The sequence below is a fragment of the Carnobacteriaceae bacterium zg-84 genome (genome assembly GCA_013874835.1).
In the GTDB taxonomy this organism is placed as follows: domain Bacteria; phylum Bacillota; class Bacilli; order Lactobacillales; family Aerococcaceae; genus WM01.
The window spans coordinates 1,787,811-1,903,153 of sequence record CP059430.1 but is presented as its reverse complement, the minus strand read 5'-3'; the positions used below and the strand labels follow the sequence as shown (position 1 = coordinate 1,903,153).

The 115,343-nt window shown below is 34.5% G+C and carries 113 protein-coding genes, 3 pseudogenes and 1 other annotated feature (2 of these 117 cut by a window edge); of the genes and pseudogenes, 91 read left to right on the top strand and 25 right to left on the bottom strand.

The features are described from left to right. Nucleotides 1–255: the beginning of a glutamine--fructose-6-phosphate transaminase (isomerizing) gene (glmS, locus tag H1220_09020; protein QMI85809.1), read on the bottom strand. Its footprint begins 1,536 nt before the window's first position; the window shows 255 of its 1,791 coding nt (coding positions 1–255); the start codon lies at nucleotides 253–255; the stop codon falls past the left edge of the window. 341 nt (nucleotides 256–596) lie between these two features. Between glmS and H1220_09015 the strand changes: the two genes are divergently transcribed. From H1220_09015 to H1220_08980, 8 genes are all read left to right on the top strand, one after another. Beyond that, on the top strand, nucleotides 597–2,657 hold the full coding sequence (locus H1220_09015) for a BglG family transcription antiterminator (protein QMI85808.1): 2,061 nt from the start codon (nucleotides 597–599) through the stop codon (nucleotides 2,655–2,657). After that, entirely contained in the window at nucleotides 2,650–2,937 is a 288-nt protein-coding gene (locus H1220_09010; protein ID QMI85807.1) for a PTS sugar transporter subunit IIB, read from the top strand. The genes H1220_09015 and H1220_09010 overlap by 8 nt, the downstream gene beginning before the upstream one ends. Before the next feature lie 3 nt (nucleotides 2,938–2,940). Continuing rightward, nucleotides 2,941–4,293, top strand: coding sequence for a PTS ascorbate transporter subunit IIC (locus tag H1220_09005; GenBank protein QMI85806.1), 1,353 nt, complete (start codon nucleotides 2,941–2,943; stop codon nucleotides 4,291–4,293). A 12-nt stretch (nucleotides 4,294–4,305) separates the two neighbouring features. After that, the gene (locus H1220_09000) at nucleotides 4,306–5,025 is read left to right on the top strand and encodes a transaldolase (protein ID QMI85805.1); all 720 of its coding nucleotides are present in this window, start codon (nucleotides 4,306–4,308) and stop codon (nucleotides 5,023–5,025) included. A 106-nt stretch (nucleotides 5,026–5,131) separates the two neighbouring features. Next, the gene (gene murB / locus H1220_08995; protein QMI86702.1) at nucleotides 5,132–6,037 is read left to right on the top strand and encodes a UDP-N-acetylmuramate dehydrogenase; all 906 of its coding nucleotides are present in this window, start codon (nucleotides 5,132–5,134) and stop codon (nucleotides 6,035–6,037) included. Continuing rightward, the gene (locus H1220_08990; protein ID QMI85804.1) at nucleotides 6,030–6,362 is read left to right on the top strand and encodes a metal-sulfur cluster assembly factor; all 333 of its coding nucleotides are present in this window, start codon (nucleotides 6,030–6,032) and stop codon (nucleotides 6,360–6,362) included. Before murB ends, H1220_08990 begins: the two co-directional genes overlap by 8 nt. After that, nucleotides 6,359–6,766, top strand: a complete 408-nt coding sequence (locus H1220_08985; protein QMI85803.1) for a DUF1934 family protein — start codon at nucleotides 6,359–6,361, stop codon at nucleotides 6,764–6,766. Before H1220_08990 ends, H1220_08985 begins: the two co-directional genes overlap by 4 nt. A gap of 23 nt (nucleotides 6,767–6,789) precedes the next feature. Further along, on the top strand, nucleotides 6,790–8,016 hold the full coding sequence (locus H1220_08980; GenBank protein ID QMI85802.1) for a peptidoglycan bridge formation glycyltransferase FemA/FemB family protein: 1,227 nt from the start codon (nucleotides 6,790–6,792) through the stop codon (nucleotides 8,014–8,016). Nucleotides 8,017–8,412: 396 nt separating this feature from the next. On the opposite strand, the gene sdaAA is transcribed toward H1220_08980, so the two are convergent. The 3 genes from sdaAA to raiA form a co-directional block, all read right to left on the bottom strand. Beyond that, nucleotides 8,413–9,318, bottom strand: a complete 906-nt coding sequence (sdaAA, locus tag H1220_08975) for an L-serine ammonia-lyase, iron-sulfur-dependent, subunit alpha (GenBank protein ID QMI85801.1) — start codon at nucleotides 9,316–9,318, stop codon at nucleotides 8,413–8,415. 13 nt (nucleotides 9,319–9,331) lie between these two features. Next, nucleotides 9,332–10,018 (bottom strand): serine dehydratase, encoded by a 687-nt coding sequence (locus tag H1220_08970; GenBank protein ID QMI85800.1) that lies wholly within the window; start codon nucleotides 10,016–10,018, stop codon nucleotides 9,332–9,334. Between the two features lie 87 nt (nucleotides 10,019–10,105). Continuing rightward, nucleotides 10,106–10,657 carry a ribosome-associated translation inhibitor RaiA gene (gene raiA, locus H1220_08965; protein ID QMI85799.1) on the bottom strand — a complete coding sequence of 184 codons (552 nt, stop codon included), beginning with the start codon at nucleotides 10,655–10,657 and terminating at the stop codon, nucleotides 10,106–10,108. Between the two features lie 154 nt (nucleotides 10,658–10,811). Between raiA and H1220_08960 the strand changes: the two genes are divergently transcribed. After that, the gene (locus H1220_08960) at nucleotides 10,812–12,038 is read left to right on the top strand and encodes a peptidoglycan bridge formation glycyltransferase FemA/FemB family protein (protein QMI85798.1); all 1,227 of its coding nucleotides are present in this window, start codon (nucleotides 10,812–10,814) and stop codon (nucleotides 12,036–12,038) included. 45 nt (nucleotides 12,039–12,083) lie between these two features. On the opposite strand, the gene H1220_08955 is transcribed toward H1220_08960, so the two are convergent. Next, the gene (locus H1220_08955; protein QMI85797.1) at nucleotides 12,084–13,757 is read right to left on the bottom strand and encodes a polysaccharide biosynthesis protein; all 1,674 of its coding nucleotides are present in this window, start codon (nucleotides 13,755–13,757) and stop codon (nucleotides 12,084–12,086) included. 156 nt (nucleotides 13,758–13,913) lie between these two features. Here H1220_08955 and H1220_08950 point away from each other — a divergent pair, with 156 nt between their 5' ends. The 7 genes from H1220_08950 to H1220_08920 all read left to right on the top strand — a co-directional run bounded on the left by H1220_08950 (nucleotide 13,914) and on the right by H1220_08920 (nucleotide 23,235). After that, nucleotides 13,914–14,474: a dUTP diphosphatase gene (locus H1220_08950; GenBank protein QMI85796.1), complete on the top strand. Its 561-nt coding sequence runs from the start codon at nucleotides 13,914–13,916 to the stop codon at nucleotides 14,472–14,474. A gap of 9 nt (nucleotides 14,475–14,483) precedes the next feature. Next, nucleotides 14,484–15,860 carry a DNA repair protein RadA gene (gene radA, locus H1220_08945; protein QMI85795.1) on the top strand — a complete coding sequence of 459 codons (1,377 nt, stop codon included), beginning with the start codon at nucleotides 14,484–14,486 and terminating at the stop codon, nucleotides 15,858–15,860. Between the two features lie 21 nt (nucleotides 15,861–15,881). Further along, nucleotides 15,882–16,991 (top strand): PIN/TRAM domain-containing protein, encoded by a 1,110-nt coding sequence (locus H1220_08940; GenBank protein QMI86701.1) that lies wholly within the window; start codon nucleotides 15,882–15,884, stop codon nucleotides 16,989–16,991. Nucleotides 16,992–17,005: 14 nt separating this feature from the next. After that, nucleotides 17,006–18,469: a glutamate--tRNA ligase gene (locus tag H1220_08935; GenBank protein QMI85794.1), complete on the top strand. Its 1,464-nt coding sequence runs from the start codon at nucleotides 17,006–17,008 to the stop codon at nucleotides 18,467–18,469. Between the two features lie 56 nt (nucleotides 18,470–18,525). Continuing rightward, on the top strand, nucleotides 18,526–20,238 hold the full coding sequence (locus H1220_08930) for an ABC transporter ATP-binding protein (GenBank protein ID QMI85793.1): 1,713 nt from the start codon (nucleotides 18,526–18,528) through the stop codon (nucleotides 20,236–20,238). A 58-nt stretch (nucleotides 20,239–20,296) separates the two neighbouring features. Continuing rightward, nucleotides 20,297–21,022 (top strand): acyl-ACP thioesterase, encoded by a 726-nt coding sequence (locus H1220_08925; GenBank protein ID QMI85792.1) that lies wholly within the window; start codon nucleotides 20,297–20,299, stop codon nucleotides 21,020–21,022. Nucleotides 21,023–21,309: 287 nt separating this feature from the next. Then, on the top strand, nucleotides 21,310–23,235 hold the full coding sequence (locus tag H1220_08920; protein QMI85791.1) for a bifunctional metallophosphatase/5'-nucleotidase: 1,926 nt from the start codon (nucleotides 21,310–21,312) through the stop codon (nucleotides 23,233–23,235). Nucleotides 23,236–23,367: 132 nt separating this feature from the next. Here H1220_08920 and H1220_08915 read toward each other — a convergent pair whose 3' ends face one another. Then, nucleotides 23,368–23,700 (bottom strand): IS30 family transposase, encoded by a 333-nt coding sequence (locus tag H1220_08915; protein QMI85790.1) that lies wholly within the window; start codon nucleotides 23,698–23,700, stop codon nucleotides 23,368–23,370. After that, nucleotides 23,595–24,407, bottom strand: coding sequence for an IS30 family transposase (locus tag H1220_08910; GenBank protein QMI85789.1), 813 nt, complete (start codon nucleotides 24,405–24,407; stop codon nucleotides 23,595–23,597). Before H1220_08910 ends, H1220_08915 begins: the two co-directional genes overlap by 106 nt. Nucleotides 24,408–24,585: 178 nt before the next feature. After that, nucleotides 24,586–24,843: a binding site (T-box leader), on the top strand. A gap of 50 nt (nucleotides 24,844–24,893) precedes the next feature. On the opposite strand from H1220_08910, the gene H1220_08905 reads away from it, so the two are divergent. The 8 genes from H1220_08905 (at nucleotide 24,894) to H1220_08870 (ending at nucleotide 31,574) form a co-directional block, all read left to right on the top strand. Next, nucleotides 24,894–25,946, top strand: coding sequence for an ATP-binding cassette domain-containing protein (locus tag H1220_08905; GenBank protein ID QMI85788.1), 1,053 nt, complete (start codon nucleotides 24,894–24,896; stop codon nucleotides 25,944–25,946). Further along, nucleotides 25,946–26,623 (top strand): ABC transporter permease, encoded by a 678-nt coding sequence (locus H1220_08900; protein QMI85787.1) that lies wholly within the window; start codon nucleotides 25,946–25,948, stop codon nucleotides 26,621–26,623. The genes H1220_08905 and H1220_08900 overlap by 1 nt, the downstream gene beginning before the upstream one ends. Before the next feature lie 23 nt (nucleotides 26,624–26,646). Beyond that, nucleotides 26,647–27,501 (top strand): MetQ/NlpA family ABC transporter substrate-binding protein, encoded by an 855-nt coding sequence (locus tag H1220_08895; GenBank protein QMI85786.1) that lies wholly within the window; start codon nucleotides 26,647–26,649, stop codon nucleotides 27,499–27,501. Between the two features lie 34 nt (nucleotides 27,502–27,535). Beyond that, the gene (locus H1220_08890) at nucleotides 27,536–28,384 is read left to right on the top strand and encodes a MetQ/NlpA family ABC transporter substrate-binding protein (protein QMI85785.1); all 849 of its coding nucleotides are present in this window, start codon (nucleotides 27,536–27,538) and stop codon (nucleotides 28,382–28,384) included. Nucleotides 28,385–28,446: 62 nt separating this feature from the next. After that, nucleotides 28,447–29,610, top strand: a complete 1,164-nt coding sequence (locus H1220_08885) for an amidohydrolase (GenBank protein QMI85784.1) — start codon at nucleotides 28,447–28,449, stop codon at nucleotides 29,608–29,610. Between the two features lie 158 nt (nucleotides 29,611–29,768). Further along, a complete protein-coding gene (locus H1220_08880) occupies nucleotides 29,769–30,182 on the top strand; it encodes a Mini-ribonuclease 3 (GenBank protein ID QMI85783.1) in 414 nt (137 codons plus the stop codon). Between the two features lie 67 nt (nucleotides 30,183–30,249). Next, nucleotides 30,250–30,993 (top strand): 23S rRNA (guanosine(2251)-2'-O)-methyltransferase RlmB, encoded by a 744-nt coding sequence (gene rlmB, locus H1220_08875; protein QMI86700.1) that lies wholly within the window; start codon nucleotides 30,250–30,252, stop codon nucleotides 30,991–30,993. 26 nt (nucleotides 30,994–31,019) lie between these two features. Next, nucleotides 31,020–31,574: a hypothetical protein gene (locus tag H1220_08870; GenBank protein ID QMI85782.1), complete on the top strand. Its 555-nt coding sequence runs from the start codon at nucleotides 31,020–31,022 to the stop codon at nucleotides 31,572–31,574. Between the two features lie 196 nt (nucleotides 31,575–31,770). Here H1220_08870 and H1220_08865 read toward each other — a convergent pair whose 3' ends face one another. Both H1220_08865 and H1220_08860 read right to left on the bottom strand, forming a co-directional pair. Then, the gene (locus tag H1220_08865; GenBank protein ID QMI85781.1) at nucleotides 31,771–32,448 is read right to left on the bottom strand and encodes a prepilin peptidase; all 678 of its coding nucleotides are present in this window, start codon (nucleotides 32,446–32,448) and stop codon (nucleotides 31,771–31,773) included. 41 nt (nucleotides 32,449–32,489) lie between these two features. Continuing rightward, complete coding sequence (locus H1220_08860) at nucleotides 32,490–33,770, bottom strand: hydroxymethylglutaryl-CoA reductase, degradative (GenBank protein ID QMI85780.1); 1,281 nt, start codon at nucleotides 33,768–33,770, stop codon at nucleotides 32,490–32,492. Between the two features lie 107 nt (nucleotides 33,771–33,877). Between H1220_08860 and secG the strand changes: the two genes are divergently transcribed. Both secG and fba read left to right on the top strand, forming a co-directional pair. After that, complete coding sequence (gene secG, locus H1220_08855; GenBank protein QMI85779.1) at nucleotides 33,878–34,117, top strand: preprotein translocase subunit SecG; 240 nt, start codon at nucleotides 33,878–33,880, stop codon at nucleotides 34,115–34,117. Between the two features lie 222 nt (nucleotides 34,118–34,339). Beyond that, nucleotides 34,340–35,197 (top strand): class II fructose-1,6-bisphosphate aldolase, encoded by an 858-nt coding sequence (gene fba / locus H1220_08850; protein ID QMI85778.1) that lies wholly within the window; start codon nucleotides 34,340–34,342, stop codon nucleotides 35,195–35,197. A gap of 537 nt (nucleotides 35,198–35,734) precedes the next feature. On the opposite strand, the gene H1220_08845 is transcribed toward fba, so the two are convergent. Next, entirely contained in the window at nucleotides 35,735–36,244 is a 510-nt protein-coding gene (locus H1220_08845) for a biotin transporter BioY (protein ID QMI85777.1), read from the bottom strand. An 11-nt stretch (nucleotides 36,245–36,255) separates the two neighbouring features. Further along, the gene (locus H1220_08840) at nucleotides 36,256–37,203 is read right to left on the bottom strand and encodes a biotin--[acetyl-CoA-carboxylase] ligase (GenBank protein ID QMI85776.1); all 948 of its coding nucleotides are present in this window, start codon (nucleotides 37,201–37,203) and stop codon (nucleotides 36,256–36,258) included. Nucleotides 37,204–37,400: 197 nt separating this feature from the next. On the opposite strand from H1220_08840, the gene murA reads away from it, so the two are divergent. Together murA and H1220_08830 are read left to right on the top strand one after the other, a co-directional pair. Further along, on the top strand, nucleotides 37,401–38,702 hold the full coding sequence (murA, locus tag H1220_08835) for a UDP-N-acetylglucosamine 1-carboxyvinyltransferase (protein ID QMI85775.1): 1,302 nt from the start codon (nucleotides 37,401–37,403) through the stop codon (nucleotides 38,700–38,702). A gap of 82 nt (nucleotides 38,703–38,784) precedes the next feature. Further along, nucleotides 38,785–38,943, top strand: coding sequence for a DNA-directed RNA polymerase subunit beta (locus tag H1220_08830; protein QMI86699.1), 159 nt, complete (start codon nucleotides 38,785–38,787; stop codon nucleotides 38,941–38,943). A gap of 122 nt (nucleotides 38,944–39,065) precedes the next feature. Here H1220_08830 and H1220_08825 read toward each other — a convergent pair whose 3' ends face one another. Continuing rightward, the gene (locus tag H1220_08825) at nucleotides 39,066–39,656 is read right to left on the bottom strand and encodes an ECF transporter S component (GenBank protein ID QMI85774.1); all 591 of its coding nucleotides are present in this window, start codon (nucleotides 39,654–39,656) and stop codon (nucleotides 39,066–39,068) included. A 150-nt stretch (nucleotides 39,657–39,806) separates the two neighbouring features. Between H1220_08825 and H1220_08820 the strand changes: the two genes are divergently transcribed. The 3 genes from H1220_08820 (at nucleotide 39,807) to H1220_08810 (ending at nucleotide 42,317) form a co-directional block, all read left to right on the top strand. Then, nucleotides 39,807–40,751: a zinc ABC transporter substrate-binding protein gene (locus tag H1220_08820; GenBank protein QMI85773.1), complete on the top strand. Its 945-nt coding sequence runs from the start codon at nucleotides 39,807–39,809 to the stop codon at nucleotides 40,749–40,751. Between the two features lie 82 nt (nucleotides 40,752–40,833). After that, on the top strand, nucleotides 40,834–41,529 hold the full coding sequence (locus tag H1220_08815; GenBank protein ID QMI85772.1) for a metal ABC transporter ATP-binding protein: 696 nt from the start codon (nucleotides 40,834–40,836) through the stop codon (nucleotides 41,527–41,529). Next, nucleotides 41,487–42,317: a metal ABC transporter permease gene (locus tag H1220_08810; GenBank protein ID QMI85771.1), complete on the top strand. Its 831-nt coding sequence runs from the start codon at nucleotides 41,487–41,489 to the stop codon at nucleotides 42,315–42,317. The genes H1220_08815 and H1220_08810 overlap by 43 nt, the downstream gene beginning before the upstream one ends. Nucleotides 42,318–42,481: 164 nt before the next feature. On the opposite strand, the gene H1220_08805 is transcribed toward H1220_08810, so the two are convergent. From H1220_08805 to mvaD, 3 genes are read right to left on the bottom strand one after another with little or no spacing between them, the layout of a single operon-like run. Then, nucleotides 42,482–43,537, bottom strand: coding sequence for a type 2 isopentenyl-diphosphate Delta-isomerase (locus tag H1220_08805; protein QMI85770.1), 1,056 nt, complete (start codon nucleotides 43,535–43,537; stop codon nucleotides 42,482–42,484). After that, nucleotides 43,509–44,564 carry a phosphomevalonate kinase gene (locus H1220_08800; protein ID QMI85769.1) on the bottom strand — a complete coding sequence of 352 codons (1,056 nt, stop codon included), beginning with the start codon at nucleotides 44,562–44,564 and terminating at the stop codon, nucleotides 43,509–43,511. Before H1220_08800 ends, H1220_08805 begins: the two co-directional genes overlap by 29 nt. Then, a complete protein-coding gene (gene mvaD / locus H1220_08795; protein ID QMI85768.1) occupies nucleotides 44,561–45,565 on the bottom strand; it encodes a diphosphomevalonate decarboxylase in 1,005 nt (334 codons plus the stop codon). The genes H1220_08800 and mvaD overlap by 4 nt, the downstream gene beginning before the upstream one ends. Nucleotides 45,566–45,702: 137 nt before the next feature. Here mvaD and H1220_08790 point away from each other — a divergent pair, with 137 nt between their 5' ends. From H1220_08790 to H1220_08765, 6 genes and pseudogenes are all read left to right on the top strand, one after another. Then, complete coding sequence (locus tag H1220_08790; GenBank protein ID QMI85767.1) at nucleotides 45,703–46,617, top strand: type I pantothenate kinase; 915 nt, start codon at nucleotides 45,703–45,705, stop codon at nucleotides 46,615–46,617. 40 nt (nucleotides 46,618–46,657) lie between these two features. Continuing rightward, entirely contained in the window at nucleotides 46,658–48,211 is a 1,554-nt protein-coding gene (gene guaA, locus H1220_08785) for a glutamine-hydrolyzing GMP synthase (GenBank protein QMI85766.1), read from the top strand. 315 nt (nucleotides 48,212–48,526) lie between these two features. Further along, on the top strand, nucleotides 48,527–48,688 hold the full coding sequence (locus H1220_08780; protein ID QMI85765.1) for a helix-turn-helix transcriptional regulator: 162 nt from the start codon (nucleotides 48,527–48,529) through the stop codon (nucleotides 48,686–48,688). 67 nt (nucleotides 48,689–48,755) lie between these two features. Beyond that, nucleotides 48,756–49,646: pseudogene (locus tag H1220_08775) on the top strand (ORF6N domain-containing protein). Nucleotides 49,647–49,649: 3 nt separating this feature from the next. After that, nucleotides 49,650–49,982 (top strand): annotated as a pseudogene (locus H1220_08770) (site-specific DNA-methyltransferase). Between the two features lie 565 nt (nucleotides 49,983–50,547). Beyond that, on the top strand, nucleotides 50,548–52,890 hold the full coding sequence (locus tag H1220_08765; GenBank protein ID QMI85764.1) for a hypothetical protein: 2,343 nt from the start codon (nucleotides 50,548–50,550) through the stop codon (nucleotides 52,888–52,890). Here the strand turns inward: H1220_08765 and H1220_08760 are convergent. Beyond that, nucleotides 52,854–53,813: an IS30 family transposase gene (locus H1220_08760; GenBank protein QMI85763.1), complete on the bottom strand. Its 960-nt coding sequence runs from the start codon at nucleotides 53,811–53,813 to the stop codon at nucleotides 52,854–52,856. The two genes, H1220_08765 and H1220_08760, sit on opposite strands and share 37 nt — an antisense overlap. 93 nt (nucleotides 53,814–53,906) lie before the next feature. Between H1220_08760 and H1220_08755 the strand changes: the two genes are divergently transcribed. From H1220_08755 to H1220_08745, 3 genes are all read left to right on the top strand, one after another. Beyond that, nucleotides 53,907–56,741 carry a Cna B-type domain-containing protein gene (locus tag H1220_08755; GenBank protein QMI85762.1) on the top strand — a complete coding sequence of 945 codons (2,835 nt, stop codon included), beginning with the start codon at nucleotides 53,907–53,909 and terminating at the stop codon, nucleotides 56,739–56,741. Nucleotides 56,742–56,809: 68 nt separating this feature from the next. Beyond that, a complete protein-coding gene (locus tag H1220_08750) occupies nucleotides 56,810–57,508 on the top strand; it encodes an MmcQ/YjbR family DNA-binding protein (protein ID QMI85761.1) in 699 nt (232 codons plus the stop codon). 122 nt (nucleotides 57,509–57,630) lie between these two features. Beyond that, the gene (locus H1220_08745; protein ID QMI85760.1) at nucleotides 57,631–58,665 is read left to right on the top strand and encodes a hypothetical protein; all 1,035 of its coding nucleotides are present in this window, start codon (nucleotides 57,631–57,633) and stop codon (nucleotides 58,663–58,665) included. A 132-nt stretch (nucleotides 58,666–58,797) separates the two neighbouring features. On the opposite strand, the gene H1220_08740 is transcribed toward H1220_08745, so the two are convergent. Next, nucleotides 58,798–59,838 (bottom strand): IS30 family transposase, encoded by a 1,041-nt coding sequence (locus H1220_08740; GenBank protein ID QMI85759.1) that lies wholly within the window; start codon nucleotides 59,836–59,838, stop codon nucleotides 58,798–58,800. Between the two features lie 182 nt (nucleotides 59,839–60,020). On the opposite strand from H1220_08740, the gene H1220_08735 reads away from it, so the two are divergent. Together H1220_08735 and H1220_08730 are read left to right on the top strand one after the other, a co-directional pair. Continuing rightward, nucleotides 60,021–60,428 (top strand): LPXTG cell wall anchor domain-containing protein, encoded by a 408-nt coding sequence (locus H1220_08735; protein QMI85758.1) that lies wholly within the window; start codon nucleotides 60,021–60,023, stop codon nucleotides 60,426–60,428. Nucleotides 60,429–60,496: 68 nt separating this feature from the next. Beyond that, nucleotides 60,497–65,182: a Cna B-type domain-containing protein gene (locus H1220_08730; GenBank protein QMI85757.1), complete on the top strand. Its 4,686-nt coding sequence runs from the start codon at nucleotides 60,497–60,499 to the stop codon at nucleotides 65,180–65,182. Nucleotides 65,183–65,275: 93 nt separating this feature from the next. Here H1220_08730 and H1220_08725 read toward each other — a convergent pair whose 3' ends face one another. Next, complete coding sequence (locus tag H1220_08725; GenBank protein ID QMI85756.1) at nucleotides 65,276–67,552, bottom strand: LPXTG cell wall anchor domain-containing protein; 2,277 nt, start codon at nucleotides 67,550–67,552, stop codon at nucleotides 65,276–65,278. Nucleotides 67,553–68,220: 668 nt separating this feature from the next. Here H1220_08725 and H1220_08720 point away from each other — a divergent pair. The 8 genes and pseudogenes from H1220_08720 (at nucleotide 68,221) to H1220_08685 (ending at nucleotide 77,321) form a co-directional block, all read left to right on the top strand. Further along, nucleotides 68,221–69,240, top strand: a complete 1,020-nt coding sequence (locus H1220_08720) for an ABC transporter substrate-binding protein (protein QMI85755.1) — start codon at nucleotides 68,221–68,223, stop codon at nucleotides 69,238–69,240. Between the two features lie 51 nt (nucleotides 69,241–69,291). Further along, nucleotides 69,292–71,145: pseudogene (locus tag H1220_08715) on the top strand (ABC transporter permease). Beyond that, nucleotides 71,145–71,948 carry an ATP-binding cassette domain-containing protein gene (locus H1220_08710; protein ID QMI85754.1) on the top strand — a complete coding sequence of 268 codons (804 nt, stop codon included), beginning with the start codon at nucleotides 71,145–71,147 and terminating at the stop codon, nucleotides 71,946–71,948. Before H1220_08715 ends, H1220_08710 begins: the two are co-directional and overlap by 1 nt. A 366-nt stretch (nucleotides 71,949–72,314) precedes the next feature. Further along, on the top strand, nucleotides 72,315–73,229 hold the full coding sequence (locus tag H1220_08705) for an ABC transporter ATP-binding protein (GenBank protein QMI85753.1): 915 nt from the start codon (nucleotides 72,315–72,317) through the stop codon (nucleotides 73,227–73,229). An 8-nt stretch (nucleotides 73,230–73,237) separates the two neighbouring features. Further along, a complete protein-coding gene (locus H1220_08700) occupies nucleotides 73,238–74,008 on the top strand; it encodes an ABC transporter permease (protein QMI86698.1) in 771 nt (256 codons plus the stop codon). Between the two features lie 162 nt (nucleotides 74,009–74,170). After that, a complete protein-coding gene (locus H1220_08695) occupies nucleotides 74,171–74,512 on the top strand; it encodes a hypothetical protein (GenBank protein ID QMI85752.1) in 342 nt (113 codons plus the stop codon). Nucleotides 74,513–74,640: 128 nt separating this feature from the next. Further along, on the top strand, nucleotides 74,641–76,842 hold the full coding sequence (locus H1220_08690; protein QMI85751.1) for a bifunctional (p)ppGpp synthetase/guanosine-3',5'-bis(diphosphate) 3'-pyrophosphohydrolase: 2,202 nt from the start codon (nucleotides 74,641–74,643) through the stop codon (nucleotides 76,840–76,842). Between the two features lie 35 nt (nucleotides 76,843–76,877). After that, a complete protein-coding gene (locus H1220_08685; protein QMI85750.1) occupies nucleotides 76,878–77,321 on the top strand; it encodes a D-tyrosyl-tRNA(Tyr) deacylase in 444 nt (147 codons plus the stop codon). A gap of 329 nt (nucleotides 77,322–77,650) precedes the next feature. Here H1220_08685 and H1220_08680 read toward each other — a convergent pair whose 3' ends face one another. The 6 genes from H1220_08680 to H1220_08655 all read right to left on the bottom strand — a co-directional run bounded on the left by H1220_08680 (nucleotide 77,651) and on the right by H1220_08655 (nucleotide 82,904). Further along, nucleotides 77,651–78,130 carry a prolyl-tRNA synthetase associated domain-containing protein gene (locus H1220_08680; protein ID QMI85749.1) on the bottom strand — a complete coding sequence of 160 codons (480 nt, stop codon included), beginning with the start codon at nucleotides 78,128–78,130 and terminating at the stop codon, nucleotides 77,651–77,653. Between the two features lie 92 nt (nucleotides 78,131–78,222). Further along, the gene (locus tag H1220_08675; GenBank protein QMI85748.1) at nucleotides 78,223–79,194 is read right to left on the bottom strand and encodes an NAD(P)/FAD-dependent oxidoreductase; all 972 of its coding nucleotides are present in this window, start codon (nucleotides 79,192–79,194) and stop codon (nucleotides 78,223–78,225) included. Between the two features lie 13 nt (nucleotides 79,195–79,207). After that, a complete protein-coding gene (locus tag H1220_08670) occupies nucleotides 79,208–79,759 on the bottom strand; it encodes a divergent PAP2 family protein (protein ID QMI85747.1) in 552 nt (183 codons plus the stop codon). An 86-nt stretch (nucleotides 79,760–79,845) separates the two neighbouring features. After that, on the bottom strand, nucleotides 79,846–80,565 hold the full coding sequence (locus H1220_08665) for a YebC/PmpR family DNA-binding transcriptional regulator (protein QMI85746.1): 720 nt from the start codon (nucleotides 80,563–80,565) through the stop codon (nucleotides 79,846–79,848). 127 nt (nucleotides 80,566–80,692) lie between these two features. After that, nucleotides 80,693–82,204: a hypothetical protein gene (locus H1220_08660; protein QMI85745.1), complete on the bottom strand. Its 1,512-nt coding sequence runs from the start codon at nucleotides 82,202–82,204 to the stop codon at nucleotides 80,693–80,695. Further along, nucleotides 82,191–82,904 (bottom strand): ABC transporter ATP-binding protein, encoded by a 714-nt coding sequence (locus H1220_08655; protein ID QMI85744.1) that lies wholly within the window; start codon nucleotides 82,902–82,904, stop codon nucleotides 82,191–82,193. Before H1220_08655 ends, H1220_08660 begins: the two co-directional genes overlap by 14 nt. A gap of 174 nt (nucleotides 82,905–83,078) precedes the next feature. Between H1220_08655 and clpB the strand changes: the two genes are divergently transcribed. Continuing rightward, nucleotides 83,079–85,676 (top strand): ATP-dependent chaperone ClpB, encoded by a 2,598-nt coding sequence (clpB, locus tag H1220_08650; protein QMI85743.1) that lies wholly within the window; start codon nucleotides 83,079–83,081, stop codon nucleotides 85,674–85,676. Between the two features lie 93 nt (nucleotides 85,677–85,769). Here the strand turns inward: clpB and H1220_08645 are convergent, their stop codons facing one another. Continuing rightward, the gene (locus H1220_08645) at nucleotides 85,770–86,852 is read right to left on the bottom strand and encodes a DUF2974 domain-containing protein (protein ID QMI85742.1); all 1,083 of its coding nucleotides are present in this window, start codon (nucleotides 86,850–86,852) and stop codon (nucleotides 85,770–85,772) included. Nucleotides 86,853–86,946: 94 nt separating this feature from the next. Between H1220_08645 and H1220_08640 the strand changes: the two genes are divergently transcribed. The 40 genes from H1220_08640 to H1220_08445 all read left to right on the top strand — a co-directional run. After that, nucleotides 86,947–87,594 carry a dTMP kinase gene (locus tag H1220_08640; GenBank protein QMI85741.1) on the top strand — a complete coding sequence of 216 codons (648 nt, stop codon included), beginning with the start codon at nucleotides 86,947–86,949 and terminating at the stop codon, nucleotides 87,592–87,594. Between the two features lie 22 nt (nucleotides 87,595–87,616). Beyond that, nucleotides 87,617–87,946 carry a cyclic-di-AMP receptor gene (locus H1220_08635; protein QMI85740.1) on the top strand — a complete coding sequence of 110 codons (330 nt, stop codon included), beginning with the start codon at nucleotides 87,617–87,619 and terminating at the stop codon, nucleotides 87,944–87,946. Continuing rightward, nucleotides 87,946–88,905, top strand: a complete 960-nt coding sequence (gene holB / locus H1220_08630) for a DNA polymerase III subunit delta' (GenBank protein QMI85739.1) — start codon at nucleotides 87,946–87,948, stop codon at nucleotides 88,903–88,905. The genes H1220_08635 and holB overlap by 1 nt, the downstream gene beginning before the upstream one ends. Before the next feature lie 16 nt (nucleotides 88,906–88,921). Beyond that, complete coding sequence (locus H1220_08625; GenBank protein QMI85738.1) at nucleotides 88,922–89,254, top strand: DUF972 family protein; 333 nt, start codon at nucleotides 88,922–88,924, stop codon at nucleotides 89,252–89,254. Nucleotides 89,255–89,272: 18 nt separating this feature from the next. Further along, nucleotides 89,273–90,079, top strand: coding sequence for a DUF805 domain-containing protein (locus tag H1220_08620; GenBank protein ID QMI85737.1), 807 nt, complete (start codon nucleotides 89,273–89,275; stop codon nucleotides 90,077–90,079). A gap of 390 nt (nucleotides 90,080–90,469) precedes the next feature. Beyond that, on the top strand, nucleotides 90,470–91,909 hold the full coding sequence (locus H1220_08615) for a proline--tRNA ligase (GenBank protein QMI85736.1): 1,440 nt from the start codon (nucleotides 90,470–90,472) through the stop codon (nucleotides 91,907–91,909). Nucleotides 91,910–92,329: 420 nt separating this feature from the next. Then, a complete protein-coding gene (locus tag H1220_08610) occupies nucleotides 92,330–96,661 on the top strand; it encodes a PolC-type DNA polymerase III (GenBank protein QMI85735.1) in 4,332 nt (1,443 codons plus the stop codon). Nucleotides 96,662–96,717: 56 nt separating this feature from the next. Beyond that, nucleotides 96,718–97,275: a chromate transporter gene (locus H1220_08605; protein QMI85734.1), complete on the top strand. Its 558-nt coding sequence runs from the start codon at nucleotides 96,718–96,720 to the stop codon at nucleotides 97,273–97,275. Further along, nucleotides 97,265–97,801: a chromate transporter gene (locus H1220_08600; GenBank protein ID QMI85733.1), complete on the top strand. Its 537-nt coding sequence runs from the start codon at nucleotides 97,265–97,267 to the stop codon at nucleotides 97,799–97,801. The genes H1220_08605 and H1220_08600 overlap by 11 nt, the downstream gene beginning before the upstream one ends. Nucleotides 97,802–98,478: 677 nt before the next feature. After that, entirely contained in the window at nucleotides 98,479–98,787 is a 309-nt protein-coding gene (rpsJ, locus tag H1220_08595) for a 30S ribosomal protein S10 (GenBank protein QMI85732.1), read from the top strand. A gap of 23 nt (nucleotides 98,788–98,810) precedes the next feature. Then, nucleotides 98,811–99,449, top strand: a complete 639-nt coding sequence (gene rplC, locus H1220_08590; GenBank protein ID QMI85731.1) for a 50S ribosomal protein L3 — start codon at nucleotides 98,811–98,813, stop codon at nucleotides 99,447–99,449. Nucleotides 99,450–99,472: 23 nt separating this feature from the next. After that, complete coding sequence (rplD, locus tag H1220_08585; GenBank protein QMI85730.1) at nucleotides 99,473–100,096, top strand: 50S ribosomal protein L4; 624 nt, start codon at nucleotides 99,473–99,475, stop codon at nucleotides 100,094–100,096. Beyond that, nucleotides 100,096–100,386: a 50S ribosomal protein L23 gene (gene rplW / locus H1220_08580; protein QMI85729.1), complete on the top strand. Its 291-nt coding sequence runs from the start codon at nucleotides 100,096–100,098 to the stop codon at nucleotides 100,384–100,386. Before rplD ends, rplW begins: the two co-directional genes overlap by 1 nt. A 39-nt stretch (nucleotides 100,387–100,425) precedes the next feature. Then, nucleotides 100,426–101,256: a 50S ribosomal protein L2 gene (rplB, locus tag H1220_08575; GenBank protein QMI85728.1), complete on the top strand. Its 831-nt coding sequence runs from the start codon at nucleotides 100,426–100,428 to the stop codon at nucleotides 101,254–101,256. Between the two features lie 45 nt (nucleotides 101,257–101,301). Beyond that, entirely contained in the window at nucleotides 101,302–101,583 is a 282-nt protein-coding gene (gene rpsS, locus H1220_08570) for a 30S ribosomal protein S19 (protein ID QMI85727.1), read from the top strand. Between the two features lie 18 nt (nucleotides 101,584–101,601). Next, complete coding sequence (gene rplV / locus H1220_08565; protein ID QMI85726.1) at nucleotides 101,602–101,955, top strand: 50S ribosomal protein L22; 354 nt, start codon at nucleotides 101,602–101,604, stop codon at nucleotides 101,953–101,955. 3 nt (nucleotides 101,956–101,958) lie between these two features. After that, entirely contained in the window at nucleotides 101,959–102,621 is a 663-nt protein-coding gene (rpsC, locus tag H1220_08560) for a 30S ribosomal protein S3 (protein ID QMI85725.1), read from the top strand. Nucleotides 102,622–102,623: 2 nt separating this feature from the next. Beyond that, nucleotides 102,624–103,058, top strand: coding sequence for a 50S ribosomal protein L16 (gene rplP, locus H1220_08555; protein QMI85724.1), 435 nt, complete (start codon nucleotides 102,624–102,626; stop codon nucleotides 103,056–103,058). Next, complete coding sequence (gene rpmC / locus H1220_08550; GenBank protein ID QMI85723.1) at nucleotides 103,048–103,242, top strand: 50S ribosomal protein L29; 195 nt, start codon at nucleotides 103,048–103,050, stop codon at nucleotides 103,240–103,242. The genes rplP and rpmC overlap by 11 nt, the downstream gene beginning before the upstream one ends. 28 nt (nucleotides 103,243–103,270) lie before the next feature. After that, nucleotides 103,271–103,537: a 30S ribosomal protein S17 gene (rpsQ, locus tag H1220_08545; protein QMI85722.1), complete on the top strand. Its 267-nt coding sequence runs from the start codon at nucleotides 103,271–103,273 to the stop codon at nucleotides 103,535–103,537. 43 nt (nucleotides 103,538–103,580) lie between these two features. Beyond that, the gene (gene rplN, locus H1220_08540) at nucleotides 103,581–103,949 is read left to right on the top strand and encodes a 50S ribosomal protein L14 (GenBank protein QMI85721.1); all 369 of its coding nucleotides are present in this window, start codon (nucleotides 103,581–103,583) and stop codon (nucleotides 103,947–103,949) included. Nucleotides 103,950–103,995: 46 nt separating this feature from the next. Continuing rightward, nucleotides 103,996–104,307, top strand: a complete 312-nt coding sequence (gene rplX, locus H1220_08535; protein QMI85720.1) for a 50S ribosomal protein L24 — start codon at nucleotides 103,996–103,998, stop codon at nucleotides 104,305–104,307. Nucleotides 104,308–104,334: 27 nt separating this feature from the next. Continuing rightward, on the top strand, nucleotides 104,335–104,874 hold the full coding sequence (gene rplE, locus H1220_08530) for a 50S ribosomal protein L5 (protein ID QMI85719.1): 540 nt from the start codon (nucleotides 104,335–104,337) through the stop codon (nucleotides 104,872–104,874). Between the two features lie 18 nt (nucleotides 104,875–104,892). Next, complete coding sequence (locus tag H1220_08525; GenBank protein QMI85718.1) at nucleotides 104,893–105,078, top strand: type Z 30S ribosomal protein S14; 186 nt, start codon at nucleotides 104,893–104,895, stop codon at nucleotides 105,076–105,078. A gap of 32 nt (nucleotides 105,079–105,110) precedes the next feature. Next, complete coding sequence (gene rpsH / locus H1220_08520; GenBank protein QMI85717.1) at nucleotides 105,111–105,509, top strand: 30S ribosomal protein S8; 399 nt, start codon at nucleotides 105,111–105,113, stop codon at nucleotides 105,507–105,509. Nucleotides 105,510–105,550: 41 nt separating this feature from the next. Next, on the top strand, nucleotides 105,551–106,087 hold the full coding sequence (gene rplF / locus H1220_08515; GenBank protein QMI85716.1) for a 50S ribosomal protein L6: 537 nt from the start codon (nucleotides 105,551–105,553) through the stop codon (nucleotides 106,085–106,087). A 72-nt stretch (nucleotides 106,088–106,159) separates the two neighbouring features. Further along, nucleotides 106,160–106,516: a 50S ribosomal protein L18 gene (gene rplR, locus H1220_08510; GenBank protein QMI85715.1), complete on the top strand. Its 357-nt coding sequence runs from the start codon at nucleotides 106,160–106,162 to the stop codon at nucleotides 106,514–106,516. A 20-nt stretch (nucleotides 106,517–106,536) separates the two neighbouring features. Further along, on the top strand, nucleotides 106,537–107,031 hold the full coding sequence (gene rpsE / locus H1220_08505; protein ID QMI85714.1) for a 30S ribosomal protein S5: 495 nt from the start codon (nucleotides 106,537–106,539) through the stop codon (nucleotides 107,029–107,031). Between the two features lie 17 nt (nucleotides 107,032–107,048). Beyond that, complete coding sequence (gene rpmD / locus H1220_08500; GenBank protein ID QMI85713.1) at nucleotides 107,049–107,228, top strand: 50S ribosomal protein L30; 180 nt, start codon at nucleotides 107,049–107,051, stop codon at nucleotides 107,226–107,228. A gap of 37 nt (nucleotides 107,229–107,265) precedes the next feature. Then, nucleotides 107,266–107,706 (top strand): 50S ribosomal protein L15, encoded by a 441-nt coding sequence (gene rplO, locus H1220_08495; GenBank protein ID QMI85712.1) that lies wholly within the window; start codon nucleotides 107,266–107,268, stop codon nucleotides 107,704–107,706. Beyond that, on the top strand, nucleotides 107,706–109,007 hold the full coding sequence (gene secY, locus H1220_08490) for a preprotein translocase subunit SecY (protein QMI85711.1): 1,302 nt from the start codon (nucleotides 107,706–107,708) through the stop codon (nucleotides 109,005–109,007). The genes rplO and secY overlap by 1 nt, the downstream gene beginning before the upstream one ends. A 76-nt stretch (nucleotides 109,008–109,083) precedes the next feature. Beyond that, nucleotides 109,084–109,731, top strand: coding sequence for an adenylate kinase (locus H1220_08485; protein QMI85710.1), 648 nt, complete (start codon nucleotides 109,084–109,086; stop codon nucleotides 109,729–109,731). A gap of 87 nt (nucleotides 109,732–109,818) precedes the next feature. Beyond that, entirely contained in the window at nucleotides 109,819–110,037 is a 219-nt protein-coding gene (gene infA / locus H1220_08480) for a translation initiation factor IF-1 (GenBank protein QMI85709.1), read from the top strand. A 78-nt stretch (nucleotides 110,038–110,115) separates the two neighbouring features. Further along, nucleotides 110,116–110,229, top strand: coding sequence for a 50S ribosomal protein L36 (rpmJ, locus tag H1220_08475; protein QMI85708.1), 114 nt, complete (start codon nucleotides 110,116–110,118; stop codon nucleotides 110,227–110,229). A 23-nt stretch (nucleotides 110,230–110,252) separates the two neighbouring features. Beyond that, complete coding sequence (gene rpsM / locus H1220_08470; protein QMI85707.1) at nucleotides 110,253–110,618, top strand: 30S ribosomal protein S13; 366 nt, start codon at nucleotides 110,253–110,255, stop codon at nucleotides 110,616–110,618. 23 nt (nucleotides 110,619–110,641) lie between these two features. Further along, on the top strand, nucleotides 110,642–111,028 hold the full coding sequence (gene rpsK, locus H1220_08465) for a 30S ribosomal protein S11 (protein ID QMI85706.1): 387 nt from the start codon (nucleotides 110,642–110,644) through the stop codon (nucleotides 111,026–111,028). A 125-nt stretch (nucleotides 111,029–111,153) separates the two neighbouring features. Next, complete coding sequence (locus H1220_08460) at nucleotides 111,154–112,098, top strand: DNA-directed RNA polymerase subunit alpha (protein QMI85705.1); 945 nt, start codon at nucleotides 111,154–111,156, stop codon at nucleotides 112,096–112,098. A 23-nt stretch (nucleotides 112,099–112,121) separates the two neighbouring features. Then, a complete protein-coding gene (rplQ, locus tag H1220_08455) occupies nucleotides 112,122–112,502 on the top strand; it encodes a 50S ribosomal protein L17 (protein ID QMI85704.1) in 381 nt (126 codons plus the stop codon). A gap of 484 nt (nucleotides 112,503–112,986) precedes the next feature. Continuing rightward, nucleotides 112,987–113,952, top strand: coding sequence for a dihydropteroate synthase (folP, locus tag H1220_08450; GenBank protein ID QMI85703.1), 966 nt, complete (start codon nucleotides 112,987–112,989; stop codon nucleotides 113,950–113,952). A 270-nt stretch (nucleotides 113,953–114,222) separates the two neighbouring features. Further along, nucleotides 114,223–115,343, top strand: partial view of an SLC13 family permease gene (locus H1220_08445; protein ID QMI85702.1) — the 5' portion only. The gene runs 262 nt beyond the window's last position; the window shows 1,121 of its 1,383 coding nt (coding positions 1–1,121); its start codon is at nucleotides 114,223–114,225; its stop codon lies off the right edge, out of view.

The window sequence follows — 115,343 nt, the reverse complement described above, 5'->3', positions numbered from 1 at the left end:
ATGTGCATTGACAAGACTTGGAACGCCATGTGTTGCCCATCGTGTGTGTCCTATTCCATAAGTTGCAGGAATAGAAAAATCTGTGTGATTTTTTAATTGAGCAATAGGTCCTACTTCTTTAAATAAATGTCCAACTCCGTTAGATACAACGTAAATACCGGCTGAGTCGTAGCCTCTGTATTCTAATGTTTGTAATCCGTCTAATAAAATTGTTTGTGCTTGTTTGTTACCAATGTAACCGACAATTCCACACATGTTAACCTCCTAAAAAATAAATTTGCTTTTTAGGTGAATGAATATATGTTTGTCAATAAGTATTGTTTTGTTATATTCTTTAGATTTCACAAACCTGAAGTCATCCGCCGAATGTTCGATAAACTTCTTCCTCGTCACCAATTTAATGGTCTGGCGCTATCTTTATTCCTTTCTAAAGTCTTTCTAAAAAGCATACCATATTATAAAGTATTTTTAATAGATGTCAAAAAAATGGATTATCTTTGGCACAAATGAAATTGTTTTCAGTAGCATTTATTTGTGCCAAATTTCTTTTGATAACGTTTTAAAATTGCTTTATATTAGTAATGGGAGGAATTGAAATGTTATTGAATGAGCTCATTAAAAAAATTCCAATTTTTTCTAAATATCATGCACACAAAATAGAGGAATTTGAAAAAATTTTAAATACGAATCGTCGAGGATTATTGTCAGATATTGAAAAAATGAATAGTTTTTTTCAAGAATACAGTATGCCAACTATTTTGATTGAAAACGATAGGATATATGTACCAAGTATTACAGAAACGGATATATTTTCTAAAATAAAACATCGTATTTATGACTATGCTGGACAAACAGAACGTTTGTATTTGATGATTTTATATATTGTGACAAATAAACAATTTGTGTCAAATTATCATTTACAAAGTTTATTGCAAATGAGTAAAAATTCTATTTTACTTGATTTAAAAAAATTAAAAGAAAAAATATCTATTTTTGATGTAACGGTGCATTATACAAGAAGTAAAGGATACCATTTTAAAGGAAGTGCATTATCCATTCGTCAAATGATTGAATATGCCATTGATCATTTATTATTGTTTGATACTGGAAAATGGTTAATTCAGTATATTGCACTTGAAAATGATTTGAATTTAAAAATAGATGATATAACGGCTTTATTTATTGAAACAGCAAGAGAATGTCATTGTTATTTTATTGCAGAGAAATCAAAAGAAGTCTGTTATTTGATTAGTATTTTAAATGAAATCGCTTTAGAAGAATGTGTTGTTTTTACAGATATAAATGAAAAAAATTTATCTTATACACCTGCTTACATCATTACTGAAAAATTAGTTGAAAAATATCCGAATATAGAAAGAGAAAAATTATTTATTTTTAGTCGTATATTAGGGTGCCTACAAGGAGAAAAAGAAGATTTTTCGAATCGTGAGGTCTACGATATTATGAATAAAATTATTGATTTAGTAAAAGCAAATACAGCAGTTCAATTTGAAGATTCATTATTATTCAGAAAAAATTTATATCATCATTTAGTACCGTCATATTATCGTCTATTATTTGGTATTCATTTAATCAATCCACTAAAGGAACAAATTATGAAAGAATATCATGCTTTATTTTATTTGATTAAAAAAAGTTTAGCTCCTTTAAGTGATGTTGTTCAAAAACCAATTAGTGATGATGAAGTTGCTTATTTTACTATACATTTTGGTGGATATTTAAAAATGATAAAGACAACAACGAAAAAATCTTTAGTTGCTTTATCCGTTTGTCCAAATGGTATTAGTTCTTCTTTATTGTTACAGTCAGAATTAAAAGCACTAATGCCAGATATTTTCTTTAAAGAAGTTCATCAATTAGATGATATAGAACATCAATCTCTCGATGATTACGATATGATTTTTTCAACAGTTTTTTTTGAATCTTCTAAGAAAGTTTATGTTGTACAGCCGTTAATGAATGCTATTGAAAAATTGTTATTAAAACGAATGGTATATGAAGATTTTCAAATTCATCAAGAACAATACATAGATATTAAAGAAATCATGAAAATTATTTCTACATATACAACCATTCATGAATCGGTTTCTTTAGAAGATGCATTGATGCATTATTTTGTGGGTAATCAACAAGCAAGTATCAATACGGAGGGATTAGCATTGACAACATTATTGGATAAAAAATTAGTCCAACAAGTAGAAAGTGTCAGTGATTGGAAAGAAGCAATTCATATTGCATCGAAACCTTTATTAGAGCATGGGTATATTCAATCAGCTTATATAGATGACATGATTGCATCTATTCAAACATTAGGACCATATATTGTTTTGGCACCAAAAGTTGCTGTACCTCATGCAAAACCTGACAATGTTTATAAATTAGGTATTAGTTTATTGCAGTTAAAAGAAGCAGTTGATTTTAATCTTTCAGAAGAAAATGATGAAGATAAAAAAGTGCATTTAATTTTTGTATTAGCAGCTGTGGATTCTATTTTACATTTAAAAGCATTACAACAATTAGCAAGTATTTTAGATGATGAAAATGCTATTGAGTTAATGATTCAAGCAAAAACAGTTGATGAACTGATGTCTATTATCGAGCAAACAGTACAAAAAGGAGAGGATGAAGATGATTAAAATTATTACGGTATGTGGCAATGGTATCGGCAGTAGTTTGTTGTTGAAAATGAAAGTTGAAAGTATTGCTAAAAGTTTAGGTATTGATGTTGTTGCAGAGTCATGTGATTCAAATGCAGCAACTGGTCAACAAGCAGATTTATTTGTAACAGTAAAAGAATTTAAAGATATTTTTCCAGAAAATACACGTGTTTGTATTGTTCAAAGTTATACAAATCGTAAAAAAATTGAAGAAGATTTAATACCAGCATTAGAATTATTGAAAAATGAGGAGGTATAGAAAATGGAATTTATTAAAGATATTTTAAGTGAACCGTCTTTTTTAATGGGATTGATTGCGTTTATTGGTCTTGTTGCGTTAAAAAAACCTGCACATAAAGTCATGACGGGAACATTGGGACCAATTTTAGGTTATTTAATGTTAGCCGCTGGAGCAGGTGTTATCGTTAATCATTTATCTCCATTAGCCGAAATGATTCAAAAAGGATTTCATATTACAGGTGTTGTGCCAAATAATGAGGCAGTAACTTCCGTTGCACAAAAAATACTTGGTGTTGAAACAATGTCTATTTTAGTCATGGGACTTGTTTTTAATTTACTAATTGCTAGATTTACACGTTATAAATACATCTTTTTAACAGGCCATCACAGTTTCTTTATGGCGTGCTTATTATCTGCAGTTTTAGGTGCTTTGAAATTTTCAGGAGTAACATTGATTATCGTTGGTGGATTTATCATGGGTGCTTGGTCTGCTATTTCACCAGCTATTGGTCAAAAATATACTTTAAAAGTAACTGACGGTGATGAAATTGCCATGGGACACTTTGGTAGTATAGGTTATTATTTATCTGCTTTTATTGGAAGTTTAGTTGGTAAAAATAGTAAAAATACAGAAGATTTACAAGTATCTGAAACGTGGAGTTTTTTAAGAAATACGACAATTTCTACAGCTTTAATTATGGTGTTATTCTATTTGATTGCTGCTATTGCGGCAGGTCCAGAATTTGTGTCTACTTTATCTGATGGAAAAAATCCATGGATTTTTGCTGTAACAAGTGGGTTAACATTTGCTGTTGGTGTAGCTATTGTTTATGCCGGTGTTCGTATGATTTTATCTGATTTAATTCCTGCCTTTGAAGGTATTGCTACAAAAATTATTCCAAATGCTGTTCCAGCAGTGGATTGTGCTGTATTTTTCCCTTATGCACCAACAGCCGTTATTATTGGGTTCGCATTTAGTTTTTTAGGTGGATTTATTGGTATGTTGATTTTAGGTGTTACAGGTGGTGTACTCATTATTCCAGGTATGGTTCCTCATTTCTTCTGTGGTGCAACAGCAGGTATTTATGGTAATGCAACGGGTGGTAGACGAGGTGCGATGATTGGTTCTTTTGTTAATGGTTTATTATTAGCCTTTTTACCAGCTTTATGTTTACCAGTTTTAGGAAATTTAGGATTCAGCAATACAACTTTTGGTGATGTTGACTTTGGTATTTTAGGTATTTTATTAGGTCGTTTAGGTGAAGGTTTTGGACAAATTGGTATTTTTGTTATCGTGGGCTTATTAGCATTGGTTTTAGTGGTACCATCATTTATGTCTAAATCAAAAGAAGCTTTAAATAATAAAGCGGAATAAAGGAGCATATATATGGCTGAAGATTTAACAATTAAAATTTATTCAGACGGAGCAGTTTTAGAAACGATGTTACATGATTTATCATTAGGAATCGTAACAGGTTTTACAACTAATCCTAGCTTAATGAAAAAAGCTGGGATTGATAGCTATATAGATTTTGCTAAAAAAGTATTAGCACATATTAAAGATTATCCAGTTTCTTTTGAAGTATTTGCAGATGACTTAGAAACAATGGAAAAAGAAGCAGAAGTATTAAATGCTTTGGGAGAGAATGTTTATGTGAAAATTCCTGTGACAAATGGAAAAGGAGAGTCAACAGCACCTTTAATCGAGCGTTTGTCACAAAGAGGTATCAAGTTAAATGTAACAGCAATCTTTACACTAGAGCAAGTTAGAACGGTTGTTGATTCTTTAACAAGTGGTGTGCCATCTATTGTTTCTGTTTTTGCTGGAAGAATTGCTGATACGGGTGTTGATCCAATGCCTATTATGCAAAAATCTTTAGATATTTGCCGAGAGAAAAAAGCGATTGAGTTATTATGGGCAAGTCCTAGAGAAACATTTAATATTTATCAAGCAAATGCTTTAGGTGTAGACATTATTACGTGTACATCAGATTTAATTCAAAAATTAAGTTTAAAAGATAAAGATTTAACGCAATATTCATTAGAAACAGTACAAATGTTTTTAAGAGATAGTCAAAGTTTAGGATTTTCAATTTTAACAGATTAAACAAGAGCTAGTTGGGTACATCTCAACTAGCTCTTATAATTTTAAGTGCTTTTTTTTTCATTTTGTACTATTATAAAGTTAAGCTTAATAAAGAGAGGCAATGAAAATGTGGAGAAAAGAATTGTTAGATGTATTTCCAACAATCAATATTTTGCTTGATGAGCCATTAAACCGTTATACATATACGAAAACGGGTGGAAAAGTAGATGCTCTTGTGTTCCCAGAAACGAAAGAGCATATTCGTGATTTAGTATTATTTTTAAATGATAAAAAAATTCCATTTTTAGTGTTGGGAAATGCTAGTAATGTGATTGTGACAGACGGAGGTATTCGTGGCGTTGTCATTATGCTTGAGAAAATGACTAATCTTGTGGTGGACGATACGACAGTTCGTGTAGAAAGTGGTGTTGTACTTACTGAATTAACAGACTATGTTGCACAACAAAGTTTAACAGGTTTAGAGTTTGCTTGCGGTATTCCCGGAAATGTTGGGGGTGCTGTATTTATGAATGCTGGTGCTTATGGTGGTGAGATAAAAGACGTTTTATATTCTGTGGATGTTGTGACAAAAACGGGGGAGTACAAAACTTATACGAATAAAGAAATGGTATTTGGATACCGTCATAGTTTGATACAGGAAACTGGCGATATTGTTGTACAAACGACTTTTGTTTTACAAAAAGGTCATAAAGAAGATATTTTGGCAGAAATGGACCGATTGATGCAATTAAGACGAGAAAAACAACCATTAGAGTATCCGTCTTGTGGAAGTGTTTTTAAACGTCCAGAAGGGTATTTTGCAGGAAAGCTAATACAAGATGCACATCTACAAGGGCATCGTATTGGAGGAATAGAAGTTTCTAAAAAACATGCGGGATTTATGGTCAATGTTGATTCTGGTACAGCGACGGATTATAAGCAGTTGATCGCTTATGTTCAAGAAAAAGTTTATGAAGTATTCGGGGTTCGTTTAGAAACAGAAGTTCGATTTATAGGAGAAGAGAATGAGTGAAGTAAGTCAAGAAATGATTGAAAAAATCAAAAATGATATTTTAGAGGCTTTAGAAAATGTGATTGACCCAGAGTTAGGCATTGATATTGTTAATTTAGGTTTAGTCTATGGTATTGAATTAGAGGAAAAAGGGCATTGTCATATAAAAATGACACTAACAACGGTGGGCTGTCCTTTAGCAGATATGATTATTGAAAATATACAAGAAGAATTATTGAAATTAGAACATGTTCAAAGTGTTGATGTTGAATTAGTTTGGGAGCCTGTTTGGACAACTGATAGAATGTCACGCTATGCTCGTATTGCACTAGGAATAAGATCATGAGAAAAGTAAAAATAAATTTTATATCAACCATTAAACAAGAGAATGTTTTAAAAGTAAAAAAAGAATATATTGGTCATCTCATAGAGAAAAATCATTGTTACTATTTGCGTTACAAAGATGCTGAGTATGGAAAAGTGACTGTGAAATATGATAAAGTCACACACACCATCACGTGTTTGTGGGAAAATCATCATGTCAAACGTATGGTATTTTCAATGGAGTATGTCACGGAAATGCTTTATCAATTACCACAATCTCATTTGTTGTTAGATGTGCATACAATGATGTTAAATGTGGATATTTTTGAAGATTTATTGAAAAAAATAGTATTTGCATATCAGTTAAAAGAAAAAGATGATATTTTTGGAGAATACACAATTCAATATGATATACGTCCTTGTTAAGAATAAAAATAATGGAGATAAATATGAGTGTTATAGTCAAAAAAGTAACAGATGAGATTTATAAACAAAGTCAGTTAAATTATAGTACGAGTAATTTTTTACAATCAACGGAAATTGCGAGTACGCAGTTAGAAAGAAGAAATTTTTTAGATAGTCAGCGTGTTGTCTTTGAGAAGAATGGACATGTGATTGGTCAAGCCATTATCAATATTCGTAAAAGGTATCGTTTTTTTAAGGAAGCAATTATTTTACAGGGACCTTTGTTAGATTATACAAATATGGACATTGTCAAAGAATGTTTTGAAGCGTTGGAGATATACTTTAAACATGAAAAAGTATCACGTTTTATGATACATCCTTATTTAATTCAACAACAAATAGATACGTCATTAAATATTGTAAAAGACAATCAGTACAATGATGTTATTGACTATCTAACATCATGCGGTTATGTACATACGGTGCATTCGGAAGATACGGTTCATGTTGTTGGGCAAATGTTTGTAAAACCATTGCATCAATATGACAATGAAGAAGCCATTTATGATGCATTTTCGAATGCTTTGAAACGTGATTTGAAAAAGTTTGATGAATCACATGTCAAAGTTCGGGAATTACAAGAAGATGAGTTAGATACATTTTATCGTATTTTAGTGTCGACAGGTGGCAGAAAAGGTTTTGCTGTGCAACCCTTTTTATATTTTGAACTATTGAAAAAATATTTTAAAAAAGATGCACGTTTTATGTTGGCATATTTAGATTGTAAAGCGTATACGGATTATTTGCAAAATCAGATTGATGCTTTTCAAAATCGCATTGTTGAACTTGAAAGTAGCCCTTTAAGCAAAAAAACAAAAGGGTATATAACAGATGCTAAAGATCAATTACAAAGTTATGTCAAACGTCAAGAGCAGTTTGAACAGCTACATGTGACAGAAACATTTTTACCGTTGTCGTCCTATTTGTTCATGTGTTATGGGCAAGAGGTTGTTTCGATTTTGGGTGGTTCTTATCGTGAGTATTTGAATTTTGGTGGTTCGACGATGATTAACTGGGACATGATTCGATATGCATATCGTGAAAATAAGGATTATAATTTTTACGGTACTATTGAAGTGGCGGATAGCCAAAATAAAACGGGAAACTTCAATTATAAACGTCAATTTGGTGGCGAGCTGAACGTGTTGATTGGTTCATTTACTAAAACAATAAATCCATTGATGCACTTGGTTGAGAAAATAAAAAAATAGACGTGCGAAGATGATACATCCCCTCCTTACTGGTTTGTCCAGTAAGGAGGGGATGTATCATCTGTTGTCTTCGTGTTTTATTTTTTAGATGAGTTATTTGTATATTTTCTATTTTTGTTTTCTCCGATGGGCATTAGTATATTACTGGCTATCAATTCAGATAATAATTTTGTTCTGGAAGATTTATGTTCTAATCATTCTTCTATATCCTTTGTTGAAAAACATTTGTTTTCACTTGGGGATTGAATAATACTCTCTGTTTTTCTATCTTTTATCGCCGTTTTTCTTTATGTTTTTATCTATATTTTGTCATGTCATTTAAATTTTTTATACAATGTAAAATAAACTTGTTTATGTAAAAAATGCAATGACGTCGTGGAGAAGCCATTGCATTTTTTAGTCTGTATTATCAGGGTGTATCGACATATCTCTGCCTAGTATTTTTATGGCAATATCAATACCTGTTTTTGTGGCTGCTGTACCACCTAGTCCGGTTTCTTTTAATTCCCTTGGCATGCGTAGTCCGATAGAACGCATCGCATCAATCGTTTCATCGGCTGGTATTGGGTTGGTAATCCCAGCAAGTGCCATATCGGCAGCGATGAGAGCATTTGTTGCACCAATAGCATTACGTTTGACGCAAGGAATTTCCACTAGACCTGCAACGGGATCACATACAAGACCTAGTAAGTTGCCAAGTGAGATGGAAAAAGCTTCTGAGCATTGTTGTGGTGTGCCACCGGCTGCTTCAACAGCAGCTGCGGCTGCCATAGCGGAGGCACTTCCGACTTCAGCTTGGCATCCACCAACGGCACCGGCAATCATGGCACGGTTAGCAACAACCATACCAAATAGAGCAGATGTGAATAAACAACGAATTTGTTGTTCTTTTGTTAATTTTAGTGTGTCTGCAATGGAAAAAATAACACCGGGTAAAGTACCACTTGCACCTGCTGTAGGTGTGGCACAAACGACACCCATAGCGGCATTGACTTCATTTGTGCCTAAAGCATATTGAACACCGGCTAGAACAGCGTCGCCAGAGAGTGTTTTACCATTTTCTCTATATTTTTTCATTTTAACGGCATCTCCTCCAGTTAAACCTGTTGGAGAAAAAACACCATCTCCAGTTGAGCTTCTCTCTACTGCTTTTTTCATCACATCTAAGTTTTTTTCCATTTTTTCCCATATCACATGTCGGGGTAAATCTGTTGTTTTCATTTCTTGTTGAATCATCAGTTCTGATATGGAGCATTGATGTTGATTAGCAGCATCAATAATCTCTTTAATCGTCATATACATAAAGTTGTAACTCCTATTCTAAAATATAAAAAGTTTCGTGTTCCAAAATGCGATACAATTCTGTTTTTATATGATTGGTAATGAGTTGTCCTAATTCAAATACATATAAAGTATGTGTTTCATTTTGCGTTTCTTTTATATCCAGAATGTCCATTTTTAGTTTTGTAAATGTATCTTTTAAGTGTTGTTTTAATAATGTGTTTTTTGTTAAAAGCACTACAATCGGAATAGGACCATTTGGTTCAATGACAAATGTATCTAATTGTAAATAACGAACTTCTACCATGCCTCCACCGATAGATGTACCAATAAGACGTACAATTTTATTATTATGACGTAGTGTTAAATCTGCTGTGTTAGCATGATTAACAGGACTTGGATGATTATCTTCAATAAATTCAATGTCTATATTTTGTGAAAGAGCAATGTTTACAGCATTAGGAACACGTGCATCGTCCATTTCAAAACCTAAGACACCACTAATAATAGCATAATCTGTTCCATGTCCTTTATGCGTTTGTGCAAAGGACTCATAATATCTGCAAGAAATACTAGTAGGTGTTTCACCAAATAAAGTACGGGCTAAAGCACCGATACGAATAGCGCCTGCTGTATGTGAGCTTGACGGTCCAACCATGATAGGTCCGATAACGTCAAAGCAGCTTTTATAATTGATAGCTTTTAATTCATGGTGCTCCATATATTGAGTCCTTTCTTTGTTTAGTGTTTTGCATAAAAAAAGTGAAATCCCTATATAGTATAAAGGAAATTTCACTTTTTATCCATATTATCTTTCAGCTTCAATCAAACCATATTTTCCATCTTTACGACGATATACCACACATAGTTCTTCTGTTTCAATGTCAATGTAAGCAAAGAAGTCATGTCCTAAAAGGTTCATTTGTAATAATGCTTCTTGGCTATCCATTGGTCTAAATGGAATACGTTTGATACGTGCAATTTCTAATTCATCTGTTTCTTCATCTTTAGTAGTTTCTACTGGAGATGTTGTTGGTTCAAAAGAATATCCGTGTTCACGAGATTTCTTTTGAATTTTTGTTTTATATTTGCGAATTTGTCTTTCTAATTTTTCAATGACTAAATCAATACTACCGTATAAGTCACTTGTTGTTTCCTCAGCACGTAAGACAATGTAAGGTAAAGGAATGGTTACTTCAACTTTTGCATTTTTGTCTGGATAAACTTTTAGATTAACATGGGCGACAACATTTGGTACGTGGCTAAAATATTTTTCTAGCTTTCCAATTTTTTTCTCGTTGTATAGGCGTAGTGCCTCTGTTACTTCGATGTTTTCTCCCCGAATATTGAATGTTAACATAATCATCGCTCCTTTATATAACATTTATGAATGTTTATTCATGCTTCTATTATAGCATAAAAATTTAAATTTGTCTGAAAACGTTTAATAAAAAATAAAGATAAATTTTTATGCTATAATTTAAGGATAATTTATTGATAAAGGAGGAAAAATTATGCAATTTTTGGAATTGGATATAGACACATTAAAAGCATATCAAATAAAAAATACATCTCGCTATTTTTTCTCGCAAAGTTATGACTATGCACGTATGGCAGAAAAAAATAAGTTAAAACATCGTATTCTTGCCGTGATAGAAAATGATACATTATTGGCTTATGGTATTTTTTTGTATTTTAGACATAAAAAAATATTTTATCGTGTGACAGCACAATATGGTCCGATAATGGATTATACAGATAAAGAGTTGGTTACTTTTTATTTTAAGCAGATTAAACAATATTTTATGAAACAGTGGCGTGTGGTATCTGTCAGAGTAAATCCATTCTTATCTCAACGTTTTTATGAAGATGTGACGTATATGGGTGATAATCAAGTAGCTACGGATGTGGATGCTATTTTATCTGATTTACAATTTAAAGCATTAAATATGGATATGTTTGATGATTTAACATTGCCAACACAATGTGTTTATACGAAGTCATTAGGTGATATAAATGGAAAAGATTTATTGAAACAATTTCCTCAAAAAACGCGTTATACTATCAATAAAACGATGAAGGAAGGCGTTTTAGTTAGAGAAATAGATATATTTGATACACATGATGCTCATATTTTCAATACAATCAATAAGGAAACGGAATTGAGAAATGGTGTTAAAACAAGAGATATTGCTTATTTTCAAACGATGAAATCTGTTCTGGGTAAGCATGTTCATTTTATGGTGACCTATATAGATTGTCCTGTTTATTTAGAAAATATAGAACAAACGATTGATCAGTTAGAGCGTGAACAATTAGATTTATCTGAAAAACTAGCATTAGGAAAAGTGAATGTTAAGAAAACGGAAAATAAATTGAAAGAACTGAAAGAAAATACGGTTGTTTGGCAAACAAAACGTGAAAAAACTCTTGAGTTGCAAGCACAAGAGGGGGATATGATTTATTTATCGTGTGCTAGTTTTATTGAATCGGGTCAAGATTTTATTTATTTTTCAAGTGGAAGCATGGATAAGTTTAGTCGTTTTGAAGGTCCGTCTGCGATGATTTATACAATGATGCTATATGCTATTGAGAACAAATTTATGTATTTTAATTTTTATGGGACATCAAAACAATTTTTAGAGATGGATGCAGCTGATTATGGCGTTTTGCAATTTAAGCGTAGTTTTGAAGGAAATATTGAATACTTTATGGATAATTATGAATTAAAACGATTTTAAAAGCTCTGAAAAAATAGAGTAAACCGGTGTTGGTTTACTCTATTTTTATAGATTCCATTTTTTCAATAATCGTCTGAATTGAAGTGCTTGTTTTGGTAAAATACTGTCCATAATATTTAATTTTAATGTAAAGTAAATATAGGTAAGACCACCAAAAATAGCTGTTATAAAGACAATAAATAGGTTTGCCATATTATTGTTTGCTGGTAATAGGATAACCAATATGTTGTAAATGATTAAGGATATAGCGGTCATGGCTAGCGTGGCAAAAATAATATTAGTCGTTTTTTTGATGATGTATGTTGTATCAAATTTTGTTAACTTAAAGAGTTCATCGAATAGATAAATGGTTGCTAAAATGGTTGCTACAACAGAGGATAGACCGGGACCATTTTCTTTAAAGATAGCTGTTAAAATAAGTGTAAAGGTTAATTTTGATAAAAGTAAAATGGATAAACTTTTAATAGCAATCATGTGTTTTCCTGTACTTTGTATGATGCTGACGAACATACTGAAAAATCCAGTAATAATTAAGTTAATGCAAAAGATTTTTAAGACATGTGCACCGTCGATTGAGCCGTAAAAAACAGCATAAATAGCATTAGATACGATGAATAAACCAATGGCACTTGGAATGACTAAAAAGCAAAGTAATTCAATGTCTTTTGTTACGGCTAAAGATAATTGTTTTTTGTCTTTTCTATGGTATAGTGCGGCAATGTTTGGAATAGCACTTGCTGTAATTGCCATAGTGATAGAGCCGACAATATTTGTTAATTTAGCGGCATTAGCACTAAACCAAGCAAATGAATTGGCAATTTCGTCTTTTGTCATTGTTGAAAATTCGTTCATAATGCCGTTGTAGCTGAAGTTATCAATCAGTGCTAATAAAGATGTTCCGGTACTCATGACAACAAAAGGAATAGAATCTTTTAAGACAAGTTTAAAGCTGTCTAAAATAGAAAAAGAAACGGTTTGTTTGCCGAGTTTTATTTTTTCAAAAATATAGTAACGTTCTTTATACAATTCAAATAGTAAAAAGATGAGTGTGACAAATGCTCCAATAAATGCTGCAAATGTTGATTGTGATACAGCCTCAACTAAAGAGCCTTTGGCTATTTTCATAATATAAAAAGTAGCACCTAGCATGTATGACACACGTACGACTTGTTCTAATATTTGAGATAAAGCAGGTGTTGTCATCTGCTGGAATCCTTGGAAAAAGCCTCTTAGTAAACTAATTGGTGGGATAATTAAAATAGCAGGTGCAAGAGAGCGTAGAATGAGTACACTATCATTGACATTACCTGTTGGTACAACGCTTATTGAAGCGATATAATCTGCTAATCCGTAGAATGTTAGGCAAGAAAAAGCTCCTAAACCAATCATGATGAGCATACTATTTTTGAAAAGTGACATACTGGCTTTGTATTCGCCTCTAGCGTTGAGTTGAGAAATTTGTTTTGTAATGGCTAATGGGAAACCTGCCGTTGCAATATCCAAAAATAAAATATAGGGTGCATAGGCAAGTGCATATAGTCCATTGGCAACATTATAGTGTTCTCCAATCCACCTTGACCAAGGGATAATGTATAAAGCACCGATAATTCTTGAAATCAGCAATCCAATAGATAGCCATGCTGTTCCGTGTAACATTTTTTCATTTGTTGATAGATTTTCTACTTTGGAAAATTTATTTTGTTTCGTTTTATTTAACACAATGATTCTCCTTACGAGATAAAATGTAAGTATATTATACATTCTTTTACTCTTAATAACAATTTTTTAAAAAATTGTAGGTGAAATCGCACGCAATAGTTCAAAATAAGTCAATTTTTTGGTATAGTAGGAATAGCGACTTTTAGGAGGTTTGACATGAAAAGAGGATTTGAAGTAATTAGTCAATATAAAGATAAAAATATCAATTTACCAAAACGTGCAACACATAAAGCGGCGGGGTATGACTTTGAATCTGCTGAAACGATTGTTTTACCAAGTATTTGGAAAATCATCTTTAAGTCAGTAGCGATTGATGCTAAGCAGTGGATTTACGATACTTTTTTATCTAAGGAAACACAAGAAGAAAGACAAGAGCGTGAGAAAGCGTTAAAACCAATTTTAGTGCCAACGGGTATTAAGGCGTATATGCAAGAAGATGAGTATTTACAATTAACAAACCGTTCAAGTAATCCATTAAAACATTTTTTAGTATTGCCTAATGGTGTGGGTGTGATTGATGCCGATTATTACAATAATGAAAGTAATGAAGGACATATTTATTTTCAAATGTGGAATTTTGGGTTGACGGATAAAGTGATTGAAAAAGGCGATCGTATTGGACAGGGTATTTTTATCCCGTTTTTAAAAGCGGATAATGATGAAACTGTCGGAGAAAGAACAGGTGGGTTTGGTTCATCTGGTTCTGCTTCACATTAGAGGATGGATATGGCGAAGAAAAAAGAAACAAAATATGTCTGTCAATCGTGTGGTTATGAATCTGCTAAATGGATGGGAAAATGTCCAAATTGTCAGCAGTGGTCAACCTTAGAAGAAGAAACGGTACATGTATCAAATCAAGCTGTGTCAAAGCGTCAAGATTTTTCAGGAAATACAACAAAAGCACTTCCTATTAAAGATATTTTATATACAAAAGAAAATCGTCTATCCACAAGAATAGATGAGTTAGATAGAGTTTTAGGTGGAGGTATTGTATCGGGTTCACTTGTGTTAATTGGAGGGGATCCAGGGATTGGGAAATCGACGTTGTTATTACAAGTATCTGCTCAATTACATGCATTAAAACAGCGTGTTTTATATGTGTCTGGAGAAGAAAGTGCCAGTCAAATTAAAATGCGAGCGGAGCGTTTAGGCATTAAAGACGGAGAGTTTTATATTTATCCAGAAACCGATATGACAAGTGTTTTACAAGCCATTGAAACGATAAAACCTCAGTATGTCATTATCGATTCCATTCAAACAATGGTACATGAGCAAGCGTCCTCAGGTGTAGCGGGTAGTGTTTCTCAAATAAGAGAGAATACGGCTACGTTGATGCATACGGCTAAAGCGAATAATATTGCTATTTTCATTGTTGGGCATGTGACAAAAGAAGGGACAATAGCCGGGCCTAGAATGTTAGAACATATGGTTGATACAGTATTATATTTTGAGGGAGAAAAACATCAAAGTTTTCGTATGTTAAGAGCGGTGAAGAACCGTTTTGGTTCAACGAATGAAATAGGTGTTTTTGAGATGAGTCAACATGGTTTGAAGCAAATTAAAAATCCGTCTGAATTTTTCCTTGAAGAACGTATCAAAGGTGCTAATGGTTCAGCTGTTGTGGTTTCGGTTGAGGGAACACGTCCTATACTAGTTGAAGTTCAATGTTTAATCACGCCAACAGCATTTGGGAATGCAAGACGTACAGCAAGTGGGTTAGATTATAATCGTGTGGCTTTAATTATGGCTGTTTTAGAAAAAAGAGCTGGTATGCTTTTACAAATGCAAGATGCTTATTTTAAAGTGGCAGGTGGTGTTAAATTAGACGAACCGGCTATTGATTTAGCGATTGCTGTGAGTTTGGCATCTAGCTATTGGGAAAAGGAAACGGCTTTAACTGATGCTTTTGTTGGTGAAATTGGTTTAACTGGGGAAATAAGACGTGTTAGTCAAATTACGGATCGCATTAAAGAAGCGAGTAAGTTAGGATTTAAACGTATTTTTATTCCAAAAAATAATTTGGTAGGTTTACCAGAGTATAAAAATATTGAAGTGATAGGCATTGCTACTATAAAAGAAGCATTACATATTATTTTTAAATAGAGGTTGAGTATGAAAAAAAATATTGGAAAATATATTATACATTTTATTTTCACCCTCGTTGGTAGTAGTGTTGCGTTATTATGGTTACCAACGGTGTGGGAACTATTATCCATGAAGCATGGCTTATTCGAAAAAGATATTACAAATATTGTAATTGGTGGTATTTTTGGTTTATTATGTTCATTTCTCTTATCGAATAAGATTATTGCTATATTAGAGTCAGTTGAAAAATTTTTAGATAATAAATCACCATTGTATTTATTATTCGGAAGTATAGGTGCTATTGTTGGATTGGTGATTGGTACCTTATTGAGTATTATTTTTAATTATATTCAAATACCGGGTGTTTCGGATATTTTACCAGTTGTCTTAATCGTATCTTTTGGCTATTTAGGATTCCGTGTTGGGACAAGACGTCCAGATAATTGGAAAAAAGTTGCGCAGCAATTAAAACCTCAACAAGTTGAAACTGAAATTTTACAAAGACGAGAGGGCGATACATTTTATCGACATAAAGTATTGGATACGAGCGTGATTATAGATGGTCGTATTGCTGATATTGTTGATACGGGTTTTTTGGAAGGAACTTTAGTTGTACCATTATTTGTTGTTCATGAGTTGCAATATATTGCAGATTCGGCAGATTCATTAAAAAGAGCAAAAGGTCGACGTGGGTTAGATATTTTGAATAGATTGCAAAAATCAGAAAGTATCACTGTTGATATTTACGAGGGAGATTTTGAAGATATTCCAGAAGTAGATAGCAAACTTGTGAAATTAGCCAAAGTTTTAGAAGGTACGGTCTTAACGAATGACTATAATTTGAACAAAGTTTGTGAATTTCAAAATGTAAAAGTGTTAAATGTCAATGAATTAGCCAATGCAATTAAACCGGTTGTCTTGCCTGGAGAAGAGATGACGGTATTAATTGTCAAAGACGGAAGTGAGCGTCAGCAAGGTATTGCATACATGGAAGACGGTACGATGATTGTTGTTGAAGATGGAAAACATTATATGAATGAACAGCTAGATGTTGTCGTAACGAGTGCGTTGCAAACGGCAGCGGGACGTATGGTTTTTGCAAAACCAATTCATTCACAAAGAAAAATAAAAGAACATCATAAAGGATAGAAAGAAGGATACACATGTCTAAAAAAATGAGATTACGCTATGCACCAAGTCCAACAGGAAATCTACATATAGGAAATGCTCGAACAGCATTATTCAATTATTTATTTGCTAGACATCATGGTGGTGAATTTATTATTCGTATTGAAGATACGGATAAAAAACGTAATATAGAGCACGGAGAAAAAAGTCAGTTAGAGAACTTAGATTGGTTAGGTATTACATGGGACGAAGGTCCGGATAAACCAAATGAAAAATATGCTCCATATCGTCAATCAGAAAGAGAGCATATTTATAACCCACTGATTGAACAATTATTAAAAGAAGATAAAGCTTACAAATGCTATTGTACAGAAGAAGAATTAGAGGCTGAAAGAGAAAGACAACAGGCACGTGGAGAAATGCCACATTATAATGGTGCTCATGCATATTTAACAGAGGAAGAAAGACAAGCCTTTGAGGCAGAAGGACGTACACCTGTTATTCGTTTCCGTGTACCAGAAAATCAAGTATTTGCGTTTAATGATCTTGTAAAAGGTGATATTTCGTTTGAATCAAAAAGTATTGGTGGAGATTTCGTTATTTTAAAACGTGACGGTATGCCAACGTATAATTTTGCGGTAGTTGTGGACGATCATTTTATGGATATTACACATGTGTTGCGTGGAGATGAACATATTGCGAATACACCGAAGCAGTTGATGATTTATGATGCATTTGGTTGGGAAAGACCTCAATTTGGACATATGACATTGATTATGAATAGTCAAACGGGTAAAAAATTATCTAAGCGTGATGAGTCAGTATTACAATTTATTGAACAATACAAAAACTTGGGGTATCTACCTGAAGCGATGTTTAACTTTATTGCATTATTAGGTTGGTCACCAGTGGGTGAAGAGGAAATCTTTGATCAAGAAGATATTATTAAATTATTTGATGAAAAACGTTTGAGTAAATCGCCAGCGGCATTTGATGCGAAAAAATTAGAGTGGGTCAACAATGTTTATATGAAAAAACAATCTTTACATCGTGTTGTTGAATTGGCAATGCCTCATTTAATTGAAGCAGGATATGTGAAAGAACCGGTGTCTGAATTAGAACTTGTTCATGTAGCAAAAATTGTAAAATTATTCCATGAGCAAATTAGTTATGGTGCGGAAATTGTTGATTTAGTGAAATTTTTCTTCGAAGATGAATTACATTTATCAGATGAAGCAAAAGAAGTGTTAGAAGCAGAAACAGCCAAAACAGTTATCGAAGCGTTCAAAGAACGATTGGAAGTATTGGTGCCATTCCATGAAGCAGAAATTTCTGCAGCAATTAAGAGTGTGCAAAAAGAAACAGGCATTAAAGGTAAAAACTTATTTATGCCAATTCGTGTGTCTGTCAGTGGACAAACACATGGTCCAGAGTTAGGAAAAGCTATTGAAGCATTAGGTAAAGAAAAATGTTTGGAGCATATCAATAGTATTTTATAGTATTTTATCGTGTTGGAATTTTTATTCCAACACGATTTATTCATAAGGAGAGGGAAATGTTAAGAAGATTTTACCGTTATTATAGACCTTATAAAAAATTATTTTTTTTAGATTTTGGGTGTGCTGTTTTGGCAGCTGTTTTAGAATTGTTATTTCCTATTGTTGTGAAGTATGTTATTGATACGATTGTACCTCAAAATCATTTTTCAACTGTTTTATTTGTATCAATCGGATTATTAGGTTTTTATTTGTTGAATACTTATTTAAAATATATTGTGGTTTATTTTGGTCATTTGCTTGGTGTGTATATTGAAAACGATATGCGCTATGAATTATTTGAACATATTGAGAAACAATCTTTTCGTTATTTTGATGAAACGAAAACAGGTACATTGATGAGTCGATTGACAAGTGATTTATTTGAAATTAGTGAATTGGCACATCATGGTCCAGAAGATTTATTTGTGACGTGCATGACTTTTGTTGGTGGTTTTGTGTTGATGTATCAAATTCATCCGACTTTAGCGATTTTAACGAGTATTTTAGTGCCTTTAATGGCTGTTGCGGTAGCTATTTTTAGTCGTAAAATGAAAAAAATCAATACACGTATTTATGAAAATTTGGCAGAGTTTAATGTTGGGTTAGAAAATACAATTAGCGGTATTCGTGTTGTTAAGGCATTTTCAAATGAAGCGTATGAAAAAGAAAAATTTAAAAGATTGATTATCATTTATAAAAAAGCAAAAAGACAGTTTTATAAAACAATGGGAAATGTGTCGTCGTTTAATTATTTGCTCATTCGTTTAGTGAATTTGTTTGCATTGCTTTTTGGGGCGTATTTTACAATTCATGATAACTTATCGCCGGGTGTTTTTACAGGTTTTATTTTATTGACAAATGTTTTTGTTAGGCCGATTGAGCTTATCAATATTATGATTGAAATGTATCCTAAGGGATTAGCAGGATTTCAACGATTTACCGAAGAACTTGCTAGAGAACCTGAAATTGTTGATAGTCCAAATGCGATTGATATTGAAACATTAAAAGGCGATATTGTCTATGATCATGTTTCTTTTCAATATAATGATGAGAATGTTGTGTTAAAGGACATTCATTTATCTATTCGTGAAGGAGAAAAAGTGGCTCTTGTTGGACCGAGTGGTGTAGGAAAATCAACGTTGTGTCATTTATTACCACGGTTTTATGAGGCAAGTAGTGGGGATATTCTTGTTAATGGAATCTCTATTAAGGATATGACACAACATTCGTTAAGAAAACGCATTGGCATTGTACAACAGGATATTTTTCTGTTTGGTGGCACGATTAAAGAAAATATTTTATATGGTAAATTAGATGCTACTGATGAAGAAGTGTGGGAGGCAGTGAAACGAGCACATTTATTAGATGTGATTGAAAAAATGCCAAATGGTATTGATACCGAAATTGGTGAAAGAGGCGTTCGCTTATCTGGTGGGCAGAAACAACGTTTATCTATTGCCCGTATTTTTTTAAAAAATCCAGATGTGCTTATTTTAGACGAGGCGACAAGTGCTTTGGATAGTCATACGGAAAAAGTTATTCAAGAATCTTTTGATGAATTAGCACAAGGAAGAACAACATTGATTATTGCGCATAGATTAGCAACGATTCAACATGCGGATAGAATTATCTTTATGACTGAAAATGGTATTCAAGAACAGGGTAGCCATGAGGAATTGATGCATCAAAAAGGGTTGTATTATCAGTTATATCAAACGCAGTTTAGATAGTTATCCACAGAAAATGTGGATAAAAATGTGAATATGTGGATAAGTTAGGTGGATAACTATGGGAAAAGTATACAGAGAATCTTTTGAAATAAAAAATTATGAAGTAGATAGATATGGAAAATTAAGTATTTCTATGCTTATTCGACTTCTTTTACATGTGTCGGGGAAACAAACAAATCTGTTATATGATAATCAAAATGTTTTAAAAGAAAAACATTTATCGTGGTTTATTTTACAACATGATTTATCTATTAAACGATTGCCCAACGCACACGATGTGATAGATATTGAAACGGAGCCAGTCGGATATAATCAATTTTTTACGTATAGAACGTTTAAAGTATACCATGAAGGTGAATTGATTATTCAGACGATGATACGTTTTGCCATGGTGGATTTGTTACAAAGAAAAATGGTGCGTATTGTTGAGGAGTTATTGGAACCTTATGGTTCGGAAAAAACAGAGAAAAATATTCAAATGACAAAATTAACATTTAAATCACTTTCTGAGCCTTATACGGTAACGCCGTGTTTCCCACGGTATGTAGATATTGATGAAAATCAGCATATTAACAATGCTGTATATATGGATTTTGTGATGACATCTATTCAACCGGAGTTTTTAATGCATCATCAGCCAAAACAGATTAGTATTGTCTATGATAAAGAAATGACAGAAACAGATGTGCATGTATGTTACACACAAATAGACGGTGATGTGACACGTCATTGTATTGGTGATATTTGCCGTTTGCAAATGATGTGGGAGAAAATAAAATTATAATTTTTTACAATGATATTGGTGGTGAATGGCGTTAGACATTCACCACCTTTTTAATATAGTGTTGTATTTTTATTTGTTTACATAAAAATAATTATTTATCAACCTTCAGATGTTTTATTTTAAATCCGGTTTTTTTATTTGGAGATATAAAAATTGTTTGTTTTTTAGTTGTAAATATTCTTGAAAATCATTTTTTAAATCAGTATAATATAAAATATCCGAACATTAAAAAATGATGTGTTAGGTAAAATATTGTTGGAGGGGTATTATGAGTGTAAAAAAAATGGATGAAAGGCTTATTTGTCTGTGGAATTGTTTGTGGTTTATCAACAACAGCGTATGCGGCAGAGGTGCCTATTCAATTATTAGGTGTCAATGATTTTCACGGAGCGTTAACATTGGGCGGTACAGCCTATATGCCTGAGGGGAAAATATCAAATACGGGTGGTGCAGCAAAATTAGCAACAGCATTGGATAATGCGAGAGATTCATTTTTAGCGAATGCACAAAATGGGCAAAGTATTCGTGTGCAAGCTGGTGATATGGTTGGTGCTAGTCCTGCTAATTCTGCTTTGTTACAAGATGAACCAACTGTTCGTATTTTTAATCGTATGAAATTTGAATTTGGAACACTTGGTAATCATGAGTTTGATGAAGGTTTAGAAGAGTTTAATCGCATTTTAACCGGTCAAGCACCTGAGCCAAATAAATTTTATTCGATTGTGGATAATTATCCGCATGAGGCATCTAATATGACATTAGTCATTGGGAATGTGGTTGATAAAAGTGGAGCTATTCCATTTAACTGGAAACCTTATGCGATTAAAGAAATAGAAGTTAACAATGAAAAAGTAAAAATTGGATTTATTGGTGTTGTCACAACAGAAATTCCAAATTTAGTTTTGAAAAAGAATTATGAAAATTATACGTATTTAGATGAAGCTGAAACGATTGTAAAATATGCAAGAGAGCTTCGTGAAAATGGTGTCAATGCGATTGTTGTATTAGCGCATGTTCCTTCTACAAGTAAAGATGATGTGGCTCAGTTTTGGGCAGCAGATATGATTAAAAAAGTGAATGCACTAGATCCGGATAATAGTGTCGATGTTGTGTTTGCTGGACATAATCATGTGTATACAAGTGGTGTAGCTGAACATACACGTATTGTACAGGCTTTATCTCAAGGTAAAGCATACGCAGATGTTCAAGGTGTATATGACACAACAACAGGTGACTTTAAATCTGTTCCAACAGGAAAAGTGACGGCTGTAACGAGTGATTTACCAGAAAATAATGAAGTTAAAGCTCTTGTTGATGAAGCAACAGCATTAGCTAAGCAAGTAACAGATTCTAAAATTGGTACGGCAGAAACAAATCAGTCGATTACTAAAGATTTATCATCTACAAAAGAATCAGCTGTGGGTAATCTTGTGACTGATGCACAAAGAGCGATTGCTAAATTATCTGGCTATGATGTTGATTTTGCGATGACAAATAATGGTGGTATTCGTGCAGATTTGGCTGTACAAGAAGACGGTAGTATTACGTGGGGTGCTGCTCAAGCCGTACAACCATTTGGTAATATTTTGCAAGTGGTGTCTTTAACGGGTCAACAAATTGTTGATGCATTAAATCAACAATATGATGAAGAAGAACGCTATTTCTTACAAGTTTCTGGTTTGAGATATGAGTATACGGATGCGGATGATAATGCAGAGGGTATCAAGTATAAAGTACATAAAGTTTATACAGAAGATGGGCAACCATTAGATTTAACAAAAACATATAAAGTTGTCATAAATGACTTTTTATATGGTGGTGGAGATGGATTTAGTGTTTTCCCTAAAGCAACATTATTAGGTGCTATTGATCCAGATACAGAAGTTTTTGTTCAATATATTAAAAACTTAGAAGCTAAAGGTGAAAAAGTATCTTCATCCGCTGAAGGTAGAAAAGTTTACAAATCAAAAGAAGATATAGAAAAAGCACGTGTACATGAAACGGGAGCACCAGCTTTTGCCGAAGAAAAACCAATTTTCCGTTTTCCTTTTATAAGAGTACCGTCTACGACTACAACAGTAGCTGTTTCAGAAAAATCAGATGCTAAAACAAAAGAAGCATTATTACCAAAAACAGGTGAACATCAGTCGTTTGTTATTTTATTTGTGGGTACTATTTTTATGGGAGCAAGTTTAAGAATACTCCAATTGTAAAGTAAAGTGCAAAAAAACAGATAATTACTTTCTCTTTTGCGGGGTTAATAACCAAACAATAAAAACAAAGGTTTTCTAGTCAAGGCGAAAAACAAAGTGTGCCTTGACGGGAAACCTGTTTTTATTAAACTATTAATCTACCCGCAATAAAAATAACTCTGCAGGTGTACGATAACCTAATTTACGCCGTATTTTCTGATTTAAGCAGGATTCTATTTTACGAATAGTTGACTTTTTAACGGTATTGATAGATTTACCCTTAGGTAAAAACTCCCGTATCTGTCCGTTATGATTTTCGTTAGTACCACGCTCATAAGATGAATAAGGGTGTGCATAGTAAATGCTTAAATATGTCGATTCTAATTCAGATAACGAGGCGAATTCTGACCCATTATCAGATGTAATACTCTTGAAGGTTGATTTCCTATATTGTTTAAAATATTCTTTAATGTCCGTAAGACACATTGTGCTGTTTTATCATTCATTTTACGTATAATTGTATAACGTGTTTGTCGTTCTACTAACGTTAATAATAGTGCTTCATTTTTTGTCTTCTTAAATAAGACTAAATCAATTTCCCAATGTCCAAATTCTGTACGATTATTCGCTACGTCTGGTCGATTTTCGATAGATGTACCCATATTTTTCTTGTATGTTTTGGTGTTCTCTTTTTTCGGTCGTTTTCTAATGCTTACCATTTTGGGTAAATCAATTGGTTTGATAGGGATAATACCTTGATGAACAAACGTATAAACCGTTTTCGTACAAGGGACTTTTTCATTAGGATGATTTTGCCGATACCAATGTACAAAGGTATCAATACTATGGGTTCTATATTTTTCAGTAACTACCTGTTGTAAGTCTTTGAAAAATTGTTGACTAAATTTTTCAGTTAAATCATGATGATATTTATTTTGTTGCTTAGCTTTATAGATGTAATGGCTTGTTTCAGCGTAATATTTTAATTCGTCACGTTGGATACCATTTCGATTAACAATTTGATTAACGCTTCCTCGTTTAATTTCTCTATAAATTGTGGATACATTTCTTCCGAGTCGTTCAGCGATATATCGTATTGGCTTTTTTTCGTTTAATAACGTTTCAATTTTTGTACGTTCAACCAATGATAGCTGTTTATATTGTTTTTTTGTGTTATAATTTGTTTTAGACATGATAATGACCTTTCTAATTTTGTGGTGAATCTTAGTAAGTTAATTATCTGTCTTTTTTTGTTTTTATAACACTATTTTGCTTTTGCACTTTATTTTACAACTCGGCAAGTTTAAGAATATTAAATAAAAATAAAAAAAGTGTTGACAGATGATTAAGTTTCTTGTATAGTCAACGTATCGAAACACAATGAAGTAGAAAGTAAATCAAAAAATTGTTTTAGAGAGCTTACGTGTGGTGAAAGTAAGTACAAGTATTTGTTTGAAAATGGCTACTGAGTGGGTTACCCGAATGATTAAGGTAACACGGATGCACCCGTTACAGTGACACAGTATAAATATACGTGTGTATATCGTACTGGGTGAGGCTTATATAGTGATATATAAGCGAATAAAGGTGGTAACACGAGATTATAATGATATAACGCTCGTCCTTTTACTAGCAAGACTAGTAAAAGGACGAGTTTTTTGTTTTGAAAGGAGATTGACATGATTGTTTTAAAGGATGTAGGGGTAACGTTTCATCAAGGAAGTAAAGAGATTGTTGCTGTGGATAATGTGAATTTAACGATTGAAGATGGTGATATTTACGGCATTATTGGATATAGTGGTGCTGGTAAGAGTACATTGGTTCGTACAATCAATTTGTTGCAAAAATTAACAACGGGAAAGGTAACGGTATCCGGTGTCGATTTAACGGAGCTAAGTCCTAGTGGATTGCGTGAGGCACGTAAAAAAATAGGAATGATTTTTCAACATTTTAATTTAATGAATAATCTTTCTGTATTTGATAATGTGGCATTTCCACTGAAAAAATCAAATTTATCCAAAACAGAAATTAAAGAAAAAGTAGATGGATTATTACAATTAGTTGGGCTTTTAGATAAGTCGGCATCTTATCCACGTCAGTTATCTGGTGGACAAAAGCAAAGAGTTGCCATTGCTAGAGCGTTGGCGAATGATCCGGATGTGTTGTTGTGTGATGAGGCAACGAGTGCGCTAGACCCAAAAACGACGTATTCTATTTTGGAATTATTAAAAGAAGTGAATCAAAAATTGGGTATAACGATTGTGATTATCACACATGAGATGCAGGTGGTAAAAGAGATTTGTAATAAAGTTGCCATTATGGAAAATGGGCGTGTCATTGAAAAAGGAACGGTTTTAGATATTTTTACAAATCCGAAGAATGATTTGACGAAAGATTTTATTGATACGGCGACACATATCAATAAAGGTATTGAAACGGTACTAAGTCATCAACATTTATTAAATTTAAATGACGGAGATGTGTTAGTGAAGATTTCATTTGTTGGGACATCGACAGGAGAGCCTTTGATTACGAAGTTATCGACACATTATCAAGTTTCAGCGAATATTTTATTTGGGAATGTGGAAGTGGTTCAAGAAACAGCGGTTGGAACATTACTTGTTGCGCTGTCTGGGTTACATGAAAATGTAACGAATGCACTAGAGTATATTCAAGAGAGTGGTGCAAAAGCTGATATTTTACAAGATTTAAGAAAAGGAGGGCAAGTATAATGGATTTAAGACCAGTATTTCCAAATATTGATGAGCGTGTGTTTCAGGAGATTATTAAAAGTACGAGTGAAACGATTTTAATGACGTTAATTTCAGGAGGTATTGCTTTTGTTTTAGGGATTGCGTTGGGTGTTTCTCTTGTTGTGACAAGACGTCAAGGTATTTTAGAAAATAAAACTTTGTATTATCTTTTGGATAAATTAGTCAATGTATTTCGTTCGATTCCGTTTTTAATTTTATCCATGTTAATTATTCCATTTACACGATTATTGGTTGGTACAAGTATCGGTATTGCGGGTGCGATTGTTCCATTAACAGTAGCAACCATTCCGTTTTTTGCACGACAAGTTGAGTTGGCTTTATTAGAAGTTGATTATGGTGTGATTGAGGCGTCTGTTGCCATGGGATGTACACCTGTTGATATTATTTTTAGAGTTTATTTAAAAGAAGGTCTACCTAGTTTAATTCGAGCTTCTTCATTAACGATTATTAGTTTAATCGGATTAACAACGATGGCAGGTGCTTTTGGAGCGGGTGGTTTAGGAAACCTAGCAATTTCAAGAGGATACAATCGTTTCCAAGGAGATGTGATGATTGTTGCCACACTCATTATTTTAATCATTGTATTTATTAGTCAAGCAATTGGATCGTTTTTAGAAAGACGAGCAACAAAATAAAAAATATAAGGGAGGATATGAATATGTCATTGAAAAAATTAGCGATTAGTACATTAGCTCTTTTTACATTAGGAGCTTGTGGTACGGGAACAAATAGTGCAACACAATCTTCAGAAAAATCCGAAGCAAATTCTCAACCAAAAGTGGTTAAAGTTGGGTTATACGGCGAAAAAAATGAAGATTGGGATTATTTGAAAAAAGAATTGAAAGAAAAAGAAAATATTGAGTTGGAATTGGTGAAATTTACAGATTATGTGACACCAAATACAGCTTTGGAAGAAGGTAGTGTTGATATCAACGCTTTCCAAACCGTTGGTTATTTAGAAACATTTAATAAAGAACATAAAACACATATTGTACCGATCGGTTGGACACTATTACAACCACTTGGTATTTATTCAAATAAAATCAAAAATGTATCTGAATTAAAAGAAAATGATACGGTAATTATTCCAGATGGGGCTTCAAATGGAGGACGTGCATTGCTTTTACTTCAAGAAGCAGGTTTAATTAAAGTTGACGCATCAAAAGGTGTATTGCCAGCTATTTCAGATATTACTGAAAATAAATTGAATTTAAATATTAAAGAGGTAACGGCAGCACAAACGATTCGTTCATTAGATGATGCAGCGGTAGCTATTGCTAATGGAGATGTAGCGATTGATGCAGGCAAATCACCAAAACAAGATGCTATTTTCTTGGAAAAAGTAACGGAGAAATCAAAACCGTATTATAATTTTATTGCGGCACATGAGAAAAATAAAGATGATGCTGTGTTAAAAACTATTGTGAAATATTATCAAACAGATGCAGTCGCAAAAGTTTTAGAAGAATCTACAAAGGGTGCAAGTATTCCTATTTGGAATGAAGCAAAATAATATATAAATAGATAAAGAAGAGGAGAATTTTATTATGAAATTAAAAAATATTTTTGTAGCAGGTTTAGCATTGATTACATTAGCAGCATGTGGGTCAGCAACGCCAACGAAAGAAGGTTCAAAAACAACAGAAGCGCCTAAAAAGGTTGTTGTTGGTGTAAATGGTACAAAGCATGAACAATGGGATTATTTACAAAAAGAATTAAAAGAGAAAGAAAATATTGAATTAGAAATTAAAGAGTTTGAAGACTATGTGACACCAAATACAGCTGTTGAAGATGGTAGTGTAGATTTAAATGCATTCCAAACGATTATTTATTTAGAAAAATTCAATAAAGAAAAAGGAACGCATGTGAAACCAATTGCGTACACAGTGATTGCACCAATGGGTGTATATTCTAAAAAATTATCTGCATTATCAGAATTAAAAGACGGAGATAAAGTCGCTATTCCAAATGATACATCAAATAATTCTCGTGCTTTACGTTTATTACACGCAGCTGGTGTAATTAAATTAGATGATGTGAAAAATACATTGGTGACAAAAGATAATATTGTTGAAAATCCTAAAAATATTGATATTATAGAATTACCAGCAGGTCAAACATATCGTGCTTTAGATGAAGTGGCAATTTCTGTTATCAATTCAGGCTATGCGGTTGAAGCAGGTTTAGATCCAAAAACAGAAGCAAAATTTTTAGAAGAAGTAACAGATTCTTCTCAACCATACTACAATGTTATTGCTGTTAAAGAAGGTCGTGAAAATGAAGAGATTTTCAAAACGATTATTAAATACTATCAAACAAAAGAAACAGCTAAAATCATTGAAGAATCTACAAAAGGTGCAAGTATTCCAGTTTGGGAAAAAGCAACATTAAAATAATGACAGACAAGGTAGCTGAGATGTCATCTCGGCTCTTTGTGTTTTAGAAAGAAGGCGTAAATATGACATTACAGCAACGTGTAGAGGCGTTAGAACCGTATTTAATTGAGTTAAGACGACATTTTCATCAGTACCCAGAACCAAGTTTGAAAGAATATGAAACGAGTAAATTTATTCAAGAGGTATTAGATAAGCATAATATTCCTTATGAAACAGTCGATGAAACAGGTGTTTTGGCGATTGTGAAAGGGGAAAAAGGAAATGGAAAAACGATTTTATTACGTGCAGATATTGATGCTTTAGAAATTGAAGAAAAAACGGGTGCGGTGTATGCTTCCAAGCGTGAGGGATTAAGCCATGCTTGTGGGCATGATGCGCATACGACAATGGGACTAGGAACAGCCATTGTGTTGAATGAGTTAAAACAGACTTTTTCAGGAACTGTTAAAATTGCCTTTCAACCTGCTGAAGAAATTGGAGCGGGTGCGAAACAATTTATCAAACATGGGAAAGTTGCTGATGTTGAGGAGGCCTTTGCAATCCATGTCAACTCTGGATTACCTGTGGGACAATTAAATGTTCGAGGCGGTGCTGTTAATGCTTCGTGTGATATTTTTAAAATTCGTATTACGGGGCGTAGTTCACATGTTGGGTTACCACAGCTAGGCCGAGATGCTCTTGTAACAGGAAGTGAAGTGGTTGTGGCATTACAAACAATTGTGGCACGTGAGGTAGCTCCAACAGATAATGCTGTTGTTGGTATTGGTAAATTCCATTCAGGTTCAAGATATAATATTGTTGCAAATGAGGCAATATTAGAGGGAACTATTCGTGCTTTTAGTCATGAAACAAGAGCTCACTTACAAGAAGCGGTGACACGTATTGTTAAAGGGATTGCAACAACACATCGTTGTGATGTGGAAATTGATTGGTATGATGCGGCAGCACCTGTTATCAATGATGAGCAAATGGCGCAATGTGCAGCAGAAGTTGGTCAACGTGTTGAGGGTATCGAACGTGTAGTAGTTGATTATGGAAAAAGTATGGGTGCCGATGATTTTGCGGACTATTTGGTACATGTACCGGGAGTATATGCGTTACTAGGTTCTCAAAGTGATGAACGTACGGCATACGGACATCATCATGAAAAATTTGATATTGATGAGCGTGTGTTACGTTTAGGCGTGTTGTATGAAGTTTCGTATTTATTAGATAGATTATCATAGTTGTATAGACTTTAATGGATATAGCTAAATGAAGTGGTGAATGGGTAGCTTAAAAGCTCTGTTCACCCTCTTTTTTATTACGAATATATTCATTTTCATAAAGTTTTATGATGTGTGGTATACTATCAATGAATATATTCGTCATAAAAGGAGAATCAATGGAAAATTTTGAACATTTGAATGGGCTGACGTTGGCATATATAGGAGATGCTGTCTATGAAGTATTTATTAGAGATTATTTATTAACTACAGGATTAACAAAGCCAAATCATTTACATAGAGCTGCAACGCGATATGTATCAGCTAAGGCACAAGCGTTTTTGATGATGCGCATGTTATCGATAGAGGCATTTTTAACAGAAAAAGAAATAGATATTTATAAGCGAGGACGAAATACGAAAAGTCATACGAGTGCTAAAAATACGGATATTATGACGTATCGTATTGCTACGGGTTTTGAGGCGGTCATGGGTTATTTACATATTTGTAAAGAAGAAGAGCGTTTAAATACCCTTTTAAATTGGTGTGTAAGAACAATAGGAGAAGAAGATGAAAAAGCAACCGTTAAATAGACGAAAAGAGCGTTATAATGACAAAAAACACGTTCAAACAATAAAAAAACCGAATGAACAGCATGTGATGCCGGATTTAGACGATTTTGTTATGGGTCGCATACCAATTATTGAGTTGTTAAAAGGAAATCGTGATGTGAATCGTTTGTTTATTCAAGAAACATTGTCTGGCGATAAAATTTCTGACATAATATCTTTAGCAAAACAAAAAGGGATACAGATACAAACGGTGCCTAAAACGAAATTAGATACTATATCTCAAGGTGGTGTGCATCAAGGCGTTATCGCAGCCGTTGCAGCGTATGATTATGCCACATTAGAGGATTTGTTTAAGAAAGCAGAAGACAAACAAGAAGATCCTTTTTTTCTTATTTTAGATGGCATAGAAGATCCGCATAATTTAGGGTCGATTATGAGAACAGCAGATGCGGTAGGTGTTCATGGCATTATTATTCCAAAACGTCGAGCAGTCGGTTTAACATCTACAGTGGCGAAAACATCTACGGGTGCTATTGAGCATGTACCAGTTGTGCGTGTAACGAATTTACATCAAACGATTGAGCATCTGAAACAACGTGGGGTTTGGATTTTTGCAACAGATATGAGCGGCCAGTCTTATACGTCGTGGCAAGTAAAAGGTGCGTTAGCGTTGGTTATTGGAAATGAGGGAAAAGGTGTGTCACGCTTAGTGAAAGAAAGTGCAGATGCATTATTAACTATTCCAATGGTAGGGCATGTTCAAAGTTTAAATGCGAGTGTGGCTACGGGTATTTTATTGTATGAAGTATTTAGAGGTAGACGTTTATCATAATTCCTTGATAGGAAGGGGTATGTTTATTGGATAGTCATGAGTTAATCGACGATACAGTATTTATTCATCGGTTTTTATTGGGTGAAGAACAATCTTTTAATGTGTTGGTAAAAAAATATACGCCGCTGATGAACAAAATGGCGAATAAATATTATTTACCGAATATGGAAAAAGAAGATTTTATACAAGAATGTTGTGTTGTAATGTATGATGCAATTATGAAGTATGATTTACAAAAAAATGTTAAGTTTAGTACATTTTACCGTTTTTTATTAAATAATCATTTTAAGCAGTTATTAAGATACCATTATGCATCAAAGAGATTGGGAGATTTTTTAATGGTGAATCAAGATGATGCCTTTTATGAGAATTATACGGGCATTCGGTATAATCAAGCACTTAATCCGATTGATATACTAGTTGTTCGAGAAACTTTTGACGAAGCGTATGAAACATTATCCAATCAAGAAAAGCAAGTTTTTTATTATAGTCAAAAATATCCATATAAATGTGAAAAAAAGTGGATGAACAGTTTATATCGCTCTAAATATAAGATAAGGCGATATATCAAATCAAAATAATAATATTTAGTGTGAGCAATAAATGCTCCCGTAGGTGAAAATCGTGTTGGTCAATAAAAATACTGGCACGATTATTCATTTATTCACGTATGATAAAGAAAAATGTGGACAATTTTGTTAATTTGTGGAAAACAAACTTGTGAAACATAGTCAAAAAGTGTGTTTTTATCTTGTGGAACAAAGTTATCCACAAAAATCAGTGGATAAGTGGATATAAATTGTGGATAAATAAAAGATAACTGTGTAAACATGCACCTAAACATAAAAAGGGAACAAAAGCGATAGATTGTTTGAAACGATGTTTAATACACATATACAAAAGTGCGAAAATACTGGCGTATAATAGGATATACATGGTTGAAAGCATGCCGATGTTTAAATATGTTATGAGCAATAGTTTGACATCTGCACCACCTATTTTATTTGGGAGATGTTTATCAATGGTGCCATATAAAAAGAGCATCAATACACTGATATAAAAGCGATGATGTGGAATGGCACAATATAATAGAGTTACAATAAAATAGAGGCCTTGCCATGTGTTTGGTACGATTTGATATTCTAAATCAATTTGTGCAAAAATAAAAAAGGCGATAAGAATGAGTGTGTAAGATGTGTTACAATGTGGTAAAAAGAGCGCCAGTAATCCGCCTAAACATTCCATACATGGATAGTAGAACGGAATACGTTTTTTGCAAAAGGTACATTTTCCAGTTGTGAGGATGTACGATAAAATGGGGATAAGGTGATACCAATAAAGTTGTTGATGACAATGGTGACACATAGATCGGTGAGATGTTTGTGTTTGTTGAGCGTAGCGATGAGCGATGGCTTGTGTAAAAGATGCAAAAATAGTACCAATAATAAATAACATAATGCCTCCAAAATGATTTATGTATTGATACTATATGCAAATTATTTTAATGTTTGTAAAAGTTTTTTAGCGATTTCTTGATTGACGACTTTTTCTTGTTTTAGTTTTTCAACTAAAAGAGGGATTTCGTCTTGTGTCGCCCCAACGGATAAGGCTAGCGATTTTAGCTGTAATGCCATGTGTCCGTGTTGAATACCTTCACTAACGAGAGCTCGTAAAGCGGCTAAGTTTTGTGCTAAACCGACGCTTGCGATTAAAGTTGCTAATTCTTTTGCGTTTGTGGTTTGAGAAATGTGTTGAGATAGCACAGCGCTCGGATGAATGTTAATCGAGCCACCAACATATCCGATTGGCAAAGGAATGGTAATCGTTCCTTTTAAGTCACCATTATCTGCTTTTTCCCAAACGGTTAAAGGCTGATAAGTTCCGGTATGTGTTGCAAAGGCGTGTGCACCTGCTTCAATGGCACGTGTATCGTTTCCCGTTGCTAGCACTACCGCAGAAATGCCATTCATAATGCCTTTGTTATGCGTCGTTGCACGATAAATATCTGCTGTTGCTAACTGATAGGCTTGAATGATTTTATCACGAACTTGTTCACCTGTTAGATTTGTGTTTAAAGTAGTTAAAAGAGATACGGGTATTTGGCAAGAGATACTCGTTAAAGAATGGTTGGCATAATTTGATAAAATAGACATAATTGCAGATTGGTTCGCCAGTGTTTCAATGGTTGGCTTTATCGCTTCTAGCATTGTGTTTAATATGTTCGCTCCCATCGCTTCTTTGGTATCGACCATTAAGTAAATGATTAAAAAAGTATGCGTCTTGTCTTGACTTGTTTTGATGTCTATAAAGAGATTTTTTGCACCCCCGCCTCGTTTAACAATGGATGGATACGATTGATTGGCTAGTGACAAAAGTGTGTCTTTTTGTGCTTCAATATTCATTTTAGCGTGCTCTATATCATCGAGTTGACAAAGGGCGATTTCGCCAATCATATAGCGGTCATTTTTTAGAATGTGAAACCCACCAGCTTTTTTGATGATTTGTGCACCAAAACTAGCCGCAGCAATGACGGAGGGTTCTTCTGTTGCCATAGGCGCTAAATATGTTTTTCCATCAATGACTATATCGGGGGCAACGCCTAGAGGAATGGCGTAAAGACCAATATTATTTTCTGTAATGGTATTTGCTATATCACTGGATAAACTGTTGTTTTGAAATAAAAGTTGTTTATCTTGTTCGGTTAGTGTGGGTAAAGAAGCAAGGATTTCTTGTCTTTGACGTTGTGTTTTTTTATAAAATTGTTTAAATTGGGTCATATTTAACCTCGTAAAATGATATTTTATAGTTAGTTTATCATAAATATCTAGTAATTCGTAGTGTTATATGCTAGAATGGGTTTGATTGAAATGTGTAGGAGGAAATTATGTATAGTCTTTTATCAGTATTGTTAATTATTTTATCTATTATCATTATTATTGCCGTTGTGATGCAACCAACGAAAACGAATGCAGCAAATTCGTTATCAGGGGGAGCAGAGGAATTATTCGTTCGTCGTAAAGCACGTGGTTTTGAAGCATTTATGCAACGTGCAACATTTGTATTATTATCTGTATTCTTTATCATTACATTCATTATGATGTATTTAACATCAAAAGGTTTATAATCATACAGTTTAAACCCGACAAAGACACGTACCAACACGTGTCTTTGTCGGGTTTTTTGAGTATATGTAAATAAGATGTAAGGGATTAACATTACATTTATATTAAATTTAAAATGATAGCGTATATAAAAATACAATTATATAGAAAAAAAAGATGAAATTTGCTAGAATGTAAATGTAAAAAATAAGTGATGTGTATTCACACAATAGGAGGAACATGACATGAGTCGTTTAGTAAGTATGACAGAAATGTTAAACAAAGCTAAAGAAGGAAAATATGCTGTTGGTCAATTCAATATCAATAACTTAGAATGGACACAAGCAGTATTAACAGCAGCACAAGAAGCAAATTCACCAATTATTTTAGGTGTGTCTGAAGGTGCTGGTAAATATATGGGTGGTGCTAAAGTTGTATCAGCTATGGTAAATGCTTTGTTAGAAACAATGAATATTACAGTTCCAGTAGCATTACACTTAGATCATGGATCAAGTGTTGACGTATGTAAACAATATATTGATGCAGGTTTCAGCTCAGTAATGTTTGACCATTCTCATTTCCCAATTGATGAAAATATTGAATTAACAAAAGAAGTTGTTGCATACGCACATCCTAGAGGTGCGTCTGTTGAAGCAGAAGTGGGTACTGTTGGTGGTACTGAAGACGGCGTAACAGGCGGTGTTAAATATGCTGATTTAGAAGAATGCAAACGTATGGTATCTGAAGCAAATATTGATGCTTTAGCAGCAGCTTTAGGTTCTGTGCACGGTACGTATGCTGGTGAACCAGTTTTAGGTTTTGATGAAATGGAAGCAATCTCTAATGCAACTGGTGCTCCATTAGTATTACATGGTGGTTCAGGTATTCCAGAATATCAAATCAAAAAAGCGATTGAACGTGGACATGCTAAAATCAATGTTAACACAGAATTACAACAACAATGGACAGCAGCTGTTCGTGCAAAATTAGATGCAGATAAAGATGTATACGATCCACGTAAAGTTATCAAACCAGGTTTTGATGCTATCGTGAAAGTAACAAAAGAAACAATGGATATCTTTGGTTCAACAAACAAAGCATAATCAGTATTGATAGACAAAGAGGTAGAAAATGGCTCGTCCATTTTCTACCTCTTTTCATATGTTATTCTAATATTATGTCACCGTTTTTAATGCTTGCTTTTATTTGTGATTGAATGGAGATGTCTTTGTTGATTGGCAGTGTAAAGGATTGAGTTGCGTTAACCAATACATAGTGTTCTTCATCAGATGTTGCTAAAAAGAATGAATATGGGGATATGGTTACATCGGAGGATGTAATCGTGATAGGCCATGTTTTTTTGTAAGGTGTTTCTTGTGTTGTTTTTGTTTTACTATCAAAAATATGAAAAACGCCATTTTGTTTTATCCATAAATAAGGTGTTTTCGTTGGTTCAAACGATTCGATATAGTCGATAATTGTGTCTTTATTTTCATCTTTTTATCTTTTTTATTAGTATAGCATAAATTATGTTGGTAGAGGGTAGCTGTAGTAGTAAAAAAATAGTACTCTAATATCTAACATGGTTAGAACACTACTTATTTTATGTTGATAAAATGTTTATATAAAAGGCTTTTATTTTATTGTTTTTTTGAGTTAGCCTCTTTGACAAGAGGTCTTAATGTTTTGGCAACAATGATGGCCATTATTGCTTTGATTGTGTCACCTATAATAAAAGGTGTTAATGTAACACTCAGTGCGGTTATAAAGGTGTATTTTCCATGTGTGGTTGCTACAAAATATGGGATACCGACTAGATAGATACAAATAGATGCAATCATTGTTGCGACAACCATTAGAAGCATGTTTTTCTTACGGTATGTCAGAAGTGATAAAATGGTTGCACTGACAACAAAACCTAATAGAAAACCAAAGGTGGGTGAAGCAAACGCCGATTTGAACACGCACATAAGCATGATGTTGATGATTTGTGTTAAACATGCTGAGAACGGTTTTAATAGGAGTCCTGTGACGATAATGAAAAAGGTTTGTGTTGTAACTGGAACGGGTCCAATGGGTAGTATAAAATAACTGCTGACGAATGTTAAGACAGCAAATAGGCTGATGAGTGTGATGTCTTTTGGTTTCATAGTGTTCTCCTTTAAAAGCGAATAGAGATTTCGCCGAATTGTAATGTGTGAAGTTGTGTGTCGTCTGTTTGGATAATTAGTTGGCCGTTGTCGTCAATGTCAATGGCTTTTGCAGTATAGTGTGTTTGTTGTGTAGGATATACGGTGATGTTTTTTCCTAGAATAAAACAATGCTTTTTATAGTCTTCCAAAAAGGATGTATTTGGGAGTTGTGCCAATAAGGTAAGTATATTGTCTATAATGGCAATGACTAACGCATTGACGTTAATGGGTGTGTCACTAATGTATCCAAAAATATGTTTTAATTCGTTGGGTAAATCGGTAGGTTTATATAGATTGATGCCAATTCCAATAATGATATGTTCAACTTGTCCTGTTTCAATATTTGTTATGGCTTCTGTGAGGATCCCCGTTATTTTTTTTTGGTGGTAAAATAAATCGTTCACCCATTTAATAGAGGGAGTGATACCGGTAACAGTTTTAATTGCTTTTAAAACAGCAATGGCTGTTAAGGGTGTGACTAAATGTAAATATGTTTGAATATCTTTTGACGGGTAGAGTAAACTCATATATAGTCCAGATTGTTTAGGGGAGTAAAAAGGTCTACCAAATCGGCCTTTTCCCATTGTTTGTTCGTTTGCGATAAATACAGCAAAGTCTTTTTTTAGTGTATCGGCATATTGCTTTGCTTGAGAATTGGTTGATGTAATGCTGTCGTAAGTGAACATATCACCTTGTGGGAATGCTGCTTGTATTAAAGTTTGGTTTAATTGTGTTGGTGTGACAGTCAGTTTATAACCTTTGGCATTTGTGTCAATGATATATCCTTCTTGTTTTAATGCTTGAATGGCTTTCCAAATGGTATTACGTGTCACATCGAGTTGATGTGATAATGTCGTCCCAGAAATATAGTCTGTCTGGCACTGTAATATGGATAATACAGAACTTTTTGTACTCAATATTAGCCCTCCTTTTTGGATAGAGTAGCGTATTTATCTTTTTTTGTCAACCTTTATTTAAAAAGGGTGACAGGTAAGAAAGACTACCTTTTTAAGTAAAGTATGCTATAATGATTGTGCGAGTTTACTTGAACTTGTTACATGTTATTTTAACGGGATATTTGATAAGAGATAAATAAAAATTTGGAGTTGTTACTATGGAGAGAATTATTGTTCGAGGTGGTAAATCGTTATCCGGAACAGTAAAAGTAGAGGGTGCTAAAAATGCGGTATTGCCTATTTTAGCCTCTAGTTTATTAGCAGAAACAGGAAAGACAAATTTGGCGAATGTTCCTGTATTATCTGATGTCTATTTAATGAATGATGTTTTAAAAGCGTTAAATGTATCGCTTGTGTTTGATGAAAAAACAAATACGATGGAGATTGATGCAACGGGGGACTTGTTAACGACAGCACCATTTGAATATGTGAGTAAAATGCGTGCTTCGATTGTTGTCATGGGGCCGTTATTGGCACGTAAAGGCTATGCGAAAGTATCCTTACCGGGAGGTTGTGCAATTGGTACACGTCCGATTGATTTGCATTTAAAGGGCTTTGAGGCTTTGGGTGCCACAATCAATGTAGATGCTGGTTTTATTGAAGCAAGCGCTGAAACTTTAAAAGGTGCGCATATTTATTTAGATTTCCCAAGTGTTGGTGCAACGCAAAATATTATGATGGCAGCAACTTTAGCAGATGGGACGACTGTAATTGAAAATGTTGCTAGAGAACCAGAAATTGTTGATTTAGCGAATATTTTAAATAAAATGGGTGTAAAAGTATATGGTGCAGGTACAGATACCATTCGTATTGTTGGGGTGGAACGATTAAAAGGTGCTTCACATTATGTGATTCCAGATAGGATTGAAACAGGTACCTTTATGATGGCGGCAGCCATTACAAAAGGAGATATTTTTATTGAAGATGCCATTGCCGATCATAACAAACCATTGATGTCTAAGTTAACAGAAATGGGTGTTGTTTTTAAAGAGCAAGATAATGGTATTCGTGTCATTGGGCCAGACGTATTAAAAGGAACCGATGTAAAAACAATGCCTCATCCGGGCTTTCCAACAGATATGCAAGCTCAAATGACGATTGCGCAGTTATTGTCTAATAAAGGGACAAGCATGACCGAAACCGTTTTTGAAAATCGTTTTATGCACTTTGAAGAATTGCGTCGTATGAATGCCGATTTTAGAATCGAAGGACAAACCGTTTTTATGAATCCGTCACATGACTTGCAAGGAGCAGAAGTAGCAGCATCTGATTTGCGTGCAGCAGCAGCGTTAGTGTTAGCGGGTTTGCGTGCAGAAGGCTTTACACAAGTTGTGGAGTTGGTTTATTTAGATAGAGGTTATTATAAATTCCATGAAAAGTTAAAAGCATTAGGTGCCGATATTGTACGAGTACCAAATGTATTGAGCATGGACGAGATACATCAATTATTTATATCATAAGGAGTGAATCATAGTGAGCAAAGACAATAAAAAATCGTTAAAAACAGTATCTGCAACACAATTAGTATTTTTAGAAAACGATATGTTGCGTATTTTATTTTATTGTATTTTTATGCTTGTCTTAGTAGGCGTGTTTCTTGTGATAGGGCTGATGATTGGCTATTCTATTTTAGGCGATGGCAATGCCTTTGATGTCTTTAATTGGCATACATGGCAACATATATTAGACTTTTTAAAATAATATCGTTATGACAATATATGACAATGAGTGTTGGTGGCTTCCCAAAGGGAGCCACCAACACCAAATAAGCCGACATGTTGATGTCGGCTTATTTGTGTTTGTTTGGAAAATTGAGTTTTTCATTATTTTTTGAATAGGGATGATAAAGGTTTGACTAATGCGGGTGTTACAATAATTGCTGATAATAATTCAAATAATGTATTTGTAGAAATAAGTGTCAAAATAAATCCGAGAACAACATCTCCTGATTGAGATGGATTTGGGAGTGTGTTGGCGATAAATTGATAGCCAAAGACATAAAATCCACCTAGGACAAGTCCTGTATTTGTGATGGTCCCAATGAATGAGGCAATGACCGCAGACATGGTTAAGCTAATTTTTTTACTTAATAATTGAAAAAGAACTCCTGCCAATAAACCTACAAGCATTCTAGGTAGGACGGAGATAAGAGGATTATAAAATAGGGGATTTAAAATACCTGCTGTTGTGTAGGCTTTTATCATTGAAAGCAATCCCCATGTTAAGCCAATCCCTGTTCCTAATTTTGAACCTAAAAGACAGGCAGCTAAAATAACAGTAATATGAACGATAGTAAAGTCGACAAAGCCTAGATGAATATATCCTAAAACGGGAATGAATGTTTGCATGATTAAAATAGCTGTAAATAAAGAAAATAGTGTTAATTGTTTGATATGACTTTGTTTTGTTGACATAATCAATCTCCTTTTATGTACGATAAAAAAAGTATATCAAAAAAGAATTATGAATACAAATACTACAGTGTATAAAAAACTTGAATTTTTTAGTAAAATATGTTAAAATATAAATCGTAAGTATTACTATTTCGATAAAAAGGAGATATTATGAAACATTTAAAAAAATTAAGTTTCTTTATTTTGGTACTTGTATTGGCTGCATGTCAAGCACCAAGTAAGAAACAAGAAATGACTGAAGCACCAAAAATGGAAAAATTGTCTGTTGTGACAAGTTTTTATCCTGTGTATTATATGACACAAGCGATTGCAGGTGAACATGCTAACGTCAGCATGTTGATTGAGGGAGCGGTAGAGCCACATGATTTTGAGCCAAGTGCAAAAGATATTGCACTAATTGATAAAGCTAAAGTATTTGTATATAGTAGTAACAACATGGAAACATGGGTGAAAAGTGTACAAGATGGTTTAGGTAAAGAATCAAAAGTGGCATTTATTGAATCTGGTAAAGATGTTTCCTTTATAAAAGGAAAAGGACATCATCATGATCATGATGGAGATCATAAAGATGACCATGATGAAGATGAGGATGCGTTGGATCCACATATTTGGTTAGATCCAGAAACAGCAAAAGCACAAGTAAAAACTATTGCAGAAGGTTTAATTGCAGCGGATACTGCTCATAAAGCAGATTATGAAAAAAATCGTGATATGTTACTTGAAAAATTAGATGTTTTAGCTAAAAAATATGATGCTGCTTTTAAAAATGCTACAAACAAAGCATTTGTTACACAACATGCTGCATTTGGATACATTGCACATCGTTATGACTTAGAACAAGAAGCCATTTCTGGTTTACAAGCAAAAGAGCCAACAGCACAAGATATTGCAGAAGTTGTTGAAGAAATGAAAGAGCATAAATTAACAACAATTTATGTTGATCCAGGTAGTTCTCAAGCTACAGCAAACGCTGTTGCAAAAGAAACAGGTGCAAGTATTGAAACATTGTATACAATGGAATCAAAAGTAGAAGGTAAAGATTTCTTACAAATTTTAGAAGAAAACTTAGTATCATTACAAAAATCAATTAAGTAGAAAAACAAGATCGAATTAGTATATAATAAAGAATAGCACTGACACAAGTTGGTGCTTTTTCTACTGAAAAAGGAGTGAGAAAATGGCGTATATTGACGTTCATCAGTTATCTTTTTCCTATGATGCTGAAAGAGTTTTAGATAATATATCCTTTCAATTAGAAGCTGGAGAGTTTGCCATTTTAACTGGAGAAAATGGTGCAGCTAAGTCGACGTTATTAAAGTTGATTTTAGGTTTATTAAAACCTCAAGAAGGTTCAGCACATATTAGTCCAGTGAATCAATTTGGACAAAAAATGTTAATTGGATATGCTCCACAACAAATTGCTTCATTCAATGTGGGGTTTCCTAGTCGTGTGTATGATTTAGTTGCATCAGGACGATATGCAAATGGAAAATGGTTCAAACGTTTAGATGCACATGATAAAGAGCATATTGAAAAATCATTAAAATCGGTTGGTATGTGGGACTTGAAGTATAAACGTATTGGGGATTTATCTGGTGGGCAAAAACAAAGAATTTTTTTAGCGCGTTTATTTGCTACAGATCCAGATTTATTGATTTTAGATGAACCAACAACTGGTATGGATATTCAATCACGGAAACAGTTTTATGATTTGTTAAAACATAGTTGCCAACACCACCATAAAGCTGTTTTAATGGTAACCCATGAGGACGATATATTAGATGATTATATTGACAAACATGTACATTTAGTGAGAAAGGAGCATTCACCATGGAGATGTTTCAGTATGATTTCATGCAAAGAGCGTTCTTAGCAGCGATTTGTATTGCGTGTATTGCTCCTATTTTAGGTTTATTATTAATTTTGCGTAAACAGTCTTTATTGGCAGACACATTATCGCATGTTTCTTTATCAGGGGTTGCTTTAGGATTGTTGATTGGTGTTTCACCAACAGTGACAACGATTGTTGTTGTGATGATTGCTGCATTGATTATGGAGTATTTAAGTCGTGTCTATAAAAGCTACTCTGAAATATCGGTTGCCATTTTGATGTCTACGGGATTAGCAGTTGCATTGATTTTGATGTCCCTTAGAAAAAATGCAGCGGGTATTAAAGTTGAACAATATTTATTTGGTTCATTGGTTACCGTATCTAGTGAACAGGTGTCTATTTTAATTGGTTTAGTCATTTTTATTGGTGGATTGTATATTCTGTTTAGAAAACCTTTATATGTACTATTGTTTGATGAAGACACAGCTTTTACAGCCGGATTACCTGTTCGATTGATGTCATTGTTAATCAATATTGTCACGGGTGTGACCATTAGTGTAATGATGCCGATTGCAGGCGCTCTACTTGTTGCCTCCATTTTAATTTTACCTACAGCAATTAGCATGCGTTTCTCAAATAGTTTTACAAGTGTCATTTTATGGGCAATGTGTATTGGTTTTTTAGGTATGGTAGGTGGGTTATATGCTTCTTATGAATACAGTACCCCTCCAGGTGCAACCATTACACTGATTTTTGTGACAGTATTAGTTTTTGTTAATGTGATTATTTTTGTGAAAAAGTGGTATCAACAACAAAAAGCTAAAGTGTAAAGCGATAAAAATTGGATGGAGCCAATGTTTAATAGAATATGTGAGAAAGTGTACCTAGATAGTTTTAGGTATACTTTTATTATTTGGTATAAGTCAGTATTTATTTAAAAAACAATATCAAAAACAGTGAACGGACGCTCCCAAACGTCCGTTCACTGTTTTTGTTAATTACGATTTGCAAAATATTGCCAGTCTATATGGCGAGCATGGCACCAGTTTTGGATAGTCGGTGCTACAACAACAGCTTTTTGTTGTAACTCAGAGATATTTTTTGCACCAAGTAAGGTCATAATGGTGCGTATGTGTTCTTTTGTTTGGCGAATGTAGTTTATTGTTTGCTCCATACCATGACGTTCTAGCAAATAGAGTATTTGTCCAGATAACCCAACGGCATTCGCGCCCAAAGCAATGCATTTAGTTATGTCTAGTGCATTTTTGATTCCACCAGATGCAATCAATGTAGGATGGGGGACGCTTTGGGCTTCTAATAAGGAAATGAGCGTTGATTGTCCCCATGCCGAGAGCATGTTATATGACGATGTTATACGGCGATTGTTTTCAATGTCGACAAAATTTGTTCCACCCTTACCAGAAATATCAATGATACGCACGCCAATATTTGTTAATTGGGTTACTGTTTCTTTTGACATGCCGAATCCAACTTCTTTGACGATAATGGGTATGTTTAATTCGGCGACAATTTGTTCGATGTGATGCAGCCAACCTGTAAAATCTCGTTCTCCTTCGGGCATAACCATTTCTTGTGGGGTATTCACATGAATTTGTAGGGCATCCGCTTCGAGTAAGTCGACCGCTCTTTTAGCGTTTTCCACGGAGTGATGTGCACCTAAATTTGCAAAGATTAAGCCATTTGGATTGATTTGTCTGACAACACGAAAACTTTCTGCCGTGTCAGGTTCTTTTAAAGCAACGCTTACACTCCCAGTTGCTAGAGGTATGTCGGTTTCCTTGGCAATAAAAGCTAATTGGCGGTTGATGTCATAGGCTTTTTGACTACCCCCAGTCATCGCATTGATGAAAAATGGAGCAGATAATAATAAAGTATCCAAGTTTGTATGAATATTAACATCCTCATACGCTATTTCAGGGAATGAGTGATGGACAAATTGTGTTTGTGCAAACTCGGGTGTCGATTCCTGAACAAATTGTTCAAGAGCATGCTGGATATGCTCATCTTTTCGATTGACTTGCTGTGTCATAATTGCCTCCAATTTCTCCTAAATGTAAGATAGCTGCTTGATTCCAAGCGCTTATAATGTTTTCTTTCTGCTGTACATTTTCAACTAAACAAATGCCACAATCTCCCCCACCGGCACCCGATGTTTTCGCCACACTTCCATAGCGTTCAGCAATGTCACAAAGAGTTTTTAATGTTGGTGTTTCAATGTAGCGGGATAATTGTTGTAGTTGATTTCTGTTTTTTTGTATACATGCTTTTATAACGGAAATATTCTGTTCTTTAATGGCTTGAATGCATTGATTTGTACAGTCTTTATTATCCATTAGAAATGTTTGATAAAGTGCACTTTCTTTTTGTTTTTTCATTTCTTTAACGAGTAATTCGGTACTAGCAGGAGTACCAGTCCAACCGATTAAAAAAGAAAGGTTTTTAGGTAAAGTAAGGCATTCAATAGATAAGTCTTTCCATTTTTGATGAATAATTTCTTGAATGGAGCATGTGTGTTGTTGGTGCTTTAACCAGTCAATATCACACATCGTATAGGCGATTAGCTTGCCGAATGCAATAGTGGCAATGTCACCAAAAGAACCGACGCTATTTAAAGATAGATGTGTTAAGACAGCCAATTTATAGACGGTAAGATTGTCTAGTGTTTTTCCGTAGAAAGCGCCCACGGCTTTAATGGTTGCGACGGTAACGGCACCACTAGAACCTAAACCATATTTTGTTCCATCTGGTGCATCTAAATCCGATGAAATATCTAAACGGAACGGCTTTGGTGTAATCGTTAAATAACTTTCTGTTATGTGAATGGCTGTTGTTATGAGCGGATATAGATTTGGTGTTGCTGAAATCTGTTCCTTCTCCCTTGTGAAGTGAACGAGTGTGTGTTTATGTTGTTCTGAAAAAATAATATTGTCGTGATAGTCGTCAATACGTGCCGTCAAAAAACGCTCGACAGGTGCGATAATGGCAGGCTGATGAGGTGATGTCACGGCATATTCTCCCACAATAAATAATTTTCCAGGTACGTTTACGGTTATCATAATGTGTCCTCGAATGATTGTAGAGATTGTTCCCAGTCGTCTTGTGTTAAGTAATGCATGGCTTTTCCAACTTTAGAGATGATGAGTTTATCTTTAGAAAACAGCGTTTCTAAATGAGATAAAATGGTTGGAATAGTTGATGTTTGGCATAATACTTTAACATTTGGGCCAGCATCCATTGTCATATAGGCAGGAATCCCTTCTGCTCTTAATTGTCGAATGGCTTGTTGAGCAATAATCGTTTCTGGTTCAAAATAACAAAATGGAGGATTACTACCAAGCATGGTACCGTGCATTTTCATACCATTAAATTCAGTGATTTCTCCTAAAGTAATAAAATCTTTATTGGCAATCGCTTGTTTGATATTTTGTAAGTCTTTTTCTGCACTTTCTACCCATGCTTGATAAAAAGGGGAAGTTTGAACAGTTAATGCCATACCGTCACGACTTGAAATCGTCTTTTTCGCTTGGTTAACGACAATGATAATCATAGCAATATCCCAGCTAGCATCGTCTATTGGGATTGCCATAGAATTGTGAGAGTCTGTCCCTTTGTTCCATTCAACAAAGCCACCGTACAGACTGCGTGTTGCGCTACCACTGCCACGTCGAGCGAATGTTGAGAGTGTTTGTGTATCTAAATGTAAGCCACTTGCTTGATTTATGGCTCCGGCTAGAGCAGCAAAAGCAGAAGCTGAACTAGCTAAACCAGCTGCGGTAGGGACAAAGTTTAAACTTTCTACTTTGGCAAAGCGAGGTGAGGACATTTTTTCTCGAAATAAATCTAAAAATGGTGTGATTTTTTCGGTTGTTTCTTCTTTATTGTTTAAGAAAAAAGTATCTTTTGTCAGCGTTTGATCAAAGGTTACTTTTGTATCCGTGTAAAAGGCATCCAGTGTTAATGATAAACTGCTATTCATTGGTAAAAAGAGCTTTTTATCACGTTTTCCCCAATATTTTATTAAGGCAATATTTGTGTGTGCACGGGCAATCCCAATCATAATGTTCTCCTTTTCTTGTCTATATGTATTTTACATGAAATGTCTGTATTTTTCTAAGGTTTTAAAAAAATTTATAAGTTTTCTGAATTGTGGTATAGTAATATAGAACGATTTTGATGAAGAGGTAAAGAGTTGGTATGGAACATTATAGTCAATTTTCACGTGAGGCGTGGAAAACATTTGGAGTGGCGTATGACATTCATTTAACAGAGGATACGTTAAAAAAATTGACGTCGTTAAATGACAGAGTATCTTTAGATGATGTGACGGATATTTATATGCCTATGGTGCGTTTGTTTGATTTGTATTTGAAACATCATATTGAAAAGCAATCGAGTTTACAAGATTTTTTACATCAATCGAAACGGAAAGTACCATTTATTATTGGCATTTCTGGGAGTGTATCGGTAGGAAAGAGTACGACAGCTAGACTACTCCAGACCATGTTACAGCAACTTTATCCGAAGAAACAGATAGAGTTAATGACTACTGACGGCTTTTTATTAACGACAGCTACTTTAAAAGAAAGGGGCATTTTAGACAAAAAGGGGTTCCCAGAAAGTTATGATATGGAGCGTCTTGTATCGTTTTTAATGGCTGTTAAAACGAGTGATGAGCCGGTACTGGCGCCTGTTTATTCGCATGAAATTTATGATATTATTCCCGATACGTATCAAACGGTGCAGCAGCCTGATGTGTTGATTGTTGAGGGAATCAATGTGTTGCAACTGCCTCCTAATCGGGATATTTATGTGAGTGATTTTTTTGATTGGGCGATTTATGTGGATGCTGAGCCTGTGAATATAGAGAAGTGGTACTTGCAGAGATTTGAAATGTTAATGGATTTGGCAAAAAATAATCCGAGTAATTATTATTATAAATATGCCATTGGAAAACGAGAGGACGCGATTGCTATGGCAAAGGAAGTTTGGAAAAATACGAATTTGAAAAATTTAGTAGAGTTTATTTTACCGACGAAAACAAGAGCGGATTTGGTGCTCCATAAAACAGAAAATCATTTAATTGATTATGTGTTGTTGAAGAATTATTAGACCGTGATATAATGAGGCATATAGTGATGAGGAGGGTGTTATGAAGGCGTTAAACGAATTAGAAAAAATTATTGTATTAGATTTTGGTTCACAATATAATCAGTTAATTACACGACGTATCCGTGAGTTTGGTGTATTTTCAGAGTTAGTGTCACATAAACTAACGGCAGAGGAGATTATGTCAAAAGGAAATGTAAAAGGCATTATTTTTTCTGGTGGACCAAATAGTGTGTACGAAAAAGATGCATTTACAGTAGATAAAAAGATTTTTGATTTAGGATTACCTATTTTGGGTGTGTGTTATGGTATGCAACTAACAACACATTTACTAGGTGGTAAAGTAGAGCCTGCAACGACACATCGTGAATATGGGACAGCTCAGATTGATGTATTCCAAACAGAAACAGGACTATTCCAAGGTTTATCTGAAAATGAAGAAGTCTTGATGAGCCATGGCGATCGTATTACAGAAATTCCAGCCGGTTTTACTGTGACGGCAAGTAACCCAAACTGCCCATTTGCAGCGTTTGAAAACAAAGAACGTCGTATTTTTGGGGTGCAATTCCACCCAGAAGTACGCCATAGTGTACACGGCAATGAGATGTTGAAAAACTTTGTGTTCCATGTGTGTGGTGCAACAGGCGACTGGTCAATGGAAAACTTCATTGATTTAGAAATTGCCAAAATTCGTGAACGTGTTGGCGATAAAAAAGTATTGCTTGGATTATCCGGTGGGGTGGATTCAAGTGTCGTGGGTGTGTTATTACAAAAAGCTATTGGAAATCAATTAACATGTATTTTTGTCGATCATGGCTTATTACGTAAAGGCGAGGGTGATCAAGTCATGGAAAGCCTTGGAGGTAAATTTGGCTTAAACATTATTCGTGTAGACGCAAAAGACCGCTTCTTATCAAAATTACAAGGCGTTAGCGACCCTGAACAAAAACGTAAAATTATCGGAAATGAATTTGTATACGTGTTTGATGATGAAGCATCAAAATTACAAGGTGTAGACTTCTTAGCACAAGGAACGCTATACACAGATATTATCGAATCTGGAACAGACACGGCACAAACGATTAAATCACACCACAATGTAGGTGGATTACCAGAAGATATGCAATTTGAATTGATTGAACCATTAAACACATTGTTCAAAGATGAAGTACGTGCCTTAGGAACAGCTCTAGGCATGCCAGATAGTTTAGTGTGGCGTCAACCATTCCCTGGACCAGGTTTAGGTATCCGTGTCCTTGGTGAGATTACAGAAGAAAAACTAGACATTGTGCGTGAAAGTGATGCTATTTTACGTGAAGAAATCGCAAAAGCCGGCTTAGAACGTGACGTATGGCAATATTTCACAGTCTTACCAGGTATTCGTAGTGTCGGTGTTATGGGTGACGGTCGTACTTACGACTACACAATCGGTATCCGTGCTGTCACAAGTATTGACGGCATGACAAGCGACTTCGCTCGCTTGCCATGGGACGTGCTACAAACGATTAGTGCTAGAATTGTCAATGAAGTAGCACACGTCAACCGAGTGGTGTATGATATTACGAGTAAACCGCCTGCAACGATTGAGTGGGAGTGATTAAAAATAGGCTCTAAAGTCTTATGAATAGACGTTTTGTGAGTAGGGGGCTTGCAAATTAAATTATTGAATAACCTAGTGAGTAATCGCTAGGTTATTTTTAGTATATGAAAAGCTATGGTTTTATCTTCATAGCTTAATGTTATAACGTATTATTTTTCTTTAAAAACTCAAATCCTCTCCACTAACACAAAAAATATGGATATAGAGTTATAAGGAATCGAATTCGATATCTTTTATGTTTGAGATGAAAAATGATACAAATATGATAAAATATAACTAAATCAATTCAGATATTTGAATTTTGAGAATAATATGAAGGTAAGCTACAATGGCTTGTGGAAAACATTCATAGATAAAGGAATGAATAAAAAAGAGTTAAAAGAGAAAGTTGGAATTGCACCAGCTACAGCTGGAAAAATGGGGCGAGGAGAACTCGTAGGTATGGAAGTTCTTTATAAAATTGGTAAAGAATGAGATGTAGATTTTGGGGATATGGTTAATATAGTTAAATAGATTTTACTTTGGATAATAGGAGGTTTTTATGGAACATAATTCAAACATAATCGTTTCTGATGTTGATGACATTAGAAATATGATTTATACATTTAGAGGAAAACAAGTGATGGTGGATAGTGATTTAGCTGCTTTATATAATGTTGAAACGAAAGTATTTAATTAAGCAGTGAAAAGAAATTTGAATAGATTTCCTGAATCATTTCGTTTCCAATTAACTGAAGAAGAATTTAAAAACTTGAGGTCACAATTTGCCACCTCAAGTTCTAATAAGCATGGTGGTAGACGATATTTACCATATGTATTCACAGAACAAGGTATTCCCATGCTTTCAACTGTGTTAAAAAGTGATATAGCCGTTGAAGTGAGCATAAAAATTATGAATAGTTTTGTGGAGATGAGAAAATTTTTACTATCCAATCAAGAAATGTTTGCAAGACTAGATCGAGTAGAACTAAAGCAACTGAAAATAGATAAAAAATTAGAAAAAGTATTTAATTATATTGCAACTAACACAGAAGCGAAACAAAAAATATTTTTCAATGGTCAAATATACGATGCATTTCGTTTTTTTGTGAAAATTATACAAAAAGCAAATAAGAAAATTATATTAATTGATAACTATGTAGATATTAATACTTTGAACATTCTATGTAAGAAAAATAACGGAGTAAATATTCAAGTTTATACTTCTGGAAAAGGTGATTTAACAACAAAAGATATTAATAAATTTAACGCACAATATCCAACACTAACTATAAAAATAAATACAGATTTTCACGATAGATTTTTGATATTAGACAATGCTGAAGTTTATCATATAGGAGCTTCGATAAAGGATGCAGGTAAAAAGAGTTTTGGAATGACGAAGATAGAAGATAAGGACTTGATAGAAAGTCTTTTAAGAAGAGTGAGGTAAAATATGGCAAATATATCACAGCAAAAAAGGCAGAAAATGCTAGAGTTTTTAAATAAACTAAAACAAGAACATCAAGATGATGATAGTCTAAGAGCTTTGGGAGAAATTGAAACAGTACTCAACGAGAAAAAATATGGACTAGTATGGGAAAAACATACTGAAAAAGTTGATGAAATGTTAGAACATAATATACCTGTATTTTGTGAAGATGAAGGTAAGAAAATCATAGCTGATGAAAATGACGGATATAATTTTTTATTAGAGGGAGATAATTTACATTCTCTAAAACTTCTTGAAAAAACCCATAAAGGTAAAATTGATGTTATCTATATTGAGAAGAAGATATCGATTTTGATACAAAACTAAATAGAAAATAGCTTGAAATATAGATGTTGTTAGTAGTCCTCAATTTAAAATAGCTGTATAATTTTTAGGGTTGATGGCATAAGACATCAACCCTATTTGACATAGAGCCTTTAAATGAATTGAAGGCTTTTTTATTTTGCTCTTAATTTCTAAGGGTGTCAAAAAATAAAAAGGGGTGTGGAATTTTCTAGAGGTGTAAACAGGATTTTTTTATAAGTAACGGATTTACAAATGCTTTTTATTTTAGAATAATACTCGAAGATTTTTGGAGATGGGATAGAATTTGAAATTATAAAAAACATGAAGTATATATATGAGATGCTTTTTTGTACTATGAGATAACTTAATTATATAATTTATCATTTTATATTTTGTGAAGAGGGGTACATAAATGACAGATAATGTGATAAGATAAAAAGACAACGAATGGGGTAGGTTGAGTACAACACATAATATATAAATTATATATACACAATATTTTGTGCTGTACTCATAGATACCATTTTGACTAAATGGATACGAAGGGAGAAAAGAAATGAAAAAATTACAGCGTTTATTATCGCTTTTAATGGTGGTCGTTCTTGTTATTGGACTTTTGCCCACGCAAGTACTTCGAGCTGCTGATGAGGGGATTACTTTAACTCAAACGCAAGTACCATCTACGAGAACGGATACAAGGGAGTTTTTAACGGGAGAGATTATGCAGTCTGTTTTAACGTTAAAAGCGAATTTGCCTGAATCAGAATATGCAGGAGCTTATATTGAATTAGCCGTCCCGTCTGATGTCGCTTCGTTTGTGGAGAGTTTAGAGCCGAATGTTTCATTGGATTCAGAAGTCTTTGGGCGAGCAACAAAAGTCAATGCAACGACATGGCGTATTCCGTTAAAAGCATCTGATGATGCTAGAGAAGTACAAATTCCGATTTTTACGAAGTTTAAAACGTATGTAACGCCTGACAAAACAATTTTACCAATAACCACAACTTTGAAAAAAGCTGACGGAACAGTTGTAAAAACAGCAGAAACAGTTACGTTTTTAGCGAAGGCGGGAGAAGCAACGTATACGATGACTGTTCGTGGAGGACAAAATCAAATTGGTGGGCTTGTAAAGAACGATACTCAAACATTAGATGAGAAAGGACTTGTTGATGTTGTCTTTGACTATCAGACATTTGCAAAAAGTTCTAAGGATGAATATGCTACTCCGAGTAACTCAGATTATGGACAACGTGTATACAATACAATTACGTTAACACAACCGTTGCCACCATTTGCTAAATTTGATGCATCTAAAAATCCAAACTGGACATATAATGCTGCAACGAATACTGCAACGTATACATTAAACCGAAAAGATTATAATGATGTAAATGGATATAATCCGGTGTCACTTATTTTGACATTCCCAGGAGCAAGTGTGGATACCGCTTATATGGCAAACTCGACAATGGTATTTCACCCACAAAATAAAGGGGTAAATGAAGCGGACGTGACGCAAAGTAACACGGTTTCTTACCGGTTTAGACCGGATAGCACAAATGGGGTACCATTTAGAAAATATTTTGCAAATGAGCCAGAAGATGCTAGAGATAATGGAACGCAGCTTCATACTGTGACAAATGTATCTTCACGTACATCAAAAGGTGTTAATTGGCGTTTAACTGTTGCGAATACAACGTCAGAAACGATCACTTTTACAGAGTTTAAAGACTATGATTTAGATAGTCGTTTGTATTACACGGGCGTAAGTATGCCTAGAACAGACGATATTGTTTTAGATTATTTTAATGGTGTGGAATACGCACGTTTATCCAATGTGACAGTTCGTGGAGTGTTAGCCGATGGTAGTGAACGTGTTTTAGGTACTGTTGCGAGTGGACGTACGTTGAATTTTGACCGTACAATCGCTAGAAATATTAAACAATTATATTTTGATTTCCCGAATGGTTATACATTACCACATCAAAAAGTTGTTAGTTTTACCATTAAGACAGCTTTTAGAGAAGCGCCGGTAGTAAGTGCTGTCGATTTAGAAAATGAGTACGTTAATAGTGGTGGTTATACCGCAACGTATACACGTACGAATGGAAGTTCTTACTCGTTTACTGGAAAAGATACGGCCAAATTTAAATTGGTTGGGCAAAAGGTTGATGTCGGTATTGAAAAAGAACTGTCTGAAAAATTAGGTACAGGCTGGTTTACGCCTAGAAGAGATGAGAAGATTCGTTCAGATAATGAGTTTGCGATTTGGACATTGAAAGGTACTTGGGACGGTACGATTAAAGGTATGGAAGATAGAGCAACCTTAACGAATGTTGAATTTATCGACCTACTACCTGAAGGAGTAACCTATAAATCAACTACTTTAAATGGTGGTTGGGGAGCACCTCGACCAACGGTAACGTACGTGCCGAATTATCGAGAATCCGGTTTGAATGCTGTTATTATTAAATGGGATCGTATTAGTGTGAACCAATTAAATCGCTATATGGATAATTCAGATGCCATTCAAATTGTGACGACTGTCAATGCAAATTCTGTTCCAGGGCATAATACAAACTATGTCTTAGCAAGTATAGATGGTTCTATTGTCACAACTAAAGATAAAAACCACATGAGTGGTTATTTCTCAATGCCTTATAAAGATGAGCGAGATATTGACCAAGACGGCGATGTGAATGAAACATTTGCAGCAGCGTCCGCTTATTATGAATATACGGGTCGATATGAAGTGTTAGCTCGCAAATATATTGCACGTGAAACGGTAAATAACTGGACAAGAGATGGATTGAAAACAGGTGTAGGAGCACCATTCCGCTATAAATTGTGGAATTACACAAATTACAATAGTAAGTTAGCCACCTCAGGCAAATCATAAGGACATACATAGTTAAATAATTTACGTGGATAACGATTCATCCATTGTTCAACAGCCGTTACTTCGTTAGGAGTAACGGTTGTTGTGCCTTTTGGGAACCATCGTCTAATCAATCGATTTGCATTTTCGTTGCTACCTCGTTCATAAGAAGAGAATGGATGTGCATAATAAATAGGACAAGTGATGGCTTCGTCTAATCTTAAAAATTCAGAACCATTATCAGCTGTTAAAGAGCGGATTAAATAGTCTTGTTGAATAGACGTCAAAGCGATATTCACACTTTGAGCCGTTTTATCAGGAATCAGACGAATAATTTCATAGCGTGTTTTTCTGTCTGTTAATGTCAATAATTGTTGTCCACGTTTCTTGTTTAAAATCACTAAATCTATTTCAAAATGCCCAATTTCTTTTCTCTCGTTAATCTCTTGTGGTCGCTGTTCGATAGAGAGTGCATTAGTCTTTCTTGGTGGTCGTTTTTCATTGGATTTTAGCGGTTTATGTTTTCTAGGATAAAGTAAATGTTTACGCGAAATACCTGTAATCCATCCTTTGTATACCCATGTGTAAATCGTTGTACAAGAGGGCATATCAGGTAGTTGACTAATCATTTCAGGGGAATATTTATCCATGATTTTTTCTCTGATGAGGGCTTCTTTTTCTACCGTCCACGTATCTGTTCTACCTACGGCTAAACGTAAACGGCGATAATCGTTTTGTGCCTTTTGAGCAGAGTATTCTTTAGTGCCACCATGAAAAGATAAATCGATAAGTCCACGTTTGATTTCATTATTGATGGTTTGGTGATTTTTTCCCAATAATCGACCGATTTCTCTATTGCTTTTACCTTCTTTTTTCCATTTTTCGATGAAGTAACGTTCTTTTTCTGTTATATGTTTGCCTTTTGTGTTATAGTATTCTTGCATCTCTTGGTATCCTTTTTTTGTAGTTACTAAAAGTATATCCTATGAGATGCTTTTTTTGTACTACTGGCTAACTTAATTATATAATTTACTAAATTGTGGAATTATAATAATTTATTAACAAACGTATCGTCTTATGAAATATTAGATGTTTTACCGCATCTAAATGATTTTTCAACAGCTGCATCTGCGACATCTGGGCAATTAGAGCCACGCCAGTCTAAATTTAGCAATACGTTAACAGGCCCGATACATATTACAACACCGAATGCACATAAGTTTACGGTAGAGTATTCAACGGATGAGATAACTGGTCCTGTTGACCAATCATCTAATACATTATCGTTTAGTGAAACGGTAGCTGATTATGCACAGGTAACAGCAATTAGAGTACGCTTAAAAGACGGTCAAACATTTAATAAAGGAGAGTTGCTTGAGGTCGAAGTACCAATGAAAGCACCTGAAATGGCTAATTTAGGAGATCGTGCATGGAATAACTTCTCTATTGCAACAAATACGAACCAACCTACACCAACAAATTTAGTGTGGAATGAGATGTACATACCATCTTCTCCATTAAAAATTGTGAAAAAATCAGTAGAGGGTACACTTCTTGCAGGTGCAGTATTTACCGTTACACGTATGGATAATCCTGAGGTAACCTATGAATTAACAACGAATAAAAATGGTGTCGTTGAACAAGTTTTACCTTTAGGAACGTATAAAGTTGTAGAAAAAACAGCACCAACAGGGTATCTGTTGGATACAACCGAACATCAAGTGGAGATTGTAGAAGATGAAACAACAACATTAGAGTTAGCCAATGTGCCACTTATTTCCGTGACGGTGAACAAAGTATGGGATGATGACGATAATCGAGATGCTAAACGTCCAAATACAATTCAAGTTCATTTATTAGCGAATGGAGCAGAAAAACAAGCGGTAACGTTGTCTAATGCAGAAAATTGGACACATACATTTATGGATTTACCAGCATATGAAAATGGTCAAAAAATTGCGTACACAGTAACGGAAGATGCTGTTGCGGATTATGAAACAACCATTAATGGTTATACGATTACCAATCGCCACATTCCTGAAGTTAAATCTATTACAATAAATAAAATATGGAACGATAATAATGATCAAGACGGCAAACGTCCAAACACCATTCACGTCCATTTATTTGCAAATGGAGTAGAAAGAGAAACGGCTACTTTAACTAATGAAGATAATTGGACGCATACATTTGAGTATTTACCAGTGTATGAAAACGGACAAGAAATTGCATATACGGTAACGGAAGATGCTGTTGAAGGTTATGAAACGACAATCGACGGATATACTATTACAAATGTTCATACACCAGAAGTGAAATCTATTACCGTAAATAAAGTATGGAATGATCATGATAATCAAGACGGTCAACGTCCAAACACTATTCAAGTTCATTTATTAGCTAACGGAACAGAGAAACAAACGGTGGTGCTATCTAATGAAGAAAATTGGATGTATACATTTACGAATTTACCAGTGTATGAAAACGGACAAGAAATTAACTACACGGTGACGGAAGAGGCTGTTGCAGGGTATGAATCTGTTGTTGATGGGTATACCATTACTAATCGCCATACGCCAAAAATGAAATCAATTACGGTGAATAAAGTATGGGACGATAATAATAATCAAGATGGTAAACGTCCTGAAAGCATTAAGGCACATTTATTGGCGAATGGAGAAGTTATCCGTACACAAAATATCACAAAAGAAATGAATTGGATGTATATATTTGAGAATGTGCCAGAATATGAAAATGGACAAAAAATTGAGTATACCGTCAAAGAAGATGTTGTATCAGAGTATGAATCATCTGTTGATGGCTATACAATTACGAATAAGTACATACCAAAAACGAAGTCTGTAACGGTTAATAAAATATGGAACGATAATAATGATCAAGATGGCAAACGCCCAGATAAAATCACGGTACATTTATTCGCGAATGGAATAGAAAAACAGCAAGTATTTGTAACTGAAGCAAATGCTTGGACATATACATTTGAGAATTTACCAGTATATGAAAACGGACAAGAAATTAACTATACGGTAACGGAAGATGCTGTTGAGGGGTATGAAACAGTTGTCAACGATACAACGATTATGAACATACATAAGCCATCATTCATTGATGTGCCTGTCAATAAAGTGTGGGAAGATGATCATGACCGTGACGGCAAACGTCCGAAATCAGTAACTTTACATTTATTGGCAAATGGTGAACAAGTGGATAGTGTGACCGTTACAAAAGATAGTCAATGGCAGCATGTCTTTAAAGATGTTCCAGAATTTAAAGATGGCAAACGCATTGTGTATACAGTGAGTGAGGATGCTGTTGAGGGCTATACGGCAAATGTATCGGGAACGACTGTTACGAATACACGTTCTGTAAATCGTATCAATATTCCAGTGACAAAACAATGGGTAGATAATGATAACCAAGACGGCAAACGTCCTGAACAAATTACGGTACATTTATTGGCGAATGGAGAGATTGTCCGTACACAAGACATCACAAGAGAAATGAATTGGATGTATGTATTTGCGAATGTGTTGGAATATGAAAACGGACAGAAAATTGAGTACACCATTAAAGAAGATGTAGTACCATTTTATGAAATAACAATAAATGGTTTTGATTTAACGAATACACTTAAAGAAGAACCAAAAAAACCAACGCCGATTCCGAACAAGGAAACGCCTGAAATCACAACAACTTCGACGATATCAAAAGAAACGACAACATCAACCATACCAGATAAACCAACATTACCAAAAACGGGAAGTCGAGAGTATAATATGACAATAATCGGATTAGGCATTTTGATGATCGGATTTGGGGTAGTATGTGATAGAAAAAAACACATAGATTAAACTAGAATGATGCCAGAGAAATACATAAAAGATGTATTTTTCTGGTGTTTTGTTTACATGAGGGAGATATGATGATAGTACTAGATGATTTCTTTAAAGGGAAACGATACAATAAAGGAAAATTGATAGAGTATGGCTTTCTAGACAGGGGAGAATATTACACAAAAGAGTTTTTAATGTTAGAAGATTCATTTTTGTTGCGAGTGGATATTTTGAAAAACGGAAGCAGCCGTATGTTTGTTTATGATAGGGATACGCAGGAGATATTTTTACCTATTTATCAATCTAGAGCGGTAGGAACCTTTGTAACAACTGTTCAAGAAGCTTGCCAGCTTATTTTATCAGAAGTTACCGAATATTGTTTTGATAGAACTGAAACACAAGTACTACGTGTGATGACACTTATTAAAAAGAAGTATAATATAGAACCTACTTTTCCTTTTAAAAAGTATCCATTATATGCAGCATTTAAAACACCCTTTACAAATAAGTGGTTTGCGTTAGTGATGACAATTGATGCTTCTAAATTGGATTTGAATAAAAATGGGACAGTCGATATTGTCAATGTAAAGATAATGCCTGATGCTCTAGCCCAGCGAATTGATAATATTTCCTTTTTTCCTGCCTACCATATGAATAAAACACATTGGTATAGTATTTGTTTGGATGAATGTTTATCTGATGAAACCATCTTATTATTGATTGAACAAAGTTATACTTTAGTGGAGAATCGGTATGACAAATCGTTAAAATGGCTTAAAAAATAGTATTTTCAAAAAAGTGTTGCTTTTTATAGGTCGCACTTGTATACTTAGCCTAAGGATTTACTTATGCATATAGTTATCATAAGAACTTTTCCTTTATATATTTATTAGAGAGTAGCTATATAATGTTTAAGAAAGAAAGTGTAAAATACCTTGTTAGAAAAACAGCTTATGGATTAGGCTCTATAATGGTTGGCTTTGCATTGTTACATGCACCATCTATTGTACAAGGGAATGAAGTATCACCAGTTGCATATGCAGCAGATTTTAAAAGAACTATCAATTCAGAAATGACTCCAACTCAATTAAAAGTAACAGTTATTGGAGAATCTGAAAGTACAGTGGAGGTTGAATATGATCAATCCGATGATTCTGAACCATTGTATCAATTAAAAGAAAAAGCAAATGGAGATGGAACATCAACATATACTTTAGATCAACGTTTTGGTAAAGATGTAAGCTACAATCCATTGAAAGTTGTATTTACAAAAGATGGTGTTAAGAAAACATATAATTTACCTCAACCAGCAACAGTGTTAATGAGAGTGACTAAATACCCGATTGATAAAACGAGAGTAGCAGATCCAGATGCATTAACAACCGACGAACAAAATGCTGTTATTGAGAAAATTGTAAAACGATTTAACGAACATGGTCTTGAAATTACAGCTGATAATGTTAAATATTTACCTAATTTGAAACAATTTATTGTAACGAAAGATATTGATCTTACAGGAAAATATCCAGAATTAGATCATTACCGAGTGAATGTAGTACTAAGTGTTCAATCAGTCATTGATATTAATGCTATTCAACGTACAAATATTCAAATAACAAATGAATTTTTATCAACAGCAAGTTTTGCAGGACCTGCTGACGGTACAGCCACAGCGACTTATGATGGTAAAGAATATAATTTACAGGCAGCTAGAGCTAACAAGTATGCCTATGGATTAAACATTCAAGATCCAAATTATAGAAAAAATAAATTTGATGTGGTAAATGAAAATCAAACATTAGAATTTAAATTAGTCAATGCTGAGGGTGAAGTATTAACAAGAACTGTTGATGTTTCTGAACAATTGCAATATAAAGTCGATCAAGCATTAAAAGCAAAACCTTTAGAGAAATTAGCAAGAGAAAATAATCTCCAATTGTAAAGTAAAGTGCAAAAAAACAGATAATTACTTTCTCTTTTGCGGGGTTAATAACCAAACAATAAAAACAAAGGTTTTCTAGTCAAGGCGAAAAACAAAGTGTGCCTTGACGGGAAACCTGTTTTTATTAAACTATTAATCTACCCGCAATAAAAATAACTCTGCAGGTGTACGATAACCTAATTTACGCCGTATTTTCTGATTTAAGCAGGATTCTATTTTACGAATAGTTGACTTTTTAACGGTATTGATAGATTTACCCTTAGGTAAAAACTCCCGTATCTGTCCGTTATGATTTTCGTTAGTACCACGCTCATAAGATGAATAAGGGTGTGCATAGTAAATGCTTAAATATGTCGATTCTAATTCAGATAACGAGGCGAATTCTGACCCATTATCAGATGTAATACTCTTGAAGGTTGATTTCCTATATTGTTTAAAAATATTCTTTAATGTCCGTAAGACACATTGTGCTGTTTTATCATTCATTTTACGTATAATTGTATAACGTGTTTGTCGTTCTACTAACGTTAATAATAGTGCTTCATTTTTTGTCTTCTTAAATAAGACTAAATCAATTTCCCAATGTCCAAATTCTGTACGATTATTCGCTACGTCTGGTCGATTTTCGATAGATGTACCCATATTTTTCTTGTATGTTTTGGTGTTCTCTTTTTTCGGTCGTTTTCTAATGCTTACCATTTTGGGTAAATCAATTGGTTTGATAGGGATAATACCTTGATGAACAAACGTATAAACCGTTTTCGTACAAGGGACTTTTTCATTAGGATGATTTTGCCGATACCAATGTACAAAGGTATCAATACTATGGGTTCTATATTTTTCAGTAACTACCTGTTGTAAGTCTTTGAAAAATTGTTGACTAAATTTTTCAGTTAAATCATGATGATATTTATTTTGTTGCTTAGCTTTATAGATGTAATGGCTTGTTTCAGCGTAATATTTTAATTCGTCACGTTGGATACCATTTCGATTAACAATTTGATTAACGCTTCCTCGTTTAATTTCTCTATAAATTGTGGATACATTTCTTCCGAGTCGTTCAGCGATATATCGTATTGGCTTTTTTTCGTTTAATAACGTTTCAATTTTTGTACGTTCAACCAATGATAGCTGTTTATATTGTTTTTTTGTGTTATAATTTGTTTTAGACATGATAATGACCTTTCTAATTTTGTGGTGAATCTTAGTAAGTTAATTATCTGTCTTTTTTTGTTTTTATAACACTATTTTGCTTTTGCACTTTATTTTACAACTCGGCAAGAGAAAATAATGATAGATTTACAGAAGAAGAAGTTGCTTTATTCTCAAAACGTATTACAGCATATTTAACAGAAATGGGCTTAGGAGATCGTATTGAGTCTATTAACCAGCATGGTAATACAGGAATTAGAGTTTTATTTACAAAAACAACTAAAACAGATGAAACAGGTACAGATGAAGTACAATTCGGATATATTTTCAATGCTGAAAAATTATATACAGTTGGAGAACCAGAACCAGTTTCCCCATCACTTCCAAAACCAGTGTTTCCACCAAGTCCAGCACCTGTTTTCCCACCAAGCACAAAACCATTAGAAGTAGCTAAAGGTGAAGAAACAAGTGATCAAGTTACACCAGTAGCAAAATCACCAGAAAAAACATTGCCACGCACAGGGGAAACAATGTCAGTATTTGCAACTCTTGCAGGAGCATTATCTATTTTAGGTTCTAGTGTTATGATTAGAAAATCTAAAAAAAATTAAGCTAGTCACAAACAAAGAAGATACTTGTTGATAAAGTATCTTTCTTTGTTTGGACTAAAGGAGTCATTATGAAAAAAATAATAAACGTCTTGTTGTGTATAACATTATTGTTTGCTACAGTGATGCAAACAGTGCGTGTTTTTGCAGAAGAGGTGCCTAATATTGCATCTGTTTCAACAAGATTATATACATTAGATGATCAAACTAAGTTTGATACAGGTTCTACAGCAACAGTATATGTGTCTGCAACGGGATCCAGTGAAACAACGGATAGTCCATATTCACTTGTCTATTTAGATAAGACAAAATTTAATCAACCTAATTCTGAAAATGTTTCAACAGCAGAAGGATTATCTAGTGTAGAGATTACTGAAAATGAAACACACTATATTATTCGTTTGAATTATACGTTACTTGCTGCAGGGGCATCAATTTCGGTACCATTTAATGCAATCTTAACAAATCGTGCTTGGTACAAAGGTGAAAAGTCTACAATAAAAACGGAATTGTATAGTAAAAATAATGTATTACTATCTGAGGATAGTTCTGTAACACTAGAAGCAAATACTCGGGTATATTATGTATTTATTGCAGGGGAAAAGTACCCTTCTTCTGGCTTGTTTGATGTATTTGATAAAGATACCGATGAGACTCATACAAAATTAAGTTCTGATTATATTGATACAATGAGGGTTAGTGTGTCGGGTGATTTCTACAGTAAAACTTTAGGTGATAGTCGATCCACAAAAATAGAGATATCTGTACCAGAACATGTCATTTTCGATCCAACCTTACCAAATAATAGGGAGTGGACCTATAATAGTGAAACAAAAACCGTTTCAATGATTGTACCTACAATAAGCAAAGATGAATATAAACATGTTGATTTTAAATATTCTAATGATTTTACAATCGGAGACAAGGTTGTCTACAATGTTACGCGGCAATTTGTCAATGAAAAGGGTGTGGTTGTAGATGATGGAAGACAAGTCAATTCAACTGATCGTACCCATCAATATATTGCAACAAATTCTGCAGGTATTATTCAAAAGCAGGCACTTGATAGAAAAATTGCTACTGGTGATAAAGATGTTCGAGTTTTTGATGAAGATAATTTCCAAACATTCGAATGGGATATTGCATGGGGATTTAAAGATCAACTTGACGGCCAAGATAGTTCTAATTTGAGAGTAGTCTTTAAATCTATTGAAGATTCGCCACATGAAAATATACTAGCATTTAAAGGTTATAAATATGTTCTGCATTATAAAGACCACTACGACGAGAGTACGATTGCAGCTTTATCTGCAAATAAATTGATTGGTATTTTACCAGATGGGACAGAAGAAGTTATCGCAACAAATATTAAACCCACAGAAGCAACTGGAAATGATGCGTTTAGGAATTATGTCGGGGCAAAATATTCAACAATACCGTTTCAAGAAATACCTGTTAAAGAATATAAAACAGTTAAATTAGTCTTTGATAAAGAAGTGAGTATCCCTTATTATAGACAGACACAAATTCACTTGCAGTATCAGACACAGCTAACAAAAGCAGGACATGAATTAGTTAAAACAACCTTGAGAGAACGTTTAGAAAAAGGAAGTACAGATCCTTATCCGGTTATAAATAAATTCAGTTCAACCTCTTCAGTTGGAAATGGAAATTCACCTATAACAGATGAAAAAAATAAAATTTATTTAGTTGGGAATAGTGCTAATATATCTGTGTTTGAAAATATTTTATTAATAAATGGTACCTCACGTTCTACAGCTGCTCTTGTAGGAGATACGGTCCGTCCGCTAACACGATTTAAAATTGCGCAAAATCGTACGATTCAATCTAATATGATGGAACAAGGGAAAGTTATTTTTTTAGTACCAGAAGGTTTAGAATTTCAAGAATTTTCAGTGTTTGATGATGAGCGATTAAAAGTTGATACAGAAAATTATGATATCATTTACAATTATAAAAACACGGGGAAAACAGCTTATATTTTTCCGGTGACATTGACTCAAACTGAAAAAGATGAAACGTTATATATGTATATGGGGCCAATCTTCAAGGCTACGCGTGAGTTAGCTGAAGGATCAAACTCGATTGAAACTTATCTGTCGTGGACGAATAATGAAAGAAATGGTGAAGAAGCTTGGTATTTAGGATCAAATCCTGATGAATTAGACACAAATGACAATGGTAAGACAGACGATAAAATCGTTAAGGCGACAAATAAGTTTTCATTTGCACCACCTAAAGAATTGATTATTACAAAAACAGTAAAATTACCAGAAGAAACGCAGTATACAAGTGGTGCGAATGTTGATGGAACGGGTACAGCCAATTATAAAGTGTCGTTAATCAATGTGCTCGATAATCCGGTGTCTAACATCTCGATTATTGATGTTTTACCAAAGCTAGATGATTTACAAACGGTTGCCAATCAAGATGGTGACTACCTCCCCCGTGAAACTGAATTTCCAGTGACATTGAATGGGCCGATTGTCGCAACTGAAAATTATGATGTGTATTATTCAACAGATACACCAAAACAGACACTATCAGAAAATGCAAGAAGTACTTGGCTTAGTGCTGATCAAGTGAGCGATTTTTCAAAAGTAACGATGTTTAAAGCTGTGATGAAGCAAGGCTACATGTTAAATAGTGGCAACACTGATTCGCTAACATTTGATGTGGCAGTACCAAGCACAGTATCAGTGACCGACAAACAAAAAGCGGTAAATACAGCAGCATATTATTATGGTAACGATATAACATCAGCTGTTGAGTCTAAAAGAGCTATTCTATTATTTAATGAATACACTGTCAGAGGAACGATTTTTGATGATGTCAATAAAGATGGTATTTACAATGGCGGTGATACTCTTGTGCCTGAACGTAAAGTAACATTATATAGTGTTTCTCAAGATGGTACAGAAAAAGAAATTGCTGCAACAAAAACAAATTCCAATGGACAGTATACATTTGAGGATGTTGTTGAGTTAAGAGGTAATTATAAAGTGAAGGTTACTTTAGAAGATGAAGAAACCGTTGCTACTCTGGTTCCAAGTACAGATAATATTATTGGTACGGATATTAATGATAGAGCCGAAAATAGTTTTACTCTCTCTCCAACACAAAAAGTCAAAGTAGTAAATGCAGGATTAGTCATTCCTAAGAGATCAACAGTAACAGTAAATCATGTATTTATTGGCAATGAAGAGAAAAATTCTACGGAAACAAAAACAGATATTATTGGTAAGACGTATGAGTTTTCTCCAAGAACAGATGTTGAAGGTTATGAGTTAATTAAGACAGAAGGTCAACCGAAAGGTGAGTACGTAGAAACAGCTAGTGTTGTAACATTTACATATGCATCTAAGAAAACATCAGTGACTGTAACGAAAACATGGGAAGATTCAAATAATCAAGACGGAAAACGTCCAGAAACTGTGACAGTTGTTCTATCTAAAAAAATAGATGGTAAGTCTACTGAAGTTATAAGAAAAGAATTAACTATTGCAAATCAAACAGACGATAATACATGGCAGTACACGTTTGAAGAATTACCTCTTTACGAAAAAAGCACAAAAGTTGAGTATACGGTTGATGAAGAATTGTCAGGAGATATTTATACAAAATTCGTCAATGGATATACGATTACGAATACACACAAGCCAGAAATGATTGATATTGTAGGTAAAAAAGTATGGAATGATGCAAACAACCAAGACGGAAAACGTCCAGAAACAATCACGGTACGCTTGTTAGCAGATGGAACACTTGTATCAGAACAAGTCATAAGACAGTCTGACACACCAAATGAATGGTCATTCACATTCCAAAATCAACCAAAATATAAAGCAGGACAAGAAATTGTCTATACAGTCGAGGAAGTAAGTGTTGATGGATATGCAACGGATATCACTAAGTATGTCATTACGAATACCCATACTCCTGAAGTGAAAGATATTCAAGGTAAAAAAGTATGGGACGATGCAAACAACCAAGATGGTAAACGTCCAGAATCTATTACGCTTGAGTTGATGAATGGCGACAAAGTTGTTCAAAAACAAATTGTTAAAGCTCCTGAAGATAATACAACTGCTTCAGAATGGGGATATCAATTTAAAGAACTACCAGTATATGAAAACGGACAAGAAATTGCCTATTCTGTCCGAGAAGTACCGGTTAAAGATTATGAAGCAACATATGAAACAAGCGTAGATGGTGAAATCACTATTACAAATACTCATATACCAGAAACAATTGATGTTATTGGTAAAAAAGTGTGGAAAGACTACGATAATGTGTTTAATAAACGTCCAGAATCTATTACGATAAATTTGAAACGTGGAGATAAAGTCATTGATACTCAAGTGGTAAAAGCACCAGAAACTGAAGAAAAAGTTAATGAATGGTCATATACGTTTAAAGATTTACCGAAATATGAAAACGGACAAGAAATTGTTTATTCTGTTTCAGAAGAAGAGGTTAAAGGTTATAAAACTGAAATTGAAGACTATGTGATTACGAACACTTATGTTTATGTGAGAATACCAGATAAATCAGATGAACCTTCGACACCAGAATCTGATAAAGAAACAACATCTTCAAATAACCATGAAATGAATGCAACAAATCAATCATTGCCTAAAACAGGTACAGATACATCAGTATCAATGTTTGTTGCAGGCATAGGTATATTGTCTATGCTTATGGGGTATGTTCTTTATAGGAAAAATGAACAATAAAAAAACTCTCGTATTCAGCTTTTACTGAATACGAGAGTTTTTTAGCAGATTGTTGATGGATTATTCCCACCAATACGATTTATGATAGAACCATTATTTTATGTTTTTTCTTTTATAAACAAAGCCAGTTAAAATAATTATTGTTATTCCAAGTATTTCTATCCACATTACTGTTGATTCACCTGTATGCGGAAGAGTTTTTGTATTTGGTATTTTTGATGGATTAGGAGTAGAAGTTGTACTCGTTACTCGAGTGGTACTTGGCGGTATAGGATAAGTATACTTATTGGTAAAAGTTGGTAATTTATCCGAGTTATCATACATTACTTTAGCAACAAGTTGACTATTTTTATCTTTCGTGACTGTGATAAGAACTTTTACTTCATTTATATCGTAAGTGATGTTAGTCTGACCGTCATTTTCTTCGGTAATTGTATACGTATAAGTTCCCTCTTTGTTAAATGTCAATTTTGGGAATGTAATATGACCTGATTTATCATTGGTAGCTATTTTTTGTTCAATGCCGTTACCTTTGAGTACAAATTTAAATTGTTCTGCTTCTAATTGTTTTTCAATTAGCATTTTTTCTGCTTCAAGTGTAACAAATGTTGGTATTATTGTTTTATGATTCGTAAATATACCAAGGTCAAGTGGTTCACCTGGTTCAGTAATGCTTACTTGACGTGTTTCTTGATTTAAGTCGTATCCCGTAATGGTTGATTTTTCAGCAAGCGTGTAGTCACCATATGGAATATCTTCAAAAAGTGCTACTCCATTTTTGTCTGTTCTTACTTCTTTTACTTCAACATTTCCTTGTTTCAAGACAAAGACAACATCTGCTAACAATTTTGTATTATCGTCTGCATCGACCTTTGTTATTTTAACACTACGTTTTCCAATGTTTTCAACTTGGTAAGGTACAATCGCTGGAGTTGTGTCATCAAGAACAACTGTTTTTGGTTCTTTGTCAAGAATATATCCGCTAGGAGCTTCTGTTTCTGTGATAGTGTATTTACCTAATTTAAGATTGGAAACAGTGGCTTCACCTTTATCATCTGTTGTGACAGGGTATTCAATTCCTGCCTCGTTACGCACTATAAATTTGGCCCCTGCTAGACCTTTGTTTTTATCAATACTGTCAATTTTTTTGATTTTTAAATCTTTATGAGGAACGCATCTTTCTACTGGTATTAAATCACCACTTTCAATGGCTTTTGCCCACTCTTGAGTAGGTTCTTTTGACATGTAGGCTACAATTCCTGAGGATTTCGTTTGTCCTGAAATGGTATCTGTATAAGTAGTGATCAATTGAACCCAAATACCAAATTCTGGATTATAATTCCCGCTTGCGACAACAACATATTTTGTATGCGTGTTATTTTGGGTAGTGTATTCAAGATTTTTCCCGTTTTCTGTTCTAGTAAAAGTATGAGTCACATCTTCCCATGTATTATTATGAGAGCGGAAACTTCCGTCGAGTATTTCGTTTTCTGGAACAGCATAGATAGTTAAATGTGTATCGGCATTTCGTGACACTCTCGAATCTTGATCATAAGTAAATGTTAATTTGCTGCCAGTACCAGAAACTTTTGCATTCATCACCGTTTTAAACATCTTGTTTATAGGATTGACTTCTGTTAGTTTAACGACAACTTCTGAGGGATTTTGCGAGTTGACACTCTTAAAACGGGTAACATCATTTTCGGACCAGTTGTCTAAGTAGTATCTATAAGAAGACTCATGACCTACATAGTTTCCTGTAAATGTATAGTCTTGGTTTCCACGAAGTTTGTCTTGGTTCAGTGTTTCAACATATTCTGTATGAATTTGAATATCTTTGTGAGTTTCAACATAGTCTGTAAAAATATAAGTAATGATATTCGTTGTTGAATCATAGTGGGCTGTTGCGACTAATGCGTTATCGTTATCTTTTGTGTAAATATCTTTTGCTCGAGCGAGATCTTGTTGAAGTAAATCTTCAAAACGCGTTTCAGGAGGTAATTGAACTGTGAAAAAATCTCCTTTTTTTAGTGAAAGATTTTCGTTTTTTAATGTTCCGTCAAAAAAAGTATGAATCGTTTGTTCGTCATTTATCTCCCAAATTTTATCATTCGAATCTGAGTAGCCTTTTGGAATACCATCTACTTTTTCACCGTCCCACTTTTTATGTTCAATTTTAACATCAGTAAAAGTTTTGTTGACGTTTCTTCCAACTTTACACTCATCTTCATAGGTAGATGTTATATGGTTTTCTGTTGCTGAGGGATTTTCTTCTGCTAAAATTATCAATGGTGAAAGTAAGCTGCTTGCAGCAAGCGTTGTAATGAGTAGTGTTTGATTTATTTTATGTAAAAAATGTTTCAGTCCCATTTTTAATGTCCTTCCTAATGAATGCTATTCAATCATTTTATTCGTAGTTTACTATTTGGAGTATGTTAGCGTACACAAAATCCGTTATAGTATTGTTTTGTGGATAGCATTCTCCCTTTTAGACAAATCTATTTGTATTATACCCCCCTCCATTATGTTGAACAAGAGTTTTGCCATAAAAAACCACTATTTTTTAACGTTTTAGTCTATTTGATGTTTACTAAATTAAAAAAATGAAGATTGATATATATACCAAGTTTTTTGTGAAATATGGTAACAAGCATTTGCTCATTCAAAAAATAATTATTTTTCTACTTGACTTTTCAAAAAAATTAGGATATAGTAATCCCAAGATTAAAAATACATGAAAGGGAGATTGTAGATGACTAGCAATATCAAACAGCAAATGAACCGTACAAATCGTTATTACTTTAGCTACTTTAGATAATGTTTGTGTTCAGTCAATGGATACAAACAATAAAAGTTTGTATCTATGGGGCTAAGGCAGTTTGATATGTGTTTATCCGCATAGATGAAGATTCTAAGCGGTAGTACATCAATCATCTTTTTATGTGATAGACATTTAGATATAGATGAACCGTTTAGATTTTCTAAACGGTTTTTCATGTTTAATCAAAAAATAATACAAAATATAGGAGTGAGAAATAATGGAAAAAACTCGATTTAGTCAGGAACAATTGAAAAATAAAAAATGGAATGTAAAAAAAATAGGTGCAACAGCACTTATGGGACTAAGTTTATTATTGGTAGGTTGTAGTCAACAGTCATCTACATCTGTTAAAGAAACGGAACATGTAAAAATTGGTATTTTACAATTTGCAGAACACGATGCTCTAACAAGTGCACGTGAAGGATTTTTAGAGTCATTGCGTGAAGCCGGTTATAAAGAAGGTGATAATTTGACGGTGACATTACAAAATGCGATGGGAGATCAAAGTCAATTGCAAAGTATGAGTGAGAAAATAGCTGGTAAGCAAAATATTCATTTTGCGATTGCAACACCGGCTGCACAAGGACTTGTGAATGTAGATGCTAAAACACCGACCGTATTTACAGCAGTGACAGATCCTGTATCAGCAGGGCTTGTGAGTGATGTGGAAAAACCAGATGGGAATGCGACGGGGACAACCGATTTAACACCAGTTGATAAACAAGTTGAGAAATTATTATCAGTTGTTCCGAATGCTAAAAAAGTTGGTATTTTTTATAACTCTAGTGAAGTGAATTCAGAATCTCAAGCAAATGCAGCAAAACAGTTTTTAGCAAGTAAAGGAATTGAAGCTGTTGAAATGACTGTAACGAATACAAATGATGTACAACAAGTATTAACATCACTTGCAAGTCATGTGGATGCTATTTACTTCCCAACAGATACAACAGTTGCATCAACGATTTCAACCATTAAAGATGTTTTAATGGAGAAAAAAATACCAGCTCTTGGTGGTGATGAAGCTGTTTTAAAAGGGATGCTTGTGACGTATGGTGTAGATTACAAAGAAATTGGTAAGCAAGCAGGAAAACAAGCCGTAGAAATTTTAAAAGGTAAAAAAGTAAGCGAAGTTCCTGTTCAACAACCACAAAATCCGTCAATTAAAATAAACAAAGAAATGGCAGCTTCACTAGGTTTAGATATTGTCCAATTAGAAAAAGCATTAGGTATCGAGTAAACTATATTTCTTTTTCCTACGTTTAAAAATAGACATAGGAGAGATAGTATGATGTGTAAAAAATGGATAGTTGTTTTATTGGTTATGGTGACTTTAGGAGCATGTAATATGTCACAAAAAACAAGTAAGTCTGCTGTACGAATAGGGGTTTTACAATATGTAGAGCATAATTCTTTGACAGCAGCACGTAAAGGATTTGAGGAAGAATTAGCACAACAAGGATATAAAAATGGCGAAGAGGTTGTGCTAACGGTACAAAATGCACAGGGTGAACAGCAACAGTTGCAAACGATGGCTGAGCAGCTTGTTAGAGATAGTGATTTTATTTTAGCGATTGCAACACCGTCTGCACAGACATTGGCAATGGTTTCTGAAAAAGTACCGGTTCTATTTACGGCAGTAACAGATCCGGTATCTGCTGAGTTAGTAACATCTTTGGAAAATCCGTCTGGCTTGTTGAGTGGGACAAGTGATAGAGTGCCGTTGGATAAACAAGTGATGTTGATGAAGGTTTTATATCCAACTATTCAAAAAGTGGGAGTTTTATATCATACGAGTGAACAAAATTCACACATTCAAGTGGAGGAATTAACGCAATTATTAAACAAGGAACAGATTGAAGTTGTTGTTAAAGGTGTTACGAATAGCCATGATATACAAGATACAGCCAGTCGTTTGATGAAAGAAGTAGAGGTCATCATGGTACCTACAGATAATTTGATTGCTAGTACGATGACGTTACTAGGTGATTTATCTACGAAGTATAAGGTGCCTATTATTGGAGGGTCCATAGATATGGTGAAAGAGGGCGGTTTGTTTACCTATGGTACAGATTATGAATTTTTAGGACGACAAACAGCTAAAATGGCTATTCGTTTATTAAAAGGTGAAAAAATAGAAACAATGGCAGTAGAGTATCCGGAAGTCGTCAATCTTTATGTTAATGAGGAGATAGCGAAAGTGTTGGGGATTGACACATCGATACTTTTAAAAAATTAGGAGGAATATAAAATGGATATGATTGTATCAAGTATATCGCAAGGTCTGTTATGGTCTGTTATGGCGATTGGTGTCTATATTACATACCGATTATTAGATATTGCGGATTTAACAGCAGAGGGAAGTTTTCCTCTTGGTGCAGCGATTTGTGCAAGTGTGTTAGTTAATGGAGGGCATCCATTATTAGCAACTTGTTTAGGTATGTTAGGAGGTATGATAGCAGGTGCTATTTCTGGTTTTATTCATACAAAAATGAAAATTCCTGCGCTGTTAACGGGGATTATTACCTTGACGGGATTGTATACAATCAATTTGAAAATTTTAGGAAAAGCGAATGTCGCATTGTTGAAACAAGAAACATTAGTCACTCAAGTACAATCTTTGGGATTAGATAAGTCTTTTGCAGTGATTGTCATTGGATTGATTTTTGTAGGGGTTATGTCTACTTTCGTCACATTATTTATGAAAACCGAAATTGGATTCGGTTTTTTAGCGACAGGAGATAATGTGCCAATGAGTGAAGCGAATGGTATCAATGTATCTGCTATGAAAATTTTAGGCTATATGCTTAGTAATGGATTGATTGCTTTATCAGGTGCACTTTTAACACAAAATAATGGATTTGCTGATTTGAATATGGGTGTTGGAACTATTGTGATTGGTTTGGCATCGATTATTATTGCAGAAGTCATGATTAAAAATTTGAGTTTAGGTTGGCGATTCGCTTCTGTCATTCTAGGGTCTATTGTGTACCGTTTAATTATCGTTTTTGTATTAGAAATACCAGGTATGGATACACAAATGGTGAAACTTGTATCGGCTATTTTATTGGCAGTTATTTTGTATGTGCCTGAAGTGCAAAAAGCATTAAAAATCAAACCAAGAATAAGTAAGGAGAAAGCATGATGCGTACAATATTATCATTAAAAAATGTGCACAAAACCTTTGAACTGGGGACAATCAATGAAAATCATGTATTAAAAGGTCTTTCACTAGATGTTATGGAGGGAGATTTTATTTCAGTTATTGGAGGTAATGGTGCTGGAAAATCAACCTTAATGAATGTGATTGCAGGTGTTTTACAAGCGGATATGGGACAGATTGTTTTAGAAGATACAGATATTACAACGCAACCTGTTAGAAAACGTTCAAAAAAAATAAGCCGTGTGTTTCAAGATACAAAAATGGGAACAGCAAGTCGTATGACGATTGAGCAAAATTTAGCTATCGCGATGAAACGTGGGCAATCAAGAGGCTTGTCGTGGGGTGTTAAAGAAAAAAATAGAACCTTTTATCAAGAGGTATTAAAAGAGCTCGATTTAGGATTAGAAAATCGCTTAAAAACAAGTGTGGAATTTTTATCGGGTGGACAAAGACAAGCATTAACATTGTTGATGGCATCTTTAGCTAGTCCGAAATTGCTCCTTTTAGATGAACATACAGCAGCCTTAGATCCTAAAACGAGTGAAATGGTTATGGCTTTAACAGAGAAAATAGTCACACAACATCATCTCACTACTATTATGATTACACATAATATGGAAAATGCTATTCGCTATGGAAATCGTTTGATTATGTTACAAAGTGGACGTGTTGTTGTGGACATAGCTGGAGAAGAGAAGAAACATTTAACTGTACCACAGTTGATGGAACTCTTCCACCAAAGAAGTGGGGAATTTATGACAAGCGATTCTTTGATATTATCGTAGTGATTCTTTATGTTCGTTGATTTTATCTTTTAGTGGGTCTGAGTAGAAAATTCATAAATTTTAACAACAATATTTTTATCTTAAATTTGTTAGAATTTCTGATTTTATCCAGCCCCATTTTTTAAAGTTGCTCAACAAAATATAGCGGTTATTTTTTTGAGAAAGATATTGTTTAGAATGTATGTAGCGTGCCGAAATAGTAGACGTTATTTAAGGTATGGGGTAGCATTATTTGAATATAGCTATAGACTATGCTATACTTTAATGAAAGATTACCAACCATATGGTTCAACTATGACACTGTTTTAGCAGTATATAGTGAACCTTTTTGTTTGGGAAGATAGAAACGGATAGGAGGGTGTAGAAATGGTCTATGCACTAGATATAAAAGGATTAAAAAAAGTCTATGCGTCTGGTACAGAAGCATTAAAAGGTATTGATTTACGTGTTGAAGAAGGCGATTTTTATGCGTTATTAGGACCGAATGGAGCAGGAAAGTCAACGACGATTGGTATTGTGACGTCATTGGTAAATAAAACGTCGGGTAGTGTGTCTGTTTTTGGGTATGATTTAGATACGCAACTTGTTCAAGTAAAGCAACACATTGGGATTGTGCCACAAGAGTTTAATTTTAGTCAGTTTGAAACAGTAGAGCAAATTGTCGTCAATCAAGCAGGTTATTATGGTGTACCTCGACAAGAAGCGTTAAAACGTAGTGAAAAATATTTGAAGCAATCGAATTTATGGGAAAAACGTCATACACGTGCCAGAATGTTGTCGGGAGGAATGAAACGTCGATTGATGATTGCGCGTGCGTTGATGCATGAGCCTAAATTATTGATTTTAGATGAGCCAACAGCAGGAGTAGATATTGAATTAAGACGTGAGATGTGGACGTTTTTAAAAGAGTTAAATGATAATGGGACAACGATTATTTTAACAACACATTATTTAGAAGAGGCAGAGATGCTATGCCGAAATATTGGCATTATTCAATCTGGGAAATTGATTGAAAATACGAGTATGAAAGATTTATTGTCTAAATTACAATATGAAACATTTATTTTTGATTTAGCACCAAATCAACCTGCATGTTATTTAGATGGTTATGGTTATCGTATGCAAGACGAGCAAACATTGGTTGTTGAAGTCGAAAGAAATCAAGGTATCAATGGTGTGTTTGAGCAACTGAATGCACAAGGTATTCAAGTGGTATCCATGAGAAATAAATCAAATCGTTTAGAAGAACTATTTTTACGCTTAACGGAGGAAAGTCAATGAAGCAAAATTTGTTATATCTATATTGGATTGCTTTTAAAAGTATTGCCACAAAAGAAACCAATCGTTATTTAAGAATTTGGATTCAGACACTTTTACCGTCTGTGATTACAACATCCCTGTATTTTATTGTCTTTGGGCAAATGGTTGGCTCACGTGTAGGGGATATGGGTGGTTTTTCTTATATGGCATTTATTGTCCCTGGTTTAATTATGATGTCTAGTATTACAAGTGCTTATTCAAATGTATCATCGTCTTTCTTTTCTCAAAAATTTCAAAGAAATATTGAGGAAATTTTAGTTGCACCCGTACCCGCGTCTATGATTATTTTAGGATTTGTTGCAGGTGGTACAGGGCGTAGTCTGATTGTCGGTACATTAGTTACAATGGTGTCGCTATTTTTTATTCCTCTACACGTTCATTCCTGGTTTGCTGTTATTCTTGTTTTAGTATTGACGGCTGTTTTATTTTCGTTAGGAGGTTTAGTAAACGGCGTTTTAGCTCGAAATTATGACGATGTGTCCATTATGTCGACTTTCGTCTTACAGCCCTTAACCTATTTAGGTGGTGTGTTCTATTCCATTGCAGCATTACCTCCATTTTGGAAAACCGTATCCTCATTTAACCCTATTGTGTACATGATTTCCGGATTTCGATACGGCTTTTTAGGTGTTGAGGACGTTCCATTTGTTGTGTCGATAGGTGTTTTAATATTGATTATTGCGATTTTATATACGGTAAATTGGTATTTAATCAAAACAGGAAGAGGATTGCGAAGCTAGTATGAATAGTGCATGTGTTTTATACATCAGAAAAACGAATATATGTGTCAGTATGAAACAATCTGGAGAGGTTGTTTCATACTTTTTTACAACATCACTGTTAAGCGTTTACAAAAAAAGAGGTAAGGAGTATAATATGAATAACGAAAAGGAGGCTATAATATGTTAGCAACATATCGTTCAGATATTCTTGACGTGATGATAGATATGAATTCTTATTTAATGACAAAAGAAGATAAAACGTCCGACGAACTCGAAATACAAGAAATTGTCGAAACGTATATTCCCTCATTTGTTAATACGAATTATCAAGGATCCCTATTAAATAAAATGATTGTTGAATGCGTTGGGAAGTTAGAATACACGATTATTGTTCATCATGTATTGTTAGACGCTTTTTTAGCAGAAAAATGGAAACAATTACGTTTGATTATGCTAAAATCTGAAAATGACGTCACTTTAGCAAGACCTGTTGCACGATTATATGGAGAATTACACAGATAAGAGAAGTCTTGTTAAAACAAGGCTTTTTTTATCTGAAAAATAAAAGATTTTTTTAGAAAAACATTGATAATTCAATGTTTTTCAAGTATGATAGCACATAGATTATAAAATTGAGAATGGAGATCTTTATGGCAAGGCAAACAAACTATACAGCACAAGAAGTCTTTAATATTTGTGCTTCTTATATGAATGAAGACCATGTGGCATTTGTGAAGAAAGCCTATGCTTTTGCTGAAAAAGCACATGAAGGTGTCACACGAAAATCTGGAGAGCCTTATATTTTACATCCTATTCAAGTCGCAGGTCTTTTAGCGGATTTACATATGGATCCTTCAACGGTTGCGACAGGATTTTTACATGATGTTGTAGAAGATACAGACTACACGTATGAAGATATGGTAGAACAATTTTCTCAAACAGTTGCCGATTTAATTGAAGGTGTTACGAAAATCGGACAAGTTGAATATCAATCAAAAGCAGAAAATAAAGCAGAGAATCATCGAAAAATGTTGTTGGCAATGGCAAATGATTTACGTGTTATAATTGTAAAATTAGCAGACCGTTTGCACAACATGAGAACCATGGAGTACCAAACGCCTGAAAAACAAGCTCAAAAATCAGAAGAAACATTGGAAATTTATGCACCTTTGGCACACCGTTTAGGGATGAGTAAAATCAAATGGGAACTAGAAGACTTATCTTTACGCTATTTAGAAGCAGAAAAATATTATGAAATTGTTGGTTTAATGAATAGCCGTCGTGAAGAAAGAGAAAGCCAAATCAATGATACGATTGTGGATATTCATAAAGCAATTTTGGAGATGAGTATTCAAGCGGATATTACTGGGCGACCAAAACATATTTATTCCATTTATAAAAAAATGGTTGGCAAGAAAAAAGAATTTAGTGAAATTTATGACCTACTTGCCGTGCGTGTATTGGTTGAAGATATAAAAGACTGTTACGCTGTATTGGGTGCTGTACATACAAAATGGACACCTTTACCAGGGCGATTTAAAGATTACATAGCGATGCCTAAACCGAATATGTATCAATCGCTCCATACAACAGTACTAGGGCCGGGAGGTACTCCTGTTGAAATTCAAATTCGTACCTTTGACATGCATCGTATTGCAGAAAATGGGGTAGCTGCACACTGGGCATATAAAGAGGGTGTGACACAAAAAGTACAATCCAATTCATTGCAAGAACATTTCAACTGGTTTAGGGATATGTTGGAACTACAACACGATTCACAAAATGCGGGTGATTTTGTTGAAAGTGTAAAAACTGATTTATTTTATGATAGAGTTTATGTATTTTCACCAAAAGGCGATGTGACAGAGTTACCAAAAGGATCTACACCACTTGATTTTGCTTATAGTATCCATACCGAACTTGGTAATAAAACAGTTGGTGCTACAGTCAATGGACGTAATGTAGGATTGGATACTCAATTAAAAAATGGCGATATTGTTGGCATTCGGACGAGTAATCATGCCAATCCGTCAACGGACTGGTTAAATTTTGTTGTTACAAGTCGTGCTAAAAATAAAATTAAACGTTATTTTAAATTACAAGAACGTGATGTAAGCATTGAACGAGGAAAGGCATTACTTGAAAAAGCTATCCAAGATTTAGAATTTGATCCAAAAGAATTTTTGACAAAATCAAAAATTCTCGATATTGTGGACAAAATGAATATGTCGAGTGATGACGATATTTACGCATCTATTGGGTTTGGAGAACTATCTCCTCTTACGGTTGCCAATCGCTTAACGGAAAAAGAACGACGCCAGCGTGAACAAGAAATCGAAGAAAAGAAAATCTTTGCCGAACCTGAACAAACACAAACGGCGATGAAAATTCGAGATGAAAATGGCATTATTGTAGCCGGAGGAGATAATTTGTTAATTCGTCTTAGTCGTTGTTGTCGTCCTGTTCCGGGAGATAAGGTTGTCGGGTATATTACCAAAGGGCACGGTATTTCTGTCCACCGTTCTGATTGCCCAAATGTTCAGTTGTTTGGTGAAGAACGTAATCGTTTGATTGATGTCGAGTGGGATGCTTCCATGACAAAACAAACCGTAGATTATGACACAGAATTGGTTGTAACGGCATATGATCGAAATGGACTATTCACGGATATTGTGAATACAGTAAACAGTGTTGTGAAACGTATGCAAAGTATCAATGCGAAAGTAGACGACAATCAAATTGTGACAATTACCATTCGAGTGGGTATTCAAGATATTTCTGAACTGGACAAACTAGTCGATAAAATTAAAATGATTACAGATGTTTACCGTGTTCATCGGGTGATTGCATAAGAGATTGTATAGAAGGTTATTAGTAGGAGGTTATAATGAAAGTTGTTGTACAACGTTGTCAACAAGCACATGTGCGTGTGGATAATGCCATTATCGGTCAAATCGAACATGGATTTGTCTTGCTTGTTGGTGTAGCAGAAACAGACACGTTAGATGATGTTATGTATTTAGTTAGAAAAATTACACAATTACGTGTTTTTGAAGATGAGCAGCATAAAATGAATTTAAGTATTATGGATATAAAAGGAAGTATTTTATCCATTTCACAATTTACTTTATTGGCAAGCACAAAAAAGGGAAATCGTCCAAGTTTTACAAAAGCAGCTAATCCAGAAAAAGCAAATCAATTTTACGAGTTATTTAATGAAGAGTTGAGAAAAAATGGACTTGTGGTTGAAACAGGACAATTTGGTGCTGATATGAAAGTATCGCTTATCAATGACGGTCCCGTTACCATTATTTTTGACACAGAAGAATAAAAATCTTCAAATAATGTCCTATTTAACAAAAAAGAGGAATTCTGATATTTTAAAACGTCAGAATTCCTCTTTTTGATTTTTTTGTTTATCGTCATATTTTAGTGTTTTTTCATGTTGTTTTTATAGAAAGAAAAATCACTGAACAACGAGGTTGTGAAAAATACGATACAAGGTAAACTTATCAAAACAGGGCTTTATATAAAGGGATTTAGAGTAATATATAGCATTATGACTAATCTTTTCACGTTGAGCTGTATCATCACAAAAACCTTCCTTTGTTTAAACCTATTGCTTATTTAAATAGGGGTTGTGATTATCATGACTTATATTTAGCAAGATATAATAAGTGGTGAATGATTTGTATACTCAAGAAATCGTAAGAAGTCACTGTATGCAATATTGAGTGTTGTGGTATTAATAAAAGGGTGAAAACCAACCGTTAATGTTGGATCAACCTCTTTATCAATAATTACTTGGATTTTTTGTTCGGTATCAAAGTGTAAACCAAATGGTGTGACAGTTCCGGGTGTGACGTGTAGGAGATTGGCGAGTTCTTCTTCATTCACAAAAGAAAGTCGATTTTTCCCTAGTAATGTGGCTAATTGTTTTAAATCGGCGATTTTTTCATCTTTTAAAATAATAAGATAGTAATCTTTTCCTTTTTTTGTTTTCAAGCATAAATTTTTTACTTGTTGCCCTGGGAGCACAATATCTGTATCTTTAACAGATGAAATTGGTTCGTGATCCAAGCGTTCATACGGGATGTTTAGTGTGTCGAGTAATGTGTATGTCCATGTTTCGTGATTCATATTTAGCCCTCCTATTATAGCAATAAGGCTGATACATGTGTATCAACCTTGTTTTATTCTACTGTAAACACTGTTTAAGATAGAGTTTTTTATTATAAACTTGTTGTATGCATTGGTTGAACACGCGCTTTTGGATTGATAAAGACCATCGCGTTATTGACAGCCGTAGGTGCTTCTCCAAATCCAGAGGCGATTAAATCGACTTTACCTTCATACGTGCAGCAATCTCCAACGGCAAAAATACCTGAAATAGAGCTTTCTTGTTTTGTATCTACAATAATGGCATTTCTTTTCAATTCTAAGCCCCAATTTTTCAAATTACCAACAGACGTACTAAATCCGTAATTGACAAATAGATGATCGACAGGAAGTGTCACTGTTTCATCTGTTTTTACTTTTGTTAGCTCGATGTGCGATAATTTTTTATCTTTTCCTATCAATTTTGTTGGAAGATGAGGTGTGTGAATATTGATTGATGATTGCTTTAATTGTTCAACACTGTGTTCCATAGCACGAAACTCATCACGTCTGTGAACGATCCGTGTTGATTTTGCGATAGGTTCAAAGGCTAGCGACCAATCGACTGCTGAATCGCCACCTCCAAGTACCACAACGTCTTTATCTTTGTATTGTTCAATGTTTTGAACGTGATAATGAATGTTTTCAAATGTATCAATACCTTCTAAATCAAGCGTACGAGGTTTAAAAGCACCCGCTCCAATCGCAATAATCACTGTTTTGGTGAAATGTGTACCTTGATTTGTCGTTAACACAAAATGTTCATTTTCTTTTTCAATATGTAGCACTGTTTCATTTAAACAAACAGTTGTATCAAATGGACTTAATTGTTCCAATAATTTTTCAGACAGTGTTTGTCCAGTTAAACGTGGATAGGCTGGTACGTCTAAAATCGTTTTTTCTGGATAAAGCATAATCGGTTGACCGCCTAGTTGATGTAAAGATTCGATGATTTTTACTTTTGCTTGCCTCAAATGTGCATAAAAAGCTGTAAATAAACCAATTGGTCCTCCACCAATAATGGTAATGTCAAAAATTTCTGTCATAATTCCTCCAAAATTAAATATGATGAATAAAAAAATCTAAAATAATAGCAGTAAGCACGCCTGTGAAAAGTCCGGCAAAGACTTCGGTTGGTTTATGTCCTAGATATTTGGTAATAATCATTTCACGTAAATCTAGGTCATCGTCGTCATCAGGATCTTTAAATGTTAATGTTTCAATGACTTTTTTGTTTTCTAGTTCTTCTGTTAGTCGTTCAATCACAATACCTTGTTCACCACTTTGTCGACGAACACCCATAGCATCAAACATGATGATAACGCCAAAAGTCGTCGCAATGGCCACATAAGGAGAATCCATGCCGTATTGAATAGCAAGAGCTGTAATTAAAGAACTAACAGCCGCTGAGTGTGAACTAGGCATTCCTCCGGTTGAAACGGCTAATTTTAAAGAAGCTCTATTGCTGTTAGAAAAATAGGCAATAGGAATTTTTACCAACTGTGCCACTAAAATAGAAACTAATGATGCAATCAGTGGGAAATTATCTAATAACACATGAACGCTCCTTTCTTTTTTATGTCCGTCCTGACTATGATACCATGAAACCATTGTTTTAGGTATCAAAAAGTGATGGTTTGCGTAAAATGTAAAGAGAATGTAAAAAGAGTTACCTAGGTGTAGGCAACTCTTTTTGCTTATTCGCTTAAATCAACATTGTGGTATACTTTTTGTACGTCATCTAATTCTTCTAGAGCATCAATTAGTTTTTCAAATTTGACTAAATCATCTCCTGTTAGCACGACTTCATTTTGAGGAACCATTTCAATTTCCGCAACTGTAAAATCTGTAATTCCCATATTTTGTAAAGCGACTTGAACAGCATGGAAATCACTTGGTTCAGCATAGATGATAGCTTGGGCGTCTTCTTGAACGACGTCACGTACATCAATATCTGCTTCAATTAACGCTTCAAATAATGCTTCAGCATTTTTGCCTTCAATACCAAAGACGGCTGTGTTATCAAATAAATAAGATACAGCACCACTTACACCCATGTTTCCGCCATTTTTTCCGTAAGCTGCACGAACGTCAGAAGCTGTACGGTTCACATTGTTTGTTAGAGCATCTACAATAATCATAGAACCATTTGGACCAAATCCTTCATAGCGTAGTTCAGAGTAGTTTTCTTCTCCGCCACCTTTAGCTTTATCAATGGCTTTATCAATAACGTGTTTTGGCACATTGTATGTTTTTGCACGTTCGATAACGAATTTTAATTTTTGGTTTGTTTGTGGGTCAGGATCACCCTGTTTTGCTGCCACATAAATTTCAATACCGAATTTTGCATAGATACGACTATTATTTGCATCTTTGGCTGTTTTCTTTGCGACAATATTTGCCCATTTACGTCCCATATTTTCACTCTTTTCTTTAAAAATTTACTTTTCTATTATACGTTGAAAGTATCAAAATTGGAAGTAAAACAAGAATATGAATTGACATAAAAACTGTGTTGGTGGGGTAATCCACCAACACAGTTTACTATTCAGATTTACCTTTTTCAAAATGTTGATACACAACGATGCTCATATAAATAGAGAGAATAACGAAAGCGTATGTTAATACCATGGTGCTTATCAATGGTGTTGTGTTCAACCCAAATAGAAGTAGAGCAAATGGTAATTGAGTTACTATTGTTAGAATCATGTGAATAATTTGTTGTAAAAAGTTTCCAAAATATTTATGGAATAGAATAGCTTGTATATTATAAACACGGAAAATATCGATGCTTTTCAATCCAAATACTAAGATACCCATATATAAAGATAAAAACATATCGTGAGATATATTCATAAAAACAAGGGTAAAGACCATACAATAAATCGCTTCAAGTACTAGTTTAACGATTAAGGGATAGGTTACTTTATACACGGTTTTAACCGGTAATAAATGTAAATACGTGTCGTTAATAATGGTTTCATCTTTGACTGTTTGGAAAAAGAAACGAGAATATAAGATGAATACAGATGCAAGGCCAATAAGATTTTCTTTAGAAATTTCTAAAGAAGGTAAGAGTATATTCCCGACAATTAAAATACCAATAGCAATAAATTTTGGAATGTTGACAAACCATAATCTACCGGCTGTAATCCATGCTTTATCGAGTAAGGCTTTTTCTCTTTTTCTTGTGAATGTTTTTTTCGATTGTTTGAATACATTTTTAAATTGCATGCTTTGGCCAGATGAAGCACGAGCAATAGTTTGTTCTGTTTTATTGATGTAGGCTAATTCTGTTTCGTAATAAGATGCATCAATGGATAATCCTACTTTATAAAGTAAAAAAGTACTCAGTGTTAAAAGCACAAATCCAATGATTATGTAGAATACATTAAGTGATGCAAGACCGTAAATTAAAGCACTTGCCCAACCTAGTAGTGGGTATAGATAAATGAATGGGGATGTTGCAACACTTTCTGCGGATGTAAAAAATGTATGCAGAAGTATTCCTACAAATCCAACAAGGATTATGCAAACAATTAATTTTTCTAATAAACGATTTCTTAATCGAACGATGTAAAGTACGAGTGATGACAGATATATAAACCAAATAGGTACCAATATAATTGGAATAAGCAATACTGAAAATGGCAAGTATCCAATAGCACCTCTCATTTGAAGAGGAAGAATGAAAAATATCAATCCTGTAGTTGGAAGTAGTGCCTTAAATTGTACAAACATAAATGTTTGAAATGGCGTTAATGGTGCGGGCATTAAAAAATTCGCATCTGCATAACGGAAACCAGCAATTGCTTTTTGGTTAAAAATACTTAAAAGAATAAGCCCAAATATTAAGATAACTGCAACAACGGGAATGGAACTTATTTTTAAAGCACCTAAGGTGTCATAGGCAGGTTGTGTTGTTACAAGTAAGTAAATGGTGTAGCCAATTCCAAGTAGACTCAGAAGAACGCCAGGAATGACTTTACTAGCTTGTCTTGGAAATCTAAGGGCGTTTTTTAAGGTGAAAAGTAAATATTGTTTATATAGTGCCATCAGATTCACCTACTTTTTCTGTATAGCCAAAGTAAATATCTTCTAATGAGTTTGTATCATCAAATGTATCTTTTGTTGCGTGGAATACAATTTCTCCGTGCTTCATAATCAATACTTGATCCCATAAGTTAGAAACACTGTCTAACAAGTGTGTACTGATTAAAATACAACACTCTTGTTTCAATGTGCTTAATGTTTCTTTTAGTGTTCTAATAGCGTCTGGATCTAGTCCGATTAAAGGTTCGTCTAAAATCAATACTTTTGGATTTAAAATAAGAGCACAAATAATACTTACTTTTTGTTTCATTCCTTTAGATAGGCTACCACATAATTCATCTTTTTTAGGTGTTAAATGGAACATATCTAAATAAGTCATTGCCTTTTCTTCATAATCCTCTACGTGATAAGCATTTGCAATAAATTGAAAATGCTGATACACCGTTAATTCATTATAAAGTTCTGGCACTTCTGGGATATATGCAATTTGCCGTTTGACATTTAAGTCATTGATTGACACATCATTTAATGAAATATAGCCTGTATAATTTAAAAATCCAGTAATACATTTAATGATTGTTGATTTCCCTGCTCCGTTTTCTCCTAGTAAAACGGTAATTTGTCTATCTTCTAAAGTAAATGTTACGTTTTTGTTTGCAAAATGTGAACCGTAAGATTTACTAACGTTAAGAACTGATAACATCATATAACCTCCTTTTTTTCTTAATCATAATTATATCGAATAAACACAAAAAAACAAATTGGACTTTAGGCTTAATTTAAACAACAATCAAAAAAATATTTGACTTTATTTGACCTTCGCATTATAATTAGCACTGTAAGGTATAGAGTGCTAAAGCATAAAGAGGTGATGTCTATGAATATAGAAAAAATGACAACAACCATGCAACAAGCGATTGGGCAAGCACAACAAATCGCTATGTTACGTAAACATCAAGAAATCGATACTATTCATTTATGGAAAGTATTTTTAACGCATGGGCATTTTGCTAGACAATTATATGAAGATATTGGTGTCAATGTAGATACTTTTAATACGTATGTAGATGAACAATTAGATAAAGTATCCGTTGTTGAAGGGCAAAGTATTCAATACGGACAAGCAATTAGTCAGCAGCTATTTCAATTATTTGCACAAGCAGAAGCTATTCGTGAGCAATTTCAGGATGCATATATTTCTACAGAAGTTGTTTTATTAGCACTATTTGCATGTCCACAACAAGTATTGTGCCAATACTTAATCAAACAAAACATAACACAAGATATGTTAAAACAAAGAATTGATGATATGAGAGGAGGACAACGTGTGATGTCACAAAATCAAGAAGAGCAATATGAAGCATTGAAAAAATATGGTGTCGATTTAACGGAAGCGGTCAGAAGCGGGAAGCAAGACCCAGTGATTGGTCGTGATGAAGAAATTCGAGATGTTATTCGTATTTTATCACGTAAAACAAAGAATAATCCAGTACTCATCGGGGAACCTGGAGTTGGGAAAACAGCGATCGTCGAGGGGTTGGCTCAGCGTATTGTGAAACGTGATGTTCCTGAAAATTTAAGGGATAAAACGATTATTTCATTAGATATGGGAGCACTTATTGCTGGTGCAAAATATCGAGGAGAGTTTGAGGAACGTTTAAAAGCTGTTTTAAAAGAGGTAAAAGAAAGTGATGGTCGTATTATTTTATTCATTGATGAAATACATACGATTGTCGGTGCAGGTAAAACAGAAGGAAGCATGGATGCTGGAAATCTGTTGAAGCCGATGTTAGCTAGAGGAGAGTTACATTGTATTGGGGCAACCACATTAGATGAGTATCGTGAAAATGTCGAAAAAGATAAAGCGTTAGAACGTCGTTTCCAAAAAGTATTAGTAACAGAACCTACGGTAGAAGATGCGATTAGCATTTTACGTGGCTTAAAAGAGCGTTTTGAAATTCATCACAGTGTTAATATTCACGACAGTGCTCTAGTAGCGGCGGCAGTATTATCAAACCGTTACATTACAGATAGATACTTACCAGATAAAGCCATTGATTTGGTCGACGAGGCATGTGCAACTATTCGTGTGGAATTAAACTCAATGCCAACAGAACTAGATCAATCAATTCGTCGATTGATGCAACTAGAAATTGAAGAGGCTGCATTGAAGAAAGAGCATGATGATGCAAGTAAAAAACGTTTACTAGATTTGCAAGAAGAGTTAGCAAATTTGCGTGAAGAAACGAATGCATTGAAGTTGAAATGGGAAACGGAAAAAGAAGAGGTTAATGCACTGAGTGCGAAACGTCAAGAGTTAGAACAAGCACGTCATGAATTAGACACAGCCGAAAGTGCCTATGATTTGGAAACAGCAGCGATGTTAAGACATGGTAAAATCCCAACATTAGAGCATGAATTAAAAGTTTTGGAAGAAAAACAAGATGCTTTACAAGAGGAACGTTTAACACAAGAGTCAGTGACGGAAGAACAAATTGCTGAAGTTGTTGGGCGTTTAACAGGTATTCCTGTCACACGTTTAGTAGAAGGTGAACGTGAAAAATTATTAAAATTAGACGCTACATTACACGAACGTGTCATTGGACAAGATGAGGCTGTACAACGTGTTGCAGATGCGGTACTGAGAAGTCGTGCAGGGCTACAAGATCCTAATAAACCTATTGGTAGTTTCTTATTCTTAGGCCCAACTGGTGTCGGGAAAACGGAATTGGCAAAAGCGTTGGCAGAACAGTTGTTTGATTCAGACACGCACATGGTTCGTATTGATATGAGTGAGTATATGGAAAAATTTGCTGTATCTCGTTTAGTTGGAGCGCCTCCGGGGTATGTCGGTTATGAAGAAGGTGGTCAATTAACAGAGGCGGTTCGTCGTAGTCCATATACGATTGTGTTATTAGATGAAATTGAAAAAGCACATCCAGATGTGTTTAATATTTTATTACAAGTTTTAGATGACGGACGTTTAACAGACTCTAAAGGAAGAACAGTAGATTTCAAAAACACGGTGTTTATTATGACGAGTAATATCGGTTCATCTGTTTTATTAGACGGTGTAACAGATGACGGTACAATCACGCAAGAAGCACAAGAAAATGTGATGAGCTTGTTAAAAGCACATTTTAAACCAGAATTTTTAAATCGTATTGATGATACAGTTTTATTTACCCCATTAAATAAAGCAGTTGTTAAAGATATTATTAAAAAACTGGCAAAAGATTTAAGTGTTCGATTACAAGCACAAGAGATTCGCTTAGAATTAAACGATGATGTTCTCGACTGGATTGCAGATAGTGCCTATGACCCAATTTATGGGGCAAGACCTTTGAAACGATTTATGACAAAAGAGTTGGAAACACCACTTGCAAAAGAAGTCATTAAAGGACATATTATAAAAGGGAAAACGGTTCTTGCGATATTACAAGAAGGAAAACTTGTTTTTCAATCTAAAGAATAATTGTTGTTAATCATAAAAGACAGGTCAAGCGACCTTTCAGATGTCGCTTGACCTGTCTTTTATTTTTCGTTAGATTAGGAGGATAGTATCATCTTACTCTTTTTTCTTGAGAACGTCTTTTGTGATAGATTTGACAAATAATTGAATGGTTTCGGTAATTAGTTTACTTGTTTCTTTGTCTAATTCGCCATAAGCTTTCATCATTTTGAGCAATTTATGAGGTGTATTGACTGAAAAGTCACGTACATCGGTAATATTTGCGGAAAGCATCATTTGATAAATGGCATTTCCTAATGTTTTTCGTTCTTCTGTGGATAGACGGGTAAGTAGAGCAGATACAGAGCGTTGAATATGTTTGCTCGTTGCATCTCTTTTTTCTAAGTAAATAAAATCATTTCTTTCGATTTCCCAACTATATGTGTCGTGTTGGAGGACGTTTGTGGCACTACTTTTAACGATATCGTAAGGTGTGTTATGGTTTAACATCATGCCAACGATTGCTGTTTCTGGAACAAATGTTTTAATTTTTTTCTGAATTGGTCCAAACGCTTCATCTGTTGACATCTGCTCATTAAATCCTGGGCCGTCAAAGTTGTGAATATACACAATTTTCTGTTGAATATCTTGAGGTGCAAATGCTCCTGCGTAGATTGCCAAGTTTCCACCTTTTGAATGGCCGCCTAAAATAAGACGTTCTTTAATATCTGATTGATGCTTTGTTAAATAGGATACAGCTTCAATTTGGGACGGAATAGCATTTTCAAATGTCATGTTGAAATCTTCTTTCCAGCCGACGAGTGTCATATCTGTTCCTCTAAAGACGACATAGGTTGTGCGAGAATCTAATTGAAACATCATAGCTGAAAATTGTTGTTCCTGTTCAACGTCCACGGTATTTTGGTAATGTTGCACGAGTAATTTTGAAAAGCGCTTTGTATGCATAAGTGTTTCTAATAGGGTATTGTCCTTACTCATAATGATATTTGGATCGTTTTGGCGGTTAACACCAAAAAAATGCTCACCAATTTGTTGGATTGTTTGCGGAAAATCATTCACGATATTATCAAATGGTAAATAAGAAAAACGCGTTAAAATCATACTATCAACAACATTAAAACGGCTTTGTCGAAAACTTAAGTCGCCTCTCCAGTGTAAGTAATCAAATAATGTAGCCATGCACGACGCCTCCTTGAATGTTTATATGTTTATCATAGCATATTTATAAAAAAGTGTGGTAAAATAAAAATATCATATAGTAAGGAGGGAGCGTATGTCTGGGGTATTTATTACCGTTGAAGGAGCTGACGGTGCAGGGAAAACAACTCTTATTCAAAAATTAGTACCAAAACTTAAACAAGAGATAAATGTTCCGCTTTTGTCTACACGAGAACCCGGAGGTAATGTGATTGCGGAAAAAATAAGGGAAGTCATTTTAAATCCTGATTATACTCAAATGGACGCAAGAACAGAGGCCTTATTATATGCAGCAGCAAGGCGACAGCATTTGGTAGATAATTTATTACCGGCATTGGCAGAAAATAAATGTATTATTTGTGATCGTTTTGTAGATAGTTCGATTGCTTATCAAGGACGAGGGCGTCAAATTGGTGCTGAAGATGTTTGGCAAATTAATGCCTTTGCAATAGACGGACATCAACCTGATTTAACATTATATATTGATGTTCCGATAGAAGAAGGGTTAAATCGTATTCATCATCACCGAATGGATGAAATCAATCGTTTAGATATGGAAGGCATTGCTTTTCATCAACGTGTTCATGAAGGATATGAAGAATTGGTAAAGGAATATCCAAATCGTATTGTTGTTGTTGACGGCATGCAGTCTCCACAAGAGGTATTAGAAACGTGTTATCGTGTTATTAAACAGCGATTTCCACATTTGTTTGAAGCAAAATAAAGATAGAGAGGTATAGAATAAGATGAAATTAGTGGTGGCGATTGTACAAGATAAAGATAGTTTAGTATTAAGTCAATCTCTTATTGAGGCAAATTTACGTTCGACACGTTTAGCATCAACAGGAGGTTTGTTGAGAAATGGCAGTACAACATTTTTAATTGGGGTAGAAGATGAGCGTTTACAAGAAGCACTTGATGTGATTAAAGAAAACTGTTCAAAACGTGAAGAAATTGTGATGCAACAATCAATGTTAGGTGCAGGGTTAGAAAGTTTGCTAACGTATCCTTTAGAAGTCGCTGTTGGAGGAGCAACTGTCTTTGTGTTGCCAATTGAACAGTTTAATCAATTTTAATGATGATAGCATATGATAAACAACCTCATATTCGGCAACGTTTGTTACAAGCCTACCATAAAGATAAATTAGCCCACGCCTACTTATTTTATGGAAAATCTGGTGTTGGTAAGTTAGAGGTAGCGAAATGGTTTGCCAAATTATTATTTTGCAAACAAGTAGGTGAAACGGGAGCGTGTGTGACATGCTCTGTTTGCAAGCGAATTGATTTAGGCGATTTTCCCGATGTTGATATTATTCAACCCGACGGAGCATCTATAAAGGTTGAACAAGTTAGACAACTAAAAGAAAGTACACATTATAGTAGCTTGGAAAATAAACGAAAAGTGTATATTTTAAATCATGTAGATACAATGTCTATTAGTGCCGCCAATAGTTTATTGAAATTTTTAGAAGAACCTGAACAAGACATTTATTTTTTGTTGTTAACGGAGCATAAAGACAAAGTATTACAAACGATACAATCTCGATGTCAATTAATACCTTTTGTGAGCATTTCTTCAACAATCATTGAAAAAGATTTGATAGATAGAAGTGTTCCAAGCCATTTGGCAAAATGGATTAGTCTTCTCACGCAAGATAGTCAACAAGCGTTGGAGTGGGCAGAGTCAGATACATTTTTTGAATTTCATCAAGCAATGCTACATTGGGCAAAGCTACTATATGAGAACGACGTCACCTCTTTTGTCTACGTGCAGACAACATTAGCACCCTTTATTCAAGATAAAGCACTTGCTTTTGTAGGATTAGATATTGTCAGTTTATATATGCGTGATGTTATGCTTAGTGCTTTTGATGTATCAAACGTGCATTTTAAACACAAATCTATGGGGCATCAAGAGGGATTTTCTACAAAAGATATGTTTTTGTTTATTGCAAAAGCGAAAGAAAGATTGTATGCCAATGTATCGGCACAAGTATGTTATGAAACATTAAGTATTGATATAGTAAGATTATAAAGATAAGGATGATAAGATGAACACACAAGCGTTATACGATCAGTTAGCGTTTATTGAACAACAAAGTGTCGCAATTGAAGAAACCATTAGACAAATGAAAGCAACAATATACACTTTGATTGATGAGAATAGTAGTTTAAAGATAGAAAATGCACATTTAAGAGAAAAAATTGATGCATTAGATAGCACACAAACTCGCTCTAATGATGTCAATTCAAAAACGTATAGTATGATTAACTTGGAAAGATTATATGAATCTGGTGTTCATGTCTGTCATAATTTTTACGGTGCAAAAAGAGATGAAGTATGTTTATTGTGTGAATCGCTTTTAAGTCAATTAGAAGAATAAAAAATAAGGAGAAATATTATGGCTAAAATAGATCAACGTGGTCAGATTGTGCCACCAAAACAAGCAATCAATGATTTTTTTAAAGGATATTTTGATTTTACCGGCTACACTACACGTGCGGGGTATTTGTGGGTAGCGTTAATTTCAACTGTTTTTTTGTTCGTGCTATTTTTTGGAATGATTGTATCTATGATGGAAGCAATAAATTCTTTTGGACGTTATGGTTACTATTACAGTGATTTTGGTATTTTGAGATTTTTATTCTCACTTATTTTACTTGTAGGACTATTTTTACTTATTCCATTTATTGCCATTCAAGTGCGACGTTTAAGAGATTCAGGATTTACGAATAGAGGAATAGTAGCGATATATTTGTACGTACTATCTGTTTTCCCATTTGCTATTATATTAAGTATTTTAACAGCTCTAGCAAATGTCGTTCCGGCTTTATTTGGAATTGTTTTAGTAGTATTTCTTTTTGCGTATTATTTTTCTTGGATTATTTTAGGAGGTCTATATTTTGCAGGGCTTGTGTACCCAACGAATGGTTTTGTCATTGATATAGATAATCCGGTTTTAAATTTCTTTTTCCGTCGTACAAATGAACCAGAAAAAGAAAAAGTTGTTTATGTTTATAAATCAGTTGAAGTTGAGAATGAAGAAAAGACTGTCGCAACAGAAAAAAGCACATCTGAACAAACAGATGTAGAGGAAGCGGTACAAGAAATTAAAGAAATTAAAGAAGTTGAAGAAGTTCATGAAGAAATGGAAACGTCGATAGTAGAACCTTCTGAGAAAGAGTTGTCTAACGAGGACGTTGAATAATTATCAGAAAAACAAATAATATTAAAGCAGATAAAATCAAAGATTTTTAATTTTATCTGCTTTCTTTATATTTATTCGATGTTTTTGTTAAAATGATATTTATTGGGAATGGTTATCACAGATTTTTCTAAAAATAAGTTGCTTTTTTTGATAAACTCCGTTATTATAAATAAAAATCAGATTAGTAAAGATTGTCATGGTTTTAGAGAGTTTCGGTAGCTGAAAAGAAACACCCGCTGATAACTTGAACCTACTGATAGATTTTTATTTGTGAAAACAAATCGGAGTAAACTCCGTTATCAATGCAAGAGTATAAATGAAGGTGGTACCACGATATAGTCGTCCTTTTTGGCGGTTATATCGTGGTACTTTTAATATATGGAGGAGCGTATGGAAAATTTACAAAAACAAGACTTTTCAAAATGGTATTTACAAACTATTCAACAAGCAGATTTAATGGATTATTCACCAGTTAGAGGGTGTATGATTTTTAAACCTGACGGCTACGAATTGTGGGAACATATTCAAAAAGAATTTGATAAACATTTTAAAGCAGAGGGTGTTCGTAATGCGTACTTCCCAATGTTAATTCCAGAATCTTTTTTTGCTAAAGAAAAAGATCATATTGAAGGATTTAGTCCAGAATTACCTTTTGTAACAGAAGCGGCAGGGGAGCCATTAGAAGAAAAATTAGCATTACGTCCAACATCTGAAACGATGATAGGACATGCATTTAGTAATTGGATTAACTCATACCGTGATTTACCACTTGAAATTAACCAATGGGCAAATGTATTCCGCTGGGAAAAGAAAACTTTACCATTTTTAAGAACATCTGAGTTTTTATGGCAAGAAGGGCATACAGCTCATGAAAATGAAGAAGATGCAAGAACGCGTACAATGAGAATGCTAACTATTTATAAACAGGTCGTTGAAGGTTTGCTTGCTATTCCTGTTTATGACGGAGAAAAAACACCGTCTGAACGTTTTGCAGGGGCTGTGTCGACATATTCAATCGAAGCAATGATGAAAGATGGCAAAGCCGTACAAGCTGGAACTAGTCATTATATGGGAACAAAATTTGCTGAAGCATTTGATATTAAATATTTAAATCGTGATAATGAACATGTCTATGCGCATACAACATCATGGGGTGTTTCAACACGTTTAATTGGAGCAACGATTATGACACATGGAGATGAGCAAGGTCTTGTGTTACCACCACGTATTGCACCAACACAAGTTGTCTTAATCCCAGTTGGTCCATGGAAGAAAAATCCAGAAATTGTAGAAAAATTAGAAGAGATTAAAGCGACACTTATATCTAAAGGGTTACGTGTAACATTAGATGATACAGATAATTCACCAGGTTTTAAATTTAATGAATGGGAATTAAAAGGTGTCCCAATGCGTATTGAATGTGGACCACGTGACTTAGAAAATCAGCAAGTGATGACAAAAATGCGTGATGCACAAGAAAAAGTAGCTGTATCCTTTGACACTTTAGTTGAGTTTGTTGTATCACAATTAGATGAGATGCAAGTACGTTTATTAGAAAGTGCAAGACGTATGCGTTCTGGAAATGAATACACACATATTAACACCCTTGATGAATTGAAAGCACATATTGAAGAAAAACGTGCTAATCAAGAAGTGCCAGGTTGGGTATTGATTGGTTGGGACGGTACAGAAGAAACCGAGGCAAAAATTAAAGAAGAAACAGGATTTACGACACGTAATATTCCATTTTGCCCACCGATTGAAAAAGCAACATGCTTAGTAAGTGGTAAACCAGCTAAGTATACAGTTTGGATTGCAAGAGCTTATTAGGATATAGGATAAAATCCTGGATTTATCGGTTTTATACCAAAAAAGTCAAATTGACTTAAAATATACAGAAGATGTGATGCATCTATATAACTTCGATAAAACAAAAAATAAGAAGTAGGCGTCTACGGTTGAAAGCATGTCTAATTGGAATAGTAGCTTTCGTCATACACTATCATCCGATTTTGTTTATCATCACGTATGTTAAATATGTCTTATTTTTTGAAGTTATGGCTTTTTAATGAAGCAAAGTGTATATACTTTGGAAGAAGAATTTTTAGAAAGTGTTCAAGAGAGTTTTTCTAACGCTATCTATTATTGACTACCGGTTAGACAAAATTGTTTAACCGGTATTTTGCTTGTAAAGAATTTCTTTTCATTTCATGCTATAATATGAACGAAAGATAAAAGAGAGGTAACAATATGACGCAAGAAAATTTGTTTTTAGTTTTATTACAACAAGTCAATTTGCATGAACATCCAGACTTTATGTCGTACCATACGAGCATTGTCTTAGAACGAGTAATTGTCAATCAAGAGCAACATACATGGACATTTGTTTTAAGTATGCATGACTTGATTGATTTTTCTCATTTGCGTTTTTTAGAAAATGCGATTAAAGAAACTTTTTCACGTATTGCAGAGATATTTGTTCATGTAAAGGCAGAACATGCTGTGCTTGAACAAGATAATGTGCGTCAATATTGGGCGTATGTGTTACAAAGACAAGGTATTTCAAATGGGTTATATCGTTTGTTAAGCCAACAAGATATTGCGTTATTAGAAAATAATATATTACGAATTACAGTAGATAGTGAACAGGTGTTGCAACAAGTTTCTACTCGCTATAAAGAAGGCATTCAACAAGTATATGCTTCTTTAGGGTTTCCTGCTTTTCAATTAGATGTGATTTTGGATGAAGAAGCATCTTTGCAAAAAAGAGAACAATTTCTTGAAAAGCAACAACAGGAATTAGAACAATTAGCACATCAAGCACAAATTCAAATGGCACAACAAGAACCAAAACAAGAGAAAAAAATTGAGGAAGAGATTGTTTTGGAAAATGATGTGATTTTTGGTAGACGAATCAATCCAAATGAGATTGTTCAGCAAATGGGGGATGTGACTGAAGAACATCCGAATCTTATATTCCAAGGGTATATTTTTGCCAGTGAGGAAAAAGAATTACGTAATGGGAAAAAAGTATTTACGATCAAATTTACAGACTATACAGGGTCATTTGCACTGAAATTATTTTCACGGAATGAAACAGATGCGAAATTGTTTGCGACGTATTTGAAAAAAGGAAACTGGATTAAAGTAAGAGGAGCACTCGAAGAAGACCAGTTTATGCGAGATATTGTTGTCGTGCCAAGAGATATTAACTTAGTGGATATTCGTCCGAGAATTGATACAGCGTTTGATGATAAAAAACGTGTGGAATTGCATTTACATACGACGATGAGCCAAATGGATGCAACTAACCATATTAGTGATTATGTTGCACAAGCAGCCAAGTGGGGACATAAAGCCATAGCTGTCACAGATCATGCGGGGGTTCAAGCATTCCCTGATGCGTATGCTGCCGGACAAAAGCATGATGTGAAAATTCTATACGGTGTTGAAGCTTATGTGGTCGATGACGGTGTTGATGTAGCGTATAACCCGTCCCATGAAAATCTCTCAGATGCAACGTATGTTGTTTTTGACGTGGAAACAACGGGGCTATCAGCTGTTTATGATACAATTATTGAGTTGGCTGCTGTCAAGATGCATAAAGGAAATGTTATTGATACTTTCGAAGCGTTTATCAATCCAGGACATCCATTGTCGGCGACAACGATTTCGCTAACGGGTATCACCGATGAAATGGTGCAAAAAGATGGGCGATCTGAAAAAGAGGTTTTACAAGAGTTTAAAGCATTTTCTCAAGGAACAATTTTAGTGGCACATAACGCATCATTTGATATGGGCTTTTTGAATACAGGGTATAAAAAAGTGGGGATTGATGAAGCTACTAATCCAGTTATTGATACACTAGAGTTATCACGTGCATTGCATCCTGAATTAAAATCACATCGCTTGAATACATTAGCTAAACGTTATGGTGTGGCTTTAGAACAGCATCACCGTGCGGTATATGACTCTGAAACGACAGGGTATTTATGCTTTATTTTCTTAAAAGAAGCATTTGAACAACACGGTATCTCTTATCACGATGAATTGAATAATGATTTAGGTGTAAAAGATGGCTATAAACGCTCTCGCCCATTTCATGTGACAATATTGGCGAAAAATGAAGACGGATTAAAAGATTTATTTAAACTTGTTTCAGAAAGTAATGTCCATTATTTCTATCGTGTACCACGTATTCCACGTTCGTTATTACAAAAGCACCGAACGCATTTATTACTTGGTTCTGCATGTAGTAATGGAGAAGTTTTTGAAGCAATTATGCAAAAAGGATACGATGAAGCACTTGAAAAAGCAAAATTTTATGACTACTTAGAAGTGATGCCTAAACAAGTTTATTCAACACTAATTGCAGAAGAGCTAGTTCATACAGAAAAAGACTTAGAGGATATCATTTCACAAATCGTCCAAATGGGTAAAGATTTAAACAAACCTGTTGTAGCGACAGGAAATGTGCATTACTTAAATAAAGAAGATCATATTTATCGTGAAATTTTGATTTCAACTATGAAAGCAAATGTGAATCGACAACTCCATTTTCCAGAAGTTCATTTTAGAACAACGGACGATATGATTCGTTGTTTTGACTTTTTACCTAAAGAAGATGTGGATAATATCGTATGGAGAAATCCTCAAAAAATAGCAGATAGTATTGAAAAAATTACACCTGTGAAAAAAGACTTGTATACACCGAAAATTGAAGGTGCCGAGCAAGAAATTACGGATTTAAGTTATAAAGAGGCTCGACGTTTATATGGAGAAAATTTACCTGAAATTGTTGAAAAACGTTTAGAGAAAGAATTGAAAAGTATTATCGGAAATGGGTTTTCTGTTATTTATTTAATTTCACAAAAATTAGTACATAAAAGTGTGTCGGACGGCTATTTAGTTGGTTCCCGTGGTTCTGTTGGCTCCAGTTTTGTAGCGACTATGACAGGTATTACAGAAGTTAATCCGCTTGCTCCGCACTATCGTTGTCCAAATTGTCAATACTCTGAGTTTTTTGATGAAGGGCAATATGGTTCGGGATACGATTTGCCTGAAAAAGCTTGTCCGCATTGCCAAACAATATTAGATAAAGATGGACAAGATATTCCGTTTGAAACATTCTTAGGATTTTATGGGGATAAAGTACCTGATATAGATTTGAATTTCTCAGGAGATTATCAAGCACGTGCCCACGCTTATACAAAAGAATTGTTCGGTGAAGATTATGTATATCGTGCAGGGACCATTGGTACGGTTGCTGATAAAACGGCATATGGTTACGTAAGAGCCTATGAACGAGATAAAAATTTACACTATCGTGCTGCAGAAGTAGACCGTTTATCCCTAGGGGCTACTGGTGTGAAAAGAACGACTGGTCAGCATCCAGGTGGGATTATTGTTATTCCAGATTATATGGACGTTTATGATTTTACACCTGTACAATATCCAGCAGATGCACAAGATGCAGAATGGAAAACAACACATTTTGATTTCCATTCCATTCATGATAATGTGTTAAAATTAGATATACTTGGACACGATGATCCAACAGTCATTCGTATGTTACAAGATTTATCTGGACGTGACCCAAAAACAATTCCACCAACGGATAAAGATGTGATGAAAATTTTCCAAGGGACAGAAGTACTAGGTGTGACACCTGAACAAATTGATAGTAAAACGGGAACACTGGGGATTCCTGAATTTGGGACAAAATTTGTACGAGGTATGTTAGAAGCGACAAAACCGACAACTTTTGCAGAGCTATTACAAATTTCTGGTCTATCACATGGAACAGATGTTTATTTAGGGAATGCTGAGGAATTGATTAAACAAGGTGTTGCCCCATTATCGAAAGTTATCGGTTGTCGTGATGACATCATGGTTTATTTAATTCATGCAGGCTTGGAAGATGGTGTTGCGTTTAAAATTATGGAAAGCGTGCGTAAAGGAAAAGGGATACCTGATGAATGGCAAGCGATTATGCGAGAAAATAATGTTCCTGAATGGTATATTCAATCGTGCTTGAAAATTAAGTACATGTTCCCAAAAGCCCATGCGGCTGCATATGTGTTAATGGCTTTAAGAGTTGCTTATTACAAGGTGCATGAACCGTTATTGTACTATTGTGCTTATTTTTCTGTGCGTGCTAATGATTTTGATTTGGTGAGTATGGTGCAAGGAAAAGAAATGGTTAAAAAACGTATGAAAGAAATCAATGATAAAGGATTAGACGCTACTGTTAAAGAGAAAAACTTGTTGACTGTTTTAGAATTAGCTAATGAAATGTTAGAAAGAGGCTTTACATTTAAAATGGTAGATATTGAAAAATCTCATGCACGTCATTTTATTATCGAAGGAAATAGTTTATTAGCGCCGTTTAGAGCTGTACCAAGTTTGGGAGATAACGTTGCTCAGCAAATTATGCAAGCACGAGAAGAAGCGTCGTTCTTATCGAAAGAAGATTTGGCAAAACGTGGTAAAGTAAGTAAGACGATTATGGATTATTTTAACGATAATGGTGTTTTGACACATTTACCAGATTCCAATCAATTATCATTATTTGATTTTTAAAAATAAGTAGACATTCTAATCATAGAGTGTCTACTTCTGTTAAGAAAGGAAAAAAGATGCTTTGGCAATTATTTAAAAGAACGTTTATGATAAGTGCCTTTACATTTGGTGGAGGTTATGTCATTGTACCATTGATGAAAACGACATTCGTCGATAAATTAGAGTGGATTGATGAAGATGAAATGCTAGATTTGATTGCTTTGGCACAGACCGCACCAGGAGCAATTGCTGTTAATGCTTCGGTTGCGATTGGGTATCGAATGGCAGGTGTTATTGGGGCAGTTGTCACAATGTTAGCGACTGCTTTACCACCAATGGTTATTTTAATGGGTATGTATGTATTGTATGATGTTGTAAAAACAAATCCAGTTGTAGCAAGTTTACTTCAAGGTATGCAAGTGGGAGTATGTGCTGTGATCTTAGATGTTGTGGTTGATTTACTTGTTGGTATTCATAAACAAAAAAGTATAGTAAGTTGGATTGTGTTTTTTGGTGCACTTTTGCTTACAATGATTTTCCATGTTCATATTTTAATGGTCATTATGATAATGACGATTGTTGGGCTTGTTTTAGCTATCATTGAAAGAAAGTGGGTACATAAAGATGTTGCTTGATTTATTAGTTACATTCATGAAAATTGGGGTGTTGAGTATCGGAGGTGGTTACGCCTCTCTACCATATATACAAAGCATTATTGTCCAAGAAAAAGGTTGGTTAGATACAAATACGTATGCAGATTTATTAACGATTTCTCAAATGACGCCTGGGCCTTTAGCTATCAATTCAGCGAGTTTTGTTGGCATGAAAGTAGGAGGACCGATAGGTGCAGTTGTTGCAACGGTTGGGAATGTATTACCATCGTTATGTATTGTATTACTCTTTTCAATGATTTACTACAAGTATAAGAATTTAAATGGCGTACAATTAGTCATGAAAGCAATTCGACCGGTTGTTGTAGCACTGATTGTTTCGGTAGCATATAGTTTAGTAATGATGTTGACAAATAATGAACGTATGATCTACCAATTTCTACTATTGATAATATGTTTTATTATTGTCAGAATGAAAAAAGTGAATACCCTTCTTATTATTTTTGGTGCAGGTATTCTTAATATGTGTTTGATGTATCTGATGTCGTAAGTTTTATAATCGGAGGGGATATAGATTTAAACTATACCGATAAATATGCGAGAGCGGATAAGAAAGGCTAAAGTGTTAAAAGCACTTACTCAAGAACGTAAAAATCATAAAAAGAGAAAAGGAATTTTAGAAAAGTAGTAAATGTCAATTAGTAATTTTTGTGCAGCTTATCAAAAAATGTAAGTGTTGATAAAAAATTCGTAACTATTAAAATGTAAAAGGAACTGTTGGATTCTGTTTGCACTGTAGTTTTTTAGAGAATTGCGAAAAGGCTTGATATAAATTGGTTTAATGAGTTATATCGAGCTTTTTTGAGTATTATCAATTATTTGAATAGAAATTGATTTTTGAAGTAATGTTTGTTTATAAGGAATAGTTTTGATTTTGGCGATAATGTTTATGGTAACGCTTCACAAAAATATGTAAAAAATGTTATGAAATTGTAAAAAAAATTTCCGAAAAAAGCTTGATTTAATCGGCTTTTTTTTGTATAATACTGGAAGTGTCATTGTGTTTATAGGCGATTCATGCCCAGAAACAGTGACCCCCTCTTGAAAAAAGAGGGTTAGTGATGATGCGAGAGGTTGCGACACACCCGGACGCTTTGCCTAGTCAGGTGTGACGGAAATTTTCGTGGAGCTAGTCTTATGCAAACATTTGACGAAGGAGGTAAAAAAATGGCAAAACAAAAAATTCGTATCCGTTTAAAAGCTTATGAACATCGTGCTTTAGATCAATCAGCGGAAAAAATCGTAGAAACAGCGAAAAGAACTGGCGCTAGTGTAGCGGGTCCTATCCCATTACCAACAGAAAGAACAGTATATACAGTGATTCGTGCGACTCACAAATATAAAGATTCTCGTGAACAGTTCGAAATGCGTACTCACAAACGTTTAATTGACATTGTGAACCCAACGCAAAAAACAATCGATGCCTTAACAAAACTTGAATTACCAAGTGGCGTTGATATCGAAATTAAATTATAAAATAAATTATCAGGAGGTGTACCATGGCCAAAGGAATCTTAGGAAGAAAAGTAGGGATGACTCAATTCTTCACTGAAAGTGGTGAATTAGTACCAGTAACAGTTGTTGAAGCAACTCCAAACGTCGTTTTACAATTAAAAACAATCGAAAACGATGGTTACGAAGCTGTTCAATTAGGTTACCAAGACAAACGTGAAGTATTGACAAACAAACCTGAAAAAGGTCATGTAGCTAAAGCAAACGCTACTCCTAAGCGCTTCATTCGTGAATTTAACAATGTTGAGCTAGGAGAATATGAATTAGGACAAGAAGTAAAAGTTGATGTTTTCCAAGCAGGAGACATTGTTGATGTAACAGGAACATCTAAAGGAAAAGGATTCCAAGGTGTTATCAAACGTCATGGACAAAGTCGTGGACCAATGGCTCACGGTTCTCGTTACCACCGTCGTCCTGGGTCAATGGGTGGAGCTTCTTTCCCATCACGCGTATTTAAAGGTAAAAACTTACCAGGTCAAACAGGTGGAAATCGTATCACAATTCAAAACTTAGAAGTTGTAAAAGTTGATTTAGAAAACAATGTAATTTTAATCAAAGGTAATGTACCTGGATCTAAAAAATCATTAGTAGAAATTCGTACTGCTCGCAAAGCAGGAAATAAGTAAGCTGGGAAGGAGGAAACGATTAAATGGCAAAGGTAACTTTATTTAAACAAGATGGTTCAACTGTCGGCGAAATCGAATTAAACGATGCAGTATTCGGCGTAGAACCAAATGAGAATGTTGTGTTCGATGCAATCATTATGCAACGTGCTTCATTAAGACAAGGTACACACGCTACAAAAAACCGTAGTGCTGTACGTGGCGGTGGTCGTAAACCATGGCGTCAAAAAGGAACTGGTCGTGCAAGACAAGGTTCAACTCGTTCACCACAATGGGTAGGCGGTGGAACAGTCTTTGGTCCAACACCACGTTCATATAGCTATAAATTAAACAAAAAAGTTCGTCGTTTAGCTATCAAATCAGTTCTTTCATCCAAAGTGGCTGAAGGTAACTTAGTAGTAGTAGACGCATTAAACTTTAGTGCACCAAAAACACAAGAATTTGCACAAGTATTGAAAAACTTAGATGTGACATCAAAAGTATTAGTTGTTGTAGAAAACGGTAATGACTTTGCGGCATTATCAGCTCGTAACTTACCAAATGTTACAGTTGTAGCAGAAGACAACGTAAGTGTACTAGATGTATTCTCAAACACAAAAGTATTATTCACTCAAAGTGCTCTTTCAACAGTAGAGGAGGCTCTTAAATAATGAATGCTCGTGATGTAATCAAACGTCCAATTATTACAGAAGCATCTGTACTAGCAATGGATGAGAAAAAATATACTTTTGAAGTAGATGTACGTGCTAATAAAACATTAGTAAGACAAGCAATCGAAGAAGTCTTCGGTGTAGAAGTGAAAAGTGTTAACATTATGAACGTACGTGGTAAATTCAAACGCGTAGGTAAATATGCTGGATACACTAAAAAACGTCGTAAAGCAATCGTAACATTAACAGAATCTTCAAAAGACATTGAAATTTTTGAAAGTAACGACTAATATTCACAAGATATAAGAAAAATTTAGGAGGTAAATAACGTGGCGTTGAAAAAATATAATCCGACATCAAACGGACGTCGTAACATGACAGGTTATGATTTTGCTGAAATCACAAAATCAACACCTGAAAAATCATTGTTAGAGTCAATTAAAAAAACTGCCGGACGTAACAACCAAGGTAAAATTACAGTTCGTCACCACGGTGGTGGTCACAAACGTGCTTACCGTGTGATTGATTTCAAACGTGTTAAAGACAACATGCCAGCAACTGTTAAAGCTGTTGAGTATGATCCAAACCGTTCAGCAAACATTGCGTTAATTCAATACGCAGATGGTGTGAAAGCATACATCATTGCTCCAAAAGGAATTGAAGTAGGTCAAAAAGTAGAATCTGGTGTAAATGCAGATATTAAAGTAGGTAATGCATTACCATTATCTCATATCCCAGTAGGTACTGTGATCCATAATATTGAAACAAAACCTGGTAAAGGTGGACAATTAATTCGTTCAGCTGGAACTAGCGCTCAAGTATTAGGTCAAGAAGGTAAATATACATTAGTACGTTTGAACTCTGGTGAAGTACGTATGATTTTATCAACTTGCCGTGCAACAGTAGGTACAGTAGGTAACGAACAACATGAACTTGTAAACATTGGTAAAGCAGGACGTTCACGTTGGTTAGGCAAACGCCCAACAGTACGTGGTTCTGTAATGAACCCTAATGATCACCCACACGGTGGTGGTGAGGGTCGTGCTCCTATCGGACGTAAATCACCAATGACTCCATGGGGTAAACCAGCTCTTGGATTGAAAACTCGTAAGAAAAAAGCTCGTAGCAATAAATTAATTGTTCGCGGACGTAAAAAATAAGAAATAAAACTCAAGAATAAATGAAAACAGAAGGGAGGCTTCGCTGTGGGTCGTAGTCTTAAAAAAGGGCCATTCGTCGATGCCCATTTAATGAAAAAAGTTGAAGCTGCAGCAGCAAGTGATAAAAAACAAGTTGTAAAAACTTGGTCACGCCGTTCTACAATCTTCCCTAACTTTGTTGGACAAACAATTGCGGTTTACGATGGAAGAAAACATGTTCCTGTTTATGTTCAAGAAGATATGGTAGGACACAAATTAGGTGAATTTGCACCAACAAGAACGTATCGTGGTCATGCTGCCGATGACAAAAAAACTAAAAAACGTTAATCAAGGAGGTAAAATAGTATGTCAGAAATTACATCTGCTAAAGCAGTTGCAAAAACTGTTCGCATTGCGCCTCGTAAGGTTCGTTTAGTAGTAGATCTTATTAGAGGTAAAAAAATCGGTGAAGCAATTTCAATTTTGAAATTCACACCACGTTCTGCATCTCCTATTGTTGAAAAAGTATTGATGTCAGCAATTGCAAACGCAGAACACAATTATGATTTAGATATTGAAAACTTGGTAGTAAGTGAAGCTTTTGTTAACGAAGGACCAACAATGAAACGTTTCCGTCCACGTGCAAAAGGATCTGCTTCTCCAATTATGAAACGTACAAGCCACATTACAATCGTGGTAACTGAGAAGAAGGAGGGATAGTCTGTGGGTCAAAAAGTACATCCAATAGGTATGCGTGTCGGTATCATTCGTGACTGGGATGCAAAATGGTACGCAGAAAAAGATTACGCAGAGTTCTTACATGAAGATTTAAGAATTCGTAAGTATGTTTTTGGAAAATTAAAAGATGCTGCGATTTCTAGAATTGAAACAGAACGTAAAGCAAATAACGTCGTAACAGTATCTATCCACACTGCTAAACCAGGATTAGTAATCGGTAAAGGCGGTTCAGAGGTAGAAAACCTACGTAAAGAATTAAAACAATTAACAGGTAAAGAGCATGTTAATATCAACATTGTTGAAATTAAAAAACCTGACTTAGATGCAAAATTAGTTGCTGAAGGAATTGCTCGTCAATTAGAAAACCGTGTTGCATTCCGTCGTGCACAAAAACAAGCTATTCAACGTACAATGAAAGCTGGAGCACAAGGGATTAAAACAATGGTATCAGGTCGTTTAAATGGTGCGGATATTGCGCGTAGCGAAAGCTATTCAGAAGGAACTGTTCCATTGCATACTTTACGTGCAGACATTGATTATGCATGGGAAGAAGCAGACACAACTTATGGTAAATTAGGTGTTAAAGTTTGGATTTACCGTGGTGAAGTATTACCAACTAAGAAAAATGTGAAGAAAGGAGAAAATTAATCATGTTAGTACCAAAACGTGTTAAATTCCGTCGTGAATTCAGAGGAAAAATGCGTGGCGAAGCTAAAGGTGGTAAAGAAGTAAGTTTTGGTGAATTTGGTTTACAAGCGACTGAATCACACTGGATTACAAACCGCCAAATTGAAGCTGCCCGTATTGCAATGACTCGTTATATGAAACGTGGTGGGAAAGTATGGATTAAAATTTTCCCTCATAAATCATATACAGCTAAAGCTATCGGTGTTCGTATGGGTTCTGGTAAAGGGGCTCCTGAAGGCTGGGTAGCACCAGTAAAACGTGGTAAAATCATGTTTGAAGTTGCAGGCGTTTCAGAAGAAATCGCACGTGAAGCATTCCGCTTAGCTTCTCACAAATTACCAGTTAAAACGAAATTTGTAAAACGTACAGAACAGGGTGGTGAATCGAATGAAAATTAATGAATTAAATGGATTGTCCACTGCTGAATTAGTTGCAAAAGAAAAAGAATTCAAAGAAGAATTATTCAATCTTCGATTCCAACTAGCTACTGGCCAGTTAGAAAATACAGCACGCTTGAAAGAAGTACGTAAAACTATTGCGCGTATCAAAACAGTTGTGCGTCAACAAGAATTACAAAAATAATTAATCAGCAAAGGAGGACATACTAAAGATGACTGAAGAACGTAACCAACGTAAAGTTTATCAAGGTCGTGTTGTTTCAGATAAAATGGACAAAACAATCACTGTAGTGGTTGAAACTTACAAAACACACCCAACTTATGGTAAACGCGTTAAATATTCTAAAAAATTCAAAGCTCATGATGAAAATAATTCAGCAAAAATGGGCGACATCGTAAAAATTATGGAAACTCGTCCACTTTCTGCTACCAAACATTTTCGTTTATTAGAAATTGTTGAGGAATCCATTATTATTTAACCAATTAGATATGTAAGAACAAGTTCGGAAGGAGGATACCGAGATGATTCAAACAGAATCTCGTTTGAAAGTAGCTGATAACTCAGGTGCACGTGAAGTGTTAACTATCAGAGTTTTAGGTGGATCAAATCGTAAAACAGCCAATATTGGTGATGTGATTGTTGCAACTGTAAAACAAGCAACACCAGGTGGAGTTGTTAAAAAAGGAGACGTTGTTAAAGCTGTAATCGTTCGTACAAAATCAGGTGCACGTCGTAAAGACGGATCATACATCAAATTTGATGAAAATGCGTGTGTTATCATTCGTGATGATAAAAGCCCTCGTGGAACTCGTATTTTTGGACCGGTTGCTCGTGAATTACGTGATAACAACTATATGAAAATTGTTTCTCTAGCTCCAGAAGTAATCTAATTAAATCCAAAAATAAGAGTTAAGAACGAAGGAGGTGCAAAGTTACATGCACGTAAAAACTGGTGATAAAGTTAAAGTATTGACTGGTAAAGATAAAGGCAAAGAAGGCGTAGTAACTAAAGCTTTTCCGAAAAAAGATCGCGTTCTTGTTGAAGGTGTAAATATTGTTAAAAAACATCAAAAACCTACACAAGCAAATCCAAATGGCGGAATCGTGGAGAAAGAAGCGCCAATCCATGTTTCTAACGTTATGTTAATCGATCCAGCTACAAACCAACCAACTCGTGTTGGCTATAAAGTAGTGGACGGTAAAAAAGTACGCGTTTCTAAAAAAACTGGTGAAGCTATCGATAAATAATAAACCGAGGAAGGAGGAGCTATTTTAATGAATCGTTTACAAGAAAAATATGTGAAGGAAATTATCCCTTCATTAGTAGAAAAATTCAATTATGCATCTGTGATGCAAGCACCAAAAGTTGAGAAAATTGTTATCAACATGGGTGTTGGTGATGCAGTATCTAATGCTAAAAACTTAGAAAAAGCTGTTGATGAATTGACATTGATTTCAGGACAAAAACCTGTCATTACAAAAGCTAAAAAATCTATCGCTGGATTCCGCTTACGTGAAGGAATGCCAATCGGAGCAAAAGTGACTTTACGTGGCGAAAGAATGTATGATTTCTTAGACAAATTAGTAACAGTTTCATTACCTCGTGTGCGTGACTTCCGCGGTGTAAGTAAAAAATCATTTGACGGTCGTGGAAACTACACATTAGGTGTTAAAGAACAATTAATCTTCCCAGAGGTTGATTATGATAAAGTTGATAAAGTACGTGGTATGGATATCGTTATCGTAACAACAGCTAAAACGGATGAAGAATCAAGAGAATTATTAACTCAATTAGGAATGCCATTCCAAAAATAATATAAGGAGGCGAATAAAGTGGCTAAAAAATCAATGGTTGCAAAAAACAAACGTCCTAAAAAATTCGCAGTTCAAGAATATACTCGTTGCGAACGTTGCGGACGTCCACACTCTGTTTATCGCAAATTTAAACTTTGCCGTATTTGCTTCCGCGAACTTGCTTATAAAGGGCAAATTCCTGGAGTGAAGAAAGCTAGTTGGTAATCCCATATCTATCGAAAAGGAGGTTAAACTAAATGGTTATGACAGATCCGATTGCAGATTTTCTAACACGTATTCGTAATGCGAACATGGTTCGTCACGCGGTACTAGAAGCACCTGCATCAAGAATGAAAAAAGATATCGCAACAATCTTAAAAAACGAAGGTTTCATTAAAGATTTTGAAATTATTGAAGATGACAAACAAGGCGTTATCCGTGTATTCTTAAAATATGGTCAAAATAACGAGCGCGTTATTACTGGTTTAAAACGTATTTCAAAACCAGGTTTACGTGTTTATGCTAAAACAAATGAAGTACCTAAAGTATTAAATGGTTTAGGTATTGCAATTCTTTCAACTTCTGAAGGTGTTATCACTGATAAAGTTGCAAGACAAAAAAATGTAGGTGGCGAAGTCTTAGCATACGTTTGGTAAGATAATTCGTACATAATAATTAAAGAAAGAGAGGTGCAGTCATGAGTCGTATTGGTAATAAACCAGTTGTGATTCCAAGTGGCGTAACCGTTACTAAAAATGGTCAAGAAGTAACAGTAAAAGGGCCTAAAGGTGAATTAACTTGTACATTTTCACCAATCATTGAAATCAATGTAGGTGAAGCAGAAGTAACATTCACTCGTCCTAATGATGAAAAAGAAAGTCGTTCATTACACGGAACAACACGTGCTGTATTTAATAACATGGTTGTTGGTGTAACAGAAGGCTTTGCGAAAGAGTTAGAACTAATTGGGGTTGGGTACCGTGCTCAATTACAAGGGACAAAACTTGTATTAAACGTTGGTTACTCACATCCAGTTGAATTTACTCCAGAAGATGGTATTACTGTTGAAGTACCTTCAAATACAAAAGTTATCGTACGTGGTATTAGTAAAGAGAAAGTTGGCGCTTTAGCAGCTAACATCCGTGACGTACGTCCACCAGAACCATATAAAGGTAAAGGTATTCGTTACGTTAACGAATTTGTACGTCGTAAAGAAGGTAAAACAGGTAAATAATGTCTTTTTAAAAGCATTATTTACTTGTCTATCATATATAACTATATTTTATACTTATAAAGAGGTGACATCGTGATTACAAAACCAGATAAAAATAAAATGCGCCAAGCTCGTCATGCGCGTGTAAGAAACAAAATTTCTGGTACTGCTGAGTGCCCACGCTTGAACGTTTTCCGTTCTAATAAACACATCTACGCTCAATTAATTGATGACGTAGCGGGTGTGACGCTAGCAAGTGCCTCAACTTTAGATAAAGAAGTGTCAAAAGCTACAAAATCTGAAGAAGCAGTTTCAGTTGGTAAACTAATTGCTCAAAGAGCTGCTGAAAAAAATATTAAGCAAGTAGTCTTCGACCGTGGTGGTTATCTATACCATGGCCGCGTTAAAGCTTTAGCTGAAGCTGCACGCGAAAATGGACTAGAATTTTAAAAGAAGGAGGATACCCATTCATGGTTTTTATTGACCCAACAAAATTAGAATTAGAAGAACGTGTTGTTGCTATTAACCGTGTTACTAAAGTTGTAAAAGGTGGACGTCGTTTACGTTTTGCTGCGTTAGTTGTTGTTGGTGACAAAAATGGTCACGTAGGATTTGGTACAGGTAAAGCTCAAGAAGTACCTGAAGCTATCCGTAAAGCTATCGAAGACGCTAAGAAAAACTTGATTGAAGTACCAGTTGTTGGTTCTACAATCCCACACGAAGTAATTGGTCGTTTCTGTGGCGGTAATGTATTGTTAAAACCAGCTCCAGCCGGTTCAGGAGTTGCAGCGGGTGGTCCTGTTCGTGCCGTTGTTGAATTAGCAGGTGTTGCTGATATTACAAGTAAATCTTTAGGATCAAACACACCAATTAACATGGTACGTGCAACAGTAGAAGGATTAAAACAATTAAAACGTGCTGAAGAAGTTGCTAAATTACGTGGCAAATCAGTAGAAGAATTGTAAGAGGAGGACAAAAAGAGATGGCAGAATTAAAAATCACTTTAAAACGTAGCTTAATCGGACGTCCTCAAAATCAAATCGATACATGTAAAGCATTAGGTTTAACAAAACCACATAAACAAGTGGTTAAACCAGCTAACGATGCGATTAAAGGTATGGTTCGTACAGTTTCTCACTTAGTTGAAGTAGAAGAAATTTAATTTTATAGAAAAATATAAAAGGAGGTGCCTAGTTAACATGGAACTTCATACATTAAAACCAGCCGAAGGTTCACGTCACGTACGTAATCGTGTAGGTCGTGGTCAAGGTTCTGGAAACGGAAAAACATCTGGTCGTGGACAAAAAGGTCAAAAAGCACGTTCAGGCGGTGGTGTGAGATTAGGTTTTGAAGGGGGTCAAACTCCATTATTCAAACGTATTGCAAAACGTGGTTTCAATAATATCAACCGTAAAGAATATGTAATTGTGAATTTAACTGATTTAAACCGTTTTGAAGATGGTGCTGAAGTAACTCCAGCAGCATTAGTAGAAATGGGATTAGTGAAAAAAGAATTATCAGGTGTTAAAATTTTAGCTAATGGAGCATTAGAGAGAAAATTGTCTGTTAAAGCACACAAATTCTCAAAAGTAGCCAAAGAAGCAATTGAAGCTGCTGGTGGAACTGTTGAGGTGATTTAATGTTCTCATTATTGAAATCTGCATTCCAAGTAAAAGATGTCCGTAATAGAATATTTTACACTTTTATGATTCTTGTCATTTTCCGTATAGGAGCACATATTACTGTTCCTGGCGTTAATGCAGCAGCATTATCAACTTTATCGGAAAGTGGAAATAGTTTATTTAGTATTTTAAATACATTTGGTGGAGGCGCATTAAGACAATACTCAATCTTTGCATTGGGTGTTTCTCCATATATTACGGCCTCTATCATTGTGCAGTTATTACAAATGGATATCATTCCAAGATTTACTGAATGGGCAAAACAAGGTGAGGTTGGTCGTCGTAAATTAAATAAAGCGACTGTTTATTTCACAATTGTTTTAGGGTTTATTCAAGCAATCGGTGTATCTTTTGGTTTTAACGCATTAACAGGATATGGTTTAGTACGCGATACTTCTATGGGTGGTTATATGCTTATTGCTCTCATTTTAACAACAGGTACAATGCTTGTAATGTGGTTAGGTGAGCAAATCACACAAAAAGGTGTCGGTAATGGTGTGTCTATGATTATTTTTGCAGGGATTGTTGCACAGTTGCCTGCTCAATTATACACACTCTTCATGAAATACTTAGCTAGTGATGCACAGCCATTATGGATTAACATATCTATTGTGGTAGGTATTATTGTATTGATATTAGCAATGATTATGTTTGTTATCTTTATGGAACAAGCAAAACGCAAAATATCTGTACAATATTCAAAACGTGCTAATGGCGCAAGTCAAATGGCATATTTACCATTAAAAATTAACTCAGCCGGTGTGATTCCTGTTATTTTTGCAAGTTCATTCTTATTGATACCTGCAACAATTTTAAACCTTTTTGCAGCAACATATAAAGGTGAAGCATGGTTTGTCCTATTAAACAATGCGTTTAATTATCGTACTGTTCTAGGAGCAACGGTTTATATTACATTGATTGTATTATTTACGTTCTTCTACGCGTTTGTGCAAGTAAATCCTGAAAAAGTGGCTGAAAACTTGCAAAAACAAGGTGGATACATTATTAGTGTTAGACCGGGGAAAGGTACAGAAAATTATATTTCTAAATTGTTAATGAGATTAAGTACAGTTGGTGCTGTTTATTTAGCATTGATTGCGGCAATCCCAAATTTTGCGTCTGTATTTATTCCAGGTTGGCCGCCTAATTTAGCGTTACTTGGTACAAACTTACTAATCATTATCGGTGTTATTTTAGAAACAACGAAACAAATTCAAGGTAAATTGATTAAACGTAAATATCATGGTTTTATTCAATAGGGTGCTAGGCAAAAGCTTGAAGTGTTATTCTTGCTTTTGTCACACTTTATCTTGTATTAGATAGAGGAGAAACAATATGAATATTATCTTAATGGGATTACCTGGTGCTGGAAAAGGAACACAGGCTGAAAAAATTGTCGATACCTATCATTTTCCACACATTTCAACAGGAGATATGTTTAGAGCGGCGATAAAAAACGGTACACCATTAGGTCTACAAGCAAAATCTTTTATGGATAAAGGCGAATTAGTACCTGATGAAGTGACAAATGGTATTGTCAAAGAAAGATTGGCACAATCTGATACTGTTAACGGATTTTTATTAGATGGATTTCCTCGTACAGTGAACCAAGCACAAGCATTAGATGCGATATTATTAGAGCTTGGAAAACAAGTAGATGCAGTCATTAATATTGATGTAAATCCAGAAGTTTTAAAAGCACGTTTAACAGGAAGAATTATTTGTCGTGATTGTGGTGCAACATACCATACATTAAATAATCCACCAAAAGTGGAAGGAACATGTGATCGTTGTGGAAATCATGATTTCTATCAACGTGAAGACGATAAACCTGAAACGGTTGAAAATCGTATTCAAGTTAATTTAAAACAAACAAAACCTTTGTTGGATTATTATCAAGAAAAAAATGTTCTTTTCAATGTGAATGGTGAAGAAGACATCAATATAGTTTTTGATAATGTCCGTAAAATTATTGAAAAATAGCCATATTCACTTTTCAAAAAAAGCGTGATATGGTATAATTAACAGGTTAGAGCGTAATAAGCTTGAAAGCTAAGGAGGTTTTAAGGCGTGGCGAAAGACGATGTGATTGAAATTGAAGGAACAGTCGTTGAGACTTTGCCAAATGCAATGTTTAAAGTCGAACTTGAAAACGGTCATATTGTATTGGCGCATGTTTCTGGTAAAATAAGAATGCATTACATCCGTATATTACCCGGAGATAAAGTAACTGTTGAGTTATCACCGTATGATTTAACTCGTGGCAGAATTACTTATCGCTTTAAATAATTATACTCCGTCAAATAAATGAGATAATCTAATGTAAACAAATGATACTATATCGTTTTATTATGAGGAGGCAAAAAAATGAAAGTTAGAGCTTCAGTTAAACCAATCTGCGAAAAATGTAAAGTTATTAAACGCAATGGTCGTGTGATGGTAATTTGTGAAAATCCAAAACACAAACAACGTCAAGGATAATTAAAAAAGGAGGTACCTAAAGAATGGCTCGTATTGCAGGTGTAGACATACCACGTGACAAACGTGTAGTAATTTCATTAACATATATTTATGGTATTGGAAAGAAAACTTCTCAAGAAATTTTAGCAGCAGCTGATGTTTCAGAAGAAATTCGTGTACGTGATTTATCAAACGAACAATTAGACCGTATTCGTGCGGAAGTAGATAAACTAAAAGTTGAAGGCGATCTTCGTCGTGAAGTGAGCTTAAACATTAAACGATTGATTGAAATTGGTTCTTATAGAGGCATGCGTCATCGTCGTGGTTTACCAGTTCGTGGACAAAACACTAAAAATAATGCGCGTACGCGTAAAGGCCCAGCAAAAGCAATTGCAGGTAAGAAAAAATAATAAATAAGGGAGGTTAGTCTTTCATGGCAAAAAAAGTGACACGTAAACGTCGTGTGAAAAAAAATATTGAGACAGGTATTGCACATATCCGTTCAACATTCAATAATACAATTGTTATGATTACTGATGTTCATGGTAATGCAGTAGCATGGTCATCAGCAGGTGCTTTAGGATTTAAAGGTTCTAAAAAATCAACACCATTTGCTGCTCAAATGGCTGCTGAATCTGCTGCTAAAGGCTCAATGGAACACGGTATGAAAACAGTGGAAGTATCTGTTAAAGGACCAGGTTCAGGTCGTGAATCAGCTATTCGCTCATTACAAGCAGCAGGTTTAGAAATCACAGCAATTCGTGACGTAACACCTATTCCACATAATGGATGTCGTCCTCCAAAACGTCGTCGTGTATAGTGAAACGGGACAGTTAAAGTTTTACGAAAACATAAAATGATAACAAACAATGTATAGACATTGTTGAGTAGTTTAAAACAGTATGTCATCATGTACTGTTCCATCGGAGAGGGGTATAGTAGAAAATGATCGAAATTGAAAAACCTAAAATTGAGACGATTGAGATCAGCGAAGACGCCAAATTTGGTAAATTCGTTGTTGAACCACTAGAACGCGGTTACGGAACCACCCTTGGAAATTCACTACGTCGTATTTTGTTGTCTTCATTACCAGGAGCAGCTATTACAGATATACAAATTGAAGGTGTACTACATGAATTTTCAACAGTACCAGGTGTTGTTGAAGATGTAGCGACAATGATTTTAAATATCAAAAAGCTTGCATTGAAATTGAACGATGTAACAGAAAAAACATTAGAGTTGAATATTGTAGGTCCTGCTGTTGTAACAGCTGGTGACATTACACCAACAAGTGATGTTGATATCTTAAATCCAGATTTATACATTTGTACAGTCGCAGACGGCGCACATTTAAAAATGAATTTAAGTGCAAGAGCAGGTAGAGGATACGTACGTTCAGAGTACAATAAACGTGAAGATATGCCGATTGGTGTATTACCGATTGATTCCATTTACACTCCTGTTAGTCGTGTGAATTATCAAGTTGAAAACACTAGAATTGGTCAAAAAAATATTTATGATAAATTGACATTAGATGTTTGGACAGATGGTTCAATCAGTCCTGAAGCAGCGATTAGTTTATCAGCTAAAATTTTAACAGAGCATTTAGATGTGTTTGTCAACTTAAATGAACAAGCTCGTAAAGTTGAAATCATGGTAGAGAAGGAAGACACGCATAAAGAAAAAATGCTAGAAATGACGATTGAAGAGTTAGATTTATCTGTTCGTTCTTATAACTGTTTAAAACGTGCAGGTATCAACACTGTTCAAGAGTTAACTGATAAAACAGAGGCAGAAATGATTAAAGTGCGTAATCTTGGACGCAAATCTTTAGAAGAAGTGCGTAACAAACTAATTGAATTAAACTTGACATTACGTCAAGAAGATTAGTATCAAAGTAAAGGAGGATACCCATGGCTTACCGTAAATTAGGACGTAATAGTGCACAAAGAAAAGCAATGTTACGTGATTTGACAACTGACTTATTGATAAATGAACGTATTGTAACAACAGAAGCACGTGCGAAAGAAATTCGCTCAACAGCAGAAAAAATGATTACTTTAGGTAAACGTGGTACATTACACACACGTCGCCAAGCTGCAGCGTTTTTACGTAATGAAGTAGCATCTGTACGTGAAGAAGAAGGTACAATTGTTGTTGAATCAGTATTACAAAAATTATTCAATGACTTAGCAAGTCGTTACAGTGAACGTCAAGGTGGCTACACACGTATTTTGAAAACTGAAACACGTCGTGGCGATGGCGCTTCAATGGTAATTATTGAATTGGTTTAATTAAATAGAGCGTTATGATGTTAGTATTGCTATATAAATACTTAGTCTAGCTCGCTGTATTATCACGGGAGTATTCCCGTGATAATACAAACAATTCTACTAATGAGTCTTCATTAGTTTTTTTATTTATATAATGACGTAAAGTTCTGTGACGGATTTTATGGTTCTATATTTTTAGGGTTGATGGCTTACGCCATCAACCCTATTTAATAAATTTATTTTTTAAGTGCTTTTATAATAAGTAGCAATACTACCGTTGAGAATAGTGGAGGGAATTGGTAACTTTTTTCGTTCATCACAATATAAAATCCGAGATTAGAAAGTATATTTAGTACAATCATATTTATGATAAATAATAGAGATATTTTTAAAATGGTTTGCGATTTGTTTTTCATGAGTGCCTCCTTATGATGAAATGTATATAGTTGTAAAAAATATGTTACAATAATATGTAGCGTTATGTGTAATGAGGAGCGATAGGTATATGGAAAGACAATTTTACTATAGAGAGGATACATTAGATTGTAAAGAAACAGTTCTATGTGGCATTATCAATGTGACACCGGATTCTTTTTCTGATGGTGGGAAGTATTTTGGTGTTGAGTTAGCGGTACAAAGAGCAAAAGAATTGATTGCTCAAGGGGCAAAAATGTTAGATATTGGTGGGGAGTCCACTAGACCGGGAAGTACCTATGTGGACATACAAGAAGAAATAAATCGTGTTGTCCCCGTTGTTAAAGCGATAAAATCTTTTAGTGATATTCCTATTTCAGTAGACACATGGAAATCTGAAGTAGCTCAAGCGGCTATTGATGCAGGTGTAGATATTATTAATGATATTACTGGTTTATTAGGTGATAAGAATATGGCAAAGGTCATTGGTAATTCTGATGTAGGATTTATTGCGATGTTTAATCCTGTTATTGCTAGACCTCACCATGAAAGTTCAAAAATTTTTCCAAAATTTACAAAGGAAGATGTGTTTACTGAGAAAGAGCAATTCACATTTGATAGTATGCCAATTCATGATGTGATGTCATATTATTTTAAAAAAGTGTTATCTATTGCACAAAAAAATGGTATTTCAAAAAACAGAATGATGTTAGATGTGGGAATTGGTTTTGGGTTAACGAAACGTGAGAATTTTATGTTGTTAAATCATTTAAGTGATATACATCAATTAGGGTGTTGTGCTTTTTTAGGTGTTTCTAGAAAAAGATTTATTACGACATTATTAGAAGAAAATCATTTTGATGTGGATATGTCATCTGAAAAAGGTGTGGATAATAGAGATGAGGCATCTGCTGTTTTAACGGCATTAGCAGCCGTTCAAGGTGTTGAAGTGTTACGTGTTCATACGATACCGAAACACCTTATGGCAATAAAAATTGCAGATGCTGTACGCATGGTTGAACAAGTAGAAGATGAAAATTTGAAGGCTTATCAATAATCATTTGGTAAAAGGAGTACATGATGATGTACTCCTTTTAAACGTCCGTAAAATATCTTGTATTTTAAATAAACGATATTGTATAATATTTTCTGGAAAGCGAGTTAATTGATGAAACAGAGTAAATCATTAGCGTTAAGTGTTCGTGAATGGGATGTTGTCACGAAACGAAATGAGTATCATGCGACTAATGATTGCGTCCGCTGTTTACCATACAAATAGGTAAACACTGTTTAGATGCTTTTACATCTTATAGAGGAGGTTTACCGTATGGTAAAACACATAAAATGGGTGCCGTTAAGCATTATTCTCACGGTATCGGCATTGATTGCTTACGTTAACCCTTTAAATATGACACTAGAACAAAGTCTTTTATTTTCTAGTTTGATATGTTCTGCTGCTCTTTGGGCAACGGAGGCAGTACATAAAAGTTTAGCATGTCTATTTTTTTTGATTATGGTCGCTATATTCGGAAAAACAAATATGGTTGATATGATTAGTTTTGTATGGTCAGATACGAATATCTTGATTATGACGACAATGCTTTTATCAGTAGGTATAATGAATACTGGTATTGTGCATCAATATGTTGAAAAGATTTTTAAGAAAAGTGCAACGAATAAGATTGCACTGCTTAGTGTACCGTATTTATTCGGGCTACTATTTGTATTTCTTGTTCCCCAAGCATTTGCGAGAGTGATTATCATTGGAACAATTTTGAATGGATTACTTGTGGCAAAAACACCACAGGAAGAACGAGCGAAACAAGCTATTATTTTTAACGGATTTATCGGTGTTGTTATGACGTATATGTTTTTTAACAATGGTGATATTGTACTTAACCAAGCAGCACTGACGTTTGCCGGAGAGCATGTCAAGCAACGACTGACATTTGAGCATTGGTTTGCATTGATGTCAGTTCCAACACTAATAGCGTCTATTGTAACGATTGTGACTGTCTATATCGTGTTTAAAAATGACTTATCTTATTTCCATTTAGGTATGATTGCACCAACAAAGCAAAATGAAAAACAAATACCAAAAAGAAATCAATCCATTGTTTTATTGACAATGGTGGCGATTATTTTTTGTTGGATGACGTATAGATGGCACTCTATTCCTGCATTTATTCCAGCTGTAGCAGGCGTTTTGGTAATGTATGGGGGACGTGTTATTAGTATAAAAGATTTAAAAGCGATAAATCCACATTTTGTGTTATTTTTAATGACCGTATTTAGTATTGGAAAAGTACTAGGACAAAGTGGCATTACGGCTGTTATTTTTCAAACATTGAAGCAGTTTATTCCAGTTGAACAGTCTAATATATACTTGTTAATGATTGCTTTACTTGTCATGGTTTTACATTTGTGTATTGGTTCATCTGTGGCAAC

What these genes read in the sequence shown, in the direction of transcription:
- H1220_08985 (QMI85803.1), top strand. Translation starts at nt 6,359, where the DNA reads ATGAGAAAAGTAAAAATAAATTTTATATCAACCATTAAACAAGAGAAT.
- holB (QMI85739.1), top strand. Translation starts at nt 87,946, where the DNA reads ATGATGATAGCATATGATAAACAACCTCATATTCGGCAACGTTTGTTA.
- H1220_08640 (QMI85741.1), top strand. Translation starts at nt 86,947, where the DNA reads ATGTCTGGGGTATTTATTACCGTTGAAGGAGCTGACGGTGCAGGGAAA.
- H1220_08680 (QMI85749.1), bottom strand. Translation starts at nt 78,130, where the DNA reads ATGAATCACGAAACATGGACATACACATTACTCGACACACTAAACATC.
- H1220_08860 (QMI85780.1), bottom strand. Translation starts at nt 33,770, where the DNA reads ATGACCCAATTTAAACAATTTTATAAAAAAACACAACGTCAAAGACAA.
- H1220_08845 (QMI85777.1), bottom strand. Translation starts at nt 36,244, where the DNA reads ATGAAACCAAAAGACATCACACTCATCAGCCTATTTGCTGTCTTAACA.
- rplF (QMI85716.1), top strand. Translation starts at nt 105,551, where the DNA reads ATGAGTCGTATTGGTAATAAACCAGTTGTGATTCCAAGTGGCGTAACC.
- H1220_08670 (QMI85747.1), bottom strand. Translation starts at nt 79,759, where the DNA reads ATGGTTTCATGGTATCATAGTCAGGACGGACATAAAAAAGAAAGGAGC.
- H1220_08820 (QMI85773.1), top strand. Translation starts at nt 39,807, where the DNA reads ATGAAACATTTAAAAAAATTAAGTTTCTTTATTTTGGTACTTGTATTG.
- H1220_08980 (QMI85802.1), top strand. Translation starts at nt 6,790, where the DNA reads ATGAGTGTTATAGTCAAAAAAGTAACAGATGAGATTTATAAACAAAGT.
- H1220_08800 (QMI85769.1), bottom strand. Translation starts at nt 44,564, where the DNA reads ATGATAACCGTAAACGTACCTGGAAAATTATTTATTGTGGGAGAATAT.
- H1220_08970 (QMI85800.1), bottom strand. Translation starts at nt 10,018, where the DNA reads ATGGAGCACCATGAATTAAAAGCTATCAATTATAAAAGCTGCTTTGAC.
- H1220_08460 (QMI85705.1), top strand. Translation starts at nt 111,154, where the DNA reads ATGATCGAAATTGAAAAACCTAAAATTGAGACGATTGAGATCAGCGAA.
- H1220_08780 (QMI85765.1), top strand. Translation starts at nt 48,527, where the DNA reads ATGAAGGTAAGCTACAATGGCTTGTGGAAAACATTCATAGATAAAGGA.
- H1220_08920 (QMI85791.1), top strand. Translation starts at nt 21,310, where the DNA reads ATGAAAGGCTTATTTGTCTGTGGAATTGTTTGTGGTTTATCAACAACA.
- H1220_09005 (QMI85806.1), top strand. Translation starts at nt 2,941, where the DNA reads ATGGAATTTATTAAAGATATTTTAAGTGAACCGTCTTTTTTAATGGGA.
- H1220_08615 (QMI85736.1), top strand. Translation starts at nt 90,470, where the DNA reads ATGGAAAATTTACAAAAACAAGACTTTTCAAAATGGTATTTACAAACT.
- H1220_08600 (QMI85733.1), top strand. Translation starts at nt 97,265, where the DNA reads ATGTTGCTTGATTTATTAGTTACATTCATGAAAATTGGGGTGTTGAGT.
- sdaAA (QMI85801.1), bottom strand. Translation starts at nt 9,318, where the DNA reads ATGTATATGACGATTAAAGAGATTATTGATGCTGCTAATCAACATCAA.
- raiA (QMI85799.1), bottom strand. Translation starts at nt 10,657, where the DNA reads ATGTTAACATTCAATATTCGGGGAGAAAACATCGAAGTAACAGAGGCA.
- rplP (QMI85724.1), top strand. Translation starts at nt 102,624, where the DNA reads ATGTTAGTACCAAAACGTGTTAAATTCCGTCGTGAATTCAGAGGAAAA.
- H1220_08990 (QMI85804.1), top strand. Translation starts at nt 6,030, where the DNA reads ATGAGTGAAGTAAGTCAAGAAATGATTGAAAAAATCAAAAATGATATT.
- rplC (QMI85731.1), top strand. Translation starts at nt 98,811, where the DNA reads ATGGCCAAAGGAATCTTAGGAAGAAAAGTAGGGATGACTCAATTCTTC.
- H1220_08485 (QMI85710.1), top strand. Translation starts at nt 109,084, where the DNA reads ATGAATATTATCTTAATGGGATTACCTGGTGCTGGAAAAGGAACACAG.
- H1220_08620 (QMI85737.1), top strand. Translation starts at nt 89,273, where the DNA reads ATGGCTAAAATAGATCAACGTGGTCAGATTGTGCCACCAAAACAAGCA.
- H1220_08740 (QMI85759.1), bottom strand. Translation starts at nt 59,838, where the DNA reads ATGTCTAAAACAAATTATAACACAAAAAAACAATATAAACAGCTATCA.
- guaA (QMI85766.1), top strand. Translation starts at nt 46,658, where the DNA reads ATGAAGGCGTTAAACGAATTAGAAAAAATTATTGTATTAGATTTTGGT.
- H1220_08950 (QMI85796.1), top strand. Translation starts at nt 13,914, where the DNA reads ATGAAAAGAGGATTTGAAGTAATTAGTCAATATAAAGATAAAAATATC.
- rplV (QMI85726.1), top strand. Translation starts at nt 101,602, where the DNA reads ATGTCAGAAATTACATCTGCTAAAGCAGTTGCAAAAACTGTTCGCATT.
- mvaD (QMI85768.1), bottom strand. Translation starts at nt 45,565, where the DNA reads ATGATTGGGATTGCCCGTGCACACACAAATATTGCCTTAATAAAATAT.
- H1220_08730 (QMI85757.1), top strand. Translation starts at nt 60,497, where the DNA reads ATGAAAAAAATAATAAACGTCTTGTTGTGTATAACATTATTGTTTGCT.
- H1220_08625 (QMI85738.1), top strand. Translation starts at nt 88,922, where the DNA reads ATGAACACACAAGCGTTATACGATCAGTTAGCGTTTATTGAACAACAA.
- H1220_08900 (QMI85787.1), top strand. Translation starts at nt 25,946, where the DNA reads ATGGATTTAAGACCAGTATTTCCAAATATTGATGAGCGTGTGTTTCAG.
- murB (QMI86702.1), top strand. Translation starts at nt 5,132, where the DNA reads ATGTGGAGAAAAGAATTGTTAGATGTATTTCCAACAATCAATATTTTG.
- H1220_08610 (QMI85735.1), top strand. Translation starts at nt 92,330, where the DNA reads ATGACGCAAGAAAATTTGTTTTTAGTTTTATTACAACAAGTCAATTTG.
- H1220_08790 (QMI85767.1), top strand. Translation starts at nt 45,703, where the DNA reads ATGGAACATTATAGTCAATTTTCACGTGAGGCGTGGAAAACATTTGGA.
- H1220_08810 (QMI85771.1), top strand. Translation starts at nt 41,487, where the DNA reads ATGGAGATGTTTCAGTATGATTTCATGCAAAGAGCGTTCTTAGCAGCG.
- clpB (QMI85743.1), top strand. Translation starts at nt 83,079, where the DNA reads ATGAATATAGAAAAAATGACAACAACCATGCAACAAGCGATTGGGCAA.
- H1220_08915 (QMI85790.1), bottom strand. Translation starts at nt 23,700, where the DNA reads ATGTGTCTTACGGACATTAAAGAATATTTTAAACAATATAGGAAATCA.
- H1220_08935 (QMI85794.1), top strand. Translation starts at nt 17,006, where the DNA reads ATGTCTAAAAAAATGAGATTACGCTATGCACCAAGTCCAACAGGAAAT.
- H1220_08745 (QMI85760.1), top strand. Translation starts at nt 57,631, where the DNA reads ATGTTTAAGAAAGAAAGTGTAAAATACCTTGTTAGAAAAACAGCTTAT.
- H1220_08880 (QMI85783.1), top strand. Translation starts at nt 29,769, where the DNA reads ATGGAAAATTTTGAACATTTGAATGGGCTGACGTTGGCATATATAGGA.
- H1220_08825 (QMI85774.1), bottom strand. Translation starts at nt 39,656, where the DNA reads ATGTCAACAAAACAAAGTCATATCAAACAATTAACACTATTTTCTTTA.
- H1220_08930 (QMI85793.1), top strand. Translation starts at nt 18,526, where the DNA reads ATGTTAAGAAGATTTTACCGTTATTATAGACCTTATAAAAAATTATTT.
- H1220_08705 (QMI85753.1), top strand. Translation starts at nt 72,315, where the DNA reads ATGGTCTATGCACTAGATATAAAAGGATTAAAAAAAGTCTATGCGTCT.
- radA (QMI85795.1), top strand. Translation starts at nt 14,484, where the DNA reads ATGGCGAAGAAAAAAGAAACAAAATATGTCTGTCAATCGTGTGGTTAT.
- H1220_08695 (QMI85752.1), top strand. Translation starts at nt 74,171, where the DNA reads ATGTTAGCAACATATCGTTCAGATATTCTTGACGTGATGATAGATATG.
- rplD (QMI85730.1), top strand. Translation starts at nt 99,473, where the DNA reads ATGGCAAAGGTAACTTTATTTAAACAAGATGGTTCAACTGTCGGCGAA.
- rplN (QMI85721.1), top strand. Translation starts at nt 103,581, where the DNA reads ATGATTCAAACAGAATCTCGTTTGAAAGTAGCTGATAACTCAGGTGCA.
- H1220_08865 (QMI85781.1), bottom strand. Translation starts at nt 32,448, where the DNA reads ATGTTATTTATTATTGGTACTATTTTTGCATCTTTTACACAAGCCATC.
- secG (QMI85779.1), top strand. Translation starts at nt 33,878, where the DNA reads ATGTATAGTCTTTTATCAGTATTGTTAATTATTTTATCTATTATCATT.
- rplQ (QMI85704.1), top strand. Translation starts at nt 112,122, where the DNA reads ATGGCTTACCGTAAATTAGGACGTAATAGTGCACAAAGAAAAGCAATG.
- rpsE (QMI85714.1), top strand. Translation starts at nt 106,537, where the DNA reads ATGGTTTTTATTGACCCAACAAAATTAGAATTAGAAGAACGTGTTGTT.
- H1220_08765 (QMI85764.1), top strand. Translation starts at nt 50,548, where the DNA reads ATGAAAAAATTACAGCGTTTATTATCGCTTTTAATGGTGGTCGTTCTT.
- folP (QMI85703.1), top strand. Translation starts at nt 112,987, where the DNA reads ATGGAAAGACAATTTTACTATAGAGAGGATACATTAGATTGTAAAGAA.
- secY (QMI85711.1), top strand. Translation starts at nt 107,706, where the DNA reads ATGTTCTCATTATTGAAATCTGCATTCCAAGTAAAAGATGTCCGTAAT.
- H1220_09000 (QMI85805.1), top strand. Translation starts at nt 4,306, where the DNA reads ATGGCTGAAGATTTAACAATTAAAATTTATTCAGACGGAGCAGTTTTA.
- H1220_09010 (QMI85807.1), top strand. Translation starts at nt 2,650, where the DNA reads ATGATTAAAATTATTACGGTATGTGGCAATGGTATCGGCAGTAGTTTG.
- H1220_08805 (QMI85770.1), bottom strand. Translation starts at nt 43,537, where the DNA reads ATGACACAGCAAGTCAATCGAAAAGATGAGCATATCCAGCATGCTCTT.
- H1220_08895 (QMI85786.1), top strand. Translation starts at nt 26,647, where the DNA reads ATGTCATTGAAAAAATTAGCGATTAGTACATTAGCTCTTTTTACATTA.
- rplW (QMI85729.1), top strand. Translation starts at nt 100,096, where the DNA reads ATGAATGCTCGTGATGTAATCAAACGTCCAATTATTACAGAAGCATCT.
- fba (QMI85778.1), top strand. Translation starts at nt 34,340, where the DNA reads ATGAGTCGTTTAGTAAGTATGACAGAAATGTTAAACAAAGCTAAAGAA.
- H1220_08910 (QMI85789.1), bottom strand. Translation starts at nt 24,407, where the DNA reads ATGTCTAAAACAAATTATAACACAAAAAAACAATATAAACAGCTATCA.
- rplE (QMI85719.1), top strand. Translation starts at nt 104,335, where the DNA reads ATGAATCGTTTACAAGAAAAATATGTGAAGGAAATTATCCCTTCATTA.
- H1220_08690 (QMI85751.1), top strand. Translation starts at nt 74,641, where the DNA reads ATGGCAAGGCAAACAAACTATACAGCACAAGAAGTCTTTAATATTTGT.
- H1220_08925 (QMI85792.1), top strand. Translation starts at nt 20,297, where the DNA reads ATGGGAAAAGTATACAGAGAATCTTTTGAAATAAAAAATTATGAAGTA.
- H1220_09015 (QMI85808.1), top strand. Translation starts at nt 597, where the DNA reads ATGTTATTGAATGAGCTCATTAAAAAAATTCCAATTTTTTCTAAATAT.
- H1220_08655 (QMI85744.1), bottom strand. Translation starts at nt 82,904, where the DNA reads ATGTTATCAGTTCTTAACGTTAGTAAATCTTACGGTTCACATTTTGCA.
- rpsK (QMI85706.1), top strand. Translation starts at nt 110,642, where the DNA reads ATGGCAAAAAAAGTGACACGTAAACGTCGTGTGAAAAAAAATATTGAG.
- H1220_08750 (QMI85761.1), top strand. Translation starts at nt 56,810, where the DNA reads ATGATGATAGTACTAGATGATTTCTTTAAAGGGAAACGATACAATAAA.
- H1220_08635 (QMI85740.1), top strand. Translation starts at nt 87,617, where the DNA reads ATGAAATTAGTGGTGGCGATTGTACAAGATAAAGATAGTTTAGTATTA.
- H1220_08710 (QMI85754.1), top strand. Translation starts at nt 71,145, where the DNA reads ATGCGTACAATATTATCATTAAAAAATGTGCACAAAACCTTTGAACTG.
- rpsH (QMI85717.1), top strand. Translation starts at nt 105,111, where the DNA reads ATGGTTATGACAGATCCGATTGCAGATTTTCTAACACGTATTCGTAAT.
- H1220_08815 (QMI85772.1), top strand. Translation starts at nt 40,834, where the DNA reads ATGGCGTATATTGACGTTCATCAGTTATCTTTTTCCTATGATGCTGAA.
- H1220_08675 (QMI85748.1), bottom strand. Translation starts at nt 79,194, where the DNA reads ATGACAGAAATTTTTGACATTACCATTATTGGTGGAGGACCAATTGGT.
- H1220_08890 (QMI85785.1), top strand. Translation starts at nt 27,536, where the DNA reads ATGAAATTAAAAAATATTTTTGTAGCAGGTTTAGCATTGATTACATTA.
- H1220_08605 (QMI85734.1), top strand. Translation starts at nt 96,718, where the DNA reads ATGCTTTGGCAATTATTTAAAAGAACGTTTATGATAAGTGCCTTTACA.
- rpmC (QMI85723.1), top strand. Translation starts at nt 103,048, where the DNA reads ATGAAAATTAATGAATTAAATGGATTGTCCACTGCTGAATTAGTTGCA.
- H1220_08735 (QMI85758.1), top strand. Translation starts at nt 60,021, where the DNA reads ATGGGCTTAGGAGATCGTATTGAGTCTATTAACCAGCATGGTAATACA.
- H1220_08645 (QMI85742.1), bottom strand. Translation starts at nt 86,852, where the DNA reads ATGGCTACATTATTTGATTACTTACACTGGAGAGGCGACTTAAGTTTT.
- rpmJ (QMI85708.1), top strand. Translation starts at nt 110,116, where the DNA reads ATGAAAGTTAGAGCTTCAGTTAAACCAATCTGCGAAAAATGTAAAGTT.
- rpsJ (QMI85732.1), top strand. Translation starts at nt 98,479, where the DNA reads ATGGCAAAACAAAAAATTCGTATCCGTTTAAAAGCTTATGAACATCGT.
- H1220_08685 (QMI85750.1), top strand. Translation starts at nt 76,878, where the DNA reads ATGAAAGTTGTTGTACAACGTTGTCAACAAGCACATGTGCGTGTGGAT.
- H1220_08830 (QMI86699.1), top strand. Translation starts at nt 38,785, where the DNA reads ATGTTGCGTATTTTATTTTATTGTATTTTTATGCTTGTCTTAGTAGGC.
- rplX (QMI85720.1), top strand. Translation starts at nt 103,996, where the DNA reads ATGCACGTAAAAACTGGTGATAAAGTTAAAGTATTGACTGGTAAAGAT.
- H1220_08760 (QMI85763.1), bottom strand. Translation starts at nt 53,813, where the DNA reads ATGCAAGAATACTATAACACAAAAGGCAAACATATAACAGAAAAAGAA.
- H1220_08725 (QMI85756.1), bottom strand. Translation starts at nt 67,552, where the DNA reads ATGGGACTGAAACATTTTTTACATAAAATAAATCAAACACTACTCATT.
- H1220_08960 (QMI85798.1), top strand. Translation starts at nt 10,812, where the DNA reads ATGCAATTTTTGGAATTGGATATAGACACATTAAAAGCATATCAAATA.
- H1220_08905 (QMI85788.1), top strand. Translation starts at nt 24,894, where the DNA reads ATGATTGTTTTAAAGGATGTAGGGGTAACGTTTCATCAAGGAAGTAAA.
- rlmB (QMI86700.1), top strand. Translation starts at nt 30,250, where the DNA reads ATGCCGGATTTAGACGATTTTGTTATGGGTCGCATACCAATTATTGAG.
- H1220_08660 (QMI85745.1), bottom strand. Translation starts at nt 82,204, where the DNA reads ATGGCACTATATAAACAATATTTACTTTTCACCTTAAAAAACGCCCTT.
- rpsQ (QMI85722.1), top strand. Translation starts at nt 103,271, where the DNA reads ATGACTGAAGAACGTAACCAACGTAAAGTTTATCAAGGTCGTGTTGTT.
- rpsM (QMI85707.1), top strand. Translation starts at nt 110,253, where the DNA reads ATGGCTCGTATTGCAGGTGTAGACATACCACGTGACAAACGTGTAGTA.
- murA (QMI85775.1), top strand. Translation starts at nt 37,401, where the DNA reads ATGGAGAGAATTATTGTTCGAGGTGGTAAATCGTTATCCGGAACAGTA.
- H1220_08885 (QMI85784.1), top strand. Translation starts at nt 28,447, where the DNA reads ATGACATTACAGCAACGTGTAGAGGCGTTAGAACCGTATTTAATTGAG.
- H1220_08665 (QMI85746.1), bottom strand. Translation starts at nt 80,565, where the DNA reads ATGGGACGTAAATGGGCAAATATTGTCGCAAAGAAAACAGCCAAAGAT.
- rplO (QMI85712.1), top strand. Translation starts at nt 107,266, where the DNA reads ATGGAACTTCATACATTAAAACCAGCCGAAGGTTCACGTCACGTACGT.
- rpmD (QMI85713.1), top strand. Translation starts at nt 107,049, where the DNA reads ATGGCAGAATTAAAAATCACTTTAAAACGTAGCTTAATCGGACGTCCT.
- H1220_08720 (QMI85755.1), top strand. Translation starts at nt 68,221, where the DNA reads ATGGAAAAAACTCGATTTAGTCAGGAACAATTGAAAAATAAAAAATGG.